The 115343-nt window shown below is 65.0% G+C and carries 99 protein-coding genes, 3 tRNA genes and 3 pseudogenes (2 of these 105 only partly in view); 21 read left to right on the forward strand and 84 right to left on the reverse strand.

Annotation, left to right across the window (positions count from 1 at the left end):
- Nucleotides 1–659 carry the 5' portion of a DNA topoisomerase IV subunit A gene (gene parC / locus ACFFJ6_RS21765; RefSeq protein ID WP_378391752.1) on the reverse strand. It extends 1603 nt beyond the left edge of the window, so the window shows 659 of its 2262 coding nt (coding positions 1–659); its start codon is at nt 657–659; its stop codon lies beyond the left edge, outside the window.
- Between the two features lie 9 nt (nt 660–668).
- Nucleotides 669–1166 carry a winged helix-turn-helix transcriptional regulator gene (locus ACFFJ6_RS21770; protein WP_378391754.1) on the reverse strand — a complete coding sequence of 166 codons (498 nt, stop codon included), beginning with the start codon at nt 1164–1166 and terminating at the stop codon, nt 669–671.
- 81 nt (nt 1167–1247) lie between these two features.
- On the opposite strand from ACFFJ6_RS21770, the gene ACFFJ6_RS21775 reads away from it, so the two are divergent.
- A complete protein-coding gene (locus ACFFJ6_RS21775) occupies nt 1248–2117 on the forward strand; it encodes an SDR family oxidoreductase (protein WP_378391756.1) in 870 nt (289 codons plus the stop codon).
- A gap of 63 nt (nt 2118–2180) precedes the next feature.
- Here the strand turns inward: ACFFJ6_RS21775 and ACFFJ6_RS21780 are convergent, their stop codons facing one another.
- Nucleotides 2181–2777 carry a TetR/AcrR family transcriptional regulator gene (locus ACFFJ6_RS21780; protein ID WP_378391758.1) on the reverse strand — a complete coding sequence of 199 codons (597 nt, stop codon included), beginning with the start codon at nt 2775–2777 and terminating at the stop codon, nt 2181–2183.
- A 125-nt stretch (nt 2778–2902) separates the two neighbouring features.
- Between ACFFJ6_RS21780 and ACFFJ6_RS21785 the strand changes: the two genes are divergently transcribed.
- Nucleotides 2903–3547 carry a glutathione S-transferase family protein gene (locus ACFFJ6_RS21785; RefSeq protein ID WP_378391760.1) on the forward strand — a complete coding sequence of 215 codons (645 nt, stop codon included), beginning with the start codon at nt 2903–2905 and terminating at the stop codon, nt 3545–3547.
- A gap of 14 nt (nt 3548–3561) precedes the next feature.
- Here ACFFJ6_RS21785 and recO read toward each other — a convergent pair whose 3' ends face one another.
- The 10 genes from recO to rpoZ form a co-directional block, all read right to left on the reverse strand.
- On the reverse strand, nt 3562–4308 hold the full coding sequence (recO, locus tag ACFFJ6_RS21790; protein ID WP_378391762.1) for a DNA repair protein RecO: 747 nt from the start codon (nt 4306–4308) through the stop codon (nt 3562–3564).
- Nucleotides 4309–4358: 50 nt separating this feature from the next.
- The gene (locus tag ACFFJ6_RS21795; protein ID WP_378391764.1) at nt 4359–4634 is read right to left on the reverse strand and encodes a hypothetical protein; all 276 of its coding nucleotides are present in this window, start codon (nt 4632–4634) and stop codon (nt 4359–4361) included.
- Nucleotides 4635–4821: 187 nt separating this feature from the next.
- Nucleotides 4822–5217 carry a hypothetical protein gene (locus ACFFJ6_RS21800; protein ID WP_378391766.1) on the reverse strand — a complete coding sequence of 132 codons (396 nt, stop codon included), beginning with the start codon at nt 5215–5217 and terminating at the stop codon, nt 4822–4824.
- Complete coding sequence (gene era, locus ACFFJ6_RS21805) at nt 5214–6137, reverse strand: GTPase Era (protein ID WP_378391768.1); 924 nt, start codon at nt 6135–6137, stop codon at nt 5214–5216. Before era ends, ACFFJ6_RS21800 begins: the two co-directional genes overlap by 4 nt.
- Entirely contained in the window at nt 6130–6948 is an 819-nt protein-coding gene (gene rnc / locus ACFFJ6_RS21810) for a ribonuclease III (protein ID WP_378391770.1), read from the reverse strand. The genes era and rnc overlap by 8 nt, the downstream gene beginning before the upstream one ends.
- Nucleotides 6945–7703, reverse strand: a complete 759-nt coding sequence (gene lepB / locus ACFFJ6_RS21815; RefSeq protein WP_054162820.1) for a signal peptidase I — start codon at nt 7701–7703, stop codon at nt 6945–6947. The genes rnc and lepB overlap by 4 nt, the downstream gene beginning before the upstream one ends.
- Nucleotides 7704–7955: 252 nt before the next feature.
- Complete coding sequence (gene acpS, locus ACFFJ6_RS21820) at nt 7956–8375, reverse strand: holo-ACP synthase (protein ID WP_378391773.1); 420 nt, start codon at nt 8373–8375, stop codon at nt 7956–7958.
- Nucleotides 8372–9136, reverse strand: coding sequence for a pyridoxine 5'-phosphate synthase (locus tag ACFFJ6_RS21825; protein ID WP_378391775.1), 765 nt, complete (start codon nt 9134–9136; stop codon nt 8372–8374). Before ACFFJ6_RS21825 ends, acpS begins: the two co-directional genes overlap by 4 nt.
- A 44-nt stretch (nt 9137–9180) precedes the next feature.
- Complete coding sequence (locus ACFFJ6_RS21830; RefSeq protein ID WP_378392263.1) at nt 9181–11439, reverse strand: RelA/SpoT family protein; 2259 nt, start codon at nt 11437–11439, stop codon at nt 9181–9183.
- A gap of 270 nt (nt 11440–11709) precedes the next feature.
- On the reverse strand, nt 11710–12102 hold the full coding sequence (gene rpoZ / locus ACFFJ6_RS21835) for a DNA-directed RNA polymerase subunit omega (RefSeq protein WP_054162816.1): 393 nt from the start codon (nt 12100–12102) through the stop codon (nt 11710–11712).
- A gap of 340 nt (nt 12103–12442) precedes the next feature.
- On the opposite strand from rpoZ, the gene ACFFJ6_RS21840 reads away from it, so the two are divergent.
- Both ACFFJ6_RS21840 and ACFFJ6_RS21845 read left to right on the forward strand, forming a co-directional pair.
- Entirely contained in the window at nt 12443–13075 is a 633-nt protein-coding gene (locus ACFFJ6_RS21840) for a LabA-like NYN domain-containing protein (RefSeq protein WP_054162815.1), read from the forward strand.
- 4 nt (nt 13076–13079) lie between these two features.
- Entirely contained in the window at nt 13080–13754 is a 675-nt protein-coding gene (locus ACFFJ6_RS21845; RefSeq protein WP_378391778.1) for a uracil-DNA glycosylase, read from the forward strand.
- On the opposite strand, the gene ACFFJ6_RS21850 is transcribed toward ACFFJ6_RS21845, so the two are convergent.
- A complete protein-coding gene (locus tag ACFFJ6_RS21850; protein ID WP_378391780.1) occupies nt 13751–16018 on the reverse strand; it encodes a ComEC/Rec2 family competence protein in 2268 nt (755 codons plus the stop codon). The two genes, ACFFJ6_RS21845 and ACFFJ6_RS21850, sit on opposite strands and share 4 nt — an antisense overlap.
- Nucleotides 16019–16095: 77 nt before the next feature.
- On the reverse strand, nt 16096–17778 hold the full coding sequence (locus ACFFJ6_RS21855) for a glutamine--tRNA ligase/YqeY domain fusion protein (protein ID WP_378391782.1): 1683 nt from the start codon (nt 17776–17778) through the stop codon (nt 16096–16098).
- Between the two features lie 156 nt (nt 17779–17934).
- Here ACFFJ6_RS21855 and gltX point away from each other — a divergent pair, with 156 nt between their 5' ends.
- Together gltX and gltA are read left to right on the forward strand one after the other, a co-directional pair.
- Complete coding sequence (gene gltX / locus ACFFJ6_RS21860) at nt 17935–19356, forward strand: glutamate--tRNA ligase (RefSeq protein ID WP_378391784.1); 1422 nt, start codon at nt 17935–17937, stop codon at nt 19354–19356.
- Nucleotides 19357–19504: 148 nt separating this feature from the next.
- The gene (gene gltA / locus ACFFJ6_RS21865) at nt 19505–20809 is read left to right on the forward strand and encodes a citrate synthase (protein ID WP_378391786.1); all 1305 of its coding nucleotides are present in this window, start codon (nt 19505–19507) and stop codon (nt 20807–20809) included.
- 96 nt (nt 20810–20905) lie between these two features.
- Here gltA and ACFFJ6_RS21870 read toward each other — a convergent pair whose 3' ends face one another.
- The 17 genes from ACFFJ6_RS21870 to dnaE all read right to left on the reverse strand — a co-directional run bounded on the left by ACFFJ6_RS21870 (nt 20906) and on the right by dnaE (nt 43190).
- Nucleotides 20906–21586 (reverse strand): nucleoside deaminase, encoded by a 681-nt coding sequence (locus ACFFJ6_RS21870; RefSeq protein WP_378391788.1) that lies wholly within the window; start codon nt 21584–21586, stop codon nt 20906–20908.
- Nucleotides 21587–21696: 110 nt separating this feature from the next.
- Nucleotides 21697–22875, reverse strand: coding sequence for a lipid-A-disaccharide synthase (gene lpxB / locus ACFFJ6_RS21875; RefSeq protein ID WP_378391790.1), 1179 nt, complete (start codon nt 22873–22875; stop codon nt 21697–21699).
- A complete protein-coding gene (locus ACFFJ6_RS21880; protein ID WP_378391792.1) occupies nt 22872–23729 on the reverse strand; it encodes an LpxI family protein in 858 nt (285 codons plus the stop codon). The genes lpxB and ACFFJ6_RS21880 overlap by 4 nt, the downstream gene beginning before the upstream one ends.
- An 18-nt stretch (nt 23730–23747) precedes the next feature.
- Nucleotides 23748–24590 carry an acyl-ACP--UDP-N-acetylglucosamine O-acyltransferase gene (lpxA, locus tag ACFFJ6_RS21885; RefSeq protein WP_378391794.1) on the reverse strand — a complete coding sequence of 281 codons (843 nt, stop codon included), beginning with the start codon at nt 24588–24590 and terminating at the stop codon, nt 23748–23750.
- Nucleotides 24591–24599: 9 nt separating this feature from the next.
- Nucleotides 24600–25055 (reverse strand): 3-hydroxyacyl-ACP dehydratase FabZ, encoded by a 456-nt coding sequence (gene fabZ / locus ACFFJ6_RS21890; protein ID WP_378391796.1) that lies wholly within the window; start codon nt 25053–25055, stop codon nt 24600–24602.
- Nucleotides 25055–26140, reverse strand: a complete 1086-nt coding sequence (lpxD, locus tag ACFFJ6_RS21895; RefSeq protein ID WP_378391798.1) for a UDP-3-O-(3-hydroxymyristoyl)glucosamine N-acyltransferase — start codon at nt 26138–26140, stop codon at nt 25055–25057. Before lpxD ends, fabZ begins: the two co-directional genes overlap by 1 nt.
- Nucleotides 26141–26168: 28 nt before the next feature.
- Nucleotides 26169–28703, reverse strand: a complete 2535-nt coding sequence (gene bamA, locus ACFFJ6_RS21900) for an outer membrane protein assembly factor BamA (protein WP_378391800.1) — start codon at nt 28701–28703, stop codon at nt 26169–26171.
- Between the two features lie 168 nt (nt 28704–28871).
- Complete coding sequence (rseP, locus tag ACFFJ6_RS21905; RefSeq protein WP_378391802.1) at nt 28872–30023, reverse strand: RIP metalloprotease RseP; 1152 nt, start codon at nt 30021–30023, stop codon at nt 28872–28874.
- Between the two features lie 44 nt (nt 30024–30067).
- Nucleotides 30068–31291, reverse strand: coding sequence for a 1-deoxy-D-xylulose-5-phosphate reductoisomerase (gene dxr, locus ACFFJ6_RS21910; RefSeq protein ID WP_378391804.1), 1224 nt, complete (start codon nt 31289–31291; stop codon nt 30068–30070).
- 4 nt (nt 31292–31295) lie between these two features.
- A complete protein-coding gene (locus tag ACFFJ6_RS21915; RefSeq protein WP_378391806.1) occupies nt 31296–32144 on the reverse strand; it encodes a phosphatidate cytidylyltransferase in 849 nt (282 codons plus the stop codon).
- A 5-nt stretch (nt 32145–32149) separates the two neighbouring features.
- Nucleotides 32150–32908: an isoprenyl transferase gene (locus tag ACFFJ6_RS21920; RefSeq protein WP_378391808.1), complete on the reverse strand. Its 759-nt coding sequence runs from the start codon at nt 32906–32908 to the stop codon at nt 32150–32152.
- Between the two features lie 264 nt (nt 32909–33172).
- Nucleotides 33173–33736 carry a ribosome recycling factor gene (frr, locus tag ACFFJ6_RS21925; RefSeq protein WP_378391810.1) on the reverse strand — a complete coding sequence of 188 codons (564 nt, stop codon included), beginning with the start codon at nt 33734–33736 and terminating at the stop codon, nt 33173–33175.
- 59 nt (nt 33737–33795) lie between these two features.
- Nucleotides 33796–34512 (reverse strand): UMP kinase, encoded by a 717-nt coding sequence (gene pyrH, locus ACFFJ6_RS21930; protein ID WP_378391812.1) that lies wholly within the window; start codon nt 34510–34512, stop codon nt 33796–33798.
- Nucleotides 34513–34580: 68 nt separating this feature from the next.
- Nucleotides 34581–35507 (reverse strand): translation elongation factor Ts, encoded by a 927-nt coding sequence (gene tsf, locus ACFFJ6_RS21935; RefSeq protein ID WP_378391814.1) that lies wholly within the window; start codon nt 35505–35507, stop codon nt 34581–34583.
- 185 nt (nt 35508–35692) lie between these two features.
- Complete coding sequence (locus tag ACFFJ6_RS21940; RefSeq protein WP_378391816.1) at nt 35693–36685, reverse strand: 30S ribosomal protein S2; 993 nt, start codon at nt 36683–36685, stop codon at nt 35693–35695.
- 255 nt (nt 36686–36940) lie between these two features.
- A complete protein-coding gene (locus tag ACFFJ6_RS21945) occupies nt 36941–39550 on the reverse strand; it encodes a caspase family protein (RefSeq protein ID WP_378392265.1) in 2610 nt (869 codons plus the stop codon).
- A 163-nt stretch (nt 39551–39713) separates the two neighbouring features.
- Nucleotides 39714–43190, reverse strand: a complete 3477-nt coding sequence (gene dnaE, locus ACFFJ6_RS21950) for a DNA polymerase III subunit alpha (RefSeq protein ID WP_378391818.1) — start codon at nt 43188–43190, stop codon at nt 39714–39716.
- Nucleotides 43191–43712: 522 nt separating this feature from the next.
- Here dnaE and ACFFJ6_RS21955 point away from each other — a divergent pair.
- Entirely contained in the window at nt 43713–43964 is a 252-nt protein-coding gene (locus tag ACFFJ6_RS21955; protein ID WP_378391820.1) for a DUF3551 domain-containing protein, read from the forward strand.
- Between the two features lie 29 nt (nt 43965–43993).
- Here the strand turns inward: ACFFJ6_RS21955 and ACFFJ6_RS21960 are convergent, their stop codons facing one another.
- The 4 genes from ACFFJ6_RS21960 to ACFFJ6_RS21975 form a co-directional block, all read right to left on the reverse strand.
- Nucleotides 43994–44938, reverse strand: coding sequence for an ABC transporter substrate-binding protein (locus ACFFJ6_RS21960; RefSeq protein WP_378391822.1), 945 nt, complete (start codon nt 44936–44938; stop codon nt 43994–43996).
- Nucleotides 44935–46023: an LLM class flavin-dependent oxidoreductase gene (locus ACFFJ6_RS21965; RefSeq protein WP_378391824.1), complete on the reverse strand. Its 1089-nt coding sequence runs from the start codon at nt 46021–46023 to the stop codon at nt 44935–44937. Before ACFFJ6_RS21965 ends, ACFFJ6_RS21960 begins: the two co-directional genes overlap by 4 nt.
- 20 nt (nt 46024–46043) lie before the next feature.
- Nucleotides 46044–47183: an acyl-CoA dehydrogenase family protein gene (locus tag ACFFJ6_RS21970; RefSeq protein ID WP_378391826.1), complete on the reverse strand. Its 1140-nt coding sequence runs from the start codon at nt 47181–47183 to the stop codon at nt 46044–46046.
- Between the two features lie 118 nt (nt 47184–47301).
- Nucleotides 47302–47532, reverse strand: coding sequence for a hypothetical protein (locus tag ACFFJ6_RS21975; protein WP_378391828.1), 231 nt, complete (start codon nt 47530–47532; stop codon nt 47302–47304).
- 79 nt (nt 47533–47611) lie between these two features.
- Between ACFFJ6_RS21975 and ACFFJ6_RS21980 the strand changes: the two genes are divergently transcribed.
- Nucleotides 47612–47863, forward strand: coding sequence for a DUF3551 domain-containing protein (locus ACFFJ6_RS21980; protein WP_378391830.1), 252 nt, complete (start codon nt 47612–47614; stop codon nt 47861–47863).
- 265 nt (nt 47864–48128) lie between these two features.
- Here ACFFJ6_RS21980 and ACFFJ6_RS21985 read toward each other — a convergent pair whose 3' ends face one another.
- The 28 genes from ACFFJ6_RS21985 to ACFFJ6_RS22120 all read right to left on the reverse strand — a co-directional run bounded on the left by ACFFJ6_RS21985 (nt 48129) and on the right by ACFFJ6_RS22120 (nt 75993).
- Entirely contained in the window at nt 48129–48824 is a 696-nt protein-coding gene (locus ACFFJ6_RS21985; RefSeq protein ID WP_378392267.1) for an ABC transporter ATP-binding protein, read from the reverse strand.
- 10 nt (nt 48825–48834) lie between these two features.
- On the reverse strand, nt 48835–50115 hold the full coding sequence (locus ACFFJ6_RS21990) for a lipoprotein-releasing ABC transporter permease subunit (protein WP_254986543.1): 1281 nt from the start codon (nt 50113–50115) through the stop codon (nt 48835–48837).
- A gap of 54 nt (nt 50116–50169) precedes the next feature.
- A complete protein-coding gene (gene proS, locus ACFFJ6_RS21995) occupies nt 50170–51489 on the reverse strand; it encodes a proline--tRNA ligase (protein WP_378391832.1) in 1320 nt (439 codons plus the stop codon).
- 157 nt (nt 51490–51646) lie between these two features.
- Entirely contained in the window at nt 51647–53287 is a 1641-nt protein-coding gene (locus ACFFJ6_RS22000) for a copper resistance CopC/CopD family protein (protein ID WP_378391834.1), read from the reverse strand.
- The gene (locus tag ACFFJ6_RS22005; RefSeq protein WP_378391836.1) at nt 53284–53775 is read right to left on the reverse strand and encodes a YcnI family protein; all 492 of its coding nucleotides are present in this window, start codon (nt 53773–53775) and stop codon (nt 53284–53286) included. Before ACFFJ6_RS22005 ends, ACFFJ6_RS22000 begins: the two co-directional genes overlap by 4 nt.
- Nucleotides 53776–53810: 35 nt before the next feature.
- The gene (locus ACFFJ6_RS22010; protein ID WP_378391838.1) at nt 53811–54350 is read right to left on the reverse strand and encodes a copper chaperone PCu(A)C; all 540 of its coding nucleotides are present in this window, start codon (nt 54348–54350) and stop codon (nt 53811–53813) included.
- A 129-nt stretch (nt 54351–54479) separates the two neighbouring features.
- Nucleotides 54480–54851, reverse strand: coding sequence for a DUF2946 family protein (locus ACFFJ6_RS22015; protein WP_378391840.1), 372 nt, complete (start codon nt 54849–54851; stop codon nt 54480–54482).
- A 487-nt stretch (nt 54852–55338) separates the two neighbouring features.
- Nucleotides 55339–56655 (reverse strand): nicotinate phosphoribosyltransferase, encoded by a 1317-nt coding sequence (locus ACFFJ6_RS22020; protein ID WP_378391842.1) that lies wholly within the window; start codon nt 56653–56655, stop codon nt 55339–55341.
- A gap of 193 nt (nt 56656–56848) precedes the next feature.
- A complete protein-coding gene (locus tag ACFFJ6_RS22025; RefSeq protein WP_378391844.1) occupies nt 56849–57133 on the reverse strand; it encodes a DUF1467 family protein in 285 nt (94 codons plus the stop codon).
- A gap of 3 nt (nt 57134–57136) precedes the next feature.
- Complete coding sequence (mce, locus tag ACFFJ6_RS22030) at nt 57137–57541, reverse strand: methylmalonyl-CoA epimerase (RefSeq protein ID WP_378391846.1); 405 nt, start codon at nt 57539–57541, stop codon at nt 57137–57139.
- 149 nt (nt 57542–57690) lie between these two features.
- Nucleotides 57691–59361 carry a ribonuclease J gene (locus ACFFJ6_RS22035; protein ID WP_378391848.1) on the reverse strand — a complete coding sequence of 557 codons (1671 nt, stop codon included), beginning with the start codon at nt 59359–59361 and terminating at the stop codon, nt 57691–57693.
- A complete protein-coding gene (locus ACFFJ6_RS22040) occupies nt 59361–60167 on the reverse strand; it encodes a biotin--[acetyl-CoA-carboxylase] ligase (protein WP_378391850.1) in 807 nt (268 codons plus the stop codon). The genes ACFFJ6_RS22035 and ACFFJ6_RS22040 overlap by 1 nt, the downstream gene beginning before the upstream one ends.
- A gap of 1 nt (nt 60168) precedes the next feature.
- Nucleotides 60169–61605: an NADH-quinone oxidoreductase subunit NuoN gene (nuoN, locus tag ACFFJ6_RS22045; protein WP_378391852.1), complete on the reverse strand. Its 1437-nt coding sequence runs from the start codon at nt 61603–61605 to the stop codon at nt 60169–60171.
- Nucleotides 61606–61624: 19 nt separating this feature from the next.
- A complete protein-coding gene (locus tag ACFFJ6_RS22050; protein WP_378391854.1) occupies nt 61625–63142 on the reverse strand; it encodes an NADH-quinone oxidoreductase subunit M in 1518 nt (505 codons plus the stop codon).
- Nucleotides 63142–65238: an NADH-quinone oxidoreductase subunit L gene (gene nuoL, locus ACFFJ6_RS22055; RefSeq protein ID WP_378391856.1), complete on the reverse strand. Its 2097-nt coding sequence runs from the start codon at nt 65236–65238 to the stop codon at nt 63142–63144. Before nuoL ends, ACFFJ6_RS22050 begins: the two co-directional genes overlap by 1 nt.
- A 65-nt stretch (nt 65239–65303) precedes the next feature.
- On the reverse strand, nt 65304–65615 hold the full coding sequence (nuoK, locus tag ACFFJ6_RS22060; protein ID WP_054160652.1) for an NADH-quinone oxidoreductase subunit NuoK: 312 nt from the start codon (nt 65613–65615) through the stop codon (nt 65304–65306).
- On the reverse strand, nt 65612–66250 hold the full coding sequence (locus ACFFJ6_RS22065; RefSeq protein ID WP_054160653.1) for an NADH-quinone oxidoreductase subunit J: 639 nt from the start codon (nt 66248–66250) through the stop codon (nt 65612–65614). Before ACFFJ6_RS22065 ends, nuoK begins: the two co-directional genes overlap by 4 nt.
- Before the next feature lie 9 nt (nt 66251–66259).
- On the reverse strand, nt 66260–66748 hold the full coding sequence (gene nuoI / locus ACFFJ6_RS22070) for an NADH-quinone oxidoreductase subunit NuoI (protein WP_238737371.1): 489 nt from the start codon (nt 66746–66748) through the stop codon (nt 66260–66262).
- A 7-nt stretch (nt 66749–66755) separates the two neighbouring features.
- The gene (gene nuoH, locus ACFFJ6_RS22075; protein ID WP_378391860.1) at nt 66756–67781 is read right to left on the reverse strand and encodes an NADH-quinone oxidoreductase subunit NuoH; all 1026 of its coding nucleotides are present in this window, start codon (nt 67779–67781) and stop codon (nt 66756–66758) included.
- A gap of 9 nt (nt 67782–67790) precedes the next feature.
- Nucleotides 67791–69866, reverse strand: coding sequence for an NADH-quinone oxidoreductase subunit NuoG (gene nuoG / locus ACFFJ6_RS22080; protein WP_378391862.1), 2076 nt, complete (start codon nt 69864–69866; stop codon nt 67791–67793).
- 5 nt (nt 69867–69871) lie between these two features.
- On the reverse strand, nt 69872–71197 hold the full coding sequence (nuoF, locus tag ACFFJ6_RS22085) for an NADH-quinone oxidoreductase subunit NuoF (RefSeq protein WP_378391864.1): 1326 nt from the start codon (nt 71195–71197) through the stop codon (nt 69872–69874).
- An 18-nt stretch (nt 71198–71215) separates the two neighbouring features.
- Entirely contained in the window at nt 71216–71431 is a 216-nt protein-coding gene (locus tag ACFFJ6_RS22090) for a hypothetical protein (protein ID WP_378392286.1), read from the reverse strand.
- Nucleotides 71428–72177: an NADH-quinone oxidoreductase subunit NuoE gene (nuoE, locus tag ACFFJ6_RS22095; RefSeq protein WP_378391867.1), complete on the reverse strand. Its 750-nt coding sequence runs from the start codon at nt 72175–72177 to the stop codon at nt 71428–71430. The genes ACFFJ6_RS22090 and nuoE overlap by 4 nt, the downstream gene beginning before the upstream one ends.
- Nucleotides 72178–72179: 2 nt before the next feature.
- Nucleotides 72180–73148: an FkbM family methyltransferase gene (locus tag ACFFJ6_RS22100; protein ID WP_378391869.1), complete on the reverse strand. Its 969-nt coding sequence runs from the start codon at nt 73146–73148 to the stop codon at nt 72180–72182.
- Nucleotides 73145–74350, reverse strand: a complete 1206-nt coding sequence (locus ACFFJ6_RS22105) for an NADH-quinone oxidoreductase subunit D (RefSeq protein ID WP_378391871.1) — start codon at nt 74348–74350, stop codon at nt 73145–73147. Before ACFFJ6_RS22105 ends, ACFFJ6_RS22100 begins: the two co-directional genes overlap by 4 nt.
- 42 nt (nt 74351–74392) lie before the next feature.
- On the reverse strand, nt 74393–75007 hold the full coding sequence (locus ACFFJ6_RS22110; protein WP_378391873.1) for an NADH-quinone oxidoreductase subunit C: 615 nt from the start codon (nt 75005–75007) through the stop codon (nt 74393–74395).
- Nucleotides 75008–75019: 12 nt separating this feature from the next.
- Complete coding sequence (locus tag ACFFJ6_RS22115; RefSeq protein ID WP_054160662.1) at nt 75020–75616, reverse strand: NuoB/complex I 20 kDa subunit family protein; 597 nt, start codon at nt 75614–75616, stop codon at nt 75020–75022.
- Nucleotides 75617–75627: 11 nt separating this feature from the next.
- Nucleotides 75628–75993 carry an NADH-quinone oxidoreductase subunit A gene (locus tag ACFFJ6_RS22120; RefSeq protein ID WP_378391875.1) on the reverse strand — a complete coding sequence of 122 codons (366 nt, stop codon included), beginning with the start codon at nt 75991–75993 and terminating at the stop codon, nt 75628–75630.
- A 359-nt stretch (nt 75994–76352) separates the two neighbouring features.
- On the opposite strand from ACFFJ6_RS22120, the gene ACFFJ6_RS22125 reads away from it, so the two are divergent.
- On the forward strand, nt 76353–76547 hold the full coding sequence (locus tag ACFFJ6_RS22125; protein ID WP_378391877.1) for a hypothetical protein: 195 nt from the start codon (nt 76353–76355) through the stop codon (nt 76545–76547).
- 332 nt (nt 76548–76879) lie between these two features.
- On the opposite strand, the gene ACFFJ6_RS22130 is transcribed toward ACFFJ6_RS22125, so the two are convergent.
- Nucleotides 76880–76956: transfer RNA gene (locus ACFFJ6_RS22130), tRNA-Asp, on the reverse strand.
- A gap of 244 nt (nt 76957–77200) precedes the next feature.
- Between ACFFJ6_RS22130 and ACFFJ6_RS22135 the strand changes: the two are divergent.
- From ACFFJ6_RS22135 to ACFFJ6_RS22145, 3 genes and pseudogenes are all read left to right on the forward strand, one after another.
- Nucleotides 77201–77515 (forward strand): annotated as a pseudogene (locus tag ACFFJ6_RS22135) (HU family DNA-binding protein); the annotation flags it as partial.
- A gap of 134 nt (nt 77516–77649) precedes the next feature.
- Nucleotides 77650–78915: a peptidase T gene (gene pepT / locus ACFFJ6_RS22140; protein ID WP_378391880.1), complete on the forward strand. Its 1266-nt coding sequence runs from the start codon at nt 77650–77652 to the stop codon at nt 78913–78915.
- Between the two features lie 123 nt (nt 78916–79038).
- Nucleotides 79039–79278 (forward strand): annotated as a pseudogene (locus ACFFJ6_RS22145) (efflux RND transporter permease subunit); the annotation flags it as partial.
- 10 nt (nt 79279–79288) lie between these two features.
- Here ACFFJ6_RS22145 and ACFFJ6_RS22150 read toward each other — a convergent pair.
- From ACFFJ6_RS22150 to ACFFJ6_RS22185, 8 genes are all read right to left on the reverse strand, one after another.
- Nucleotides 79289–79576, reverse strand: coding sequence for a hypothetical protein (locus ACFFJ6_RS22150; protein WP_378391882.1), 288 nt, complete (start codon nt 79574–79576; stop codon nt 79289–79291).
- Nucleotides 79577–79690: 114 nt separating this feature from the next.
- A tRNA-Val gene (locus ACFFJ6_RS22155) sits at nt 79691–79767 on the reverse strand.
- A 102-nt stretch (nt 79768–79869) separates the two neighbouring features.
- Complete coding sequence (locus tag ACFFJ6_RS22160; RefSeq protein ID WP_378391884.1) at nt 79870–80271, reverse strand: GFA family protein; 402 nt, start codon at nt 80269–80271, stop codon at nt 79870–79872.
- A gap of 110 nt (nt 80272–80381) precedes the next feature.
- Nucleotides 80382–82817, reverse strand: a complete 2436-nt coding sequence (gene lon / locus ACFFJ6_RS22165; protein WP_378391886.1) for an endopeptidase La — start codon at nt 82815–82817, stop codon at nt 80382–80384.
- 328 nt (nt 82818–83145) lie between these two features.
- Nucleotides 83146–84420 carry an ATP-dependent Clp protease ATP-binding subunit ClpX gene (gene clpX / locus ACFFJ6_RS22170; protein WP_378391888.1) on the reverse strand — a complete coding sequence of 425 codons (1275 nt, stop codon included), beginning with the start codon at nt 84418–84420 and terminating at the stop codon, nt 83146–83148.
- 381 nt (nt 84421–84801) lie between these two features.
- On the reverse strand, nt 84802–85440 hold the full coding sequence (locus ACFFJ6_RS22175; RefSeq protein ID WP_378391890.1) for an ATP-dependent Clp protease proteolytic subunit: 639 nt from the start codon (nt 85438–85440) through the stop codon (nt 84802–84804).
- A 318-nt stretch (nt 85441–85758) separates the two neighbouring features.
- Nucleotides 85759–87117, reverse strand: coding sequence for a trigger factor (gene tig / locus ACFFJ6_RS22180; protein WP_378391892.1), 1359 nt, complete (start codon nt 87115–87117; stop codon nt 85759–85761).
- Nucleotides 87118–87270: 153 nt separating this feature from the next.
- Nucleotides 87271–87355, reverse strand: a tRNA-Leu gene (locus ACFFJ6_RS22185).
- 149 nt (nt 87356–87504) lie between these two features.
- Between ACFFJ6_RS22185 and ACFFJ6_RS22190 the strand changes: the two genes are divergently transcribed.
- Complete coding sequence (locus tag ACFFJ6_RS22190) at nt 87505–88818, forward strand: multicopper oxidase family protein (protein WP_378391895.1); 1314 nt, start codon at nt 87505–87507, stop codon at nt 88816–88818.
- A 45-nt stretch (nt 88819–88863) separates the two neighbouring features.
- Here ACFFJ6_RS22190 and ACFFJ6_RS22195 read toward each other — a convergent pair whose 3' ends face one another.
- The gene (locus ACFFJ6_RS22195; protein ID WP_378391897.1) at nt 88864–90363 is read right to left on the reverse strand and encodes an NAD(P)H-hydrate dehydratase; all 1500 of its coding nucleotides are present in this window, start codon (nt 90361–90363) and stop codon (nt 88864–88866) included.
- Between the two features lie 432 nt (nt 90364–90795).
- Here ACFFJ6_RS22195 and ACFFJ6_RS22200 point away from each other — a divergent pair, with 432 nt between their 5' ends.
- The gene (locus tag ACFFJ6_RS22200; RefSeq protein ID WP_022723564.1) at nt 90796–91134 is read left to right on the forward strand and encodes a P-II family nitrogen regulator; all 339 of its coding nucleotides are present in this window, start codon (nt 90796–90798) and stop codon (nt 91132–91134) included.
- 90 nt (nt 91135–91224) lie between these two features.
- Nucleotides 91225–92634: a type I glutamate--ammonia ligase gene (gene glnA / locus ACFFJ6_RS22205; protein ID WP_378391900.1), complete on the forward strand. Its 1410-nt coding sequence runs from the start codon at nt 91225–91227 to the stop codon at nt 92632–92634.
- Nucleotides 92635–92943: 309 nt separating this feature from the next.
- Here the strand turns inward: glnA and ACFFJ6_RS22210 are convergent, their stop codons facing one another.
- The 4 genes from ACFFJ6_RS22210 to ACFFJ6_RS22225 all read right to left on the reverse strand — a co-directional run bounded on the left by ACFFJ6_RS22210 (nt 92944) and on the right by ACFFJ6_RS22225 (nt 97514).
- Nucleotides 92944–93630, reverse strand: a complete 687-nt coding sequence (locus tag ACFFJ6_RS22210) for a hypothetical protein (protein WP_378391902.1) — start codon at nt 93628–93630, stop codon at nt 92944–92946.
- A gap of 196 nt (nt 93631–93826) precedes the next feature.
- Nucleotides 93827–95251, reverse strand: coding sequence for an amidase (locus ACFFJ6_RS22215; protein ID WP_378391904.1), 1425 nt, complete (start codon nt 95249–95251; stop codon nt 93827–93829).
- A 141-nt stretch (nt 95252–95392) separates the two neighbouring features.
- Nucleotides 95393–96382: a hydroxyacid dehydrogenase gene (locus ACFFJ6_RS22220; protein WP_378391906.1), complete on the reverse strand. Its 990-nt coding sequence runs from the start codon at nt 96380–96382 to the stop codon at nt 95393–95395.
- Nucleotides 96383–96614: 232 nt separating this feature from the next.
- Nucleotides 96615–97514 (reverse strand): DMT family transporter, encoded by a 900-nt coding sequence (locus ACFFJ6_RS22225; protein ID WP_378391908.1) that lies wholly within the window; start codon nt 97512–97514, stop codon nt 96615–96617.
- Between the two features lie 652 nt (nt 97515–98166).
- Between ACFFJ6_RS22225 and ACFFJ6_RS22230 the strand changes: the two genes are divergently transcribed.
- The 5 genes from ACFFJ6_RS22230 to ACFFJ6_RS22250 all read left to right on the forward strand — a co-directional run bounded on the left by ACFFJ6_RS22230 (nt 98167) and on the right by ACFFJ6_RS22250 (nt 107127).
- A complete protein-coding gene (locus ACFFJ6_RS22230) occupies nt 98167–101937 on the forward strand; it encodes a vitamin B12-dependent ribonucleotide reductase (protein ID WP_378391910.1) in 3771 nt (1256 codons plus the stop codon).
- Nucleotides 101938–102757: 820 nt separating this feature from the next.
- Nucleotides 102758–103060 (forward strand): helix-turn-helix domain-containing protein, encoded by a 303-nt coding sequence (locus ACFFJ6_RS22235; protein ID WP_378392270.1) that lies wholly within the window; start codon nt 102758–102760, stop codon nt 103058–103060.
- Entirely contained in the window at nt 103057–104340 is a 1284-nt protein-coding gene (locus ACFFJ6_RS22240; protein WP_378391913.1) for a type II toxin-antitoxin system HipA family toxin, read from the forward strand. Before ACFFJ6_RS22235 ends, ACFFJ6_RS22240 begins: the two co-directional genes overlap by 4 nt.
- 53 nt (nt 104341–104393) lie before the next feature.
- Complete coding sequence (locus ACFFJ6_RS22245) at nt 104394–105485, forward strand: ComEC/Rec2 family competence protein (protein ID WP_378391915.1); 1092 nt, start codon at nt 104394–104396, stop codon at nt 105483–105485.
- Nucleotides 105486–105747: 262 nt separating this feature from the next.
- Nucleotides 105748–107127: a transposase gene (locus ACFFJ6_RS22250; RefSeq protein ID WP_378391917.1), complete on the forward strand. Its 1380-nt coding sequence runs from the start codon at nt 105748–105750 to the stop codon at nt 107125–107127.
- Nucleotides 107128–107189: 62 nt separating this feature from the next.
- On the opposite strand, the gene ACFFJ6_RS22255 is transcribed toward ACFFJ6_RS22250, so the two are convergent.
- From ACFFJ6_RS22255 to mblB, 4 genes are all read right to left on the reverse strand, one after another.
- Nucleotides 107190–108827 (reverse strand): hypothetical protein, encoded by a 1638-nt coding sequence (locus tag ACFFJ6_RS22255; protein WP_378391919.1) that lies wholly within the window; start codon nt 108825–108827, stop codon nt 107190–107192.
- Between the two features lie 75 nt (nt 108828–108902).
- Nucleotides 108903–109796, reverse strand: a complete 894-nt coding sequence (locus ACFFJ6_RS22260; RefSeq protein WP_378391921.1) for a hypothetical protein — start codon at nt 109794–109796, stop codon at nt 108903–108905.
- Nucleotides 109797–109857: 61 nt separating this feature from the next.
- The gene (gene cap2-3, locus ACFFJ6_RS22265; RefSeq protein ID WP_378391923.1) at nt 109858–112170 is read right to left on the reverse strand and encodes an anti-phage 6A-MBL system cap2_3 protein; all 2313 of its coding nucleotides are present in this window, start codon (nt 112168–112170) and stop codon (nt 109858–109860) included.
- 4 nt (nt 112171–112174) lie between these two features.
- Nucleotides 112175–113326 (reverse strand): anti-phage 6A-MBL system MBL-fold protein, encoded by a 1152-nt coding sequence (gene mblB, locus ACFFJ6_RS22270; protein ID WP_378391925.1) that lies wholly within the window; start codon nt 113324–113326, stop codon nt 112175–112177.
- 258 nt (nt 113327–113584) lie between these two features.
- Here mblB and ACFFJ6_RS22275 point away from each other — a divergent pair.
- Nucleotides 113585–113824 (forward strand): annotated as a pseudogene (locus ACFFJ6_RS22275) (IS481 family transposase); the annotation flags it as partial.
- Nucleotides 113825–114222: 398 nt separating this feature from the next.
- Here the strand turns inward: ACFFJ6_RS22275 and ACFFJ6_RS22280 are convergent.
- Both ACFFJ6_RS22280 and ACFFJ6_RS22285 read right to left on the reverse strand, forming a co-directional pair.
- Complete coding sequence (locus ACFFJ6_RS22280; RefSeq protein ID WP_378391927.1) at nt 114223–114855, reverse strand: DEAD/DEAH box helicase; 633 nt, start codon at nt 114853–114855, stop codon at nt 114223–114225.
- Between the two features lie 23 nt (nt 114856–114878).
- Nucleotides 114879–115343 carry the final stretch of a hypothetical protein gene (locus ACFFJ6_RS22285; RefSeq protein WP_378391929.1) on the reverse strand. It continues 504 nt past the right edge of the window, so the window shows 465 of its 969 coding nt (coding positions 505–969); its start codon lies off the right edge, out of view; its stop codon occupies nt 114879–114881.

Here is a 115343-nt window from a genome sequence, read left to right on the forward strand (position 1 = left end):
GGTCCCTTGACGAAGCGCAGCAGCGCCTTCGACTTGGCGTCGGGCTTCTCGATCAGATGCAGCGCGGCGTCGCACAGCTCGGCGGCATTGTGCGGCGGGATCGCGGTGGCCATGCCGACCGCGATGCCCTGCGCGCCGTTGGCGAGCAGATTCGGGAAGCCGCCGGGCAACACCACCGGCTCCTTGGCCTGGCCGTCGTAGTTCGGTCGGAAAGCGACGCCGTCCTCGTCGATGCCTTCGAGCAAGAGGCGCGCGACATCGGTCATGCGCGCTTCGGTGTAGCGATAGGCGGCCGGGTTATCGCCGTCGATATTGCCGAAATTGCCCTGGCCATCGACCAGCGGATAGCGCGACGAGAAGTCCTGCGCGAGGCGCACCAGCGCGTCGTAGATCGACTGGTCGCCATGCGGATGGAACGAGCCCATCACGTCGCCGACGATCTTGGCGGATTTCTTGAACGGTGTGCCGGGGTCGAGCCGCAGCAGCCGCATGCCGTAGAGAATGCGGCGATGCACCGGCTTCAGCCCGTCGCGGGCGTCCGGCAAGGCGCGATGCATGATGGTCGAGAGCGCATAAGCGAGGTAGCGCTCTTCGAGCGCATCGCGAAGCTGCACCTCGTGGATCTCGGCCGGCTCCGGCGGAATCAATCTTTTTCCCATGGCGAGGGGTTATCCCCGGACCGGGACGGGAGCAAGCGCAACCCTGTCGTTTGGGCCTTCCAGGGCCGCGGAACCGGCCGCGCCGCCGTCGAACCGCGCCCGCGCCTGCTCGATGTCCGGGAAATGCTGCTCGGCCCAGCCGACCAGCGCCGTCAGCGGTCCGAGCACGGACTCGCCCATGGCCGACAGCCGGTATTCGACACTCGGCGGCTTGGTCGGAAACACCTGTCGCGACACCAGCCCGTCGCGCTCCAGGTCGCGCAGCGTCTGCGTCAGCATCCGCCTCGAAATGTCTGGAACATCCCGCAACAATGCGTTGAATCGCATCGGCTTTTCAGCCAACGCGATAAGCAGCAGCGTGCTCCATTTGCTGCCCAGATGGTCGAGCACGTTACGCACCGGGCACCGCGCGGCGTCGAAGCCGAGCGCGCGCCACGCCGCATAGCGGTCGGCCAACGTGGCGCGGTGGGCGGCGGTCGCCAGGTTCTGTGCAGGTAACCTTGTCACCGAAAACTGCCTCCTTACGGACGGTCTAGAAGGTCTCCATTATAGACCTACTCTCAAATCAAAACCATCCAGGAGCTCCCGATGTCCGCCTCCCGCTTTCTCGTCACCGGTGCCAGCGGCCAGCTTGGCCGGCTGGTCATCGACGGCCTGCTCAAGACCGTGGCCGCCTCCCAGATCGGCGTGCTGGTTCGCAGCGACAAGGCCGCGGCGGAGTTCGCCGCCCGGGGCCTGCACGTCCACACCGGCGACTACGGTCGCCCCGAGACGCTGACGGCCGCATTCGCCGGCGTCGACCGCGCGCTGCTGATCTCGTCCAGCGAGATCGGACAGCGCACCGCCCAGCACCGCAACGCCATCGAGGCCGCCAAACAGGCCGGCGTCTCGCTGCTGGCCTACACCAGCCTGCTGCACGCCGACACCTCGCCGCTCGGTCTGGCCGAAGAGCATCGCCAGACCGAAGCGGCGCTGAAGGCGTCCGGCGTGCCGCACGCCCTGCTCCGCAACGGCTGGTACACCGAGAACTATGCGGCCTCGATCCCGGCGGCGCTGGGGCACGGCGCGCTGCTCGGCAGCGCCGGCGACGGCCGGATCGCCTCGGCGGCCCGCGCCGACTACGCCGAAGCCGCCGTGAAGGTGTTGACCGCTGACGTGCCGCAGGCCGGCCACGTCTACGAGCTGGCTGGCGACGCCGCCTACACGCTGACGGAGTTCGTCGCCGAGCTGAGCCGGCAGAGCGGCAAGACCGTGGTGTATCAGAACCTGCCGCAAGCGGACTATGAGGCCGCGCTCATCGGCGCCGGCCTGCCCAAGCCGTTCGCCGCGCTGCTGGCTGACTCCGACGCCGGCGCCGCCAAGGGCGCGCTGAACGACGCCAGCGGTGAACTCGGTCGCCTGATCGGCCGCCCGACCACACCGCTCGCCGAGACGATCGCGGCGGCGCTGAAGGCTTAAGAGCCTTCTTCATTGCGAGGAGCCACCCGGATCGGCGCTTGGCGCCGTCCGGGCACAGGCTCATCAGCGCTTTCCGATCAGCCCGCGCACCAGTTCGGACAAGGCAGCCCGCGTCTCCTTCTTGAAGCTTCGGCGCGGAGCCGCGAGCTGCTGCAGCACGATGCCGACCAGCGCCGCCACGAAGATCTCCGCATGCAGCCGCGGCGCGCGCGAGCCCGCCGCGGTCAGCGCCAGTTCGGCGCTGCGCCGCCAGGTTTCGTACCATTCGGCGACGATCGGCCGATAGCGATCGTCGCGGGCTGCCGCCAGAAACGCCTCGTAGCAGGCGATGTGAAGATCGGCCTCGGAATCGAGCTCCTTGGCGTACCAGCCGACCAGCGCATCGATCCAGGCGTCCACATCCAGCGCATCGGTCTGCAAGCTCAGCGCCAGCGCGCGCAGCCGCTTGACCTCGCGCCTCAGCGCGAAGCTCAACGCGGCATCGACCAGCAGATCGCGTGTGCCGAAATGATGCGTGATCGCGCCGAGCGACATGCCGGTTTCGGTCGCCACCGCCCTGTGCGTCACCGCCTTGAGACCGCTGCGCCCGATCAGCCGCAACGTGGCCTCCATCAGAGGACGCTCGCGATCGTTGGTGTCGTCCGCTTCGATCATGCTCATGCCGCCAATATCGGCAAACCGTGCGATCGTCATTGACCGAACATTTGTTCTGTTCTACCGAAATATTGTTCTCGATGTGTAAACGCAGCCTGTCCGACCCGCGCCGCGAAGCGCAAGGAGGCCGAATGCCGACCTACCGCCTGCACTACTTTCCCGAATCCGGAAACAGCTACAAGCTCGCATTGATGCTAACACTGTGTGGACAGAGTTTCGAGCCGGTCTGGACCGACTTCGGCAGCGGCGTCACCCGGACGCCGGAATGGCGCGCGCAAGTCAATGCAATGGGCGAGATCCCGGTGCTTGAGGAAGACGGCGTACGATTGACGCAGACCGCGCCGATCCTGCTGCAACTCGCCGAGCGCTACGGCCGGTTCGGCGGCGCCACCGCGGACGAAAAATTCGAGGTGATGCGCTGGCTGTTCTGGGACAACCACAAGCTCAGCAGCTACGTCGCGACCTACCGCTTCGCCCGCACCTTCATGCCATCGGCCAACACCGAGGTGCTCGCGTATTTCCGCAGGCGGATCGACGACTACCTGACGATCCTGGACTCGCATCTGCGCGAGCGCGCCTTCGCGGCCGGCGACAGCCCGACGATCGCCGACATCTCGATAATGGCCTATCTGTCGTTCCCGGAAGACGAAACCGGCTTCGATCTCGCCGCCAGCCACCCAGCGGTGCGTGCCTGGCTCGACCGGTTGGCGGCCCTGCCGGGCTGGCGCGCGCCCTACGATCTGCTGCCGGGCCGGCGGCTGCCACGCTACGTTTGATCGACGGACCTCGTTCAAGGGATCGCGACCCGCGCCAGCGCTCTCGCCACCGCGTTGATGAACCCGTCGCGGGCATCCGAATGCCCCTGCCCGCGCGGCTCCAGCACGTTGCGCAGCAGGAAGCGGCCGGTCAGGTCGAAGCCGTCGCGCAGGTCCTGACCGGACCAGCCGTCCGCGCCCTCCGCGTCGCGCAGGAAGGCCGGGAGCCGCAGCAGCTTGTCGCGCCACGGCTCGCCGGCGGTGCGCGACACCGCCCCGCCGGATTTCGGCGAGACATAGATCAGGTCGGTCGTCGTCCCGGTCGCGGCGCAGGTCGACAGGTCGAGCCCGAAACCGAGCTCGGCCAGCATCGCCAGCTCGAAGCGGATCAGGTGCGCGGCGGCCTCGCCGACGTCATCGAAATCGTCGAGCGTGCGCTCCAGCATCTCGTAGATCTCTTCATGCGGATCGCGTTCCGGCAGCAGCCGGGCGAGCGACGCCAGATGCGTCACGCCATAGACCGCATGCGACGACGCCAGCATCGTCGCGGCACGCAGCCGCGTGCCTTCGAGCTGGTAGTAGCCGAGATGCTCGTCGAGCCGCGCCCGCCACACCGCCAGCACGCTGTTGCCGGGCTGCAGCAGCGGCCGCATTCGCGACGAGGCACCGCCGCGCACCATGCCGAGATGCCGGCCGTGCTCGCGCGTCAGCAACTCGACGATCGCGGCGGCCTCGCCGTGCCGCCGAACCCCGAGAATGATGCCCTCGTCGCTCCATTCCATAGCGGCGACGCTACAGGATTTCGTCGGTCGGCGCAGCGGCCGAGCCAACCTTAGTTTCGGGGATGACGATATGACCGACGTCGCGCCGGCGATACCGGTTGGGGAGCCGCGAGCGGCGCGACGGCGCCGGAAGAGGCTCGGGGTGAGGACACGGCGCCCCCGGCCTCTTCCAGTCCCATCCGGCCCGCCGGCGTCAGCGCGCCGCCGTTCAGAACGTCCCGGTTCGGATACATGGACTGGAAGGCTGCGGGCTCCTGCGCCGACGCAGATGTGGCCGTGATGATCGCCAGCACTGCCGTCGCGACCAGCGTCTTCCCTGCCGTCATGGTTGTCTCCGTTGGATCGGACGCGCCGTGCCGGAGATTACCGGGCTTTGCACGCCGAAAATTCAGCAGGAAACATGTAGGAGCGATCTGAACCTGCAGTCGGGCACCACTGCTCACATATTCGCGACCAAGCGCCGGCGTTGCAGGTCTGATCGCGGCCGAAGGCTGCGGCCGGAACTCGACAATGCTACCCGGTGAACCAGCCGCGGGCGTCGCCGGTGTAGGACAGATAGATGCCTACGCCGGTCAGCGCGCAGGACGCGATGTCGATCCACAGGCCGGGCTCGATGCCGCTGGCGCTGATGATCTGCAGCAGGGACACCACCGAAAACGCCAGCGACGCGGTCAGCACCGCGCGCGCCCACTTCTTGCGGCCGTGGGCGGCGAGCCAGACCAGATAGGTCAGCAGGATGATCAGCCCGGCCGCGATGGTGTTGGCGGCGGCGACGACGCTCGCCGACATGTCGGCGTCCATGGTGCGGTCCTGGAACGCCACGGAGATGCAATCGAGCGTCAGCGAAGCCAGCAGCAACACTTCGAACCAGTACACGTTGCGCGGGACGCTCGGTGTGGCGTCGGTCATTCCTTGGGAAACTCCAGGCCCATCTCGCGGTAGCGGTCCGGGTCGTTCTCCCAGTCCTCCCGCACCTTCACGAACAGGAACAGATGGACCTTCTGTTCGAGGATTTCGCCGATTTCCCGGCGGGCATCGGCGCCGATCGCCTTGATGGTGGCGCCGCCCTTGCCGAGCACGATCTTGCGCTGGCTTTCGCGCTCCACGAAGATCGTCTGCTCGATCCGCACCGAGCCGTCCTTGCGTTCGGTCCAGACGTCGGTCTCGACCGTCGACTGATACGGCAGTTCCTGGTGCAGCTTGCGGAAGATCTTCTCGCGGGTGATCTCCGCCGCGAGATGCCGCAGCGGCGCATCGGACATCTGATCTTCGGGATAGTGGAACGGACCCGGCGGCACCTTCTCGGCCAGCACGCGGCGCAGATCATCGACGCCGTCGCCGGACAGCGCCGAGATCATGAAGGTGCGCTCGAACGCCAGCTTTTCGTTGGCCTGCTGCGCCAGCCCGAGCAGTTTCTCGCGCGGCACCAGATCGATCTTGTTCAGCACCAGCAGCTTGGGGCGCGCGACGTTCTTCAGATTGTCGAAGATCGCCTCGGCCTGCTCGTCGATCCCGGCGCGGGCGTCGAGCAGCACGCAGACGAGATCGGCGTCGTGCGCGCCGCTCCAGGCGGTCCTGACCATCGCGCGATCCAGCCGGCGCTTCGGCGCGAAGATGCCGGGGGTGTCGACCAGGATGATCTGCGAGCTGCCCTCGACCACGATGCCGCGGATCAGCGCGCGCGTGGTCTGCACCTTGCGCGACACGATAGTGACCTTGGAGCCGACCAGCGCATTGACCAGCGTCGATTTGCCGACATTGGGCGCGCCGATCAGCGCGACGAAGCCGCAGCGGCTGGTCGCTTCAGGCGTCTCGATCGGTTCAGACATCGTTGTTGCCGCCACTGACGCCTTCGCGCGCGAGCATCACCGAGGCCGCGACCTTCTCGGCCGCGCGCTTGCTGCCGCCGACGCCTTCGGCGTCCTCGAGACCCGGCAGGCTGACGGCGACGCGGAATTGCGGATCGTGATGCGGGCCGGTGCGCTCGACCTCGCGATACACCGGCGTCGGCAGGCCCTTGCCCTGCGCCCACTCCTGCAACACGGTCTTCGGATCGCGCAGCGAGCGCGCCGGCTTCTTCATCCGCTCGGTCCAGTTGCGCTGCACGAAGTCGGCCGCGGCCGGATAGCCGCCGTCGAGATACACGGCGCCGATCACCGCCTCGCAGATGTCGCCCAGCACGGATTTGCGCAGCCGCGCGCCGGCGCCCGCGCCGACCGTACCGAGCCGGATGCCTTCGTCGAGATCGAGGCTGCGCGCGACGTCGGCGCAGGTTTCCTTGCGAACCAGATCGGCGAGCCGCTTCGACAATTCGCCCTCGTCCGCATTCGGAAACGCGCGATACAGCATGTCGGACACCACGAGGCCGAGCACGTGGTCGCCGAGAAATTCGAGCCGCTGATAGCTGTCGGCGCGGTTGCGCGCGGATTTCAGCGCGGACACATGCGTGAGCGCGGTGTTGAGCAGCGACGGGTCGGCGAAGCTGTGGCCGATCCGCTGCTCGATCGCGACCGCCGTCGCCTTCGACTTCGCCTTGCTGCGGCGCTTGCGGCCGGCCGGCGCCTCGGCTGCTGCCGGCGGCGTCGGCGCAGTCGGATCGCTGGCAGTCGGCGGGCTGTCGATGGTTACGTCCTCTGTCATCGCACGATCGTAAAGATGCGGCCCCAGCGCACGGCGGTCGGCCAGCGCCAGATCTGCCAGGCGTGCTCGCCTTCGGCGATCGAGAAGAAGATCATCTGCGCGCGGCCGATGATGTTTTCGTAAGGCACGTAACCGACGGCCGACAGCACGCGGCTGTCGGTGGAGTTGTCGCGGTTGTCGCCCATCATGAAGAAATGCCCGGGCGGAACGGTGTAAACGTTGGTGTTGTCGTAGAAGCCGTTATCGACGCAATCCAGCGTGTCGTAGCTGACGCCGTTCGGCAGCGTTTCCTTCCAGCGCTTGACGCGCGCGGTCGCCTCGGAGCCGCAGGGGTCTTCGCCGACATAGTCGTCGAGCCGCTCGCGCTGCACCGGGTTGTCGTTGATGTAGAGCCGGCCCTCGCGCATCTGGATGCGGTCGCCCGGCAGTCCGATCACCCGCTTGATGTAGTCGGTGGAGTCGTCCTTCGGCAGCCGGAACACCACGACGTCGCCGCGGTTCGGATCGGAGCCGAAGATCCGCCCGGAGAAGATCGGCGGCGACAACGGGATCGAGTAGTGGCTGTAGCCGTAGGAGTATTTCGAGACGAACAGATAGTCGCCGACCAGCAGCGTCGCCTTCATCGAGCCGGACGGGATGTTGAACGGCTGAAACAGGAAGGTGCGGATCACCAGGGCGATGATGAGGGCATGGATGACGACGCGGATCGTCTCGCCGATGCCGCCTTCAGATTTCGTACCGGATGTCACGCTCATCGCTTTCCCGATTGCCGTCGCGGTCGCTGCGCGGTGGACGATAGTTCTCAGGTGAAGCGACCCGCTCCGCGATGAGAAACTGCTTGGCGGCGGGGGCCGGAACCGGACTCCCTCACCGTAGACTCGACCCGCCGAGGGTTCCGCGCGGTTGTAAACCGTTGTCGCGGAGCGTGCAATCAACTGTCCGGTCAAAACTCACTAATCCTATGACGAATCAGGGGGTTCTGCGCCGGACGCCGGCCTGCGGCAGGATCAGGCCGGAATTCTGGGGACGGCCGAGATGACCACGAAGGCCTGCGCCAGCGGCCATTCGTCGGTGATCGACAGGTCGATCTGCGCGGTCATGCCGGCCGGAGTCAGGGCGTCGAGCCGGGCCTTGGCGCCGCCCGTCAGCACCATGGTGGGGCGCCCGCCCCGCTGATTGACCACGCCCATGTCGCGCCACCACACGCCCTGGCGGATCCCGGTTCCCAGCGCCTTGGAACAGGCCTCCTTGGCGGCGAACCGCTTGGCATAGGTGGCGGCCACCAGTTTCGGCTGCTGGTCGCGCCGGGCCGCCCGCGCCCGCTCGGTCTCGGTGAAGATCCGGTCGGTGAAGCGCTCGCCGTGGCGCTCGATCACCTTGGCGATGCGGGTGATGTCGATCAGGTCGGAGCCGATGCCGATGATCATGCGGCCGCGACCTTGGCCCGGCCGCGATCCATCGCGGCGCGCATCGCCTTCACGGTTTCGGAAAGGCCGACGAACAGCGCCTCCCCGATCATGTAGAAGCCGATGTTGAGTTCCACGATCTGCGGCAGCGCCGAGATGGTTTCGGCCGTGGCGTAGTCGAGACCGTGGCCCGCGTGGACTTCGAGTCCGGCCGACCGCGCCAGCGCGGCCCCGGCCACGATCCGCCGCCACTCCTCCGCCGCCTTGGCGGGCTCGTCGTCGGTAATCGCGTCGCACCAGGCGCCGGTATGCAGTTCGATCGCCGGCGCCTTCAGCTTGGCGGCCATTTCGATCTGCGCCGGATCGGCCGCGATGAACAGCGACACCCGGACGCCCGCGTCGTTGAAGCGGGCGATCGACGGCGCCAGCGACTCGCGCTGGCCGACGACGTCGAGGCCGCCTTCGGTGGTCAGCTCCTCGCGGCGCTCCGGCACCAGGCACACCGCGTGCGGCTTCACGCCGAGCGCGATCCGCACCATGTCGGGCGTCGCCGCCATCTCGAAATTGAGCGGCCTGGAGATCTCCGCCTTCAGCCGCTCCATGTCGTTGTCGCGGATATGGCGGCGGTCTTCGCGCAGATGCGCCGTGATGCCGTCGGCGCCGGCCTCGATCGCCATCAGCGCCGCGCGCACCGGATCGGGATGGCGACCGCCGCGCGCGTTACGAACCGTGGCGACGTGATCGATGTTGACTCCGAGACGCAGCGGAGAGGCGTTTGGCATGGGGGACCTGCGGGACTAGCGACGAAAGAGCGGGCCGAACGCCGTCATCCGTTGACGCGCTCGACATGGGCCACCACTGCCTTGGCGCGAAGCTGGGCGATGATGGCGCTGAGATGCTTGAGGTCATAGACCTCGAGATCGATGGTGAGTTCGGTGAAGTCCGGCGAGCGCCGGCTCATGTTGATGTTGTCGATGTTGCCGTCGTGCTCGGCGATCACGCTGGCGATCTGCGCGAGGCTGCCGGGCTCGTTGACGTTCTGCACGAACAGCCGCGCCGGGAAACGCTGCGGCGTGGTCTCGTCGATATCCCATTTGACGTCGAGCCAGCGCTCCGGCTCTTCCTCGAATTCCTTCAAGGCCGGCGAATGGATCGGGTAGATGGTGATGCCCTCGCCCGGCGAGACGATGCCGACGATGCGATCGCCCGGCACCGCGCCGCCGTTCGGCGCGAACTTCACCGGAAGACCCGAATGGATGCCGCCGATCGGAACGGCCGGGCCGACCTTGCCGGCCTCGGGCGTCGGCTTCACGCCCGGCTTTTCCGGCTTCTTGCCGCCGAACCGCGCGGTCCGTTCTTCCTTGTAGTCCGGATACATCGCACGGGCGACGTCCGACGCTTTCATCTCGCCGCGTCCGACCGAGGCCATCACGTCCTCGATCGAGGCCCGCGCCAGTCGCGGCAGCGCGCCCTTCAGCTTGTCGTCCGCGTATTCGATCTTGGCGCGCGCGAACAGGCGCTCGACGATGCGGCGGCCGAGGCCCGCATACTGATCGCGCATCGCGGCGCGCGTCGCCCGGCGGATCGCCGCTCGCGCCTTGCCGGTCCGCGCCAGCGACTCCCACGCCGCCGGCGGCGCTGACTGCACGCTCGACGTCAGCACCTCGACTTCGTCGCCGTTCTGCAGCTCCGACGACAGCGGCGCGAACTTGCCGTTGATCTTGCAGCCGACCGCGCTGTTACCAACGTCGGTATGCACCGCATAGGCGAAGTCGATGACATTGGCGGCACGCGGCAGCGCGATCAGCTTGCCCTTCGGCGTGAAGCAGAACACCTGGTCGTGGAACAGCTCGAGCTTGGTGTGCTCGAGGAATTCTTCCGGGTTCTGCGCCTCCGACAGCATCTCGATGGTGTGGCGCAGCCAGGCGAAGGCGTTGGACTCGCGGTTCAGCAGTTCGGTCGGCGAACCGACGCCGTCCTTGTAGAAGGCGTGGGCGGCGATGCCGTATTCGGCGATCTGGTTCATGTCGTGGGTGCGGAATTGCAGCTCGACGCGCTGCTGGCCGGGGCCGATCACCGTGGTGTGCAGCGAGCGATAGTCGTTCTGCTTCGGCGTCGAGATGTAGTCCTTGAACCGCCCCGGCACCATCGGCCAGGTGGTGTGCACCACGCCGAGCGCCCGGTAGCAGGACGGAATGTCGTCGAGCACGACGCGAAAGCCGTAGATATCCGAGAGTTGCTCGAAGCCGACCGACTTGCGCTCCATCTTGGTCCAGATCGAGAACGGCCGCTTGCGCCGGCCGGTCACCTCGGCGGTGAGGCCGTTCTTGGCGAGGTTGGCGGAAAGCTGGGTTTCGATCTCGCCGATCAGATTGCGGTTGCGCTCGGCCAGCGCGTCGAGGCGCTGCATCACCACCGCGAAGGCCTCGGGATCCAGCGTGCGGAACGACAGGTCCTCGAGCTCCTCGCGCATCTCCTGCATGCCCATGCGGCCTGCGAGCGGCGCGTAGATGTCGAGCGTCTCCTCGGCGATGCGCTGGCGCGACGCCGGCGGCACGAAGTCCAGCGTGCGCATGTTGTGCAGCCGGTCGGCCAGCTTGATCAGCAGCACGCGGACGTCGTTGGAGATCGCCAGCAGCAGCTTGCGCAGGTTCTCGGCCTGCTTGGCCTCGCGCGACACCAGTTCGAGCCGCTTCAGCTTGGTCAGGCCCTCGACCAGCGCGCCGATCTCGTGACCGAACAGCTTGTCGATCTCGGTCCGGGTCGCCTCGGTGTCCTCGATCGTGTCGTGCAGCAGCGCCGCCACGATGGTGGCGTCGTCGAGCTTGAGGTTGGTGAGAATCGCCGCGACTTCGAGCGGATGCGAGAAATACGGATCGCCCGACGCACGGGTCTGCTCGCCATGCGCCTTCATGGCGTACACATACGCCCGGTTGAGCATGTCCTCGTCGGTGTCGGGATTATACGAGCGGACCCGCTCCACCAGGTCGTATTGCCGCATCATCCGGGCCCGGGGCGCGCGCGGCTTCGCAGCGGGGGTTGGCGCCGTCACCGCCGGTGCTGCCGAATCGGCCATCGCTTCCATCTGCCTCGACATGCGGCGCCCTGACGCCTTAGCTGCAAACCTCGATCGCGGCGCGCCAAGCACCGCTCGTGCCCTTCAGATCTTCTGGAAATCCGCTTGCACAACAGTAAAGCGTTTTAACCCGATGGGAAGATAGACGATCAGGAAAAGCTGCCATGCCGACCGAGGTTTGATCGAGGGCAAGGCATTGTGAACACCGCGAAAAAACAAACGGCCCGGAGCGATCCGAGCCGTGTGCAGAATTGGGACATCGAGGACGGGGGAACGCCCCTATTCGTCTTCTTCGGGCTGCTCTTCCGGCGGGGCGAGGCCCTCGAGACCCTTGAGCAGCTCTTCCTCGGTCATCCGCTCCAGGGCGACCTCGGTATCGTCGGCATCGACGCTGGCGCCGGCAGAACCGATCAGCGGAACCGTATCCTGCTCCGGCTCGTCGACCTCGACGAACTTCTGCAGCGAGTGCACCAGCTCTTCCTTGAGGTCTTCGGGCGAGATCGTCTGCTCAGCGATTTCTCGAAGCGAAACAACGGGATTCTTGTCGTTGTCACGGTCGATTGTGAGCTGCGAGCCGGACGAGATCATCCGCGCACGGTGAGCCGCCAGCAGCACCAGGTCGAACCGGTTGTCGACCTTATCAATACAATCTTCCACGGTGACGCGCGCCATCGCCAGTCGCTCCGTTCAAAAGGACCAAATTGCGGGTTATAGCGGGTAGGTATAGGTCAGTGGAGGGATGCGCAAGAACCAATTTGTCATTTGGCCGTATCCTGTCACTCTGATAATGACCTTTTTGTCCGGCGATGGGGCGCACCATCTACTGGGACGAACACGGGTCCGACAACAAAAGGCTTCTTTTCAGAAAGAAAAGTATAGAATACCGGCCAACGCTTCGTGCGGTTGAAGATTGTGCCGGCAGCCAATGCCGACGGCTATTCGTGAAATTTTGCCTTTCACGCGCGGTTTTCTGCCGCGCCAAAAGCTCTAACGACGAACACGAGAGATCTGGATGTCCACCTCTGCGAGCAATAAAATCGCGCTCTTCATCGATGGCGCCAACCTTTATGCGACTGCAAAAACGCTTGGCTTCGATATCGATTACAAACGCCTGCTCAAGGAATTCCAGGGGCGCGGGACGCTGGTCCGGGCCTTTTACTACACCGCCATCATCGAAGATCAGGAATATTCGTCGATCCGTCCTTTGATCGACTGGCTCGACTACAATGGCTACACCGTGGTCACCAAGGCGACCAAGGAATTCATCGACGCCTCCGGCCGCCGCAAGGTCAAGGGCAACATGGACATCGAGCTCGCGGTCGATGCCATGGAGCTGGCCGAGCACATCGACCAGATGGTGCTGTTCTCCGGTGACGGCGATTTCCGCTCGCTGGTCGAGGCCGTCCAGCGCCGCGGCGTCCGCGTCACGGTGATTTCGACGATCTCCAGCCAGCCGCCGATGATCGCCGACGAACTGCGCCGGCAGGCCGATATCTTCACCGACCTGGTCGAGCTGCAGTCGAAAATCGGCCGCGACCCGGCCGACCGCCCGCCGCCGCGCGAACCGCGTCACCACGCGCCGCAGTTCCTGCAGCGCTCGGCCGCGATGGCGCCGCGGGGCGGAGACGACGATTTCGAAGACTGAGACGATGCCAGCGCGCGGCCCGCGGGCCGCCGTTCTTCCTTCGATCAATGAACCTGATCGTGACTGCCCGATGTGCCCGAGGCTCGCGGATTTTCGCCGCGAGCATCGGGTGCGCGAGCCCGGCTGGCACAACGCGCCGGTCCCCTCCTTCGGCACGGCCGACGCTGCGCTGCTGATCGTGGGCCTCGCCCCGGGCCTGCAAGGCGCCAACCGCACCGGCCGGCCCTTCACCGGCGACTACGCCGGCGACCTGCTCTACGCCACGCTGATCGAATACGGCTTCGCCAAGGGCAATTATCAGGCGCGCCCCGACGACGGGCTGCGGCTGGTGGGAAGCCGGATCAGCAACGCGGTGCGCTGCGTGCCTCCGCAGAACAAGCCGCTGCCGGTCGAGATCAACACCTGCCGCCGCTTTCTCTCCGGCACCATCGAGACGATGCCCAAGCTGCGCGCCATCGTGCTGCTCGGACGGATCGCGCACGACTCGACGCTGAAGGCGCTGGGGCTGCGCGCGGCGCAGGCGCCGTTTTCCCACGGCGCGGTGCACGAGGCCGGACGCTTCCGCCTCTACGACAGCTATCACTGCTCGCGCTACAACACGAACACCGGCGTGCTGACGCCGAAGATGTTTCGCGACGTATTCGCGCGCGTGCGCGCCGACCTCGACGCCGCCGGCTAGTCATCCTCACGCTGATCCGACGCCGCCGGAGTGGCGTCGACGGGCGCTGGCCGGACGGTATTCCTTTGCACCGAGGCGTCCGCCGCTACCTCCACGGGGGCGGGCCACCATGGCCGGTCCCGGCCGCTCGGCCGGACGACCTCGCTGGTGAAGCCGCCGTCCCTGCCCCAGGTTTGCCACAAGGCCAGCGCGCCGCCACTCGTGAGCAAATCGGCCCCGATCAGCCGCGCTGCGCACTCAGGTGGCGACGGCGCAATTGCCACCACCAGCGCCGCCCGCGTGCAATCATCGGCCACCCCATCGACACGCAGCGACAGCGCCACCAGCCGCCCATCCGCGAGCGCGGCGACGCAGCCATCGGCATCGCACGACACGCCATCGCGCAGCGAAGCCGCATCCGGCATGCGCGAATCCGCATCCGCGGAAAGCCACTCCTTGAGTCTGAACGTATCTGCCGTGCTCTGCATCACGCGCAGCCGCCCATCGGCGCCACGCACCGCGACCTGGCGGCCATCGCCGGCGATCAGGATGTCTGGCTGCTTCGTCATCAGCGCCCAGCTCGTTGCAGCGACGAGGAGCAGCGCGCCGCCGTAGCGGAGCGGCGTCTGCAGCAGGCCGAATAACACGATGCCCAAGGACGCCAGCAACAGTGGCCCGGTGCCGAACGCGGCCATCCGGCCGATGGCGCCGGGCAACGTCGCGACCCACAACGCGACGACGATCATCCAGTCGATGCCGATTTCCATGATCCGCCAGAACACACCGTCGAGACCGAACGGCATTGCGGCAAGCCCGAGCAGACCGGCCGGCATCACCACCGCCGACACCATCGGCATCGCCAGCAGATTGGCGATCACGCCATACGGCGTGATGCGGTGGAAGTGATAGGCGGCGTACGGCATCGTGGCGAGCCCGGCGACCAGCGACGCTAGCGCCAGTGTCACGATCTCGCGCCCGCCCCATAACGCCGCTCGCGCGGCCGCCGAACTATCAGCGCGCGCGAACAACGTCGGCATGCCGATCTGCACCAGCGCGACCAGCCCCAGCGTCGCAGCGAACGACATCTGAAAACTGGGATGGACAAGCGCTTCCGGCGCGACCAGCAGCACGATCAGAGCCGCGATCGCCAACGTCCGGAACGTGATGGCGCGGCGATCGACCATCACCGCCATCAGCACGACTGCCGTCATCAGAAAGCTGCGCTGGGTCGCGACTTCCGCGCCCGACAGCAACAGATAGAACGCCGCCGCAACGAGCGCCGCCGCAGCCGCAACCTTCTTGATCGGAAACGTCACCGTGAGCGCCGGGATCAGGGCCAGCAGCGCGCGGACCACGAAGAACACAACGCCGGCGACGACCGCCATGTGATAGCCGGAGATCGACAGCACATGGCCGAGCCCGGAGATGAACATCGCATCGTTGATCGGCGTGGAGATCGCATCGCGCTTACCGGTGAGCAGCGCGGTGGCGATGGCCCGCTGATCGCCGCCGAGCACGGCGCGGATACGCGCGTCGATTCCGTCGCGCAGGCCCTGCATGATGGCCGCGTAGCGCAGCCGCCAGCCACCCTCGGCCGGCGGATCGAGCGCCGTGATGGCGCCGAGCGCGAAGCCCGAGGCCGCGATGTCCTGGAAGTAGAGATCCCGGCCGAAATCATAAGAGCCCGGCCGCAATGGCGACAGCGGCGGCTGCAGTCGCGCCTTCAGCGAGACGAAGCTGCCGACCGCAGGCGCCGTGCCCTTGCGAACCGAGATGCGGACGCGGTGCAGCGCAGGCGCTCGGCCGGACGCATCCAATTCGGCGATCCGCAGGACGAAGCGGTCGGTGCGTTCGCGCTCTTCGCGGGCTTCGACAAATCCTTTGAGCGCCGCGGACTGCACCGGCTTATCCAGCACCGGATGCGCGATCCGCCACGCCTTCAGCGACACCGTCGCAAAGCCCGCCGTCAACGCGGCTATCAGCAGCACGGCAGGAAACGCGCGGGTCCGTCGCAGGAGAAACGCGGCCGCGGCGAATGCTGTCGCCACGACGCACGCCACCCAGGCGATCGGTTCGCGCTCGGCGGCGAAGTACAGGGCGATCCCGGCGCCGAATGCAACGGGCACATACGGCAACAGCCGCCCCGGCCCGGCCTCAGCCCGTGCCCACTCCCGCAATCGGTCGATGATAACGGGCCAGAATGACGCGCCCCAGGGCGCCAACACGCCTGCCCGCGCGGCGCCGCGGGTCGGCCACGTCCTGACTTTGGCTCGCCCCCGCTCCAACGCACGCACACTCCATCAGGCGCGCATGCAGATTGAGGCAGATCGCGAACGCCGGCAACAACCGCCGGCGTGAACTATCAGCTTTTACCGCCTACTTCCTTGGCGAAGGTATCGCGTAACCCGATAGTACGGTTGAAGACCGGCTTGTCCGACGTGGAGTCCTTGTCGCGAACGAAGTACCCCTGCCGTTCGAACTGCATCGGCTCGGTCCAGTTGCCGGCCGCCACCTCCGGCTCGAGCCGCGCGTCGGTCAGCACTTCGAGCGACTGCGGATTGAGATCGGCCGTGAAGGTCGCGGCGCTCGGCGACGAATTGGCGAACAGCTGATTGTAGACCCGGATCTCGGCCGGCACCGAGTGCGAGGCCGACAGCCAGTGGATCGTGCCCTTGACCTTGCGGCCGTCCGGCGCGTTGCCGCCGCGGGTTTCCGGATCGTAGGTGCAGCGCAGTTCGACGATCTCGCCGGCGTCGTTCTTCACCACCTCGCGGCACTTGATGAAATACGCGTAGCGCAGCCGCACTTCGTTGCCGGGAAACAGCCGGAAGAACTTCTTCGGCGGCGTCTCCATGAAGTCGTCCTGCTCGATATAGATCTCGCGGCCGAAGGTAATCTTCCGAGTGCCGGCAGAGGGATCGTCGGGGTGATTGATCGCCTCGAGTTCCTCGATCTGGCCCTCCGGATAGTTCTCGATCACTACCTTCAGCGGCCGCAGCACCGCCATGCGGCGCTGGGCGGCGCGGTTCAGCTCCTCGCGGATGCAGAACTCCAGCATGCCGACATCGACCACGCTGTTGGCCTTGGCAACGCCGATGCGCTTGACGAATTCGCGGATCGCGGCCGGCGGCACACCGCGGCGCTTCATCCCGGCCATCGTCGGCATCCGCGGATCGTCCCAGCCGGCGACATGGCCGCCGCGCACCAGCTCGGTCAGCACTCGCTTCGACAGCAGCGTGTAGGTGATGTTGAGCCGGGCGAATTCGTACTGCTTGGGCTGCGACGGCACCGGCAGCTTCGACAGCAGCCATTCGTACAGCGGCCGATGATCCTCGAACTCCAGCGTACAGATCGAATGCGTCACGCCCTCGATCGCGTCGGACTGGCCGTGGGCGTAGTCATAGCTCGGATAGATCGACCAGGCCTCGCCGGTGCGCGGATGATGCGCATGGAGGATGCGGTACAGCACAGGGTCGCGCAGATTGATATTGCCCGACGCCATGTCGATCTTGGCGCGCAGGACGCGCGCGCCGTTCGGAAATTCACCGGCTTTCATCCGCCCGAACAGGTCGAGGTTTTCCTCGACCGAACGGTCGCGGAACGGGCTGTTCTTGCCGGGCTCGGTCAGGGTGCCACGGGTCTCGCGGATCTCGTCCTGAGACTGGTCGTCCACATAGGCGTCGCCGTTCCGAATGAGCAGTTCGGCCCAGGCGTAGAGCTGGTCGAAATAGTCCGACGCGTAGAAGACGTTGGAGCCCCAGTCGTAGCCGAGCCAGCGCACATCGGTCTGGATGGAATCGATGTATTCCTGCTCTTCCTTGGTCGGGTTGGTGTCGTCGAAGCGCAGATTGCAGCGTCCCCCGAATTCCTGGGCGATGCCGAAATTCAGAGCGATCGACTTCGCATGGCCGATATGCAGGTAGCCGTTCGGCTCCGGCGGGAACCGCGTCACCACGGTCCGGTGCCTGCCGGCCTCGAGATCGGCCTGGACGATGTCGCGGATGAAGTCGCGCCCTGCCTCGGTCGTTGCGTCTGCCGTGGTCATCAAATCGATCTTTCTTCCTATCGGAACCCGAGGCGGTATCTGCCAAATCCGGGGGCCCGCGCCAACCCCCGAAGGCCGCGCGGACCACTTTAGTTATGCGCCGATCCTGCTATACACCCTGCGCGCCGCTCCGGCGCGTTCCAATCCCAGTATCGAATGACCCGTCCTGTCGTCACCCGCTTCGCGCCCTCGCCCACCGGCTTCCTCCATATCGGCGGTGGCCGCACCGCCCTGTTCAACTGGCTGTACGCGCGCAAGCACGGCGGCAAGATGCTGCTGCGAATCGAAGATACCGATCGTCAGCGCTCGACCCAGCCGGCGATCGACGCGATTCTCGACGGCCTGAAATGGCTGGGCATCGATTGGGATGGCGAGACCGTCTACCAGTTCGCCCGCGCCGCCCGGCACCGCGAGGTCGCCGAGCAATTGCTGGCCGCCGGCAAGGCCTATCGCTGCTACGCGACCGCGGAGGAATTGACGGCGATGCGCGAAAAGGCGCGCGCCGAGGGCCGCACCAAGATGTACGACGGCAGCTGGCGCGATCGCGACCCGGCGGAGGTGCCGGCCGACGTCAAGCCGACGATCCGCCTCAAGGCGCCGCTCACCGGCGAGACCGTGATCGAAGATCAGGTTCAGGGCCGCGTCGCCTGGCAGAACGAGAACCTCGACGACCTGGTGCTGCTGCGCGGGGACGGCACGCCGACCTACATGCTCGCGGTGGTGGTCGACGACCACGACATGGACGTCACCCACGTCATCCGTGGCGACGATCACCTGATCAACGCGGCGCGGCAGAAGCAGATCTACGACGCGATGGGTTGGGAGCTGCCGGTGATGGCGCATATCCCGCTGATCCACGGCCCGGACGGCTCGAAGCTGTCGAAGCGCCATGGCGCGCTCGGCGTCGACGCTTACCGCGCCATGGGCTACCTGCCGGCGGCGCTGCGCAACTATCTGGTGCGGCTCGGCTGGAGCCACGGCGATCAGGAAATATTTACCACGCAGGAAATGATCGACGCGTTCGACCTGCCGGCGATCGGCCGCTCGGCCGCGCGGTTCGATTTCGCCAAGCTGGAAAGCCTCAACGGCCACTACATCCGCCAGAGCGACGATCAATCCCTCGTGACCCTGCTGGAAGACCTGCTGCACTACATCCCGCAGGGCTCGACCATCGCGGCCCGGATCAACGAGACCACCCGCGCCCAGCTGCTGCAGGCGATGCCCGGGCTCAAGGAGCGCGCCAAGACGCTGCTGGAACTGCTGGACAATGCCGGCTTCATCCTCGCGGACCGGCCGCTGGCGGTGGACGCCAAGGGACAGGCGGTGCTGACACCGGAGACCCGCGCCCTGATCGGGCAGTTAAAGGCCGCTCTCGAGGACGTTTCGCCCTGGACGGCAGCGACCACCGAGGCGGCGATGCGGAGCTTTGCCGAACAGGCCGGCCTCAAGCTCGGCGCCGTCGCACAGCCGCTGCGTGTCGCGCTGACCGGGCGGACCACCTCGCCCGGGATTTTCGACGTTCTGGCGGTGCTGGGGCGCGACGAATGCCTGTCGCGACTGGCCGATCAGGCCGCTTAGCGGTTGCAGGAGAGGCCCGCAATCGGGCCGTCTTGCGGTGCACACGGCAATAAGCTACGCATTCCGCGTGTGCTTTTAGGCCAACCAGTCTCGCTCGCATCTTCGGTGCGCCGCCGCTGGTTTCGACAACGACATCGGGGACCACACGATGGACGCAACGACAAACAACAAGACAGCAACGCTTACGGTTGGAAACAAGACCTACGATCTTCCCATTCTGACCGGGACGGTTGGCCCCGATGTCGTCGACATCGCCAAGCTCTACGGCCAGACCGGCATGTTCACCTACGATCCGGGATTCACCTCGACGGCGAGCTGCCAGTCGAAGATCACCTATATCGACGGTGACGCGGGCGTTCTGCAGTATCGCGGTTACCCGATCGAACAACTCGCCGAGAAGGGCGACTTCCTCGAGACCTGCTACCTCCTGCTGTACGGCGAGCTGCCGACCAAGGCGCAGAAGGAAGACTTCGATTATCGCGTCACGCGCCACAACATGGTGCACGAGCAGATGGCCCGGTTCTTCCAGGGCTTCCGCCGCGACGCTCACCCGATGGCGGTGATGGTGGCTTCGGTCGGCGCGCTGGCTGCGTTCTATCACGACTCCACCGACATCAACGATCCGACCCAGCGGATGGTCGCCTCGATCCGGATGATCGCCAAGGTGCCGACGCTGGCCGCGATGGCCTACAAGTACTCGGTCGGCCAGCCCTTCATCTATCCGAAGAACTCGCTCAGCTACGCGGCGAACTTCATGCGGATGTGCTTCGCCACGCCGTGCGAAGAGTACGTCGTCAACCCGGTGCTGGCGAACGCGCTCGACAAGATCTTCACGCTCCACGCCGACCACGAGCAGAACGCCTCGACCTCGACGGTCCGCATCGCCGGCTCGTCGGGCGCCAACCCGTTCGCCTGTATCGCCGCCGGCATCGCCTGCCTGTGGGGCCCGGCACACGGCGGCGCCAACGAAGCGGCGCTGCAGATGCTGAAGGAGATCGGCGATGTTTCGAACATCCCGGACTTCATCGCCAAGGTGAAGGACAAGAACTCGTCGGTGCGGCTGATGGGCTTCGGCCACCGCGTCTACAAGAACTACGATCCGCGCGCCAAGATCATGCAGCAGGTCTGCCACGAAGTGCTGGCCGAGACCGGTCACCACGGCGACCCGCTGCTGAAGGTGGCGATGGAGCTCGAGAAGATCGCGCTCAGCGATCAGTACTTCATCGACCGCAAGCTGTACCCGAACGTCGACTTCTATTCGGGCATCACGCTGAAGGCGATGGGCTTCCCGACCGACATGTTCACCGTGCTGTTCGCGGTCGCCCGCACCGTCGGCTGGATCAGCCAGTGGAGCGAGATGATCGAGGATCCGCAGCAGAAGATCGGCCGTCCGCGCCAGCTCTTCACCGGCGCGACCACCCGCGACTACGTCGAGATCGACAAGCGCGGCTGATCGCTTCAGCCTGGTCGAAAAGAAAACGGCGAACCGCCTGGCGGTTCGCCGTTTTGCTTTGTGAGGCACGCCGCGGTCGGAGCGCGTAACGCAAACTCAGTAGCGCGCGCGATCCGGGAGGTTGCGGAATTCCTGCCAGACCTTCTGCGCGTCGCTCCGCATCATCTGAGCGATCTTAACCTTACGTTTTGCGTACGGCTGCTTCATATCTGCGCCGATGTTTGAGTCGTCGAACAGGTCGGCGTAATCGGTCCACGACGCCGCAAAGAAGATCCGGTCGAGGCGCGCCCAATATGCCGTCGCGTAGCACATCGGGCAGCACTCGCAGCTCGTGTACATGGTCGCGCCGCGCAGGTTCGGCGCACCGACCTTCTTGCAGGCCGCCCGGATCGCGTTGACTTCGGCATGTGCCGACGGATCGTTGTCGCGCAACACGCTGTTGCCGGTCGCTGCGAGAACTTCGCCGTTGCGGACGATCACGGCGCCAAAAGCGCCGCCGGTCTTCTCGACAACGCCCGCCTTACGCATCAGCTCGATCGCCTGGGTCATGTGCTGGCGATCCTGCTCGGTGATCGCAGTAGCGGCCGCCGGCTTGGCCTCCGCGACCCTCGCCCCGACCGGTAACACGGCAGCGCCGAATGCCGCAGCGCCGGTCGCCAGGAAATTCCGGCGATGGACGACGGTGGCCGAAGCGAACAACGCGTCCAGCGACGACGTGGTTTGAATGGGTAGTTTGGTCACTTTGGGTGAGCTCCGGTTGCGACGATACGCGCCCACTCCGATCCGCGCGGGCGCAAATGGGAGCGTCGAGGTTTCCGGACGTTAGGGCCGACTGATTGAGAATTGATTGCAACAACGCCGACGTTACAATCGCAAACCGGCGATCGTCAGTCGTTGCCCATCACGTCCAGCACGATGTCGGCCGCGCGTGCGCTCGGGGTCTGGTCGCCCGTCGACAGGATCCCGTCGATGGTCGCAAACGCGTCGAGCTGGCGCTGCCGTGCGGGCGTGTCGGCGAGTAGTACGCGCAGTGCCGGCGCGAGCTTGGCCGGCACGCAGTCTTCCTGGATAAACTCGGGGACGACGTCCTGTCCGATCACCAGATTGGCCAGGATGACCGTGCCGGGACGTACTACGCGCCGCGCGATCCAGATCTCGACGTTGCCGGCCCGATAGGCCGTCACCATCGGCACGCCGGCGATCGCCAGCTCCAGTGTCACCGTGCCGGACTTCGCAAGTGCCGCACGCGCGGAGCGGAAGGCCGCACGCTTGTCCTGCTCGCCGACCACGATCCGCGGCTGCACGTCCCAGCTTGCGACCGCATCGCGCACCAGCGGCTCCAGATGCGGCGTGGTCGGCAACACCGGGTCGAACGCAACACCTTCACGCCTGAGCTGCGCCAGCGTTGCGCCAAATGCAGCGGCGTGGTGACGGACTTCGCTGCGCCGGCTGCCGGGTAGCACCAGCAACAGCGGCGGCTCGCCGTCGCGGCGCGCCTGCTCCTGGGCATTCGGCCGAAGCGATCCAATTTGCGCCGTCAGCGGATGACCGACGTAGGTACACGGCGGACCGTTGAGCCGGCGATACTCCGTGGGCTCGAACGGCAGCAAAGCCAGCACGTGATCGACGTAGCGGAGCATTGCCCGGGCGCGGCCGGGCCGCCACGCCCACACCGTTGGCGACACGTAGTCGATGATGGGAATCGCCGGATCGCGCGCCCGCACCCGCTTTGCGACACGGTGCGTGAAGTCGGGACTATCGATGATCACCAGCACATCCGGCTTCGCCGCCAGGACGGCATCCGCAGCACGCCGGATCAGCTTCAGAATACTCGGCAGCCGCTGCACGACAGCGGCAAAGCCGATAATCGACAGCTCTTCGATCGGAAACAGCGGGACCAGCCCCTCGCCCGCCATCGTATGGCCGCCGATGCCTTCGATCCGCACGCCATCGCCGAGCCGCGCCCGCAACTCACGCATCAGGGCACCGCCGAGACGATCGCCGGATTCCTCGGTCGCGATCAGATACACGGTCCGCACGCGATCTCGCTGCGACGCGGCCGTCATGAGCGCAGCCCAATCACGAACAGGCCGGCCTTGTCCGCGGCTTCGATCATCGTCTGAGGCTCGGCCACGACGGTGTGGCCGGCCACCACGGCAACGCCGCCGAGTTGCGCCGCGATCAGCCCCTCGATGGTCTTGGGGCCTAGCGCCGGCAGATCGAAGCGCAGGTCCTGCCCGGCCTTCGGCGCCTTCACCAGCACACCTCGGCCGGGCTTGGCGCTGATCCGGCGGTTGGCGCGAAGCTGCGCGACGCGGCGCAGCAGTTCGTCGGTGCCGCCCGTATCCTCGACCGCCACGATATGCCCCTCGATGACCACGCACCCCTGCCCGATGTCGAACGGGCTCAGCGCCGCCAGCACGGCCCTTCCCTTGGCAATATCGGCCTCGACCACGGCATCGGCGGCAGCGCGGGTCAGGCAGCCTTCGGGCATGAGCAGATCGGTGGCGACGTCCTTTAGCCCGAGCAACCGGAAGCCGTAGCGTTCGAACAGATGGCCCACGCCGGTGAGCAGATGATCGTCGCCGCCGCGATAGGCCGCCAGCACCGCCGGCAATACTCTGAGCGCGCCCCAGTCGAGCCGCAGCTCGGTCAGCGACGGCCGTACCAGCGAGCCGATGAAGACCAGATCGCGGCAGTCCTCACGCCGCAGCAGCCGCAGCAGCTTGCCGAACGCGCCGAGCCCGAGCCAATGATGCTGATAAGCCGCGACCCGCGCGGCATCGCAGGCTCCCTTCAGCGCGAACAGCACCGGCGTGACGCCCCGTGCGATCAGCGAATCCGCGACCGCGAATGGCAGCGTTCCGCCGCCGGCGATGATGCCGACCTTGTTGCCGAGTTGCGGGAGAGAGTCCGTCATGACCGGAGCACCGGCCGGTCAGGCGTCGTCGTCTTCGTTGGCGCTCGCGCCACCCTCGCGCGCCATGCACAGCGCGACGCGCTGACCGCGACCGCCACGGCCCTTGATGTCGTCGATGAAACCGACGATCTCGGCGATGGCCGGATCATCGGCCGTGCGAGGGCGTACCCGCTCGAGTCGTTCGGCAAGCGGGCCGGTGCTGTAGAACAGATCGTCGTAGAACGCGCGCACAATTCGCAGCCGCTCCTTGGTGAACTTGCGCCGGCGCATGCCGACGATATTCAACCCGGACAGCTTCGCATAGATGCCGTTGGCAAGCGCGTAGGGAATGACGTGATTGCGCAGACCGGTCATGCCGCCGATCATCACCTGCGGACCGACGCGAGTGAATTGCTGCAGCACCGTCATGCCGCCGATGAAGGTGAAGTCACCGATCTCGCAATGACCGCCGAGCGTCGCCGTATTGGCGAAGATCACGTCGTTGCCGACGATGCAGTCGTGGCCGACATGGCTGCCGGCCATGAAGAAGCCGCGATCCCCGACCCGCGTGACACCGCCGCCGCCGACCGTGCCGGTGTTCATGGTGACGTTTTCGCGGATGGTGCAGCTATTGCCGATCGTCAGCGTGGTCGGCTCGCCCTTGTAGCCGGTCGACTGCGGCGCACCGCCCAGCGAGGCGAACGGATGGATGGTGCAGCCTTCGCCGATCGTGGTGTGACCGGTGACGTTGACGTGGCCGATCAGCCTTGTGCCGGCCCCGATCTTGACATTCGGGCCGATGGTGCAGAACGGGCCGATGACGACATCGTCACCGAGGATGGCGCCGTCTTCAATTCGTGCGGTGGAATCGATGTTGCTCATCCGGTGCGATCAGTCGGCCAGCATCGCGCCGACGTCGGCTTCGGCGACGATCTGACCGTCGACCTTGGCCTCCCCGTGAAACCACCACATCGTCTTGCGGCGACCAGTCCGCGTCATATGGTACTCGACCGTGTCCCCGGGCATCACCGGCTTGCGGAACTTGCACTTGTCGATGGTCAGGAAATACACCGCGCGCGGCTGCTCGGTGCCGGTCACCGACATAATGCCGATCACACCGGCGGTCTGCGCCATGCCTTCGATCATCAGCACACCCGGATATACGGGCCGCTCCGGGAAGTGCCCCAGGAAGGCCGGTTCGTTGTAGCTGACGTTCTTGACCCCGATGCCGCTGTAGTCCTCGCGGATGTTCTTCACACGATCGATCAGCAGGAACGGGAAGCGATGCGGCAGGGTTTTCAGGATGGTGTTGATGTCCACATCCGCGAAACGTATCGGCGATTCCATCAACCCCGTCCTTCATCCCTGTCGTGCTCGGACTGAGACCCGGCCGCCTCCGGGCTGCCGGCCTCGGCCAGCCGCCGTACTGCAAGCATCTCCCGGAACCAGGTCTTGGTCGGCCTTGCAAACATGCCGCCCCAGCGCTCGCCGGGCGGCACACTGTCCTTGACCCCGGACATCGCCGCCACCTGGGCGCCGTCACCGATCACGACGTGGTTGTTGATGCCGACCATGGCGCCCAGCGCGACGTTGTCGCCCAGCGTCAGGCTGCCGGCAAGACCGCATTTCGCGGCAATCACACAATGTCGACCAATTGTTACGTTGTGGCCGATCTGGACCTGATTGTCGATCTTGGTGCCCTCGCCGATCACGGTGTCGCGCAGGCTGCCGCGGTCGATCGTGGTGCCGGCGCCGAGTTCGACATCGTTCTGGATGATCACACGCCCAGTCTGGGGCACCTTGGTGTGACGGCCGGCAAAGATGAAGCCGAAGCCGTCCTGACCGATATGACAGCCGGGATGGATCAGGACGTTGTTGCCGATCAGGCTGTGCTGCAGATGACTTCCGGCCCCAATGTTGCAATCACGGCCGATCTTCACCCCGGCGGCCAGAACGGCACCCGCCCCGACCACCGTGCCGGATCCGACTTCGACGTCGGGGCCGATCACCGCCAGCGGCTCGACGATCACCTCGTCCTCCAGCTTGGCACTCGGGTGGATCACCGCGGTCAGCGCTATACCGGTCGCGCGGAAATCCGGCTCCGGGCGCAGCGCATCGGCGTAGATCTGACGGCTGTAGGCCACGAAGGCGTGGAACGGTCGCCGGCTGCGGAGCACCGCGACATGCGACGGCACCCGGCCCTCGAACCGCGCGCTGACCAGGCAAGCACCGGCCCGCGTCGCCGCGAGTTCGCTTTCGTAACGCAGGTTCTCGAAAAAGGTCAGATGCATCGGTCCCGCCTCGTCGAGCGAGGCGATGCCAGCGATCACGTCGCCGGCACGCGCCGGATCGACGAGCTCCGCCCCCGTCGCCGTGGCAATCTCTGCCAGCGTCGACGAAGGGCGGGTTCTGAAGAATGTTGTCGAGGTCATCCTGCGGTCGCAGTCCGGACCGCGGGACTTAGAACGAAGTCCCGCCGCCGAATTTGAATTCCTGGACGCGGTCGTACTTACCCTTGGTGATCGGGATCGCGTAGTCGAACCGCAGCGGACCGAACGGCGAGGCCCAGATCAGGCCGACACCGACCGACGACCGAACCGTGTTGGTGTCGTCGTAGTTCAGACCAGCGCAGGTACCGATGTTGGTCTGCGTCGCCTTGATACAACCCGGCGCGTTGACTTCGTTGGTGACCGTCCACGACGTCGGGCCCTTGTAGTCGAACAGCGAGCCAGCGTCCGCATAGACGGCGCCCTTGAGCCCGACTTCCTTCGGCAGGAACCAGAACGGCATCTGCAACTCGACCGACGCACCCCAGTAGTTGGTGCCGCCGAGAGCGTCACCGCCGTAGCCGTAGAAGGCGTACTGGCCGATGTCACGCGGACCGATACCGTTCGGAGCGAAGCCGCGGACGAGGTTCGGACCCATCTGGAACTGGTCGAGCATGCGCAGCTGGTTGCCGCCATACGAGCTCAGGTTACCCGCCTGCAGATGGATGATGCCGACCACTTCGGACACCAGCGGCGTGTAGTACTTGGCGTCGAAAGCCGTCTTCAGGAACTTCACGTCGCCGCCGACACCCGCGAAATCCTGGCGGAAATCGACCAGCAGACCGTCGGTCGGGTTCCGGGTGTTATCGAGGGTGTTGTAGGTCAGGGTGTAGCCGACCGAGGACGTCCAGTAGGCGCCGTTCGACAGGCCGATGCGGACCGGCAGCGAGGCCTCGCCGTCGCCGTAGCAGCCCAGCGCGCCGTAGCCCGTCGGATTCGGGTTGCCCGCGTTGATGAACTGCGGCGTCGGGAAGTACCCGGCGGTGCCGAGGTTGTTGTTACAGTTGTTCAGGTACGACGGCAGGGTGATTTCCTGACGGTACAGCGAATAGCGGAGCTGCAGGGTCAGGTCTTCCCGGAGCGCGAAGCCGAGGCGCGGGCTCACGCCGAGCGTCTTGGTGCCGTACGAGATGTAGCTGTTGGCGAGTTGTTCGCGCTGATAGACGTCGAGGCCCAGCGCGACGCGATAGTCGAGCAGATAGGGCTCGACGAAGGACAGCGAATAACCGCGGGCATACTGGCCGTACTGCACGGTCGCCTTGGCGAACAGGCCACGGCCGAGGAAGTTGCGCTCCGAGACGCTGACTTCACCCAGTGCACCGTCGCTGGTCGAGTAGCCGCCCGACACCGAGAAGTCGCCGGTCGACTTCTCTTCGAGATTGACCACCAGGATGACGCGGTCGCTCGACGAGCCCGGCTCGGTGGTGATCTTCACCGACTTGAAGAAGTCGAGGTTCTTCAGGCGACGCTCGGCACGGTCGACCAGCGCACGGTTGTAAGCATCGCCTTCGGAGATGTCGAACTCGCGGCGGATCACATAATCCCGGGTGCGGGTGTTGCCGACCACGTTGATGCGCTCGATGTAGACCCGCGGCCCCTCCTCGATCGAGAACACGATCGAGACGGTGTGCGTTTCGAAGTTGCGGTCGCCACGCGGCCGAACCGTCGCGAAGGCGTAACCACGCCGCGACATTTCGATCTGCATTTCCTCGACGGACTTCTCGAGCGCCTCGGCGTTGTAGAGCGAGCCGACGTTGACGCGGGAATAGCCGCGCATCGAATTGGCATCGAAGTTCGCGATCGTCGACTCGAAGGTCACGGAGCCGACGCGATACTGCTGGCCTTCCTCGATCTTGAAGGTGACCAGGAAGCCCTTCTTCTCCGGATCGTACTCGGTGAGCGCGGCAACGACCTGAACGTCGGCGTAGCCGTTCTTCAGATAGAAGCGGCGGAGCAGATCGCGATCGGCCTCGACGCGGTCCGGATCATAGACGTCGCCCGAACCGAGGAAGCTCAGCAGATTGGTCTCGCGGGTCTTGATCACGTCGCGAAGGCGATAGGACGAATAGGCATTGTTGCCGATGAATTCGATCGACTTTACGCCCGTCTTTGCGCCCTCGTTGATGACGAAGACGAGGTCGACGCGGTTGTTCGGCTGCTCGATGATCTGCGGATCGACGCGGACGTCGTAGCGACCCGAGCGGCGGTAGATTTCGGCGATCCGCAGCGCGTCCGACTGCACCATCGGGCGCGACAGCGTGCCCCGCGGCTTGGACTGGATTTCGCCCTGGAGCTGCTCGTCCTTGATCTTCTTGTTGCCCTCGAAAGCGAGCCGGCCGATCACCGGGTTCTCGATCACGCTGACGACCAGCCGGCCACCGGCCTGGTTGATGCGCACGTCCTGGAACAACCCCGTCTCGATCAGCGCCTTGAGGCCGTCGTCGATGCTGCCCTGATCAAGCCGGCCGCCTGGGCCAGCCTTGAAATAGGAGCGAATGGTATCGGCTTCGACTCGGCGGTTGCCCTCGACCTGGATCGATGAAGCTGACTGCGCGGCCGCAGGCGACGCCGTGAGAACAGCAGTCGCCGTCGTGGCGACCGGTCCGGCGAAAAACACCAGGGCGGCAGCAAGAAGTACCCCCCGCAACACTCGCATTCCAGCATTCATGCGCAACGCGCCCTTGTCATTCCGTTGCCGGCGCGCAGCCCATGCGCCGACAGAATCCCCAACGTGCCTTGCTTGTAGACAATTTTGCCAAACCGGCAAACGTCCTTTCGCAGTGCGATTTCAATTTCATTCCAACACGTTGCCTATCGGCCACGAATTGCATCAGCGTTAAGACGAAGCCAAGTGCAGAATATCGTTATAGGTCGCGAAAACCATCAGCATCAGCACAAGCCCCAACCCAATCCGGAAGCCCATTTCCTGCGCCCGCTCCGACAGCGGACGCCCCCTCACCGCCTCGATCGCGTAGAACATCAGGTGACCGCCATCGAGGAGCGGGACCGGAAACAGGTTCAAAAGCCCGATCGAGATCGACAGCACCGCCGCCAAGTGCAGCAGCGGGGTAAAGCCGATGGTCGCGACCTGTCCAGAGATCTGTGCGATTCGCAACGGACCGCCGAGCTGGTCGGCAGCCTCACGCCCCGCGAACAGGCCGCCGATGTAGGAGAAGGTCCGGTCGATGACAAACCAGGTCTCCTTGATCCCCATCCAGAACGCCGCGGCCGGGTTCACCCGCTCGGTGGTCACCTCGCCGGCCGACGTCGAACGGCTGATGCCGAGGATGCCGAGGCGCTGGACGTTGCCGAAACGGTCCTTGATCTCGCGGAGTTCAGGCGTGGCCTTGAGATCGACCGTCGACTCGCCGCGCTGGACGGTGAAGCTCAACTGGTTGCCCGCCTCGGCGCCGACCGTGCGCTGCATGTCGAGGAAGCTATGAATCTTACTTCCGTTGATCGACAGAATGACGTCGCCCGGCTTGAAGCCTGCGGCCTCTGCGGCACTGCCCGGCTGGATGTTGTCGACCCGCGGCGACGTGCTCGGCACGCCAAACACCGCGAACAGGAAGGTGAACAGAACGATCGCAAGGATGAAATTGGCCACCGGCCCCGCGACCACGATCGCAGCCCGCGGCCCGACCTTCTTGTGATGGAAGCTGACCGAGCGCTCGGCCGCAGTCATCTTGGACAGGGAATCGGTCGACGGCGTCGAGGCTTCGCTGTCGTCACCAAAGAACTTAACGTAGCCGCCGAGCGGGATTGCCGAGAGCTTCCAGCGGGTGCCGTGGCGGTCGTTGAACCCGACGATCTCCGGACCAAAGCCCAAGGAGAAGGTCAGCACCTTCACGCCGTTCCAGCGCGCAACTAGAAAATGCCCAAGTTCGTGGAAGAACACCACGATCGTCAGGACAAACAAAAACGGCACCACGTAACCCACGACGCCGTGGCTCAACGTGTTGAACCCGTTCAGAAAAAGATCGGCCATCCCATTCCTCTCAAGCAGAACCGACGGCCCTGTTCCCCAACTCTCTAGGATGCCTTTGCGGCAATTTGAGGCAAGAGGGTGGCAGCCATTTTTCGCGCGCTATGGTCAACGGCGATGGCATCGTCGGCGCTGCTCAGCGGCGCCAGATTGCCGGCGCGCACCCAGCCATTCATCGTGTCTTCGACCAGCCGGGCGATCGCCCCGAACCGGATCTTCTGGGCGATGAAGGCGGCCACAGCGATCTCGTTGGCGGCGTTGTACACGGTCGTCGCGCCCTGCCCGGTGCGGAGCGCGTCATAGGCTAGGCGCAGCCCCGGAAAGCGCACGAAATCAGGAGCTTCGAAGGTCAATTGACAAATCTTGGCGAGGTCGAGCCGGGCGGCCCGGCCCGGGATGCGATCCGGCCAGCCAAGACAGTGGGCGATCGGAATCCGCATATCGGGGGCGCCGAGCTGCGCCACGACCGAATGATCGGCGAATTCAACCAGGCCATGGACGATCGACTGCGGATGCACCAAAACATCGATCTCGTCCGGTGAAAGTGCGAATAGATACGAGGCCTCGATCACTTCGAGCCCCTTGTTCATCATCGAAGCCGAATCGATGGTGATCTTCTGGCCCATGCTCCAATTCGGATGCTTGAGCGCCTGTGCCAGCGTCGCCTGCTCGATATCCTCGGCTGACCAGGTCCGGAACGGCCCGCCCGACGCAGTGATGATGACGCGGAGAAGCTCGTGACGATTGCCGGAGGCCAACGCCTGATACAGCGCGTTGTGCTCGGAGTCGGCGGGCAGAATCCGCGCGTTCGCCGCAACCGCCCGGCTCATGAAGAAGTCGCCGGCGCAGACCAGACACTCCTTGTTGGCGAGTGCGACCGTGGCGCCGCGATCGACCGCCGCCAGAGCGGGCTTGAGCCCGGCCGCGCCGCTGATCGCTGCCATCACCCAGTCGGCCGGCCGCGCCGCAGCCTCGATCAGGGCGCTCTCGCCTGCCCCGCATTCGGTCGATGTTCCGGCCAGTGCGGCCCGGAGCTCACCCAGCCGGGCCGGATCGGCCACCGCGACGAAGCGGGCATTGAATTCCTTGGCCAGCTTGGCAAGGCCGGAGATGTTGGCGTTGCCGGTCAGCGCCTCGACCCGATACTCCTCGGGCGCGGCACGCAGCAGATCCAGCGTGCTGTCGCCAATGGACCCCGTGGCGCCGAGGACGCTGATGCTGCGGACGCCATCATGGGCGGGGCGGTCGTTTTTCAGAGGGACTGCACTCATCGGATCACCACACCATAAGACCGCGACCAATACCATCCACCGAATCCCGCGCCATCCCGATCAGGGCCGCCAGCGCGACTGCGGCGACATAGCCATCGAGCCGGTCGAGCAGCCCGCCATGGCCGGGAATGATGTGGCTGGAATCCTTGACGCCGAACCGGCGTTTGACGGCGGATTCGAACAGATCGCCGAGTTGAGAAACGGTTGAAAGAATCGCCGCAAGGATCAGCAGCGGAACGATTTTCCCGAAGCCGGCAAGAGCGAAGCCGAACGCCACACCAAGGCTCAGGACGAGGCCGCCAATCGCCCCGGCCCAGGTCTTCTTTGGGCTGACGCGCGGCCACAGCTTGGGCCCACCGATGCCGCGACCGGCGAAATAGCCGCCGATGTCGGTGCCCCACACGATCAGAAAAATCAGCACCAGGGCGACGAAGCCGTGATCGGGATCATGCCGGATCAGCACCGAGGCGATCAGCGCCAGCGCCGCATAGCCAAGTCCGGACGCGGTCCATTGCCGCGGCTGGTCGTTCAGCACCAGGAGGCCGCCAACTCCCAGCACGGCCGCAAGGGCAGCCGGCCCGGGCTTGTCGAACATGAGCCCGATGCCGCAAACCAGCAGCGTCAGGCAGCCGATTACCAGCACGCGGAAATCGCGGGCGGCGCCTACCACCGACAGCCATTCCAGGAACAGACCAATCGCCACGGCCGTTGCGAGCACGGCCCAAATCCAACCGCCCAGATAAGCGATGGCGAGCGCGCCCGGCGCCAATACGACGGCCGCGGCGACACGCAGCCACAGATTCCGGGAGCCCTGCTCGGCCGCCGGCGTGGGCGCCGCATTGTCCTGGCTCACGCGTGTCACGATCCTGTTTTCGCGGCCAAGCCGCCGAACCGGCGTTCGCGCCGGGCATATTCGGCGATCGCCTCTTCCAGCGCCGCCTTGTCGAAGTCCGGCCAGTGAATGGGCACGAACACCAGTTCACTGTACGCCGCCTGCCACATCAGGAAATTCGACAATCGTTGCTCTCCGCTGGTACGGATGATCAGGTCCGGATCTGGAATGTCGGGCGCCTCAAGATAGCGGCCCAGCGTGTCGATATCGATCGTGGCCGGGTCCCGCGTGCCTTCGGCGACTTCCTGCGCCAACCGCTGCGCGGCCTTCGCGATCTCCTGCCGTGAGCCGTAGTTGAAGGCGACCACCAGATTGAGCTTGGTATTGTTGCGCGTGAGTTCCTGCGCCTCGTCGAGCATCGCGCAAAGGTCGCGGTCCAGCCGGTCGCGCTCGCCGATGACCCGGACACAGACCCCGTCGCGGTGCAGCGAGGCGAGATCGTTGCGGATGAATCGGCGCAGCAGGCCGAACAGGTCGACGATCTCGGTCGCCGGCCGGGTCCAGTTCTCGGAACTGAACGAGAAGATGGTCAGATAGCGGATGCCGATTTCGTTGGCGGCCCGCACGACCCGGCGGAGCGCCTCAACCCCGCGGCGGTGGCCTTCTGCCCGCGGCAGCCCCCTCGCCGCGGCCCAGCGGCCATTGCCGTCCATGATGATGGCGACATGCGCCGGAACTACGGGGGGATCCGATCGGTCGGTCGCGGTGGCGGCAGCTTTCGACATACGTCAATTCCCGAAGCGTCATCCCGCGAAGAAATACCCGTTCGACCGCCAGAACTTTCTCGGATCAATAAGTTATGGCAGAGACGATCACAAGGCTCGTTACCAGCATCGTCATCGTCCCGTTGCACTAGGCCCGATTCGCGCACCTTGGCGAATGACAATCCGCCACGTGCGATCCGCAGTTCGAGCCGCACCGGATTGCAGCATGCAATGACCGCGCCGCGACCGTCCCGGCGCCGCGCGACGCGGCGCCGAAAGGCGAGGTTAAACGGTCATGATCTCTTTTTCCTTGTTCGCGAGCAACTGATCGATCTCGGCGATTGCCGCATCAGTCGCCTTCTGAACTTCCTGATCGAGCCGCTTCTGATCGTCCTCGGAGATCTCGTGGGCCTTCTCGAGCTTCTTGATCGTGTCCATTCCGTCGCGGCGGACGTGGCGAACCGCGACCCGCGCCGCCTCGGCGTATTTGTGCGCGACCTTCACGAGTTCCTTGCGGCGATCCGCGTTGAGCTCCGGGATGCGCAGCCGCAACACCGTGCCTTCGGTCGCCGGGCTCAGGCCGAGGTTGGAATCGACGATCGCCTTCTCGACGGCTTTGACCATCGACTTGTCCCAGACCTGCACCGACAACAGCCGCGGCTCCGGCACCGAGACGGTGGCAAGCTGATTGAGCGGCATATGGGTACCATAGGCATCGACCTGCACCGGCTCCAGCATCGAGGCCGAGGCACGGCCGGTGCGCAGACCACCGAGTTCGTGCTGCAGCGACTGCGACGCGCCCTGCATCCGGCGCTTCACTTCATTGATGTCGAACTTCTCGGACTGCATGCCAGTCACTCCTTCCAGAATTCTGATCTCACGTCGCGGCGGCGGTCCGCCGGCGCACTTCAACCGGCCACGACGGTAGCCCTGCCCGCGCCGCCGAGCACGGCGCCGATCGAACCTGCCTCGGCGATGGAGAAAACGATGATAGGCAGCGAGGTTTCGCGGGCAAGCGCGAAGGCCGTCGCGTCCATCACCTTGTAGTTGCCGGCGAGCGCTTCGGAATGCGTCAGTTTGTCGAACCGCTTCGCAGTCGGATCGCGCTTCGGATCGGCGGTGTAGACGCCGTCGACATTGGTCGCCTTCAGCACTGCGCCGGCATCGATCTCGGCCGCGCGCAGCACCGCGGTGGTATCAGTCGTGAAAAACGGATTGCCGGTGCCGCCGGCCAGCAGCGCGATGCCGCCGGCGGCGAGCGTCTCGAGGGCCGCGGCGCGTGTATAGAGATCGCAGACTTCCGGCATCAGCAAGGCCGAGAATGTCCGAGCCGGTTGCCCGTGGCGACGCAACGCCTCGCCGAGCGCCAGGCAGTTCATCACTGTGGCGAGCATGCCCATGGTGTCGCCCGTCGGACGCGACACGCCGCGGGACGAGACTTCGACGCCGCGGAAGATATTGCCGCCACCCACCACCACGGCGATCTCGACGCCGAAGTTGCGCGCGGCGATCAGGTCACCCGCGACGCGGTCGATGGTGGGCTGATCGATGCCGTAGCTCTGGGGGCCGGCGAAATACTCGCCCGATAGCTTGACCACCACACGACGATAGATCGGCTCACCCATGATGCGGTCGCGTCCTCAGCGGGTTCGCTCCCGGCCGGGTGGCCGGGAGTCCGTCACGTGAAAAGCGATTACTTCTGGCCGCTCGCGGCGGCGACTTCGGCGGCGAAGTCACTGGTCTGCTTTTCGATGCCTTCGCCAAGCGCGTAGCGGACGAAGCCGGTGATCTTGATCGGCGCACCGACCTTGCCCTCGGCTTCCTTGACGGCCTGAGCGACCGCCTTGCCCTTCTCGTCGTGGATGTAGGCCTGCTCGAGCAGGCAGACTTCCTTGTAGTAGGTCTTCAGGCCGTTCTCGACGATCTTCTCGATCATGTTTTCCGGCTTGCCCTGCTGACGATACTTGTCGGCCATCACCTCGCGCTCGCGCTGCACCACGGCCGGGTCGAGACCGGCCGGGTCGAGCGCCTGCGGGTTGGCGGCGGCAACGTGCATCGCGAGCTGGCGACCCAGCGCGGCGAGTTCGTCGGTCTTGCCGGTCGACTCCAGCGCGACGATCACGCCCATCTTGCCGGCACCGTCGATCACCGCGCCGTGGATGTAGCTCGCGACAACACCCTGCGTCACTTCGAGCGAAGCGGCGCGGCGCAGCGTCATGTTCTCGCCGATGGTGGCGATCGCGTCCGAAATCGCGCCGGCGACCGTGGACGAGCCGACCGGGGCGGCGTTGATCGCGTCCACGTCGGCGCCGACCTTCAGCGCCACCTGGGCGATCATCTTGACCAGGCCCTGGAACTGCTCGTTGCGCGCAACGAAGTCGGTCTCGGAGTTGACCTCGATGACGACGCCCTTGGTGCCGTCGGTCACCGCGCCGATCAGACCTTCCGCAGCGACGCGGCCGGCCTTCTTGGCGGCCTTCGACAGGCCCTTCTTGCGCAGCCAGTCGATCGCGGCTTCGAGATTGCCGTCGTTCTCGTTGAGCGCCTGCTTGCAGTCCATCATGCCGACGCCGGTGGTCTCACGCAGCTCCTTGACCATCGCTGCAGTAATCGTTGCCATGTCGTAGGTCCTTTGCCTGTCAGTGCGCACCGCACGGCGGGAGCCGACGGCACGCGATCAGGAAGTCATCACAGATTTCGACGACCGGAGCATTTCGCGGTAGCGCGAACGCGGCGCTCCGCCTGAAAATGCACTCGATCGATGGATCAGCGCTGCGGCCGGTGAGCCGGCCGCAGCGTCGCGCCTTATTCCGCCTCGGCGGTCATGCCCTTGGCCTGGGCGACCCAGCCATCGGCGCGACCCGGCAGACCGACTTCTTCGCCGATCTGATGCGCGGTCGCCTGATCGAGCTCGGCCAGCTGCCAGAAGTGGAAGATGCCGAGGTCGTTGAACTTCTTCTCGATCGCGCCGGACACGCCGGTCAGCTTCTTGAGGTCGTCCGGGGTGCCACGCGGACCGGGCAGACCCTGGAAGCCGCTGGTCTGGGCCGGCAGGTCCTCACGGAGCGGCTGCGACGCCGCGCCGATGTCGAAGCCCGACTCGCCCTGGGCGCGCGAGATGCCGTCGATCACCGCGCGGGCGACGAGGTCGCAATACAGCGAGATCGCACGGCCGGCGTCGTCGTTGCCCGGCACCAGATAGGTGATGCCCTTCGGATCGCAGTTGGTATCAACGATCGCCGCGACCGGGATGCCGAGCCGCTGGGCTTCCTGGATCGCGATGTCTTCCTTGTTGGTGTCGATCACGAAGATCAGGTCGGGCAGACCGCCCATGTCCTTGATGCCGCCGAGCGAACGGTCGAGCTTGTCGCGCTCGCGCTGCAGCTCGAGCCGCTCCTTCTTGGTGTAGGCATTGGCGTCGGCCGAGTTCAGCACGTCGTCGAGGTGACGCAGCCGCTTGATCGAGCCCGAGATCGTCTTCCAGTTGGTCAGCGTACCGCCGAGCCAGCGCGAGTTGACGAAGTACTGCGCCGAGCGCTTGGCCGCATCGGCCACGGCGTCCTGCGCCTGGCGCTTGGTGCCGACGAACAGCACGCGGCCGCCCTTGGCGACGGTGTCGCTGATCGCCTGCAGCGCGCGGTGCATCAGCGGCACGGTCTGCGCGAGGTCGATGATGTGGATGTTGTTGCGGGCGCCGAAAATGTACTCGGCCATCTTCGGATTCCAGCGGTGCGACTGGTGACCGAAATGGACGCCGGCTTCGAGCAGCTGGCGCATGGAAAATTCAGGAAGTGCCATAGGTCTATTCTCCGGTTGTTCCTCCGGAAGCGCGTGGGCAACGAGCGATGGGACAGGACAATCCTGCCTTCCGGCCCGGTGCCACCGGACGGCGATTAAGCCATGCTTCCGTGTGAGATGGCGCGCGTTATAGCCGGATTCCCCGATAACGCAAGGTGAACCGGCCTTCCCTGCGGCAAGCTTCGACGACCGCGGCGATCCGGCCGGCCCCACCTGAAAGGTATTCGGGTCGGCCAGATCGCGCTTGCCGGCGCTTCAGCAGTTCTTTTCTTCCGGCCGGCACTTCTTGGGCGGGCCGGCCTGCCTTGGCGGCGGGGCCGCTCGCGGAGGAGCCGGCGGCGGAGCGACGTGAGGCGGCGCCGGCGGCGCAGCCATCCGCGGCGGGGGCGGTGGTGCGACGTGGGGCGGCGGCGGCCGTGGTGCAGGCGGCGGAGCCATCCGGGGTTCCGCGCGAGGTGGCGGTGCGGCGATCCGAGGCTCGGCCCGCGGCGGTGGGGCCGCTATTCGCGGTTCAACGCGCGGCGGCGGAGCAACATGCGGCGCGACGTGCATCGGCGGCGCGACCGGCTTTGCAACCGTCGGCGGCGCAGGACGCGTCACCTGCGGAGGCGCCGGCCTCCGATCCGCGGCATCAGCCGGCGGACCAGGCGGCCTTGCGGGCGTCACCACCGTCGGAGTCCGCCGCATCGCAGCGGCGGCCGCCGGGTTTCCGGTTTCCGGTTTGCCAGCCGTGGCTGCCGCCGGAGGCGGCGATTGCAGCTTTTGTCCCTGGGGTGGCGGCGCTGTCGGCGCGACCGCCTGGAGAGCGGCCCCGCCCGCTGGGCCTGCGGCCGGACCGGTCCGGCCCGCGTTCGGGGCAGCGGGAGCGCCCGGCATTCCCGGCCGAGCCGCACCAGCACCTGGGGTACCAGGTGCCGGCGGCAAGCCCTTGGTACCGGGCACTGGCAGCGCCTGCGCGCCCGGAACGGCCGCCGCTGCGGGCCCCTGCCCCGGCCGTGGCTGATTGCCCGGCGTCCCCACACCCGGCCGCCCTTGGACGGAGCTGGGCAGAGACGTGTTTGGCGTTGCGGACTGCACCGCCGGCGTGCCTTGGATCGCTGGCGACGTCGAGGGCGAAGCCGGCGACGAGGTCGCCGCTGCCGGCTGCGCCAATCGTGGTCCCTGCAATTGCACGCCCGGCCGCGCAGCGAAGCCGCCCTGCGGCACCGTGTTGACGGTGGCGCTCGGCGGCACAGCGGCCTTGCCCTGCTGGATCAGAGCCGCACGCTGCATCACCGCAGCCGGCAGCGCGGCGCCGACAGCGCCACCTGCCAAAGCCGCCGCGGCGATACCAGCCCGACTCGGTGTGACCGACGGTGCCACCCCGGGCGCCGCGACGCCCGGGGCCGACGGCGGAGCAATCAGCGGCGCGGCCGGATTAGCGGCGACAGGCGGCGGCTGGTTGATCACCTGATTGATCACCGTGGTGTTGTGGATGTTGGCGAAGATGATGTTGTTGGGCGGCGGCTGCACATAAACCGGCGGCTGCACGTAAGCGGGGATCGGCACGAACATCGGCCGCGGCAGATAGAACAGGCCGATCGGCGGCGGCGGAGGCGGCAGCACCACGAAATCCGGCGGCGGCGGCGGCAACAAATACACCGGCGGCGGCGGAGGCGGCGCGAAGTCGAAGACCGGATCGCTGAGCATCAGCACCGGCCTGTCGACATAGACGATTTCGTCGGGCGGCGGCGGCGGCACGTCGTAGTCGATCATAGTGAAGCTCGGCGGCGGCTCGAGCGCAGCGGCGAGGATCGCCAGTCGGCGACGCGCGTCCCCCGCATGAGGTCCGCGCGGATAGCGACGCAGATACGACCAATAGGCGTCCGGCGTATCAACCCGATAGGTACGGCGCCAGGTGATCGCCTCGCGTCGCGCCGCAACGATCGCCCTCACCCGCTTGGCCAGCGGATCGTTCGGATAGGCCGCAAGGAAGTCGTCGTAGGCCTGCAGCGTGTCGCGATCGAGGGCGGCCGCATAAGCCTCCTGCGCGCCGAAGTCGCGGATCGGCTTGGAGCGTAGCGTCTGGTCGACAGCAGCGAGCGGCGGCGCGTCCGGCGCACGATCGAAGAACATGAAGTTCGAGTCGACGGTCCGCGTATCCCATGGCAACTGAGCGCCCTTGGTATTTTCGTTGACGCGCAGCCGGACGCGATCGAACAGTTGCGGCAGAGTGAGGCCGCCGGTCCGGATCATCTCGGCCAGCGCCTGGGCATAGACGCCGTAGGCGCCGCGCTCGTCCGGCGCGACGGTCCCGGGCGCCGCATTGAACGCGGTCAGCATCTTCGGGTTCGGCTCGACCATCGCCAGGCCGGAGGCGACCGAGCCCGGCGGGACGAACGGCTGTTCACGCGCCAGATCCAGCACCACGATGCTCGTCTTCAACGGCAGCGAAACGAGCTGGCGCATATAGTCGCCGATCCGCAGCCCTTCGATCGGAATGTCGGTGTCGCGGGTGATCCGGGAGTCGACCGGGATGAAGTAGTTCTCGCCGGCGTACTGCACGCCGTAGCCGGCGAGATACACCGCTGCCACCGTGTCGGGGCCGGCATCCTCGGCCTTCTTCATGAAGTCGCGGAAGGCGCCGCGCAGGGTGTCACCGTCGAGATCGCGGGCGCCACTGACGTCGAAGCCGGCCGCCTGCAGCGTCTGGGCGATCAGGCCGCCGTCATTGGCTGCGGTCGACAGCGGCGCCTTGGCATAGGCGGCATTACCGATCACCAACGCGATGCGCTTTTCCTGCTGTTGGGCGAAGGCGCCGTCCGGGACGGCAATCAGCAGAACGACGAAGGCGGAGACAAGAGAAAGAAGCGGAGAAAGACGCATGATCGCGACCTGATGCATGAGCGCCATCCGCACCTGCGGATCGCCACCGCACGTAGTTCAGCGCGCCGCCATCTGAATGTCACTTGAACAAAACGCGACATCAACAAGGCAGCCGTTGCTGCACTGCGCGCGACGCCCGAACGATACCACTTCGGGTCGTCAACTACAGCGCCTGCACGTCGACGACGCCGGAGACCGCCTTGATGGCGCCGGCGATTTGCGGCGAGACCTTGTAGCGGCCGGGCAGCTTCATCTCGACCTCGGTCTCGAGGTCGAGCATCAGCACCAGCGAAACATCGCCCTCGCCTGCCGATCGGCCCTGCGCCGGACTCGACGGTGCAGCGCCCTCCAGCCGCTTGGCGACCGAGTCGAGGAATTTGGTGTCCCGCAGGAAGATGCGCAGGCCCTTCTGCGCCTTGGCGGCGGCGGCGTCGAGCGGCTCGGCATGCAGAACGCGGGCGCGGACGTCCTCGCCCTGCAGTTCGGCGCCGAGCTGCAGCAGCACAGCGGCGCCCGGCTCCAGCACGTCGCGATACTGCGCCAGCCCTTCGGAGAACAACACCGCCTCGAAATGCCCGGTCGGATCGGACAGGCCCATGATGCCCATCTTGTTGCCGGTCTTGGTGCGCCGCTCCATGCGCGACACCACGGTGGCGGCGACCTTGCCGGCGGTCGCACCGGACTTCACCGCCTTGCAGAAGTCGGCCCAGGACTGTACCCGCAGCCGCTTCAGCGCGGTGGTGTAGTCGTCGAGCGGATGGCCGGACAGGAAGAAGCCGATCGCGTCGTATTCGCGGCGCAGCCGCTCCGACGGCAGCCAGGCTTCGATCTGCGGCAGCACGATCGACGGTGCATCCGGCAGGCTCCCGAACATGTCATTCTGGCCGCTGGTCGCCGCTTCGTTGGCGCGCTGGCACGCCGCGATGATCGCATCGGCCGCAGCGAACACGCGCGCGCGATTTGGATCGATGCAGTCGAACGCGCCGGCGGCGGCAAGGCATTCGATCACCCGCTTGTTGATCGCGCGGGGGCTGACGCGGGCGGCGAAGTCGGCGAGCGAAGCAAACGGCCGGTCGCCGCGTGCCTCGACGATCTGCTGCACTGCCTGCATGCCGACGCCCTTCAGGCCGGCGAGCGCGTAGTAGATGGTGTTTTCGCCGACCTCGAAGGTCGCGCCGGAGCGGTTCACCGACGGCGCCTCGACCTTGATGCCGAGCCGCTGCGCTTCGGCGCGGAATTCCGACAGCTTGTCAGTGTTATTGATTTCCAACGTCATCGACGCGGCGAGGAATTCGACCGGGTAATGCGCCTTCATGTAGGCGGTGTGGTACGACACCAGCGCATAGGCGGCCGCGTGGCTCTTGTTGAAGCCGTAGTCGGCAAACTTCGCCAGCAGGTCGAAGATGGTGTCGGCGGCGTCCTTGGCGACGCCGTTCTTCACAGCGCCGTCGACGAAAATCGCGCGCTGCTTGTCCATCTCGGCGCGGATCTTCTTGCCCATCGCGCGGCGCAGCAGGTCGGCGTCGCCGAGCGAGTAGCCGGCCATGACCTGCGCGATCTGCATCACCTGTTCCTGGTAGATGATGACGCCGAACGTTTCCTTGAGGATCGGCTCCAGCATCGGATGCAGATATTCCGGCTCCTCGTCGCCGTGTTTACGCGCGCAATAGGTCGGGATGTTGGCCATCGGGCCCGGGCGATACAGCGCCACCAGCGCGATGATGTCCTCGAATCGGTCGGGCCGCATATCGACCAGCGCGCGGCGCATGCCCGCGCTTTCCACCTGGAACACGCCGACCACGTCGCCTCGCGCCAGCATCTGGTAACTCGGCGCGTCGTCGATCGGCAGCGTCGGCAGGTCGACATGGATGTCGCGCTGCTTGAGCAGCTTCACCGCGACGTCGAGCACCGTCAGGGTCTTCAGGCCCAGGAAGTCGAACTTCACGAGCCCCGCCGGCTCCACCCACTTCATGTTGAACTGGGTGACCGGCATGTCGGATTTCGGATCTCGGTACATCGGCACGAGATCGCTGAGCGGCCGGTCGCCGATCACGATGCCGGCCGCATGGGTCGACGCGTGTCGGGTCAGGCCCTCGAGCTTCTGCGCGATGTCGAAGGCACGCGCCACCACAGGATCTTCATCGCGGAACGCCTGCAGCTTCGGCTCGCCTTCGATCGCCTGCTTCAGCGAAATCGGCGCGGCCGGGTTCTGCGGCACCAGCTTGGTCAGCTTGTCGACCTGGCCGTACGGCATCTGCAGGACGCGGCCGACGTCGCGCAGCACGCCGCGCGCCTGCAGCGTACCGAACGTAATGATCTGCGCGACCTGATCGCGGCCGTAACGTTGCTGGACGTACTCGATCACTTCGCCGCGGCGGTCCTGGCAGAAGTCGATGTCGAAGTCCGGCATCGAGACGCGTTCCGGATTGAGGAAGCGCTCGAACAGCAGGCCGAAGCGGATCGGATCGAGGTCGGTGATGGTCAGCGAATACGCCACCAGCGAGCCCGCGCCCGAGCCGCGGCCCGGCCCGACCGGAATGCCGTGTGCCTTCGCCCACTTGATGAAGTCCGACACGATCAGGAAGTAGCCCGCGTATTTCATGCGGCTGATGACGTCGAGTTCGAAGGCAAGCCGCTTGCGGTAGTCCTCCTCGGTCGTGTTCGGCGACAGGCCGTGCACGCGCAGCCGCATCTCGAGCCCCTGCTCGGCCTGGTGGCGCAACTCGGCCGCTTCGGCGGCGGCCGCTTCCTCGGCGTTGCTGACGTTGGCGCCGACGGTGAACAGCGGCAGGATCGGCTTGCGGGTCAGCGGCCGGTAGGCGCAGCGCTGCGCGATCTCGACCGTGGACGCCAGCGCCTCCGGCAGATCTGCAAACAGCACCGCCATCTCGGCGCGGGTCTTGAATCGATGATCGGGCGTGAACTGGACACGATCGGTCTCGGCGATCAGCTTGCCGGAGGCGATGCACAGCAGCGCGTCGTGCGCCTCGAAATCGTCGCCGGTGGCGAAGTGCGGCTCGTTGGTCGCGACCAGCGGCAGCCCGATGTCGTAAGCGAGGTCGATCAGACCGGCTTCAGCCCGGCGCTCGGCATCGGTGTTGTGGCGTTGCAGTTCGACATAAAGCCGATCGCCGAACGCCGACGCCAGCCGCTCGCAGCGCTGCCGGGCCAAAGCGGGATCGGACAGCATCGCCAGCGAGATCGGGCCGTCGGGTCCGCCGGTCAGCGCGATGACGTCCTCGGTCTCGCCGTCGAGCCAGTCGAACTTGATGTGCGGCGCCTGATTGACCGGCGTCTCCAGGAACGCGCGCGAATTCAGCCGCATCAGGCTGCGATAGCCACGCTCGCGCGTCGCCAGCAGCACGACGCGGGACGGGAGCGCCAGCGCAGCGTTGCGCGAAGTCGGGTCCTGATCGCCGAAGTCGATCCCGAGCTCCAGACCGACGATCGGCTGGATGCCGCTGCCTGACAGCTTATCGGAGAATTCCAGCGCGCCGAACATGTTGTCGGTGTCGGTCAGCGCCAGCGCCGGCTGATGGTCGGCCTTGGCGAGTTCGGCCAGCCGCGCGATCTTCATCGAGCCCTTCAACAGCGAATAGGCCGAATGAACGTGCAGATGGACGAATCCGGCTTGGCTCATCGCGCGGCGGCTCTCGATAGGACGGGACGGCAGTCGGAACGGCCATCGCGTAGGGTCTGGGGTGAAGGTGCTAGGCCGGCGCGCTCAGCACAGCCGACTCGTCCTTAATGGTGACCCCGGGAGTGCGGCGGTGCAAGCGGCCTCGCCTGCCTTGTCCCCGCTATTGCCGCCGCAGGACCGAGGCTCATCCGCGGTCGCCTCAGAGCTGCGGCAGCACCTGCGCCCAAACCGCCACCATGCCGATGAACAGCGCAATCGACGTCAGCGCCGCAGCTTCCTGAATGAAAATCTTCAACATCGTCCGCCTCCCTCTGACCTTGTGAACATATGTAGAACATAGTTCTTCTTTTGTTCTCACGTCAAGGATGCTCGCGGCGGTGGACATCGAAGGCTTAACGAGTCCTATACGGACATGGCTTGTCCCCGCTTCCCACCGATTGACGGGAACGAGCGCGAAGCGCACGGGTGGGCAGCAGCGGCAGCCCTGTCGACGCCGCACGGGCTCGACGACTGGAGACAATGATGCGCCTTCATTCCGTGATCTTGGCGGCCGGCCTGGGACTGCCTGTTGCATGGTCGTCCGCCGCCGTTGCGCAGCCCTACGACAACTATCCGGTCTGCCTGCGGGTCTATGGTCCGGTACGGTTTGACGAGTGCCGCTACGTCTCCATCGATCAGTGCCGTCCCTCGGCGACGGGCATCGCCGGCCAGTGCATCACCAATCCCTGGTATCAACCTCCGAGCGCACCGGCGCGCCGCCACCGCGGGCATTGAGCCGCTGGCCGCGGCGATACGTCATCGCCCTACTGGCTCGCCAGCGCCCCATCGATTGCCGGGGCGAACGAGCGGTCGACGACATCCTCGGCCTTCAGCGACCGATTGATCAGGCCATTGCGGAAGTAGAGGTCGATCGTCTGCTGTTCGCCCGAAACCACGGCATCATCCACAGCCGTGATCCTGATCTTGGCACGGCTGAGCCAGTTCAACGGGACCGCAGGCGGAATGCCCATCAGCTTGCCCCAGGTGTCTGCGTAGACAGAGACATTGTTCAGCGACCATGCCCGCGCCCGTGACAATCGCTGCAGGAAATCCTGCAGTTCGCCCCGCTTGCTCGCAATCGCGTCCGGGCGCGCAACCTGGAAACTGAGCCCCGGCGTCAGCCCTTCGGCGGTGATCACCCGACGGGAGCCGAACAGCACCTCCTCCTGACTGACATAGGGCTCCCAAGTCGACCACGCGTCCACCGAGCCCTGGCTATAGGCGATCTTGGCATCCGATGGCGCGAGGAACACCAGTTGGACATCCCCAGGCTTCAATCCTTTCGCTTCCAGCGCAGCGAGCACCAGCTGGTGACCGATGGAGCCGCGGCCGGTCGCGATCTTCTTGCCCTTCAGGTCGTCGAAGCTGCGGATCGGCGATTCCTTCGGCGCCAGAATGGCGAGTCCCTCCTGCGTCTGCCGGATCGCCGCGATCGCCTTCACCGGAACGTTGGCGGCGGCCGCGAAGGTGAACGGCGCATCGCCGACCAGCCCGGTATCGAGCGCGCCGGCACCGAGCGCTTCCAACAGCGGTGCCGCTGCGGGAAACTCGCGCCACTCAATCTTGTACGGCACGTCCTTGAGCACGCCGGCGGCTTCCATCACCGCCTGCGAATTGCCCTTCTGATCGCCGACGCGCAGCACGGTCTGCGCCGCGGCGCCGTCGGCCGCGCCAATCAGCAGCGCGGCCGCAACGAGGAACCGGATCATGCCGCCACCGCTTCGCGGCGGGCGACCAGTTCGCGCGTCAGCGGGATCAACTCGCGCCCATAGTCGATGGCATCGACCAGCGGATCGAAGCCGCGGATCAGGAAGATGTCGACGCCAAGCGCGTAATAGTCCAGCAAGGCTTCGGCGACCTGCTGCGGCGTGCCGACCAGCGAGGTCGAATTGCCCCGTGCACCGGTCAGCTTGGCGAGTCCCGTCCAGAGCCGCTTGTCCAACCGCTCGCCCTTCGCCGCCAACGCCAGCAGGCGCCGCGAGCCTTCGTTGGCCGGCTGCCCAGCGCCGCGCTTGAAGCCACTGACCTCCTGCACGGCCTGAGCGCGTGCCAGGATCGAGTCGGCCTTAGCCCAGGCGAGCTCCTCGGTCTCGGCCAGGATGGGACGGAACGACAGGCTGAAGCGCGGCGACGGCCGGTTGTTCTTCGCCGCCGCAGCCTTTACACGGCCGATGATCGACCGGACCTCCTCATAGGTCTCACCCCACAGCGCGAAGATGTCGGCGTGCCGGCCCGCGACCTTGATCGCCGCATCCGATGCCCCGGCGATGAACACCGGAATGCCCTCCGGGCGCAGCGGCTTGATCTGCGAGAAGCCGCCCTTCACCTGATAGTACTTGCCGTCGTAGTCGAACGGCGTGTCGCTGCTCCACTCCGACCGCACGATGTCGAGAAACTCGCTGGTCCGCGCGTAGCGCTCGTCCTTGTCCGGCACGGTGTTGCCGTCGTGAACCAGCTCCGCGTGATCACCGCCGGTGATGACGTTCAGCGAGACGCGACCTTTGGTGAGATGATCGAGCGTGGCGAACTGCCGTGCAAACACCGTCGGGGCCGTGAAGCCGGGACGCTGCGCGATGAACACGTTCAGACGCTGGGTCACACTAGCGATATGCTGACCGACCTGCAGCGGGTCCGGAAGATCGGAATGAAACGCCAGCAGCGCGCGGTCGAAGCCGGCGTTCTCGTGGGCCTTGGCGACGGTCTCGACGTGATCGATGTCGAGCACCGGGCCGGAGCGCACGATGGTCTCCGACGAATTGTTGTTGCCGATGAATCCGATGAATTCGAGAGCCATGCTTCCTCCTTGCGATGATGTCAGATGCCGAGCGCGGCGCGGCCGGCGGCGAGCTTGATGGAATCGTCCTGCGGAGTGTGGACGCGGGCGCACAGCACGTCGCGATAGTGCCGCTCCAGCGGATGGCGGCGCGACAGGCCGTGATTGCTCGACAGCGACAGCGCGGTCTGCACCACCTCAACGGCGTTGTTAGTAACCGTCAGCTTCACGGCGTGCGCGTCGGCGACCGCGACGCCGCCGAGATCCTGTTCGGCCGCGGCAGTCTCGATCAGCCGCGTGTTGACAGCGAGCCGGATCTCGATGTCGCCGAGCGCCTCCTGGGCGCGCGGCAACGTCGCCAGCGCGGCGCCGAGATTGGCGGGTTTACGCTGCTGCAGAAAATCGACCAGCCAGCTTCGCGCCGCTCGCGCGACGCCGTCATAGATCGCGGCGATGAACAGGCTATGGATGGCGTTCTGGGCCGCGTTCGGCGACTGCCACTCCGCCGGCGCACGGACGTCGATCGCATGGTCGAGCGGCACACGAACCTGATCGAAGACGATGTCGTGGCTGCCGCTGGCGCGCTGACCGAGATGGTCCCAGGACTCGAGGATCGTCGTCCCCGGCAGTCCGGCAGGCACCAGGAAGGAGCCCACGCGCGGGTCGGGCTCATCGGTCTTCGCCCATACCAGATAGTGCTTCAGGATCGGCGCACCGGTGGAATAGATCTTCCGGCCGGATACTAACCAGTGGTCGACCTGTCGCGACGCCGTGGTGGCCGGCAATCCGCCCCGTGCCGGCGAGCCCAGCTCCGGCTCGACCCGCAGCGCATTGATCAGCGCCACGCCGCGCACAGACTCGGCCGACAGCTTTCTCGTCAAATGCAGAGGAAAGCGGTCGTCACGTGTCAGCAGATAGTGCTGGATGTAGTGCATCGACAGGACCAGTGCGGTCGCCGCATCCCCCTGTGCGATCAGTCCCAGCACCCGCACCAGTTCGAGGGCGCCTGCACCCTGCCCGCCGAATCCACGCGCGACCGGCAGCGCGAGCAGCCCGGCCTCGGACAGCCGATCAAAGTTCTCGAAGGGAAAGCTGCCATCACGGTCGTATTGTGCGGCGCGCCCCGCAAAATCAGCCGCAAGCAAGCGTGCGCGATCGAGCGGTCCGATTGCCGCATCCATGGCCGTGCCTTTCGCTAACGGGCAGCCGCGATTGATCGGCCACGCAAACAAGCGCAGCCGCGGATCCGTCCGCCCGGTCTTGAGTAAACTGCTCAACCCGCCCGCCCGCTTGCGGGCATCAATAAGGTTGGCTGATGTGACGAATGATGCGGACAGGTTTGATCGAGGTCAATGAAATGGATTTTCGAATGTCGCTCGCAAATAAGAGAACCGTTTTCGATCCCGCCGCCGCCGCAAGGCACTTTGCCTTACCGGCGCGATAACGGACCGTTCGGACTGTCGTCACCGCGCGATGTTGGTCCGCTACGACGGCGTCACTCGCGTGGCCGGAGGCGTCGAGGTCGCCCATGACCGCGGACTGATGTATAGCGATCGCAAGCAGGCTGACGCCGCCGCCGTCGCCGCCTTAACGCGAGAAAGGATCGAAGATGCGAAGCCTGTTCCTGCTCACGCTGCTCGCCGGCCTCGGCCTGACCTCGGCCGCCCAAGCCAGGGACTACCCGGTCTGCCTGCGGGTCTATCTGAACTATCACGACTGGTACGACGAGTGCAGCTACGACACCATGCAGCAGTGCCGGATGTCGGCCTCGGGACGCGCCGCCGACTGCATGACCAATCCGTGGTACAAAGCCCCCGAGCCACGCAAGAAACCGCGCCGCTCGCAGCGGCAGCGCGACTGAGGCGCCGGGACATCTCTTGAATGAGGGGCCGGAGTATAGCGCGTCCGATCGCCATCAAGTCTCCGCGCCCGCACCTACGTCATTGCCCGGCATGACCGGGCGACCCAGTATTCCAGAGCGTTTGCGCTCGAGGCACAGCCGCTCTGGATTACTGGATCATCCGCATTCGCGGTTATGACGAAGGAGTCGTGAAGCCATGCCGGCTTCAGATTCCGGGCTCGCTCGCTGAGGCCAGCGCCCCGGATTGACAGGGCGCAAGTCCCGCCTACTCCAGCTCCACCACCACGCCGTCTTCGATCGACACACGGCGGTCCATGCGGCCGGCCAGTTCCATATTGTGGGTGGCGATCAGCATCGACACCTGGGTGGCGCGGACGAGCTGCATCAGCGCCTGGAAGACATGGTCGGCCGTGTGCGGATCGAGGTTGCCGGTCGGCTCGTCGGCGAACAGCACGCGCGGCGCGTTGGCAACGGCTCGTGCGATGGCGACGCGCTGCTGCTCGCCGCCGGAGAGTTCGGCCGGCCGATGGGTGATGCGGTCGCCGAGGCCGAGATAGGCGAGAATTTCCTTGGAGCGGCTCACCGTCTCGCTGCGCTTCAGGCCGCGGATCATTTGCGGCATCATCACGTTTTCCAGCGCGGTGAATTCCGGCAGCAGCCGGTGCGACTGGTAAACGAAGCCGATGTCGGTGCGGCGGATCTGGGTGCGCTCGGCATCCGACAGCGCCGACGTCGCTGTGCCGCCGACATAAACCTCCCCCTCGTCTGGATGCTCGAGCAGCCCGGCGATGTGCAGCAGCGTCGACTTGCCGGAGCCAGACGGCGCCACCAAGGCAACCGACTGCCCGGCCCACAGCGCCAGCTTGGCACCGTTGAGGATCGTCAGATGCGCCTCGCCCTGGACGTATTGGCGCTTGATGTCGTGCAGATACACGACCGGGATGTCGTCCCCCTGCTCCATCTCCGGCGTCTCACTCATAGCGAAGCGCGTCCACGGGATCGAGCCGCGCCGCCCGCCACGACGGATACAGCGTCGCTAGGAACGAGAGCGTCAGCGCCATGATCACCACCGCGCTGGTCTCGGCGAAGTCCACCTCGGCCGGCAGCTTGGACAGGAAGTACAGCTCTGGCGAGAACAGCTCGGTGTTGGTGACCCAGGACAGGAATTGCCGGATCGACTCGATGTTCATGCAGATCAGCAGCCCCACCGCGAAGCCGGTCAGCGTGCCGACCACGCCGATCGCCGCGCCGGTGATCAGGAACACTCGCATGATCGAGCCCTGGGTCGCACCCATGGTGCGCAAGATGGCGATGTCGCTGCCCTTGTCCTTCACCAGCATGATGAGGCCGGAGACGATGTTGAGCGCCGCCACCAGCACGATCAGCGTCAGGATCAGGAACATCACGTTGCGCTCGACCTGCAGCGCGTTGAAGAAGGTCGAGTTGCGCTGCCGCCAGTCAACCAGGAACACCGGCCGCCCCGCCGCCTCGGTCACCGCCTTGCGGAAGACGTCGATGCGGTCCGGATTGGTAGTGTAGACCTCGATCGCGGTGACGTCGTTGTTGCGGTTGAAGTAGGCCTGCGCCTCCTTCAGCGGCATGAACACGAAGGTCGAGTCGTATTCCGACATGCCGATCTCGAACACCGCCGCGACCTTGTAGGGCTTGATCCGCGGCGTGGTGCCCATCGGTGTCACGGCGCCGCGCGGCGCCACCAGCGTGACGCTGTCGCCGGCGTGCAGCGACAGCTGATCGGCGAGCCGACGGCCGATGGCGACGCCCTGCCCCTCGTCGAAGCCTTCGAGCGAGCCCTGCTTGATGTGGTTGGCGATCGACGACAGGTTGTTGAGGTCGTCGGCGCGGATGCCGCGCACGAACACGCCCGAGGCGTTGAAGGGCGACGACGCCAGCGCCTGGCCGTCGACCACCGGCGCTGCGAGCTTGATGCCCGACACGCCGCTGATGCGGTCGGCAACGTCCTTCCAGTCGGTCAGCGGGCTTTCCAGCGGCTGGACCAGCAGATGGCCGTTGAGGCCGAGGATCTTGTCGAGCAGCTCCTTGCGGAAGCCGTTCATCACCGCCATCACGATGATCAGCGTCGCGACGCCCAGCATGATGCCGAGGAACGAGAAGCCGGCGATCACCGAGATGAATCCCTCACGGCGGCGCGCACGGAGGTAACGCCCGGAGAGGAGCCACTCGAATGGCGCAAAGGGGGGAGTTCGAACTGGCTCAGTCATGCTGTGATCCATGCTCCGAATTTCACACGATTCGGGCTAATTTCAGCCGAGCCGCCCGTGGATATCTTACGGCGCCAACCGGGCAGCCGCCTCCGCCAGCGCGACCGACTCTTTCGATCCGTCGCTGCGCCGCTTCAGTTCGATCTTGCCTTCGGCCAGCCCGCGCGGTCCGACATGGACCTGCCACGGAATGCCGATCAGGTCGGCCGTCGCGAACTTCGCGCCGGCGCGCTGGTCGGTGTCGTCGTACAGCACATCGACGCCCTTCGCGGTCAATTCCTTGTAGAGCTGCTCACAGGCCGCGTCGGTCGCCGCATCGCCCTGCTTCAGGTTCAGGATGGTGACGCGGAACGGCGCCACCTCCTCCGGCCAGATGATGCCGTTGTCGTCGTGGCAGGCCTCGATGATCGCGCCGACCAGCCGCGACACGCCGACGCCGTAGGAGCCGCCATGGATCGGCGTATCGGCGCCATTCGGACCGGCCACATTGGCCTTCATCGAGTCGGAATACTTGGTGCCGAAGTAGAAGATCTGGCCGACCTCGATGCCGCGGGTCTGAAGCCGGTTGGCTTCGGGCACTTCGCTCTCGTAGCGCGCCGCCTCGTGGACGTCCTCAGTGGCCGCATAGACCGAGGTCCACTGCTTGATGATCGGGGTCAGGTCGCCATCGTAGTCCACATTCTCGTCCGGCACCGGCAGGTTCAGGACGTCCTTGTCGCAATACACGCCGGACTCGCCGGTCTCGGCCAGCACGATGAATTCGTGGCTGAGGTCGCCGCCGATCGGGCCGGTCTCGGCCCGCATCGGGATCGCCTTCAGGCCCATCCGGGCGAAGGTCCGCAAGTAAGCAACGAACATCTTGTTGTAGGATTTGCGCGCCGCCGCCTCGTCGACGTCGAACGAGTAAGCGTCCTTCATCAGGAATTCGCGGCCGCGCATCACGCCGAAGCGCGGGCGCTGCTCGTCGCGGAATTTCCATTGAATATGATAGAGATTGAGCGGGAGGCTCTTGTAGGACTTCACATAGGCCCGGAAGATCTCGGTGATCATTTCCTCGTTGGTCGGGCCGTAAAGCAATTCCCGCTTATGCCGATCGGCGATGCGCAGCATCTCCGGACCATAGGCGTCATAGCGACCGCTCTCGCGCCACAGATCGGCGAGCTGCAGCGTCGGCATCAATAGCTCGATCGCGCCGGCACGGTTCTGCTCCTCGCGGACGATCTGCTCGATCTTCTTCAGTACCCGATGGCCGAGCGGCAGCCAGGCGTAGATGCCGGCGGCCTCCTGCCGCAGCATCCCGGCGCGCAGCATCAGCCGGTGCGAGACGATCTCGGCCTCCTTCGGGTTTTCCTTCAGGATCGGCAGGAAGTAACGCGACAAACGCATGGGATTTGCTCAAGAATCAGGGGAAATCTGGTTTGCGCCAGTGAAACCGGATCGGGCAGCAAAACACAAGGGCGCGGCTGCGCAACTTTGCGAAAGACGCCGGTTTCAGCGCGGCTTGTGCGGGGCATAGCATGTGCCGGACCGGGCCGGCACCCGTCTATCGGATCATCACCGGTGCTTCGATGCTGACTTTCTCGAAGTCCGAGATCAGGATGCCGAGGGCCAGCGTCCAGCGCCCCGGCAGCGGTGCCGACATCCGAACCCGCCACGCCCCGTCCGGCTGCCGCTGCGCCTCGGCGCTGGCCGGCTCGATCCCGGCCGCCGGATTGGCCAGCGTGATCGTCACCCCCTGCGCGGCGAGCGGCGCTTCGTCGGGCGTCTGTAGCACGATGGTGAATTCGACGGGCCCAGCGCGGTCCGGCGTCAGCGTTACGCCGGCCATGGCCCGCTCGCCGTGGATGTGCACAAAGGCACTGTCGTGCACGGCGGCAATCGGGCTCGCGGTCCGCGGCGGCGGCGTGAACCGCCATAGCCCCACAACGCCGAGGATGGCGATCACCAGCACCAGCTCGGCCGCGATGCTGGCGCGCAACGTCCGCACCGCCCTCGCCTCGCCGGCCAGCAGCAGCGGCGTCAGCCTGCCCCGGTTCCACAGCGCCAAGCTGAGCAGCACAAACACCAGCGACAGCTTGGCAATCAACACCCGGCCATAATCGCTGTGCCACAGCGCGCCGAGCCGGCCGAGTTCGATCGCGGCGAGCGCGACCCCGCTGATCAGCAGCGCCATGACCGCCGCAGGGATCGCCCGCGAAAACCGTCGCAGCGTCGCCGGGGCTGCGTCACGCCGACCGACAGCGATCGCCAGCGGCAGCAGCGCGCCGATCCACAGCGCCAGACTGACGCCGTGGACCCACGCCGCGGCGCCAGCGAGCACGCGCGGTTCGGCCGTCGCAGCATGGCCGCTGACCGCGAACGCCGTCCCCAAGCTTACGACCGCCCCCAGCGACAGCCATCGCGCATTCCAGCCGCGCCAGCGGAGCGACGCCAGCGCCAGCAAGAAGGCGAGGCCCGTCAGCGTCGCGGCGTCGCCGAACGATCCCGCGCCGCCCGCACGCCACACGGCAGCGTCGCCGATCCGGCGAAGCGACATGTCGAGCACATCCAGTCCCTGCAGGCCGACCGCTCCGACCAGCGCGAGGAGGCCGAGCAGCGCGAAGCTCACGCTCACCGTCCCCGCACCGGCGAGCGGCACCGCGGCCATCCAGGCGAGAAACACTGCACCGCCGACGGCCGTGAACAGCGTCAACTCGACAACGATCCGCGTCCCCCAGATCGCGGCGCGGCGCACTGGATCGTCCGGCACGACGATCGCCGGCAGCGTCGTGCCCGGCGCACCGATCCAGAACGTCAGCGAGCCACCGATCGGGTGGCCGTCAGCCGAGATCACCCGCCAGCTCAGCACGTGGCCGCCCGCGCCCAGTGCAACCGGCGGATTGAAACGCAGGCTCACGCCATCGCGCACAATATCGGTGATCGAATGCGTGCCAGCCTGCGCATCGATCAGCGTGAGCGCGAGCGGCTCGACTGGTTCGTTGAAGATCAGGGAGAGCGTCGCCGGCGCCGTGGCCAGCACCGCCTCGGCGGCCGGATCGCTGGAGACCAGGCTGGCATGGGCATGCGCGAGCGCCGGCAACAGGATGATAACAGCGAGCGCCGTCAGCCAGCTCGGCCAACGGAATTGGAGTGACCGGGCGATCCGCCCGATCACGATCACCTGGTGCGCAGGGCGCGGGCTCACGGCGCCTTCGGTTTCAGCCGCAGCCCCGGCGCCGGTTCTTTGAGGCCTTCAGCGGCCTGCGCGGCCGTCGGCAGCTCGATCCAGCGATGCATGCCCTTCTCGCACTCCTGCACGACCGGGAAGTACAACGTCTTGCCGGCCGCATCGGGCAGCTTCATCACCAGACCGAAAGTGTCGTAGAGATTGTCGGGCAATGGCCCGCCCCGCCACGACACTTCGTCGACCGTCTCGGTGATGGTCTTGCCGTGCAGCTTCGGCTGCTCGCCCTCGATCTTGCGGGTCTTGATCTCGACGGTCCAGCCCGGCTTCATCTGCGGCTTCACCGACAATACACCGTCCGGGATCTTGATCCGGACCGCGACCGTCGCGGTGCCGTCGCAGCCGTGCGGCACGCTGAGCGCCGTCTGGAAGTAATTTCCAGCGACGGATTCATTCGGCTGCAGCGTGACGTGGGCGAGCGCCGCACCTGAACTCAGCGCAGCGGCCATGAAGGCCGCTGTTCCCCATGTAAAATGCGGATGCATCACTTCTTCATCCCATGGCCGCTGTGGTCCATCGTGCCATGGTCCATCTTCATCATGCTGCCGCCCGTGTCGCCCGCCGCCTTGGCGCCGACGCCCTGCACGTCGAACGTCACCTGCACCTTGCCGGCCTTCTCGAACTGCAGCGTCACCGGCACTTTCTCGCCTTCCTTGAGCGGCGCCTTCAACTCCTGGAACATGATGTGATAGCCGCCCGGCGCGAGCCTCACGGTCTTGCCCGGCTCGATCGGCAGGCCCTTCTCCAGCATCCGCATCTTCATCACGCCGCCGTCCATCGACATCTCGTGAATCTCGACTTTGCCGGAGACATCCGCCGTGGCGGACACCAGCTGATCGGCAGCGCTTCCCTTGTTCTCGATGGTCAGATAGCCGCCGGCGACCTTGGCGCCGCCCGGGGTAGCGCGGCTCCAGGCCTGGTCGATCACCAGATCGCCGGCCTTGACCTCGGCGGCTTGAACAGCGGCGGTGGACAGCAGGCTGATGACGGCGGCGGACGCGAAGGCGCGAATAAGTTTGGTCATGGGAGTCCTCGATGAGGTTGTTGAAAGGGTCGCACGGGCCGCGAACGAGACGGCATGATGCGCCCCGTGTCGGCCCAGTCGGAGGATGGTTGTGGAAGAATGCAGCGCGAAGGCTGCGGGCGCGTGACGTCAGGCCGCCGCTGGCGGCGCGCGGGCCTGGGCGTTGGCACTGAGGTGCTGCAGCAGCGGGGCCGCCTCGCGATGCGGCCACGACAACCGGTGCTGGGGCCGATCCAGACTGACGAAAGCCTCGGGCGCGGCAGCCGGAGTCGGAGCGCCGCCGAGGCCGACGGCGCAGATCGCGCAGCAGCCGCCATCATGCGGCAAACCTGTGGCAGGCGCCCCGTCCTGGTCGGCTGCCATCGCGGAGCACAGATGGGCGGTAGCGAGCGGATCAGCGGCCGCGGAGGCGACGAATCGGATGGCGCCGATCGGCGACAGCAGCTGCACCAGCAGCGCGAGCGCGAAGATCGGAATCGTCCGCTTCAGACATCGGCGCATCGCGGCCTGTCCTCCATGGTGGCGCATTAACATGCAGCTTTACCGCTGTCGATTGCGATAGGGCCGATGGTTTCTGCCCCGCACCATATCGAATGCACCCGCCATTCATGCGCAAGTTGCGAGTTTCCGTTCATTTCGCCTACCGCCTTAAATTTGAACATTCGTTGCCGCAAATGGTGACAAGTCAAAAAACTTCGGCTACGAATGATGACAACAGACTTAGCCCTGAGCGAAAGTCTGGGTGGTCCAAGTCTCGGGAGGAACCCTGACGCGCAACAATGCTGCGTCGCCCGTCAAACAAAACAACAAATCCAAAAAATTCGGGAAAATATTAGGGTCGACAAGGTTTTCAGCAGGGCACCCGCCCTGCTTTTTCTTTTCAGCAAGCTGTGCAGCGCTGTTCTACTCGCTCGAGCATGGACCATCGTCGATCGCCGATGGGCTCGCTGAGCGGCTCAGGATCGCGGCAACGATTCTCGCAGATCGCTCACACCGTGACCGAGTGATCCGTCATGCCCTCGGTGCCGAAAATTCGCAGATAGCGCCGCAGGTCCGCTTCGGGGCCCGTGGCCTTGATGGGATTGTCGGACAGCTTGACGGCGGGACGGCCGGCGGCCTCGACGACCTTGCACACCAGCGAGATCGGATCGAGCGCGTTGCCGCCGTTCGGCGCGCAGCCGCGGAAGTCGTTGGTCAGGTTGGTGCCCCAGCCGTAGCTGACGCGGACACGATCCTTGAAGTGCCAGAACGAATGCTCGATCGAATCGATGTCCATGCCGTCGGACAGGATCAGCAGCTTTTCCTTCGGGTCTCGTCCTTCGGCCTGCCACCATGCGATCAGTTCGTCGCCGCCTTCGATCGGCGGCTTGCTGTCGGGGCGCGCGCCGGTCCAGTCGGCGACCCAGTCGGGCGCATTGCGCAGGAACGAGGTGGTGCCATAGGTGTCCGGCAGGATGACGAGCAGGTTGCCGTCGTAGAGATGGCGCCAGTCGTCGAGCACCGTGTAGCGCGACGCCGCAACTTGCTGATCGTCATCGCCGGCCAGTGCCGCATAGACCATCGACAGCTCGTGCGCGTTCGTGCCGATCGCCTCCGAGCCGATTTCCATGGCGACGTGAACGTTGCTGGTGCCGATGAAGGCGTCGCCGATCCCCTCCTGCAGGGCTTCGCAGCACCACCTCTGCCACAGATAGCCATGACGGCGGCGCGTTCCGAAATCACCGATCTTCAACCGCCCCGAGGCCCTCAACGCCTGCAATCGCTCGACCTTGCCCCACAGCTTGGCCTTGGCGCGCGCATAGAGCACGTCGAGCTCGAAACGTCCCATGTTGCGCATCGCCTTGCGGGCGCGCAGTTCGTTGATGATCGACAGCGCCGGAATTTCCCACATCGTGGTGAGCGGCCACGGGCCGGCGAAGCGAAGTTCGTACTGGCCGTCGCGGACTTCGACCTCGTACTCAGGCAGCGCGAAGCTCTCGAGCCACGACAGAAACTCCGGCCGGAAGATCTGCTTCTTGCCGTAGAACGTATTGCCCGCCAGCCAGATCATCTCGCGCTTCGACAGCCGCAGCGTCCGCGCATGATCCAGCTGCGCCCGCAATTCGCCGATGTCGATCTCGTCGGCGATGCGGACCGCCTTGGTCCGATTGATCACCCCGAAGGTCACCGGCGTGTCGCGGTGCTTCATCCAGATCAACTGCAGCATCAGCAACTTGTAGAAGTCGGTGTCGAGCAGCGTGCGGACGACCGGGTCCATCCGATAGTTGTGATTGTGGACCCGGGTGGCGATATCGGTGAAGCTCATCTGGCAAACCCTTGGACGCCGGGGCCAGCGCAGACATGTCGCGCAGATCGAGCCGCCCCCATCGATCCGCTCCCTCGTCCAGAACCACTATCGCGTCCGAACTTAACAGATTTGGAAACTCGCCGCCGAGACGGCAATCCGCGCCATTGGTCTCGGTCCGTGCATGCTCGCGACACCGGCAATACGACGCGCCCTACAGCGGAATGCCCATCAGCTTGACGAGGCGATCGACGCCGAGCCAGCCGGCCCGATAGGCGTAGAGCGCGATCGCGAAGATCACCGCCGAGATCAGCGTGGTCCACAGCGCCTTGCGGACCATCAGCGCCGCGACCGGCGCGCCCGGATCGGTGCCGTCGATCTCGTCGCTGCTGTGTCCAGCCTCCGCGCGGTTGCGGACGCCGAACGGCAGCGCCATGAACAGCACCACCCACCACAGCACGAAGTAGATCGCCAGCAGACTGCCGATCTGGCTGATCATCTCTTACGACTGCTCGATCTCGACCAGCGCACCCGAAAAGTCCTTCGGGTGCAGGAACAGCACCGGCTTGCCGTGCGCGCCGATCTTCGGCTGCCCGTCGCCGAGCACGCGCGCGCCTTCCTTGATCAGCGTATCGCGCGCCGCGATGATGTCCGGCACTTCGTAGCAGACGTGATGGATGCCGCCGTCGGCATTGCGATCGAGAAACTTGGCGATCGGCGAGGCTTCCCCAAGCGGCTGGATGAATTCGATCTTGGTGTTCGGCAACGTCACGAACACGGTGATGACGCCGTGCTCCGGCAGCGGCACCGCGTCGGAGATCTCGGCCTGGAACGCGCCGCCGTAGATCTTGGCGGCCGCGACCGCATCCTTCACCGCAATTGCCACGTGATTGAGCCGCCCGAGCATGACACCGTCTCCGTCGTTTGCTTCTTGTCGTTGAGGTTTCTTGTCGCGTTGTACGGCCTCGGTTCTGATCGAACCAGAACCGAAACTCCAGCCCTTATTTTGTCGCGTAACCGGCGGATCCGGTGTTGCCGCAATGCGGAAAGTCGGCGCTAGACCGTCAGCACATGGACGAAGCAGAGCGGTTTCTTGCCCCAATGCTCCTGGATGTTGGAGCGCACCGTGCGCCGGACGGATTCCGCAATTGCGTCCGGATCGCGCCGCCGCGCCCGCGGCAAGCCTTCAACGGTCGCCACAACGGCGTCGAACACGATGTCGTCGAGCGGCTCGCCGGCGCGGTTGTTCTCCGGGATGCCGATCAGTTCGACTTCCGGATCGTCGACCAGTTCGCCCGCCTCGGTGATCGCCAGCGCCACGAAGGCACAGCCCGCGAACGCCATCTTGCGGCGCTCGACGACCGCCCGCGACTTGTCCTCTTCGAGGATGGTGCCGTCCTTGTAGAGACGGCCGGACGGCAACTGGTCGATGATCGCCGGATCGCCCGGTCCGAGCCGGACCAGATCGCCGTTGCGGCAGGTCATCACCTTCGGCACGCCCATCTGCCGCGCCAGCTTGGCGTGCTCGTTGAGATGCAGCGCTTCGCCGTGCACCGGGATCAGCAGCTGCGGCCGCACCCAGGAGATCATCTCGCGCAGCTCGTCGCGGCGCGGATGGCCGGAGACATGCACGAGGTGATCGCGGTCGGTGATCACCTCGATGCCCTGATTGACCAGGCCGTTGATGATGCCGCCGACCGCCTTCTCGTTGCCCGGGATGGTGCGCGATGAGAAGATCACGCAGTCGCCCTTGTTCAACGTGACCTCGGGGTGATCGTCGCGCGCGATCCGCGCCAGCGCGGCGCGCGGCTCGCCCTGGCTGCCGGTGCACAGCGCCAGCACCTTGTCGGGCGGAAAATGGCCGTAGTACTCCGGACCGCGGAAGGCCGGGACGCCATCGAGGTAACCGCACTCGCGGGCGACGTTCGACACGCGATCCATCGCGCGGCCGACCAGCACCACTTCCCGCCCCGCCGCCCGCGCGGCGTCGGCGACGGCGCGGATGCGGCCGACATTCGATGCGAAGGTCGTCACCGCGACGCGGCCCTTGGCCGACTTGATCAGGCCGGTGAGCGACACGCCGACTTCGGATTCCGACGGCGAACGGCCGTCGCGCACCGCGTTGGTGGAGTCGCCGATCAGCGCCAGCACGCCCTCGTCGCCGATCTCGCGCAGCCGCTTCTCGTCGGTCGGCGGACCCACCACCGGCGTCGGATCGATCTTCCAGTCGCCGGTGTGCAGCACGGTGCCGACCGAGGTGCGGATCGCCAGTGCGTGGCTTTCCGGGATCGAATGCGCGACCGGAATGAATTCGACGCTGAACGGACCGAGATCGATCCGGCCGCCCGACGGCACTTCGGTGATCGGGATCTTCAGCGTGGTGCGTTCGGCCGCGAGCTTGGCGGCGAACAACGAGGCGCTGAACTTGGTCGCGTAGATCGGGCAGCCGAGCTTCGGCCACAGATCGATGATCGCGCCGAAATGATCCTCGTGGGCGTGCGTCAGCACGATGCCGACGAGGTTCTTCTTCTCTTTTTCAAGGAAGCGGACGTCCGGCATGATCAGGTCGATGCCGGGCAGATGCTCCTCGTCACCGAACGACACGCCGAGATCGACCGCGAGCCAGCTGCGCTGGTGGCGGTTGCCGAGGCCGTAGATCGACAGGTTCATGCCGATCTCGCCGACGCCACCGAGAGGCGCAAATGTGAGTTCGTCGGGTCGTGCCATTACGCGGCTCCTGATGACGCAGCCGAGCGGAAATACACGTCCCCGGCGGAGATCGGTACCCTCCTTCCGTCGGCGGTGCGAACGATGAGACAGCCGGTGTCGTCGATAGTTTCAAAAATCCCGTCGATCGTGGCCGATCCGGATTGGATCGACACCGGCTCGCCGAGCCGGGTGGCGCGGGCCAGCCATTGCTTGCGGATCTCGCCGAAGCCCCGCCCCTCGTCCCAGATGCCGCGGATCTCGGTCCAGGCATCCGACAGCGCCGCGAACAGATCCTCGGCGCTGACCTGGATGCCGAGGCCGTGCAGCGATGCGGCGGGATAAGGCGTATCGTCGGGCGCGGCGACCACGTTGGTGCCCATGCCGATCACGACCGCGAGCCGATCGGCGCCGACGTTCTCGGCCTCGAGCAGAATGCCGGTGAGCTTCTTGCCGTCGGCCAGGACGTCGTTCGGCCACTTCAGATAAAAACCGGCCGACGCGCCGCCCCGCGCGCGGGCTTCAAAGCTGACCTGCTGCAGCGCACGCTCGAGCGCGAGGCCGGCGGCAAAGCTGAGCGTCGCGGCGACGCTCGGCGGCACACGCATCACTTCGAGAACGGAGGCGGCGAGATTGCCACGCGGGGCGATCCAGGCGCGCTGCCGGCGGCCGCGGCCGGACGTCTGCTCGGTGGTCACAAACCAGGTCGGACCGCTCTCCCCGGCCCGCGCCCTCGCCAACGCCTCGGTATTGGTCGACCCGATCGAGTCAAAAGCGGCGAGCTTGTAGCCCGCCGCTTCAGCTTTCGTCCCGAGGCGTAGTGCCATCCTAGAACAGCGACTTGGCTGCGGCTGTCGCCGCATTCACCAGCGGCGCCGGATAGATGAAGAACAGCATGTTGAACAGCCCGGCGACCGCGAGGACGCCGCGCAGCTCCAGCCGCACCCGGTCGATGCCCGGGGCCGGCTCGTCGAAATACATCACCTTGATGATCGCCAGATAGTAGTAGGCGCCGATGACGCTGGTGACGACGCCGATCACGGCGAGCGCGAACAGGCCGGCCTTGATGGCGGCCATGAACACGTAGAACTTGGCGAAGAAGCCGGCCAGCGGCGGGATGCCGGCCATCGAGAACAGCAGCATCGCGAAGAAGAACGCCAGCAGCGGGTTGGTGCGCGACAGGCCGGCGAAGTCGCTGATGTTCTCGACATGCAGGCCGTTGCGACGCATCGACAGGATCACCGCGAACGCGCCCAGCGTCATCGCCACATAGATCGAGATGTAGACGATCACGCCCTGCGCGCCTTCGACGGTGCCGGCCGACAGGCCGACCAGCGCGAAGCCGATATGGCCGATCGCCGAATAGGCCATCAGGCGCTTGATGTTCTTCTGGCCGATCGCCGCGAACGAGCCGAGCGCCATCGAGGCGATCGCGACGAACACCACGATCTGCTGCCACTGCGGCACGATGCCGGGGAACGCCGTCAGCGTCACGCGGGTAAAGATTGCAAGGCCGGCGACCTTCGGGGCCGAGGCAAAGAACGCGGTGACCGGGGTCGGCGCGCCTTCGTACACGTCCGGCGTCCACATGTGGAACGGCACGGCCGAAACCTTGAAGCACAGCGCGGCGAGCAGGAACACCAGGCCGAACACCAGCCCGATATTGCCGTCCCTGGCCGCCGCGGCGATGCCCGAGAACTGCACGGTGCCGGTGAAGCCGTAGATCAGCGAGGCGCCGTACAGCAGCATGCCGGACGACAGCGCGCCGAGGATGAAATACTTCATGCCGGCTTCGTTGGACTTGGCGTCCTCGCGGTTGCTGGCGGCGACGACGTAGAGCGCGAGGCTCATCAGCTCGAGGCCGAGATACAGCATGATCAGGTCGCCGGCCGAGATCAGCAGCATCATGCCGGCCGACGACAGCAGCACCAGGATCGCGTATTCGAACATCCGCTTCGACGGATCGGTCAGGTTCTCGGCCGACAGGATCAGCGTCACCGCCGAACCGACCAGCGCCAGCACCTTCAGGAAGCGGGCGAAGTCGTCGACGATGAAGCTGCCGCCGAAGGTGACCAGCTTGCCGGCTGGCAGCATCACCACCAGCGCCCCGGTGACCACCAGCAGGATGACCGCGAGCGTGGCGACCAGCCCGGTGGTGCGCGGGCCGCGATAGGCGCCGAGCATCAGCAGCAGCATCGCGCCGACCACCAGCACGAGCTCCGGCAGGATCGGGACCAGCGAATAACCGGCGATATCGATATTCATAGCGTGCAGTCCTTGCCGGTTACGGAAGCGCGGCTGCCTTCACGGCAGTCACGGCGGCGGCGTATTGGTTGACGAGATGCTGGACCGAGGCGGCCGACATATCGAGCACCGGCTTCGGATAGAAGCCGAACAGGATGGTCAGCACCACGAACGGCGCGAGGATGACGGACTCGCGCAGCGTCAGGTCCTTGATCGAGGCGAGTGCCGGCTTGGTCAGGGCGCCGAACACCACCTTGCGATACAGCCACAGTGCGTAGGCGGCCGACAGGATCACGCCCAGCGCCGCGAAGGTCGCGGTCGGGATGTTGGTCCGGAAGGTGCCGAGCAGCGTGAGGAATTCGCCGACGAAGCCCGAGGTGCCCGGCAGGCCGACATTGGCCATCGTGAATACCAGGAACACGAAGGCGTACAGCGGCATCCGGTTCACGAGGCCGCCATAGGCGGCGATCTCGCGGGTGTGCATGCGGTCGTAGATCACGCCGACGCAGAGGAACAGCGCGCCCGACACGATGCCGTGCGAGATCATCTGGAACACGCTGCCGGCGACGCCCTGGGTGTTGCCGGCGAAGATGCCCATGGTGACGAAGCCCATATGGGCGACCGAGGAGTAGGCGATCAGCTTCTTGATGTCTTCCTGCATCAGCGCGACCAGCGAGGTGTAGACGATCGCGATCACCGAGAGCGTGTAGACCAGCGGCGCGAAGTACACCGACGCATCGGGGAACATCGGCAGCGAGAAGCGCAGGAAGCCGTAGCCGCCCATCTTCAGCATGATCGCCGCCAGCACCACGGAGCCCGCGGTCGGCGCCTCGACGTGGGCGTCGGGAAGCCAGGTGTGTACCGGCCACATCGGCATCTTGACCGCGAACGAGGCGAAGAACGCCAGCCACGCCCAGGTCTGCAGGTTGCGCGGGATGGCGGTGGTCATCAGCGTCGGGATGTCGGTGGTGCCCGCCGTCCAGTACAGCGCCATGATCGCCAGCAGCATCAGCACCGAGCCGAGCAGCGTGTACAGGAAGAACTTGAACGACGCGTACACCCGGCGCGGGCCACCCCAGACGCCGATGATCAGGAACATCGGGATCAGACCGCCTTCGAAGAACAGATAGAACAGCACCAGATCAAGCGCCGAGAAGGTGCCGATCATCAGCGTTTCCAGCACCAGGAACGCCATCATGTATTCGCGCACCCGGAACGTCACCGACTTCCAGCTTGCGAGAATACAGAACGGCATGATCGCGGTGGTCAGGATCACCAGCGGCAGCGAAATGCCGTCGAGACCCATGTGGTAGTTGATCGTGTTGCCGAGCCAGGGCGCCTTTTCGACGAACTGGAAGCCCGGGTTCGACGGATCGAACCGCGCCACCAGGATCAGCGACACCGCGAAGGTGATCAGCGTGGTCCACAGCGAGATCCAGCGCGCGTTGCGGCGCGCGGCCTCGTCGTCGCCGCGCGCCAGATAGACCAGCAGCGCGCCGACCAGCGGCAGGAAGGTGACGACCGAAAGGATGGGCCAGGTCATGATTGAAGCCGACATTACCGGCCTCCCCCGCCGAGCATAAACCAGGTGATCAGACCGGCCACGCCGATCAGCATCGCGAATGCGTAGTGGTAAAGATAGCCGGTCTGCAGCTTGACGACCCCGCGGGTGACGTCGAGCACGCGGGCCGAGATGCCGTCCGGGCCGAGACCGTCGATCAGCATGCCGTCACCCTTCTTCCAGAGCTGGGTGCCGATCCACTTCGCCGGCCGCACGAAGATCACGTCGTACAGTTCGTCGAAGTACCACTTGTTGAGCAGGAAATTGTACAGCAGCGGGTGCTGCGTCGCGAGCTCCACCGGCAGATACGGCCGGCGGATGTAGAACAGGTACGACACCAGGAAGCCCACCACCATCATCACGGTCGGCAGATACGCGATGCCGGCCGGAATGTGGTGCATCTCCTCGATGATGTGCGGGTGCATCTTCAGCGACTCGCGGAAGAACTCCTCGACGCCATGCCCGGCGAACACTTCCTTGAACGGATAGCCGGCCGCCAGCGCGCCGAAGGCGAGCACGAACAGCGGGATCGTCATCGTCAGCGGGCTCTCGTGCGCGGCCTCGTAGTGCTTGCGGTCGGCCGGCTCGCCGTGGAACGTCTTGAAGATCAGACGCCACGAGTAGAACGAGGTCAGCAGCGCCGCGACGACCGTCATCAGGAAGCCGTAGAACGCCATCGGGTTGTGCGACACGTAGGCCGACTCGATGATCGCGTCCTTGGAGAAGTAGCCGGCGGTCAGCGGGAAGCCGGTCAGCGCCAGGGTGCCGATCACCATCACCGCATAGGTGAAGGGGATGCGGTCCTTGAGGCCGCCCATGTGGCGGATGTCCTGCTCGTGGTGCATCGCGTGGATCACCGAGCCGGCGCCCAGGAACAGCAGCGCCTTGAAGAAGGCGTGCGTGAACAGATGGAACATGCCGACCGAATAGGCCCCTGCCCCCAGCGCCACGAACATGTAGCCGAGCTGCGAACAGGTCGAATACGCCACGATCCGCTTGATGTCGTTCTGCACCAGACCGATCGTCGCCGCGAACAGCGCGGTGGTGCCGCCGAAGAACATCACGACCGCCTGCGCGGTCGGCGCCAGTTCGAACAGCGGCGACATCCGGGCGACCATGAAGACGCCCGCGGTGACCATGGTGGCGGCGTGGATCAGCGCCGACACCGGGGTCGGGCCTTCCATCGCGTCCGGCAGCCAGGTGTGCAGCAGGAACTGCGCCGACTTGCCCATCGCGCCCATGAACAGCAGCAGGCAGGCCAGCGTCAACGCGTCGGCGTGCCAGCCGAAGAAGTTGATGGTCTTGCCGGTCAGGCCGGGCGCGGCCGCGAAGATGGTGTCGAAATCGGTCGAGGCGACCAGCACGAAGATCGTGAAGATGCCGAGCAAAAAGCCGAAGTCGCCGACGCGGTTGACGACGAAGGCCTTGATGGCGGCGGCGTTGGCGGACGGCTTTTGATACCAGAAACCAATCAGCAGATAGCTCGCCAGACCGACGCCTTCCCAGCCGAAGAACAGCTGCAGCAGGTTGTCGGCGGTCACCAGCATCAGCATCGCGAAGGTGAACAGCGACAGGTAGCCGAAGAACCGCGGACGATGCGGATCCTCGTGCATGTAGCCGATCGAATACAGATGCACGAGCGACGACACCGTCGTCACCACCACCAGCATCACGGCCGTCAGCGTGTCGACGCGCAGCGTCCACGCCACCTGCAGATCGCCCGAATTGATCCAGGGCAACACAGGGACGCGAAGATCGTGGTGCATGAAGCCGACGTCGACCAGAGTCACCCAGGACAGCGCCGCCGAGATCAGCAGCAGCGTCGTGGTGACGATCTCGGCCAGCCGCGAGCCGGCGGCGGCCGGCTCGACCGGGCCGTGGGCATGATCATCGTGGGCGTGATCGTCGTGACCATGATCATCGTGACCATGGGCCGCGTGGGCATGGGCGTCATGACCATGTGCGCCGTGGCCGTGATCGTCGTGATGCTCGACCGTGTCGCCGCTCGGGTTGCGAGCATGCGCGCCGTAGAGAGCGATGACGGCCGCGATCAGCGCGCCGATCAGCGGCAGGAATACGATAGCCTGGATCATGCGCGCGCCTTCGCTCCGAGCCGGATCGCGTCGCGGGTCAGCGACGGGTGATGGACGATCATGCCCTACCCCTTCATCAGGTTGATATCTTCAACCGCGATCGTGCCGCGGTTGCGGAAGAACACCACGAGCACCGCGAGGCCGATCGCGGCCTCGGCCGCGGCCACGGTCAGCACCAGGAGCGCGAACACCTGCCCGACGATGTCGTTGAGGAAGATCGAGAACGCCACCAGGTTGATGTTCACGGCGAGCAGGATGAGCTCGATCGACATCAGGATGATGATGACGTTCTTGCGGTTGAGGAAGATGCCGAGAATGCCGAGCGTGAACAGCACGGCAGCGACCGACAGGAAGTGACCCAGACCGATCTCGTTCATCGCACCCACTCCGCGGAGTCGCTGTCGGACAGTCCCTGCCCCGGCTTGACCTTGCGCAGCGCCATCGCGGTCTCCTTCGACCGCGCGTTCTGCTCGGCGATGTTCTGCCGCTTTACCGACTTCTTGTGGCGCAGCGTCAGCACGATCGCACCGACCATGGCCACCAGCAGGATCATGCCCGAGATCTGGAAGTAATGGATGTAGCGCGTGTACAGCACGAGGCCGAGCGCCTCGGTGTTGGTGACGCCCGCCGGGATCGGCGCCGTGATCGTCTTGGTGACGGTCGGGGTGATCACCCAGCCGCCGGCCAGCAGCAGCAGTTCGGCGAGGAAGATGAAGCCGATCAACAGGCCGAACGGCAGATATTCGAGGAAGCCCTCGCGCAGCCGGCTGAAGTCGACGTCGAGCATCATGATCACGAACAGGAACAGCACCGCGACGGCGCCGACATAGACCACGATGAGGATCATCGCCAGGAATTCGGCGCCCATCAGCACGAACATGCCGGCGGCGTTGACGAACACCAGGATCAGGAACAGCGCCGAGTGCACCGGGTTGCGCGCGAACACCACCATGACGGCGGCGGCGATCGCGGCGCCCGCGTAGAGATAGAAAAACAGGACTGGCATGGACATGGCGTCAGCTCACCGGTACGGCGCGTCGAGTTCGATGGACTTGGCGATCTCACGCTCCCAGCGATCACCGTTCGCGAGCAGCCTGGCCTTGTCGTAGTACAGCTCTTCGCGGGTCTCCGTGGAGAACTCGAAGTTCGGCCCCTCGACGATGGCGTCGACCGGGCACGCTTCCTGGCAGAGACCGCAATAGATGCACTTCACCATGTCGATGTCGTAGCGCACCGTGCGGCGGGTGCCGTCGTTGCGCCGCGGGCCGGCCTCGATGGTGATCGCCTGCGCCGGGCAGACCGCCTCGCACAGCTTGCAGGCGATGCAGCGCTCTTCGCCGTTGGGATAACGGCGCAGCGCGTGCTCGCCGCGGAAGCGGGGCGAGATCGGGTTCTTCTCGAAAGGATAATTGATCGTCGGCTTCGGCTTGAAGAAATAGCGCATGGCGAGGAAGAACGCCGATACGAATTCCGTCAGCAGCAGCGAGCGCGCGGTTGCGTTGATATTCATCAGGGCCTCATTTCGGCGCGAGCCCGCCAAATTGCAGGACGGCGGCGACGATCACCACCATCGCCAGCGACAGCGGCAGGAACACCTTCCAGCCGAGCCGCATCAGTTGGTCGTAGCGGTAGCGCGGCACGATTGCCTTCGCCATCGCGAACAGGAAGAACATGAACAGGACTTTGAGCGCGAACCAGACGATGCCCGGCACCCAGGTGAACGGCGCGTAAGGCACCGGCGGCAGCCAGCCGCCCAGGAACAGGATCGTGCCCATCGCGCACATCGTGACGATCGCGACGTATTCGCCGAGCATGAACAGCAGATACGGCGTCGACGAGTATTCGACCATGAAGCCGGCGACCAGTTCCGACTCCGCTTCGACGAGGTCGAATGGCGGGCGGTTGGTTTCGGCCAGCGCCGACACGTAGAACACCACGAACATCGGGAACAGCGGCAGCCAGTACCAGCCGAGCATGCCCCACTTCGAGTTCTGCGCCTCGACCACGGCCGTCAGGTTCAGCGACCCGACGCACAGCAGCACGCAGATCACCACGAAGCCGATCGAAACCTCGTACGACACCATCTGCGCGGCGGAGCGCAGCGCCGCCAGGAACGGGTACTTCGAGTTCGACGACCAGCCGGCCATGATGATGCCGTAGACCGACAGCGACGACACCGCGAGGATGAACAGCACACCGACATTGATGTCGGCGATCACCCAGCCGGCGTTGACCGGGATGACGGCCCAGGCCGACAGCGCCAGCACGCAGGTGACCAGCGGCGCCAGCAGGAACACGCCCTTGTTGGCGCTGTCCGGAACCGTCGGCTCCTTCAGCACGAACTTCAACAAGTCGGCGAAGGATTGCAGCAGGCCCCAGGGGCCGACCACGTTCGGGCCGCGCCGGATCTGCACCGCCGCCCAGATCTTGCGGTCGGCGAGCAGGATGTAGGCGATCGAGATCAGCAGGATGACCAGCAGCAACACGCTCTGGCCGATCACGATGAGCAGCGGCCACAGGTTGGTCATGAAGAAGTCAGCCATCGGTCCAGCCTATTCCGCCGCCGTCAGCATCTGGCCGGAGGCGAGACGGGAGCATTCCGCCATCACCGCGGAGGCCCGCGCGATCGGGTTGGTCATGAAGTAATCCGCAATCGCCGGCTTGAGCGGCGCCTTGTCGATGCTGCCGCCCGCGGCGGCCAGCGTGCGCACAGCGCCGGCATCGCCGGCCTCGATCTGGTCGACCCGCATCAGGTGCGGCACGGCGGCGAAGATCGCCTTGCGCAGCGCCGCGAGCGAGTCGTAGGGCAGCTTGGCGCCGAGCGCTTCCGACAGCGCGCGGATGATCGCCCAGTCCTCGCGCGCGTCACCCGGCGGGAACGATGCGCGGTTGGCGATCTGCACCCGACCCTCGGTGTTGACGTAGATGCCCGACTTCTCGGTGTAGGCCGCGCCCGGCAGGATCACGTCGGCGCGGTGTGCGCCGCGATCGCCATGGGTGCCGATATAGACGACGAACGCGCCGTCCGGCAGCTTCGTCTCGTCGGCCCCGAGCGCGAACACGACGTCCATCGCCCCTTGCGTGGTCATCTGCGCCAGGTCTTTGCCGCCCTCGCCCGGCACGAAGCCGATGTCGAGCGCGCCGACGCTGGAGGCAGCCGGATGCAGCACGGCGAAGCCGTTCCAGCCGTCCTTGACCGCGCCGATGTCGGCCGCGAGCTTGGCGGCCGCCGCCAGCAGCGCCGCACCGTCACGCCGTGACGTTGCCGCGGCGCCGATCAGCACGATCGGGTTCTTGGCGTTCTTCAGCGTCTCGGCGAAGGAGTGCTTGCCGGCCGCCAGATCCGCCAGCGTGTCGGCGCCAGCGCCGAGATAGTCGTACGAATAGGTCAGGTCGGCCTGCTCGCCGATCACGCCGATCGCCAGCTGACCCGTCCGCCAGCGCTTGCGGATGCGCGCGTTGAGGATCGACGCTTCCTTGCGCGGATTGGAGCCGATGATCAGCAGCGCGTCGGCCTGTTCGATGCCGGCGATGCTCGGGTTGAAGATGTACGACGCCCTGCCCGCCTTCGGGTTGAACGCCGCGACGCTCTCGGCCGCGACGTTGGACGAGCCGAGCTGGGCCAGCAGCTGCTTGAGCGCGAACATCTCCTCGACCGCGGCGAGATCGCCGGCGATCGCGCCGATCTTCTTGGCATCGGCGCTAGCGACCTTCGCCTTGATCAGGCCGAACGCTTCCGGCCAGCTCGCCGGACGCAGCTTGCCGCCGTCGCGGACGTAAGGCTGGTCGAGCCGCTGGGTACGCAGGCCATCGACGACGTGGCGGGTCTTGTCGGAGATCCACTCCTCGTTGATCGCCTCGTTGACGCGCGGCAGGATGCGCATCACTTCGCGGCCGCGGGTATCGACGCGGATCGCCGAGCCGACGCCGTCCATGACGTCGACCGACTGGGTCTTGCCGAGCTCCCAGGGCCGCGCCGCGAAGGCGTAAGGCTTCGACGTCAGCGCGCCCACCGGGCAGATATCGACCAGGTTGCCCTGCAGCTCCGAGGTCAGCGCGCTTTCGAGATAGGAGGTGATCTCCATGTCCTCGCCGCGACCGATCGCGCCCATCTCCGGCACGCCGCAGACTTCGGCGGCGAAACGCACGCAGCGGGTGCACTGAATGCAGCGGTTCATCGAGGTCTTGACCAGCACGCCGAGATACTTGTCCTCGACGGCGCGCTTGTTCTCGGCGAAGCGGCTGGTATCGACACCGTAGCCCATCGCCTGATCCTGCAGGTCGCACTCGCCGCCCTGATCGCAGATCGGGCAGTCGAGCGGATGGTTGATCAGCAGGAACTCCATCACGCCCTCGCGGGCCTTCTTCACCATCGGAGACTTGGTGTTGATCTCCGGCGGCTCGCCGTTCGGACCCGGGCGGCAGTCGCGCACGCCCCAGGCGCAGCTCGCGACCGGCTTCGGCGTGCCCTTCAGCTCGACCAGGCACATCCGGCAGTTGCCGGCGATCGACAGCCGCTCGTGATAACAGAACCGCGGAATCTCGGCGCCGGCCGACTCGCAGGCCTGCAGCAGCGTGTATTCCGGCGGAACCTCGACTTCCTTGCCGTCGACGATGATCTTGATCATGGCTGTTACTCCGCCGCCACCATATGCGCCGGATCGAGCACGCCCTGGTCGTCGAGCGTGGCCTTGCGCGAGAAATCGTCGATGCGGCGCTCGATCTCCGGACGGAAGGCGCGGATCAGGCCCTGGATCGGCCAGGCCGCGGCGTCGCCGAGCGCACAGATGGTGTGACCTTCGACCTGCTTGGTCACTTCGAGCAGCATGTCGATCTCGCGCTTGTGGGCGCGGCCCTCGACCATGCGGCTGAGCACGCGCCACATCCAGCCGGTGCCCTCGCGGCACGGCGTGCACTGACCGCAGCTCTCATGCTTGAAGAAGTAGCTGATGCGGGCGATCGCGGCGACCACGTCGGTGGACTTGTCCATGACGATGACGCCGGCGGTGCCGAAGCTCGACTTCACCGCGCGGGTGCCGTCGAAGTCCATGATGAGGTCCTGACAGTCCTCGGCCGGGATCAGCGGGCACGACGCGCCGCCGGGGATGATCGCCAAGAGATTGTCCCAGCCGCCGCGGATGCCGCCGCCGTGTTTCTCGATCAGCTCGCGGAACGGGATGCCCATCGCCTCTTCGACGACGCACGGCGTGTTGACGTGGCCGGAGATGCCGTAAAGCTTGGTGCCGACGTTGTTGGGCCGGCCGATCGACGAGAACCACGACGCACCGCGGCGCAGGATGTCCGGCGCCACCGCGATCGACTCGACGTTGTTGACCGTGGTCGGGCAGCCGTAGAGGCCGACGTTGGCCGGGAACGGCGGCTTCAGCCGCGGCTGGCCCTTCTTGCCCTCGAGGCTCTCGAGCAGCGCGGTTTCCTCGCCGCAGATATAGGCTCCGGCGCCGTGTGCGACGTACAGGTCGAACGGATAGCCGTGAACGTTGTCCTTGCCGATCAGCTTGGCCTCGTAGGCCTGATCGATCGCCGCCTGGAGATGCTCGCGCTCGCGGATGAATTCGCCACGCACGTAGATGTAGCCGGTGTGGGCGCCCATCGCGCAGCCGGCGATCAGGCAGCCTTCGACCAGCGTGTGCGGATCGTGCCGCATGATCTCGCGGTCTTTACAGGTGCCCGGCTCGGACTCGTCGGCGTTGACGACGAGGTAGCTCGGCCGGCCGTCGGCATTGTCCTTCGGCATGAAGGACCACTTGAGGCCGGTCGGGAAGCCGGCGCCGCCGCGGCCACGCAGGCCCGACGCCTTCATCTCGTTGATGATCCAGTCGCGACCCTTGTCGATGATCGCCTTGGTGCCTTCCCACTGCCCGCGACGGCGTGCGCCCTTGAGGCCCCAATCATCGAGGCCGTACAGGTTCCGGAAGATGCGGTCCTTGTCGTCGAGCATGGCTTGCGACGTTCCCTGTCAGCGATTCGATTGCATGTAAGCGAGCCCAGCGGCGCATCCCCCGAAGGTGATCGCCCAGATCAGGCTCGACTCGAATGTCGCGCTCAGCGCGTAGCGCTGCAGCACGAAGATGAAGACGGCCGCGACGACGGCGTGCATCGCGATGTAGAGCGGCTTGCTCATCGGTACGATCCCCACGGCCCTGTCCCGGCCGGCTCCCATCGGCGCGATCATGGCGGGTTCTTTTCGGAGGCGTCGGCGGCCGGCGCCTTCGGCGCGGGACGTTCCTGCACGTTGGCGGCCTCGCCGGCCCGCTTCGGCTCGGCGTCGGTCAGCGCCGGGCCGGCGTTTTCATGAGAATCGACGTTGATGCCGCCGCTCTTCAGCGTGGTCGGGCCGGTGCTCGGCGCCGCGTATTGACGGCCGTTCTGCGGACCCGGCTTCGGCGGATTGCCGGCCGCGAAGCCGTCGATCACCTTGTTCAGCAGTTCCGGCGTCAGATCCTCGTAGGTGTCCTTCCAGATCTGCACCATCGGCGCGTTCACGCAGGCGCCGGCGCACTCGACCTCTTCCCACGAGAAGTCACCGTCGGGCGACAAATGGAAGGGATCGTGGTGGATGCGGTTCTTGCAGACTTCGATCAGTTCGCCGGCGCCGCGCAGCATGCAGGGCGTGGTGCCGCAGACCTGGACGTGCGCCTTCTTTCCGACCGGATTGAGCTGAAACATCGTGTAGAAGGTCGCGACTTCGAGCGCGCGGATGTACGGCATCTCGATCATGTCGGCGATCACGCGGATGGCGGCTTCGGGCAGCCAGCCGCCGCTCTGCTCCTGCGCCCGCCACATGATGGCGATCACCGCCGAGAATTGGCGGCCGGGCGGATACTTGCCGATTTCGCGCTGCGCCCACGCGAGGTTGTCCTCGGTAAAGGCGAAGCTGGCGGGTTGCTGCTCTTTCGGAGCCAGACGACGGACGGACATGATCAGTTTCTCATTGCGCGTTTGGCCGCGCTCGCATTCAGGTTTTCAATTCGGGCCTGCCAGAACGCGCTCGCGGTTCCGACGACGTTGTAGCCGACATTCGATGCGACCTTGATCCGGTCGAGGATCGCGAGGTCCACCACGGCCTCGAACTGGTTGCTGCCGGGGTCGTACACCACCAGCTTCAGCGGCGTGTGTTCGAGGATGAAGCGCGACACGGTGTGGGCGCGGTCGCTGCCGTGTTCTTCGCAGAGGATCGCGGTGTCCGCCTGCAGCAGCCGTTCGCCGCCGCGGATCGCGTCGATCTCCACGCCCTCGACGTCGAGCTTCACCAGATACTTGCCGTCGATCGCGAGCTGGCCTTCGTCGATCAGATCGTCGAGGCGGATCACCGGCACTTCTTCACCCACATCGTCGTTGCCGACGATGCTGAGCGCTTCGTGCTTGGTGCCCGACAGCCGCGCGGTGCCGCGCGCCGAGCCGATCGCGCATTGCATCGTTTTGAAACGATCGCCGTTGACCGCGGCGTTGTTCGCCAGCCGGGCGAAATTGGCGCGCGACGGCTCGATCGCGAGCGTCCGATGCGCGCCGAACGGGCGGCTCGACACCAGCACCGACCAGTAGCCGTAATTCGCCCCACAATCGACGAATGTATAATCGACGTCGGCCGAATGGGCGAACAAAAGGTCGAGCTCGATCTCGTAGCGGTATGAACGCTCGAGCAGCTTGCTCCAGTAGCCGTCGCCGTAAGGGAACACGAAGGTGGCGTCGGGGTTGAGCTTGATCGCGATATCGCGCTCCGGCAGCGCCTTGCGCATCAAATTCGCCGCGGCGTTGTAGCCGCGATACGAGAACGACGACGAAACGCGGGCGCCCATCACCAGCGCGCACGCGGCCATGCGCTCGAGGGCGGTCGCCCCCTCGAGAGCGCCGGTCGCGCGGTCAAACTGGATGGGCGCAGGTGCGATCACCGATCGACCTCTCCGAACACGATGTCGAGCGAACCGAGGATGGCCGACACGTCCGCGAGCAGATGACCGCGGTTCATGTAGTCCATCGCCTGAAGATGCGCGAAGCCCGGCGCGCGCACCTTGCACTTGTACGGCTTGTTGGTGCCGTCCGAGACCAGGAAAACGCCGAACTCGCCCTTCGGCGCCTCGACGCCGACATAGACCTGACCGGCCGGAACATGGAAGCCTTCGGTGTAGAGCTTGAAGTGATGGATCAGCGATTCCATCGAGCGCTTCATCTCGGCGCGGCGCGGCGGGAAGATCTTGTTGTCGTCGACGGCCACGCGCCCCTGCCCGTCCGGCGCGCGCAGCTTGGCGATGCACTGCTTCATGATCTTGACCGACTGGCGCATCTCTTCGACGCGGATGCAGTAGCGGTCGTAGCAGTCGCCGTTCTTGCCGATCGGAACGTCGAATTCCATCTCGGCGTAGCACTCGTAGGGCTGCGCCTTGCGCAGGTCCCAGGCGGCGCCCGAGCCGCGCACCATCACGCCGGAGAAGCCCCACTTCCAGGCGTCGTCGAGCGAGATCACGCCGATGTCGACGTTGCGCTGCTTGAAGATGCGGTTGTTGGTCAGCAAAGTTTCGAGATCGTCGACGGTCTGCACGAAGTTGTCGCACCAGACGTCGATGTCGTCGACCAGCTGCTTCGGCATGTCCTGATGCACGCCGCCGACGCGGAAATACGCCGCGTGCATGCGGCTGCCGGAGACGCGCTCGTAGAACATCATCAGCTTTTCGCGCTCTTCGAAGCCCCACAGCGGCGGGGTCAGCGCGCCGACGTCCATCGCCTGCGTGGTGACGTTGAGCATGTGCGACAGGATGCGGCCGATCTCGCAGTACAAGACGCGGATCAGCTGCGCGCGGCGCGGCACTTCGATGCCGAGCAGCTTCTCGGTCGCCAGACAGAAGGCGTGCTCCTGATTCATCGGCGCGACGTAGTCGAGCCGATCGAAATACGGGATCGCCTGCAGATAGGTCTTGGCCTCGATCAGCTTCTCGGTGCCGCGATGCAGCAGGCCGATATGCGGATCGACGCGCTCGACCACCTCGCCGTCGAGCTCCAGCACCAGGCGCAGCACGCCGTGCGCCGCCGGATGCTGCGGACCGAAATTGATCGTGAAGTTGCGGAGACCAGCGGACTCGGTAGCAGCGTCAGCCATGGCACGAGCTCCGCGCGTCTGCGAACGATGAGGAACGAGCGATCAAGGCTTCACTCCCGCCTTCTCGTCTCCCGGGAGGACCGGATAGTCCGCGCCTTCCCAGGGCGAGAGGAAATCGAATTTGCGGAATTCCTGGTTGAGCCGCACCGGCTCGTACACCACCCGCTTCTGGTCGTCGTCGTAGCGAACCTCGACGAAGCCGCTGAGCGGAAAGTCCTTGCGCAGCGGATGGCCGTCGAAGCCGTAGTCGGTGAGAATCCGGCGCATGTCCGGATGACCGGTGATGACGATTCCGTAGAGGTCGTACACCTCGCGCTCGAACCAGTCGGCGCCCGGAAACTCGCTGATGATCGACGGCACCATGGTGGTCTCGCCGACCTGCCCGACCAGACGGACCCGCTCGTTCAGCGTCGGCGACAGGAAGTGGTACACCATGTCGAACCGCAGCTCGCGACCCGGATAGTCCACCGCTGTGACGTCGATGACGCTGATGAACCGGAAGCGAGGATCGTCGCGCAGCACCCGCACGACATCCACCACCTTCAGCGGATCGATCGCAATCTCGAGCTGGCCATGCGCGACCGAGTGACCGATCGCGGCGCCCGGCAAGGCGGCCACGATCGTCTGACCAAGGGTGTCGAGCCCGTTGTCGTCCATGAAGCAGCCTTCTTAGCGTTCGATCGTTCCGGTCCGGCGAATCTTCTTCTGCAGCAGCAGCATGCCGTACAGCAGAGCTTCAGCGGTGGGCGGGCAGCCCGGCACGTAGATGTCGACCGGGACCACGCGATCGCAGCCGCGGACGACCGCGTAGGAATAGTGATAGTAGCCGCCGCCGTTGGCGCACGAGCCCATCGAGATGACGTAACGCGGCTCCGGCATCTGGTCGTAGACCTTGCGGAGCGCGGGGGCCATCTTGTTGGTCAGCGTGCCCGCGACGATCATCACGTCGGACTGGCGCGGCGACGCACGTGGCGCGAAGCCGAAACGCTCGGCGTCGTAGCGCGGCATCGACAGCTGCATCATCTCGACCGCGCAGCAGGCGAGACCGAACGTCATCCACATCAGCGAGCCGGTGCGCGCCCAGGTGATCAGGTCATCGGTCGCGGCAACGAAGAAGCCCTTGTCGGACAGCTCGCGATTGACGTTCTGGAAGAACGGGTCATCGGCACCGATCGGCTTGCCGGTGTTCGGATCGATGATGCCGCGCGGCGCCGGCGCGATCAGCGGCTGAGCACCGACCGGAGTGGCCGACGGCGTCTGCTGCATCGAGGCTGGACTCAATCCCATTCGAGCGCACCCTTCTTCCACTCATACGCGAAGCCGACAGTCAGCACGCCGAGAAACACCATCATGGACCAGAACCCGGTCACGCCAAGCTTCCCGAAAGCGACCGCCCAGGGAAACAGGAACGCGACCTCGAGATCGAAGATGATGAAGAGGATCGCGACCAGATAGAACCTCACATCGAACTTCATGCGAGCATCGCCGAAAGCGTTGAACCCGCATTCATAAGCTGAGAGTTTTTCCGGATCTGGCTGCTGATAGGCGACGGCGAATGGCGCCACCAAGAGCACAAAGCTCAGACCAGCCGCAACCACAATAAACACGACGATTGGCAGATAACTCGGCAGAATGCCGCTCATTACCGTTCCCTATCCCGCGGTTGTGCACCGCCGCAGACTCGTTTGCATTTGAATTGTTCTACCTCCGCTTAGCGCAGTGCAACAGGGGGCGCAAGACAAGCTGTGTTGACAACGAGGTAACGGCCTATCCGGACAAGACATGGGTTCTCCCGGACACATGCTCAAATCGCAGTTCACACCTTCAAAGCGACCTTCCCGCCACGCTGCTGGGCGGAGCGATCCGGCGGGTCGTATACCAGTCGGAAACCATACCCGAAGCCGACGAAACCATTTCCCGGCCCGGCGAAACTATCCTGAAACACACGCCGCCTAAGAGTCCGAACGTCGAAGCAGCAGCAAGCTCTTCGCGGAGGCGGCAGATGAATCATTCAATTCATTCAGCGGATCGCGCGACCCACCTGAAGATCGTCGTGGTGGCTCTGGTTGCCGGCATTGCGGTGGCGGCGCTCGGAATTTCGGCGCGCGTCGGAGCCGACTACAGTCAGACGGCCCACGTGGTGAAAGCCACCAAGCAGATCACGGTCACCAGCTCCGAATCCTCGACGGTGAGATAGGCGCAGCGAAGCCTCTGCGCATCATCCCTCACAGAGCGTTGACGGCGGCCGCCCCACGGGCGGCCTTTTTGTTGCGCGAGCGGCCCGCAGCCTCACCCGCCCCGTGCAGGCGCGCTCAGACTCCTGCGGAATGGCGATCCCCAATTTCTTGGCAACGTGCTGAATCAAGTCCGAACGACGAAACCAGACGATCGCACGCCGCGCGCTGAAGCCGGCTGCGTGCATCGACGTCGTCACCACGCGCATGCGTGAGCTCGGCTCAGAGCGTATCGAACACCGATTTGATGGGAATTCTGCGGGTCTCGCCAAACGCCTGATCTAACGAGGCTAAATGGCGCGAGAGACGGGGCTCGAACCCGCGACCTCCGGCGTGACAGGCCGGCGCTCTAACCAACTGAGCTACTCCCGCGTGGTTTGCGTCCCGCGCAGGCGGTCGATCTACCGGGGCCTCATCGGCAAGTCAAGCCGATTACGCAGAGGTTGTGGGTTAGCGTGTGCGGCATCGTGGTTGTCCTTTGCTTTCGGTGCTTTTTGAACAGCCGATGCGAAAAATGCACTGTTTTCAGGGGAAACAGCGTATGCAGGCGCCACCCGAATCGTTTAAGGCCTGCTACGTCTTAGTTTCCTAAGCCGCAACAAACCCCGGAGGGCTAAATATGGCGAAGAAAGCAGTCGCGAAAGCCGCGACCCCCACGACCGTCACCCTGAAGCATCTCGCCGCGGCGCTGGCCGAGGAGCACGAGCTGTCGAAGAAGCAGACCGAAGCGATCCTCGGCGACATGGTCGCCCGCATCACCAAGCACCTGAAGAAGGGCGAGCGTATCCGCATCGTCGGCCTCGGCATCCTCCAGGTCCGCAAGCGCGCCGCCCGCACCGGCCGTAACCCGGCCACCGGCGAAACCATCCAGATCAAGGCCAGCAAGAAGGTCGCGTTCCGCGCCGCCAAGGAACTCAAGGAAGCCATCTAAGGCTTTCGATTCGACATTCGCGATCCCGGCCAGCTGCTCTGCAGTAGCCCGGGGTCGCGTCCCCCGAACGGTCCGATCCTTCGGACGTTTGAACGTCTGCGATCCCAGGGAAGTGCGTCCAGAGTGACCAGGCCGTGAGCAATTCACGCGACAGCATCGCCTTCAGCCACGGCGTCGCAGAGCGCTTCCTGCGCTACGTCACGATCGATACCCAGTCCGATCCCGCCTCTCCCACCTGCCCCTCGACTGAGAAGCAGAAGAATCTCGGCGCCCTGCTGGCGCAGGAGCTGCGTAACCTCGGCCTCGCCGACGCGCATCTCGACACGCACGGTTACGTCTATGCGACGATCCCGGCGACCACCGACAAGCCGAATGTCCCGGTGATCTGCTTCTGCTCGCATATGGACACCTCGCCCGATTGTTCAGGCGAAGGCGTCAAGCCTCAGATCGTGAAGAACTATCAGGGCGGCGACATCGTCCTGCCGGCGGATCCGAGCCAGGTCATCCGATTCGCCGAGCATCCGGCGCTGGCCCAGCAGATCGGCCACGATATCATCACCACCGACGGCACCACCCTGCTCGGCGCCGACAACAAGGCGGGACTCGCCGAGATCATGGACGCCGCAGCGTTCCTGATCGCGCATCCCGAGATCAAGCACGGCACGCTCAAGATCCTGTTCACGCCGGACGAAGAGATCGGCCGCGGCGTCGATAAAGTCGATCTGACCAAGCTCGGCGCCGACTTCGCCTACACGATGGACGGCGAGACCGCCGGCAACATCGAGGACGAGACCTTCTCGGCCGATGGCGCGGTCGTCACCATCACCGGCGTCAGCGCCCATCCGGGCTTCGCCAAGGGCAAGATCGAGCATGCCATCAAGATCGCCGCCGCGATCGTTGAGCGGCTGCCCAAGGACACCTGCTCGCCGGAGACGACCGAAGGCCGCGAAGGCTTCCTGCACCCGATCGGCATCACCGGCACGCTCGAACAGGCCACGCTGACCCTGATCGTCCGCGACTTCACCGAAGCTGGCCTGCAGGAGAAGGAAGCGCTGCTGCAGCGAATCGTCGATGAGGTGATGCGCGGCTACCCGCACTCCACCGCCGTGGTCGAGATCAAGCAGCAGTACCGCAACATGAAGCAGGTGCTCGACCGCCATCCCGAGCTGGTCACCAACGCCCGCGACGCGATTCGCCGGGCCGGCCTCGAGCCGGTCACCACCGCGATTCGCGGCGGCACCGACGGTTCGCGGCTGTCGTTCATGGGGCTGCCCTGCCCCAACATCTTCGCCGGCGAGCACGCCTTCCACTCCCGACTCGAATGGGTCAGCCGCCAGGACATGGAAGCCGCGGTGCGCACGATCGTGCATCTGGCGATGATTTTCGAAGAGCGGGCGTAACGGCAAGCCGAGCCGTCAGCCTCAATCTGCCTCGGCTCCTTCGGCGTCCGCCACGAATCGAGGCCGCTGCTTTCAGCCCCTCCCGCGGCGAAATGATGAGACGGCCGAGCTCCCTCGGGCGCTGCCGCACGGCTGCGATTCCGGCCGATCCTGATGACGTCGTTCGCCTTCATCTTCGGCATGCTGCCGCTGGCCTTCGCGTCGGGCGCAGGGGCCGGTGCCCGCACCTCGCTCGGCATCGCCGTGGTCACCGGCATGCTGGCTTCCACGGGCCTCGCCGTCCTGTTCGTGCCGGCGTTCTTCACCGTGCTGGAGCGGCTCGGCGCGGCCCGTCCTGCCGCAGCCGAGACCAAAGCGGACTGACGCCGCCGCTTCAGTTCGCCGGCGTCGCCGGTTTGGTGCGCTTCGCCGGGGCCGGCTTGGCTACGGTCTTCTGAGTGCTGTCGCTGCGAACGCCGCCCCACGGATCGACCGGGCCGGTGGCGTTCGGAACGTTGCCGAGCGACCGCTTATAGGCACGCTCCGCCTGCTTCTCGGCCTCGATCTCGGTCTGGGTTTTTTCCTTGTCAGGATCCCCATACTTCTGCACCGGAGCAGCCGATTGAGCGTGCGCGGCCCCGCCCAGCAAGGCGAGGATCACGATGGCGCAGGCTATTCTCATGCGGTCCTCCCACCAGGAATGCGTCTGCATAACACCGTACACGCCCGGCACCAATCGTATCGGGCGATGGACCGCGGCTCGAGCGTCAATGGTATCCAACACAGGGGAAACGCGTGGTGGGCGGCGAGAGATTCGAACTCCCGACCCTCTCGGTGTAAACGAGATGCTCTAACCAGCTGAGCTAGCCGCCCGCCCGGCTTGTTTACTGCCGACAGCGTCGGCGACGCAAGCCATTGACCGCCGCGCCGAGCGACTGCAGAGGGACCCGATCGCCCGTCCTTCAGAGGTCGATCCTAGCTCGCCGGATTGCCCGGCAATTGCTCGAGCCGGCCGAGCCAAGGCAGCGCCGACTGGCACCAGATCTGCCGCGCCGGCGGCAATTCGGCGCGCTGACGAATGCTGCCCCAGCGGATCACGAGATCGCCGGCATCCGACTCGGCGCCGCTGGTGAACAGCGAGGTCCCGCAATCCGGACAGAAGTGCTGCAGCCGGACAGTGCCGCTGTCCGCAGTCTTCGCGTAGATCTTGGGTGTGCCGGCGATGCGCGCATCCGCGCGGTTAGCGCGCACGCTGACCCGAAACGCCGAACTGCTGAAGGTCTGGCAATCCGTGCAGTGACAGATGCCGACCCGCTGCGGGTCGATGGTCGCGACGTAGCTGATGCGCCCGCAATGACATTGGCCATCAATCTGCATCGGGCTTCTCCTTGTCTTGGACGATGATGCGCCCCGGAGCAGCGGGTGTCACCAAACGCAAAACGGCGCCCCGCAGGGCGCCGCTGATTGCGTGATTATGCCGGGACCGCTCAGTGGGCAGTGAGACCGCCGGGGGCTTCGTCGCCGTCCTGGCTCTCCGGCTTGCCGGTGAGCTTGGCGGGCTCTTCTTCCCAGACGATCGGCACCGGCGCGCGGGTCAGCGCGTTGGCGATCACTTCGTCCATCCGGGCGACCGGGATGATGTTCAAACCACCCTTGATCGCGTCCGAGATCTCGGTCAGGTCCTTGGCGTTGTCCTCGGGGATCAGCACCGTCTTGATGCCGCCGCGGGCCGCAGCCAACAACTTCTCCTTCAGACCGCCGATCGGCAGAACCCTGCCGCGCAGCGTGATCTCGCCGGTCATCGCGATATCGCGCCGGATCGGAATGCCGGTCAGCACCGACACGATGGTGGTGGCCATCGCGACGCCGGCCGACGGACCATCCTTCGGGGTCGCCCCCTCGGGCACGTGGACGTGGATGTCGCGCCGCTCGAAGAACGGCGGCTCGATCCCGAAGGTGATCGCCCGGGAGCGGACGTAGGACGCCGCCGCCTGGATCGATTCCTTCATCACGTCGCGCAGATTGCCGGTCACCGTCATGCGACCCTTGCCCGGCATCATCACGCTTTCGATCGTCAGCAGCTCGCCGCCGACGTCGGTCCACGCCAGACCGGTGACGACACCGACCTGATCGTCCTTCTCGATCTCGCCGAAGCGGAACTTCGGCACGCCGAGATATTCCTCGATCGCCTTCTCGTTGACCTTCACCGTCTTCTTCTTCGACAGCATCAGGTCCTTGACCGCCTTGCGGGCGAGCGTCGAAATCTCACGTTCGAGATTACGCACGCCGGCTTCACGCGTGTAGCGGCGGATCATCAGCAGCAACGCTGCGTCGTCGATCGACCACTCCTTCGAATCCAGCCCGTGCTTGGTGAGCGCCAGCGGGATCAGATGCTTGCGGGCGATCTCGACCTTCTCGTTCTCGGTGTAACCCGCGATCCGGATGATCTCCATGCGGTCCATCAGCGGCCCCGGGATATTCAGGGTGTTCGCCGTGGTGATGAACATCACGTTGGACAGATCGTAGTCCACCTCGAGATAGTGGTCGTTGAACGTCGCGTTCTGTTCGGGGTCGAGGACCTCGAGCAGAGCCGATGACGGATCGCCGCGGAAATCGGCGCCCATCTTGTCGATCTCGTCCAGCAGGAACAGCGGGTTCGAGGTCTTGGCCTTTCTCATCGACTGGATGATCTTGCCGGGCATCGAACCGATGTAGGTCCTGCGGTGACCGCGGATCTCGGCTTCGTCACGCACGCCGCCGAGCGACACGCGCACGAACTCGCGTCCGGTCGCCTTCGCGATCGACTTGCCGAGCGAGGTCTTGCCGACGCCGGGCGGGCCGACGAGGCACAGGATCGGGCCCGACAGCTTGTTGGCGCGAGACTGCACGGCGAGATACTCGACGATGCGCTCCTTGACCTTCTCGAGACCGTAGTGATCGGAATCCAGCACGGCCTGCGCCGACTCCAGATCCTTCTTCACCTTGGACTTCTTGTTCCACGGGATCGACAGCAGCCAGTCGAGATAATTGCGCACCACCGTGGCTTCCGCGGACATCGGCGACATCTGGCGCAGCTTCTTCAGCTCGTGCTGCGCCTTCTCGCGTGCTTCCTTGGTCAGCTTGGTCTTGGCGATCTTCTCCTCGAGCTCGGCGAGTTCGTCCCGGCCCTCGTCGTCGCCGAGTTCCTTCTGAATCGCCTTCATCTGCTCGTTGAGATAGTACTCGCGCTGGGTCTTCTCCATCTGGCGCTTGACGCGCGAGCGGATGCGCTTCTCGACCTGCAGCACCGAGATCTCGCTCTCCATCAGGCCGAGCACCTTCTCCAGGCGCGCGGTGACCGACAGCGTCTCCAGGATGCCCTGGCGATCCGCGATCTTGACGGCGAGATGCGAGGCCACGGTGTCGCCCAGCTTGGCGAAGTCGGTGATCGACTGCACCACGCCGACGACTTCGGCCGAGATCTTCTTGTTGAGCTTCACGTAGCTCTCGAAATCCGACACGACCGAGCGCGCCAGCGCTTCCGCCTCGACGCTGGTCGCATCGGTGTCGGCGAGCGACTTGGCAGTGGCTTCGTAGTACTCGGTGCGATCGGTGTAGTTCTCGACTTTGGCGCGCGCGAGGCCTTCCACCAGCACCTTCACGGTGCCGTCGGGCAGCTTCAGCAATTGCAGCACGCTGGCGAGAGTGCCGATCTCGTAGATCGAGCCCGGCGCCGGATCATCGTCGGACGCATTCTTCTGCGTCGCCAGCATGATCAGCGCGTCGTTCTTCATCACCTCTTCGAGGGCGCGGATCGACTTCTCGCGGCCGACGAACAGCGGCACGATCATGTGCGGGAAGACGACGATGTCGCGCAGCGGAAGAACTGGATAGGCGTGGCTTTCGCCGTAAACGATCGTCGGCCTGGGTTTGGTGGCGGTCATGGCCCGTTCCTTTCGTTGTGCCCCCTTGCCCGTGGCCCGCCCCCCGGCGCGGCCACCACAAGGTGCCGAGTGTACCGGCGCGTTACGGCCGGCTCAGGCCCCACTCGTCCGGATTTGAAGGCGAATCCTGATAACGCTTGTCATCGCCGTGACCATTAGGTGGCTATCACCCGGGGGGGTGTCAAGTCGCGGAGAAAGCCCCGGTTTGTCGGGCATAACCGCACAGAGCGCGCGGCATCATGCGAGACGAAAACGGGCTGCCGGGAGGTCCCGGCAGCCCGAATGTCTTGGCCGTATCGCGCGGAGAATTCCGTGCGACGGCAGGTCGTCATGCGCTGGCGCTGCTCTCGGCCGCACGGTCGGTGCGGTCGGCGTAGATGTAGAGCGGCCGCGCCGTGCCATCGACGACCTCGCGGGAGATCACGACCTCCTCGACGCCTTCGAGGCCCGGCAGGTCGAACATCGTCTCGAGCAGGATGCTCTCGAGGATGGACCGCAGGCCGCGGGCGCCGGTCTTGCGCTCGATCGCCTTGCGAGCCACCGCGCCCAGCGCCTCGTCGGCGAAGGTGAGCTCGATGTTCTCCATCTCGAACAGACGCTGATACTGCTTCACCAGCGCGTTCTTCGGGTCGGTCAGGATCTTCTTCAGCGAGGTCTCGTCCAGATCCTCCAGCGTCGCCACGACGGGCAGACGACCGACGAATTCTGGAATCAGGCCGTACTTCAGCAGATCCTCGGGCTCGACGTGACGGAAGATCTCACCGGTCCGGCGATCTTCCGGCGCGAGCACCTGCGCGGCGAAGCCGATCGAGGTGGTCCGGCCGCGCGACGAGATGATCTTCTCGAGACCCGCGAAGGCGCCACCGCAGATGAACAGGATGTTCGTGGTGTCGACCTGCAGGAACTCCTGCTGCGGATGCTTGCGGCCGCCCTGCGGCGGGACCGACGCGACGGTGCCTTCCATGATCTTGAGCAGCGCCTGCTGGACGCCCTCGCCCGACACGTCGCGGGTGATCGAGGGATTGTCCGACTTGCGACTGATCTTGTCGATTTCGTCGATGTACACGATGCCGCGCTGCGCCCGCTCGACATTGTAGTCGGCAGCCTGCAGCAGCTTCAGGATGATGTTCTCGACGTCCTCGCCGACATAGCCGGCCTCGGTCAGCGTCGTCGCATCCGCCATCGTGAACGGCACGTCGAGGATCCGCGCCAGCGTCTGCGCCAGCAGCGTCTTGCCCGAGCCGGTCGGACCGATCAGCAGGATGTTCGACTTCGCCAGCTCGACGTCGTTGTGCTTGGTCTGGTGGTTCAGCCGCTTGTAGTGATTGTGGACCGCAACCGAGAGCACCTTCTTCGCATGGTTCTGGCCGATGACGTAGTCATCGAGGACCTTGCAGATTTCCTTCGGGGTCGGGATGCCGTCGCGCGACTTCACCAGCGAGGATTTGTTCTCTTCGCGGATGATGTCCATGCACAGTTCCACGCACTCATCACAGATGAATACCGTGGGGCCGGCGATCAGCTTGCGGACCTCGTGCTGGCTCTTTCCGCAGAACGAGCAGTACAGGGTGTTCTTGGAGTCGCTCGTACCGACCTTACTCATTTCGTTCTCCGTCCGCGGTTCGGTCTTCTCTGGCATCCGCGTCTACCGGTTGGACCCGACAGACCCGGTATAAATGGAGCAAATTCCGTACCAGAAAAGGCCCCCCGCACTTCTGTGGCCGCACCAATCACGGCCGCTTCGAATCCCCCAAACACTTTCGTCGATCAGGTTCAGCCAACCATGCTGTCAGCCGTCTATCAAGATTTCACTAACCGCGCCCCGAGCCGGAGCGCGTGACAATAGCGTGATTTGCGGCGGTTGCGCGAGCCTGCATCCTGAAAACAGGGCAGAGTTGCGGGATTGCCACGGAGGCCGGCACGAAACCGGAACATCCGGTCCGCGGCTTGGGGCAATCACGAGGTCCCTGCCCTGATTGGCCGATCAGGTCGCCTTGACGGCCGTCGTGGCCTCCTCGGCCCGCTTGTCGATCACCTTGTCGACGATACCGAAATCGCGCGCCATCTCGGCGGTCAGGAACTTGTCACGTTCCAGCGCGTCCTCGATCGCCTTGTAGGTCTGGCCGGTGTGGTGAACGTAGATCTCGTTCAGCCGCTTCTTCAGGTTCAAAATCTCCTGCGCGTGCAGCATGATGTCGGTGGCTTGGCCCTGGAAGCCGCCCGAGGGCTGGTGCACCATGATGCGGGCGTTCGGCAGCGAGAAGCGCATGTCCTTGTGGCCGGCGGCGAGCAGCAGCGAGCCCATCGAGGCTGCCTGGCCGGTGCACAGCGTCGAGACCGGCGGGCGGATGAACTGCATGGTGTCGTAGATCGCCAGGCCCGACGTCACCACGCCGCCCGGCGAGTTGATGTACATCGAGATTTCCTTCTTCGGATTCTCGGCTTCCAGGAACAGCAGCTGCGCCACGATCAGCGTCGACATGCCGTCTTCGACCGGGCCGGTCACGAAGATGATCCGCTCTTTCAGGAGGCGCGAGAAGATGTCGTAGGCCCGTTCGCCGCGGTTGGTCTGCTCGACCACCATCGGCACGAGGTTCATGTAGGTTTCCAACGGATCGCGCATAATTCACCTGAGGGTTGTCGAAGACGACAGCGCGCGAGCCTCAAGGCCGGTTCAGACCGGCTTCGCCGCGGCGATCGTCCCGTGATGCAGGACGTGAAAGCGAGTGCTCAGATATGGGCCGATTGCGCGGCGACAAGGGTGAGCCCCGTTTCTGAGCCGAGTTGATACTGATTCGGAGGCCTACGGCAAAACCGCCGGGCGGTTTTTGCCGCCGAATCGCAGCGGTTTCGCCTCGCATCGTTAACAGGGCCATGACGCGAAACGGCCGCCGCGACGTGTGTCGCGACGGCCGCTGGAGCCGGTGGGAATGCTGACCGATCAGGCCGCGGTCTTGTCGTCGTCGTCCTTGTAGAGCTCCTCGCGGGTGACCGGCTTGTCGGTCACATTGGCGAGCTCGAGGATGTAATCGACCACCTTGTCTTCGTAGATCGGAGCGCGGAGCTGGGCCAGCGCCTCGTTGTTGCTGCGATAGAAGTCCCAGACTTCCTTCTCGCGGCCGGGCATCTGCCGGGCGCGCTCGATCACGGCGCGGCTGACCTCGTCGTCGGTCACCTGGATCTTGTTCTTCTCGCCGATCTCGGAGAGCACTAGGCCGAGGCGAACGCGGCGGTCGGCGATCTTGCGATATTCCTCGCGCGCCGCTTCCTCAGTGGTCTCCTCGTCGGCGAAGGTCTTGCCGTTCTGCTGCATCTCGGCGTTGATCGACTGCCACATCACGGCGAATTCCTGCTCCACCAGCGACGGCGGGGCTTCGAACTTGTGGGTCTCGTCGAGCCGGTCGAGCAGCTGACGCTTCACCCGCATCCGCGACGCGCCGGCGTACTCGGCGGCAAGACGGGCCTTGGCGGCTTCCTTCAGCTTCTCGAGCGATTCCATGCCGAGCGTCTTGGCGAACTCGTCGTCGATCGTGGTCTCCTGCGGAGCCTCGACCTTGGTCGCCGTGGTCTCGAACTCGGCCGGCTTTCCGGCCAGCGTTTCGCTCGCGTAATTGGCCGGGAACGTCACCTTGATGGTGCGGGTCTCGCCCTGGGCGATGCCGACGAGCTGGTCCTCGAAGCCCGGAATGAAGCTGCCCGAGCCGATCACCACCGGGATGTCCGAGCCGGTGCCGCCGTCGAAGGCGACGTCGTCGATCTTGCCGACGAACGACACGGTGACGCGGTCGCCGGTCTCGGCCTTGGCGCCCTCGCCCTTGTCGCTGTACGCACGGTTGGCGTCGGCGATGCGCTTGATCGCGTCATCGACGTCGGAATCGCTGACCTCGACCACCGGCTTCTCGACCGAGAAGCTCTTGAAGTCGGCGAGTTCAAAGGTCGGCACGACCTCGATCGCAACGGTGTAGTTCAGGTCGGACTTGCCGGCGAGGATATCCTCGACCTCTTTCTGGTCCTGCGGCATCGTGATCTTCGGCTCGGTGGCGAGGCGGAAGCCACGCTCGGCGAAGATGCCGTCATTGGTCTCGCGCACCAGCTTGTCGATGGTCTCGGCGGCGACCGAACGGCCATAGACGCGCTTGAGGTGGCTCACCGGCACCTTGCCGGGGCGGAAGCCGTTGAGCTTCACCTTGTCCTTCAGGTCGACCAGCCGAGCATCGACTTGCGCGTCGATATCCGCAGCCGGGACACTGACCTGGAATTCGCGCTTCAACCCGTCGGCGACGGTTTCCTTGACCTGCATGGCGTCGATCTTCTTCTTCCGTGTGATCCAGCCGCACGGCTGGAGGTGTCGAGTGTTGGGATGCGCGGCGGCAGCCTGCACCGGTGGTTTGGCGAGCGCGTGTCCAGACGGACCCGACTCGCCGGAAATTCGTCATGAGCAAGAGCACTTGCGTGGTGCGGGCGGAGGGACTCGAACCCCCACAACTTTCGTCACTGGAACCTAAATCCAGCGCGTCTACCAATTCCGCCACGCCCGCGAAGAGCATCATGTCCGGCCGCGATGCCGCGGGCGGCGGGCTTATAACATGACAAATAGGTCGCGCATCAAGAAAAACCCGCAGTTGCATCATGCCGCGTCCGGCTGCCGCAGTGGACAGCGCGGAGCGGACGTGGTCCGCATTGCCCGATGACGCAAGCTCCCGATTTTGTCTCGCGCCGCACCCTGCTCGCCGGTCTCGGCGGACTGAGCCTGGCCAGTGCGCTGCCGCGGCCCGCCAGCGCCGCCCGCAAGACGCTGACGCTGCGCGCGGCGTCCGAGCCCGTCGTGCTCAAGGCCGGCGCCGAGCCTGTCGCCCGCCCGGCGCTGCTGTGGGCCGACAAGGCGGCGCTACAGCGCGGCGACGAGCTCACGGTTCGCTTCGAGAACGCCCTGCAACAGCCTGCGCTGCTGACGTTTCGCGGCCTCGACGGCGCCGCCGCGGCCGAGCCGTTGGTGACACGCCGGGCGGTCCCTCCCGGCGGCAAGGACGAGTTCACGGTGACGCTGCGCTCCGCCGGCACGCTGCTCGCCGACCTGCGGCTCGGCACTGACGGCGCGCCGATGCCGGTGCTGCCACTGGTGGTGCAGGACGACAAGCCGTTGCAGGTCGACGGCGACGAGGTGGTGCTGATCGAGGACGCCCGGCTCGGGCCGAACGGCGAGCCGCTCGCGCCCGGCACCGACGCCGGCGATGCGCCGTGGCTCTACACCATCAACGGCAAACCCAGCGCCGACGTCCCGCTGCGCGCCAATGGCCGGTTCAGGCTGCGCTTCATCAATGGTTGCCAGCGCAATGTGATCGCTGTCAGAATCGACGACTACGACGTCCGCGTGATTGGCCTCGATGGCCAGCCGGCCGAGCCCTTCCTGGCCCGTGGCGGCGCACTGGTGCTGGCGCCCGGCGGCCGCGTCGATGCGCTGATCGACGCCACGCGCCCGCCCGGCTCCTCTTCCGCCGTCACCCTGCTCGATGGCGGCAAACCCACCCCGCTCGGCCGGCTTGTCACCTCATCCGAGTCCCCGCTGCGCGCTGCGCCACTGCCGACGCCAGCCACCCTGCCCGATAACGGCCTGCCGGCCCAACTCCCGCTCGGCTCGGCCCTGCGAGTCGACCTGCCGCTCGGCGCGCTGACGTCGGGACAACTCGACTGGTTCGCGCCGGACAAATTCGCGCCCGCCTCCGGCCCGGCCTTCCAGGCCAAGCGCGGCCGCACCGTGGTGCTGGCGCTGACCAATCGCGCCACCCAGCCGGTGGTCTTCCATCTCCACGGCCATCATTTCCGGCTGCTGGACCGGCTCGACGACGGCTGGAAGCCGTTCTGGCTCGACACGCTGGCCATCGACGCCGGCCAGACCCAGCGCATCGCCTTCGCAGCCGAGCATCCGGGCCTGTGGCTGATGGGCACGTTCGCCGCGAAATGGTCGGCGCCGCGACTGGTCCGCAGTTATCTCATCACCTGAGATTCAAGTTCCAAGCTCAAGCGATTCTGGAACTTTACGACACCGTCAATACTCGACACCGAGCTCGTCATAGATCCGCCGGGTGACCGCCGGCATCGTCTCGGTCAGGTCCTCGGCGATCAGGCCCGGACCGGCCTCGCACGCCGCCTCGCCGTGCATCCACACGCCGATGCAGGCCGCTTCGAAGGCCGGCACGCGCTGCGCCAGCAGCCCGGTGATGATGCCGGTCAGCACGTCGCCGGCGCCGGCGGTCGCCAGCCAGGGCGGCGCGTTGAAGGCGATCGCGGCGCGACCGTCCGGCGACGCTACCACCGTGTCCGGTCCCTTGAGCAGCACTACGGCCCCCGAACGCTGCGCGGCTACACGCACGCGTTCGAGTTTTGATCGAAGTGGATTTTTGTTGCTCATATCACTGAACAAGCGCGGAAATTCGCCCTCATGCGGGGTCAGGACAACCTGTGGATTGGAACCGGATTTGATCGCCTCGAACAACGTCTCCGGGCCGCCGGCAAACACCGTCAGGGCGTCGGCATCCAGCACGGTCCCGGCACCGGCGGCGAGCGCCGCCAACACGTTGCCTCTCGTGCGGTCATCGACACCGGCCCCCGGCCCGACCCCGACCGCGTTGAAGCGGCGGTCGGTCAACATGCCGGCCAGTTCGTCGGGCGTATCGATCGCCCGCACCATGACCGCCGTCAGCGCTCCCGCATTGACCGCCAGCGCCTCGCGCGGCGAGGCCAGCGTCACCAGCCCGGCGCCGGCCCGAAGCGCGCCGCGCGCGGCCAGCCGCGCTGCGCCGGTCTGATACAACTCACCGGATATGACCACGGCGTGGCCGCGACCGTATTTGTGCCCGTCCGCGCGCGGTACCGGAAAATGCTCGCGCCACAGGTCCGGATCGTTCTCGAAGGCCTGCGGCCGGATCTCGTCCAGCACCGCCGGGTCGATGCCGATATCGACGACGCGCAGCTTGCCGCAATACAGCCGGCCCGGCACCAGCAGATGTCCCGGCTTGCGGCGGAAGAAAGTGACGGTCTCGCGCGCCTTGATGGCGGCGCCGAGCACCGCACCGGTCGCGCCGTTGATGCCGCTCGGCAGATCGACCGCCAGCACCGGCACGCCGCTGGCATTGACCGCCTCGATCATCTCCAGCGCCTGGTCTTTCACCGGCCGGTTCAATCCGGACCCGAACAGCGCATCGATGATCAAGGCCGGCGTCCCGATCGACTGGGTCAGGAACGGCAGCAGCGGCCCCTTCCACTCCCGCGCCGCCAGGGCGGCGTCGCCCTTGAGCGCCTCGCGATCGCCGAGCAGCATCACATGGACGGTGCGGCCGAGTGCCACAAGCTCGGTCGCGGCGATCAGGCCGTCGCCTCCATTATTGCCCGGCCCGGCGATCACCAGGATCGGTCCGCTGTCCGCCAGATCGATCGCGGCCTGCGCCACATGCCGGCCGGCGTGCAGCATCAACGCGAAGCCGGACGACCCGCCGGAGATCGTCAGCAGGTCCGCGCGGTCCATTTCAGCGGGCGTCAGTAATTCCATGCCCAATTCCCGGCACTCTCGCCTTACACGCAGGCAGTAAAAGCTATTTCCTCGGCTTTTCAGGCCCTCTGACTGCCTGCAAAATAGGCTGCGCGCACTCAGATTAATCAGACCTGCTCGTCCGGAGCCACCAAAGTCTACGCCGACGCGGACTTAATAATCTGATAATGCTCTACAATCAGCCATCCCGGCAACTTGGCATGGACCCTGCTTTTACGGAAGCCATGTTTCGATCCCTCGCGCTCGCCGATCCTGGCGGGGTCAGCGCGCGACCGTCTCCGGCTCCGGGCCCTGCCCTGACCACGGACGGAGCTGCTTGCCCGATCGGCCCGCGGTGTTATCGATCCACTGCGCAGCGCCGCGCAATCTGGCATAGAGTTGCCGTCTCAAGGCGTGCAATCTCACGACGTGGGAAGTCCGGGGAGAGTCTAAGTGAAGAAGATCGAAGCCATCATCAAGCCGTTCAAGCTCGACGAGGTCAAGGAAGCGCTTCAGGAAGTCGGATTGCAGGGCATCACCGTGACCGAGGCCAAGGGCTTCGGCCGGCAGAAGGGTCACGCGGAACTGTATCGCGGCGCGGAATACATCGTGGACTTTCTGCCCAAGGTGAAAATCGAGATCGTGATTGCCGATGATCTGGTCGAGAAAGCGATCGATGCGATCCGCCGCGCCGCCCAGACCGGCCGCATTGGCGACGGCAAAATCTTTGTTTCAAACATTGAAGAAGCCGTTCGCATCCGAACGGGCGAATCCGGACTGGACGCGATCTGACCACCCGGCCTATCACCCTCCATTGACCGCATCACCTGGCGGCCCTTTTGGGCCGCCGTTTCACGACGACCCGTAGCACAAGGGGTACTCATGACCACCGCCAAAGAAGTCCTGAAATCCATCAAGGACAACGACGTGAAATACGTCGACCTGCGTTTCACCGATCCGCGCGGCAAGTGGCAGCACGTCACCTTCGACGTCTCGATGATCGACGAAGAGATCTTCAGCGAAGGCACGATGTTCGACGGTTCCTCGATCGCGGGCTGGAAGGCGATCAACGAGTCCGACATGACGCTGATGCCGGATCCGTCCACTGCGACGATCGATCCGTTCTTCGCAGAGACCACCATGGTCATCACTTGCGACATTCTCGAGCCGTCGACCGGCGAACCCTATAACCGCGACCCGCGCGGCATCGCCAAGAAGGCCGAGGCCCAGGTCAAGGCGCTGGGCGTGGGCGACACCGTGTATGTCGGCCCGGAAGCCGAATTCTTCGTGTTCGACGACGTGCGCTATTCGGCGAACCCGTACAACACCGGCTTCAAGCTCGACTCCTCGGAACTGCCGACCAACTCGGACACCGAGTATGAAGGCGGCAACCTCGGTCACCGCATCCGCACCAAGGCCGGCTACTTCCCGGTTCCGCCGCAGGACTCGGTGCAGGACATGCGCTCGGAAATGCTCGGCGCGATGGCCCGCATGGGCGTCAAGGTCGAGAAGCACCATCACGAAGTCGCTTCGGCCCAGCACGAGCTCGGCATGAAGTTCGACACCCTGACCCACATGGCCGACCAGATGCAGATCTATAAGTACTGCATCCATCAGGTCGCCCACATCTACGGCAAGACCGCGACCTTCATGCCGAAGCCGGTGTTCGGCGACAACGGCTCGGGCATGCACGTGCACCAGTCGATCTGGAAGGACGGCAAGCCGACCTTCGCCGGCAACAAGTATGCCGACCTGTCGGAAACCTGCCTGCACTACATCGGCGGCATCATCACCCACGCCAAGGCGATCAACGCCTTCACCAACCCGTCGACCAACTCCTACAAGCGTCTGGTCCCGGGCTATGAGGCGCCGGTGCTGCTGGCCTATTCGGCCCGTAACCGCTCGGCCTCGTGCCGCATCCCGTATACCACCTCGCCGAAGGCCAAGCGCGTCGAAGTCCGCTTCCCGGACCCGATGGCCAACCCCTACCTCGCCTTCGCGGCGATGCTGATGGCCGGCCTCGACGGCATCAAGAACAAGATCGATCCGGGTCCGGCGATGGACAAGGACCTCTACGACCTGCCGAAGGAAGAGCTGAAGCAGATCCCGACCGTCTGCGGCTCGCTCCGCGAGGCGCTCGAGAACCTCGACAAGGACCGCGCCTTCCTCAAGGCCGGCGGCGTGTTCGACGACGACTTCATCGACGCCTATATCGAACTGAAGATGGCCGACGTCGCGCGCTTCGAAATGACGCCGCACCCGGTCGAGTTCGAGATGTACTACTCTTACTAAGCGGCGCGCCGGCTAACCCCGGCTCGTGCCGAACAACGAAGGCGCTCCGCAAGGAGCGCCTTTTTTGTTGTGAGTAGACGCAACTCGCTTTGTCGTGGCGGATGCAGGTGCGCCGTTCGTGGTTGCGAGCACGGCTCAGTTCGTGATTGCGAACGCAGCCCCATTCGTCATTGCGAGCGCAGCGCAGCAATCCAGCTCCGGGCACGACGCTGGATTGCTTCGTCGCTTCGCTCCTCGCAATGACGAGAGTTGGTGTGGAGACAGCAGGGCGCGCAACGTCCCCGTCAGCGGATGACCGGAACGTGCCGCCTACAATGTCTCGTCGTCGTCATCGTCGCCGCGTTCGGACGGACCGGAGATGATCTCGTTGCGCAGGCGCTCGAAGCGGCGGCGGGTGCGGCGTTCGCGGGTGTCGATGAAGGCGATGGCCTCGGCCCGCGAGAACGGACCGGCGACGATCGGCTGCGACGTGGTGCCGATCGTCTCGTCAACATAATACCCCTCGTCGCCCTGCCGCACGCTCCATTTGAAGCGCAGCGCGTCGAGCGGACCGGGGCCATGGCGAGTCAGTGCACTCAGATCCTCAGTGCCGTCCTCGCGCAGCGTCACCGGCAGTTCGGGGGCCTGGGTCATGGTAATTTCGACGATTTCGGTCGTCGCGATCTGCACCGAGGTAACACGACCGACCGCGTCGACGATCTCGCCGTCAATCGCGCCGTCTGCCTCTGCTTCGTCGTTGCCCGCCTCTGTGGCTCCCGTGTCAGCCACCTCCGCCGCCGCGTCCCGCCCCTCGCCCTCTGGCGATGCGGCAGGCTGTGCGGCCTCCGTGGCATCGCCAGCAGGTGCGCCATGGTCCGGCGCATCAGGCCGGCCACGAGCCTCCGAAGACGCTTCCTGTGCGTCGTCGCCGGTCACCTTCGGCTCCGGCCGTGCCGGCTTCTCGAAGATGCTTGCGATCACCGCCAGCGCGTGATCGGTCGGATCGTTGCTCGTCAAGTCTCAAACCCCTTACTCTCACACTACGAAATGACGCCACAGGCACCGCGTCAACGCCGACCTTGGTCGTTTTGTTTCAGCAAAACAGAATAAAAGCCGGAGCCAGGCGAATCGTTCCGGCGAGGCGCCGTTATTCGCGTCGCAAACGGCGCGCGCCGCACCCGCCGCACGGCCCCGATCGCGGACCAATCGGCAGCTACGCGCAGACCGGCGGCCGTCGGTCCTTCCACGGCCGCTCCTGCTCGAGCTGCGAGGCCAGACGCAGCAGCGTCGCCTCGTCACCGAATCGTCCCGCGAACATCATACCAATCGGCAGCCCGCTTGTGGTCCACGCCAACGGCAGCGACATCGCGGGCTGGCCCGACATGTTGAACAGGCTGGTGCCGGGAACGTAGCGGCGCAGCAGCGGACTGATGCCGGACAGGTCGCGCGCCATCGTATCGAGCTCGCCGATCTTCAGCGGCGGCAGGCACAGCGTCGGCGACAGGAAGACGTCGATGCCCGCGAAGAACTCCGCGAGGCTGCGCGAGATCTGATACGCTTGAAGCTGAGCAGCGCAGTAATCGACTCCGCTGGCGCGGCTGGCATTGGCTGCGCTCGCCAGCGTCAGCGCTTCGAAATCCTGGTCCGTCACCTTGCGCCCGAGCGCCTGCTCGGCAAGCCGCACCGATAGTCCGGTGTTACTCGCAACGATCGCGGCAATGACGTCGGCAGGGTCGGCCGGCAGTTTCGGCGCGCGCTGCTCGACATGATGCCCGAGGCCTTCGAGTAGTTTCGCGGTGTCGCGCACCGCCGCCGCGATCTCCGGATCGATCGCATCGCCGTAGGTCGAGACATCGGTAAAGGCGATCCTCAGCCGGCCCGGATCGCGGCCGACCTCCTGCGCGAACGGCCTCTCCGGCGGCGGTGCCACATAGGGGCTGGTCGGCTCCGGCCCGTGCAGCGCGTCGAGCATCACCGCGCTGTCGCGCACGCTGATACTCACCACATGGCCGCAGGCGAAGCCGCCCCAGCCCTCGCCGCGATCCGGACCGATCGGATTGCGCGCTCGCGTCGGCTTGAGGCCGAACACGCCGCAGGCCGACGCAGGAATCCGGATCGAGCCGCCGCCGTCGCTGGCATGCGCCACCGGCAGGATCCGCGCGGCGACCGCCGCCGCCGCGCCGCCGGACGAGCCGCCCGACGAGTGATCGAGATTCCAGGGATTGCGCGTCGGCCCGTGCAGCCGCGACTCCGTGGTCGGCATCAGGCCGAATTCCGGGCTGGCGCTCTTGCCGTAGATCGTCAGTCCCGCCGCGACGAAGCGCGACGCCAGCGTGCCGGTGTGCGGCGCAACGAAGTCCCTGTAGACGCTGGCGCCGAACGTCGTACGCGTGCCGGCGAGCAGGTCCAAGTCCTTGAGCACGAACGGCACGCCGGTGAACGGCCCGTCCGGCAGCCCGGCTTCGATCTGCTTGCGCGCGTGATCATCGTGACGGACCACGACGGCGTTGAGTTTCGGATCGAGCGCGTCGGTCCGCGCGATCGCCTCGTCGAGCAGCTCACCGGCGCTGACCTGCTTGCTCCGCACCAGCTCGGCGAGGCCAACGCCGTCGTAGTTGCCATACTCCTTGAACGCCATCGTCGGCCTCCCTTTGTTGTTATCACCCACCTCGCCCCGTCATTGCGAGGAGCGAAGCGACGAAGCAATCCAGAACCCCGGTGCACATCGCTGGATTGCTTCGCTTCGCTCGCAATGACGGCGAGGCAGACGTCCGCGCAACTAACTCAGCACATCCTGATTGACGACATTCGCGGCGATCGGCGCGCCGTCGAGCGCGCTCAGCATGTTGCGCGCGGTCTGCTCGCCCATGCGGTCGAGCGCCTCGCGGGTAACGCCGGCGACGTGCGGCGCGATGATGACGTTGGGCAGGTCGAACAATTTATGACCCGTCGGCGGCGGTTCGACTTCGAACACGTCGAGTCCGGCGCCGGCGAGCTGGCCTGCGAGCAGCGCGTCATACAACGCCTGCTCGACCACGATGCCGCCACGCGCCGTGTTGATCAGATAAGCGGTGCGCTTCATCTTCGACAGCCGCGCGGCATCGAAGAGGCCGGTGGTCTCCGCCGTCTTCGGGCAATGCAGGCTGACGAAATCGGCGCGCGGCAGCGCGGCGTCGAGATCGCTCACCGCCTCGCAGCCGGCCGCCTCGATCGCCGCCGCGGGCACGTAAGGATCATACACCAGCACGGTCATTTCCATCGCCAGGCAACGCTTGGCGGTGCGGGTGCCGATGCGGCCGAAGCCGACGATCAGCACCGTCTTGCCGAACAGGTCGAACGGCAGCACGCCGAGCCGCGTCGCCCATGCGCCGGTCTTCACCAGCGCGTGCAGCTCGGCGCCGCGCTTGGCCAGCGTCAGCATCATGAACAGCGCCTGCTCGGCGACCGAGGGCGAATTCGCGGTGCCGGCCGTCATCAGCGGCACCTTGCGCTTCGACAGCGCCGGGACATCGACCGCGTCGTAGCCGACGCCGATCCGCGCCACGACGCGCATGTCCTGGGCCGCATCGAGTTCGCGCTCGCCGAACCGCGTCGCCCCGAGCGCAACGCCGTGCACCGGCGCGTGCGCCCGCAGCAGCGCCTCGAAATCCGCCGCCGAGATCAGATTGGAGAATTCGATCACCTCGATATCGCCGCGCTCGGCGAGCAGCGCCCGCCCCCGCTGCGACAGCGATTCCGTCACCAGCAGTTTCGTCGTATTGGTCGGCATGTCGCTCCCCGGCGCTTACCCGCGCCTTTTGGCTCGTCCGACTTGTTGGCGCGGACGCATCTGTTGTCCGGCCAGGACGCCGGTCGGTTCATGTAACAGGCGCATGACAGCCGGGTCCACCGCCAATCTCGTCATGCCGCCGTGCGCCTCTCGCCGATCGTCGCTGCGATGCAGTTAGTTGCGCGCGAGCGCGGGGTGTCGGACTCGCGCAGATGCCGCCCAGCAGCTGCCGCTAGCCCCGCGTCGCCAGCGTCACACCGGCCAGCACCATCACCAGCGCGGCGATCTGGCCGAGACCGAGCGGCTCGCGCAGCGCGATCGCGGCGGCCACGACGCCGATCACCGGCACCGCCATGGTGCCGATCGCCGCCACCGACGCGGGCAGCCGCTGCAGCGCGGCGAACCAGCACAGATAGGCGAGACAGAACTGGATCAGCGTCAGATACGCCAGACACGCCCAGCCATAGGCCGACAGCGCGTCGAGATGCGGCACGCCAAACGCGAAGCCGATCGCCGTCACCGGGATGCAGCCGACCCCGATCTGCCACGCCGCCGAGGTCGCGCCCGGCAGCGCGATCGGAAACCGCTTCAGGAAGATGGTGCCGAGCGCGAAGCCGACCGCACCGGTCAGCGCCAGCGCGACGCCGGGCAGCTTCGCCGTGCTCGCCGCGAAGCCGTCGGCGCCCATCAGCGCTGCGATGCCGCCGAATCCCAGCACCAGCGCCAGCGTGCGCTTGACGGTTAGCCGCTCGCCGAGCAGCGGCCACGCCAGCAGCGCCGTCCACACCGGCATCGAATAGCCGATCACCGCGGTCTCGCCGGCCGGCATCCAGAGCAGCGCCAGCCCCATCACCACCATCCACAGCGTGACGTTGAAGAACGCCGACACCAGCAGGCGCGGCCACAGCGCCGCCGGGACGCGCAGATCGTCGCCGCGCGCCCGCGCATAGGCGAACAGCAGCAGCGAGCCAATCAGACCGGGCACGCCGCGCGCGGGCAGCGGCGGCCATTCTGAGATGATGTATTTGGATACCGGCCAACTCAGGCCCCAGGCCAGCGAGGTGACGGCGAGCAGGACGAGACCGCTGGTCGCGACGCGCGAGCGCGCGGCGGCGGAAGGAGTGTCGGACATGGGATCACCCGGCAGGACGATGGCCCGCAGCATGCCGGTATTGGCCTCCCGTCACCACCCGAAAAACAGCCCCGCGCGCCGTGCCGCCTGAGTCGGCCATGGCAACCCCTCGGAGCGAAAAAATACCTGCCCTGTGAACAGCGGGCGCAGCCGATTTCCACCGGCCCGAGTGTGATTTTTTCGTTTCGGATTCCGTGAGGACTCACCGATACTTGGCGGCATCAGGACGCGGCGCTGCCCCCTGTTTTCCACCCCTTTCCACCATATTTAGTATTTGATTCAGGAACCCGCACTATTGCTTGACGGGTCGGACGGAGTCGCACTAGCTTTGGGCCTGTCGCGAGCGGGTGGTTTCGTGTCCCGCCGGACATTCCCAGAAGGGTACCGAACCGGCCACCTCCGTCCCGCATCAGCGGCATCGGGGTGTGGGCTCATCTGTGCCCGAAACCGGCTGTACGGGCGCAGAAAAGACGAGCCGCAACACGGCTCGCATTGAAGCGTGAGGCGTTATTGGGACGGACCCGGATCGGCTACGATCCAGGCCGCGGCCCTTGAAAACAGAGTGAGCCGGACCACGGCTCGCATGGCGGACGAAACGTCCGCGACCAACAACTTCGGGCCCAGCGGGGTCCGGCATCGAACGGGGCATCAGATGAAGATCGAGCGGCGCTACACCACGGACGGCCAATCTCCCTACGCGGCGATTCAGTTCCGGCTGACGACGAGCGAGATCCGCAATCCGGACGGCTCGGTGGTGTTCCGCCTCGAGAATGTCGAAGTGCCCGACAGCTGGTCGCAGGTCGCCTCCGACGTGCTGGCCCAGAAGTATTTCCGCAAGGCCGGCGTCGCCGCGCGCCTGAAGAAGGTCGAAGAAGAGACCGTGCCGTCCTGGCTATGGCGCTCGGTACCCGACACCGACGCCCTCGCCGCCCTGCCCGAGGCCGAGCGTTTCACCTCCGAGCATTCCTCCAAGCAGGTGTTCGACCGCCTCGCCGGCTGCTGGACCTACTGGGGCTGGAAGGGCGATTACTTCTCGTCCGAGGACGACGCCCGCGCGTTCTACGACGAGCTGCGCTACATGCTGGCGTCGCAGATGGTCGCGCCGAATTCGCCGCAGTGGTTCAACACCGGACTTCATTGGGCCTACGGCGTCGATGGTCCCGGCCAGGGCCACTACTACGTCGATTACAAGACCGGCAAGCTGACCAAGTCGAAGTCGGCCTACGAGCATCCGCAGCCGCACGCCTGCTTCATCCAGGGCATCGAGGACGACCTCGTCAACGAGGGCGGCATCATGGACCTGTGGGTGCGTGAAGCTCGCCTGTTCAAGTACGGCTCGGGCACCGGCTCCAACTTCTCGCGGCTGCGCGGCGAAGGCGAGCGGCTGTCGGGCGGCGGCAAGTCTTCCGGTCTGATGAGCTTCCTGAAGATCGGCGACCGCGCTGCCGGCGCCATCAAGTCGGGCGGCACGACCCGCCGCGCCGCCAAGATGGTGGTGGTCGATGCCGACCATCCGGATATCGAGGCCTATATCGACTGGAAGGTGAAGGAGGAGCAGAAGGTCGCCGCCCTCGTCACCGGCTCCAAGACCAACCAGAAGCACCTCAAGGCGATCCTGAAAGCCTGCGTCAACTGCCAGGGCTCGGGCGACGACTGCTTCGACCCGGAGAAGAACCCGGCGCTGCGCCGCGAAGTGAAGCTGGCGCGCCGCGCGCTGGTGACCGACGCGATGATCAAGCGCGTCATCCAGTTCGCCAAGCAGGGCTACAAGGAGATCGACTTCCCGATCTACGACACCGATTGGGATAGCGAGGCCTACCTCACCGTCTCCGGCCAGAACTCCAACAACTCCGTGTCGCTCAAGGACGACTTCCTGCGCGCGGTCGAGACCGATGGCGACTGGCACCTCACCTCGCGCACCGGCAAGAAGGTGATGAAGACGCTGAAGGCGCGCGAGCTGTGGGAGAAGATCGGCTACGCCGCCTGGGCCAGCGCCGATCCGGGCCTGCACTTCAACACCACGATGAACGACTGGCACACCTGCAAGGCGTCGGGCGACATCCGCGCCAGCAATCCGTGCTCGGAATACATGTTCCTCGACGACACGGCCTGCAACCTCGCCTCGGCCAACCTGCTGACGTTCTACAACACCACCACGGCGACCTTCGATCTCGACGCTTACGAGCATCTGTGCCGGCTGTGGACCATCGTGCTCGAAATCTCGGTGCTGATGGCGCAGTTCCCGTCCAAGCAGATCGCCGAGCTCAGCTACGAATTCCGCACGCTGGGTCTCGGCTTCGCCAATATCGGCGGCCTGCTGATGACCATGGGCCTCAGCTACGACTCCAAGGAAGGCCGCGCGCTGTGCGGCGCGCTGACCGCGATCATGACCGGCGTGTCGTATGCGACCTCGGCCGAGATGGCCAAGAAGCTCGGCCCGTTCCCCGGCTACAAGAAGAACGCCGCGCATATGCTGCGCGTGATCCGCAACCATCGCCGCGCCGCCCACGGCGAAAGCCGCGGCTACGAGGCGCTGTCGGTCAACCCTGTGCCGCTCGACCATGACGGCTGCCCGATCCCCGAGGCGATCGCGCACGCCAAGCGCGCCTGGGATCAGGCGCTCGAGCTCGGCGAGCTGCACGGCTATCGCAACGCCCAGACCACGGTGGTCGCCCCGACCGGCACCATCGGCCTGGTGATGGATTGCGACACCACCGGCATCGAGCCGGACTTCGCGCTGGTGAAGTTCAAGAAGCTCGCCGGCGGCGGCTACTGGAAGATCATCAACCGCGCCGTCCCGGCGGCGCTGCGCGTGCTCGGCTATCCGGAAAGCCAGATCGCCGAGATCGAGGCCTACGCGGTCGGCCACGGCTCGCTCAGCAACTCCCCCGGCATCAACGTCTCGACGCTGAAGGCCAAGGGCTTCACCGATGAAGCGCTGGCGAAGGTCGAGGCCGCGCTGCCGACCGCCTTCGACATCAAGTTCGCCTTCAACAAGTGGACCTTCGGCGAGGACTTCCTCAAGGACACGCTGAAGATCGAGGCCGAGCAGATCGCCCAGCCGAACTTCGACCTCTTGGCCGCGCTCGGCTTCTCCAAGCGCGAGATCGAGGCCGCCAACATCCACATCTGCGGCGCCATGACGGTCGAAGGCGCGCCGCACCTGAAGCCCGAGCACTACGCGGTGTTCGATTGCGCCAATCCCTGCGGCAAGATCGGCAAGCGCTATCTGTCGGTCGAGAGCCACATCCGGATGATGGCCGCGTCGCAGCCGTTCATCTCCGGCGCGATCAGCAAGACCATCAACATGCCGAACGACGCCACGGTGGAGGACTGCAAGTCCGCCTACATGCTGTCGTGGAAGCTGGCGCTGAAGGCCAACGCGCTGTATCGCGACGGCTCGAAACTGTCGCAGCCGCTGAACTCGCAGCTGATCGCGGACGACGACGAGGACGAGGATATCGACACCTTCCTCGACAAGCCGATGGCGGCGCGCGCCGCCCACGTCTCCGAGAAGGTGGTGGAGCGCCTGGTCGAGCGCATCGTGGTGATGCGCGAACGCGAGAAGATGCCGGATCGCCGCAAGGGCTACACCCAGAAGGCGGTGGTCGGCGGCCACAAGGTCTATCTGCGCACCGGCGAATACGACGACGGCCGCATCGGCGAGATCTTCATCGACATGCACAAGGAGGGTGCCGCCCTCCGGTCGTTCATCAACAACTTCGCCATCGCCGTCTCGCTCGGCCTGCAATACGGCGTGCCGCTCGAGGAATATGTCGACGCCTTCACCTTCACCCGGTTCGAACCCGCCGGCCCGGTGCAGGGCAACGACTCGATCAAGTACGCGACGTCGATCCTCGACTACGTGTTCCGCGAGCTGGCGGTGAGCTACATGGGCCGCTTCGACCTCGCCCATGTCGATCCGAGCGAGACCGGCTTCGACGCCATCGGCAAGGGCATCGAGGAAGGCAAGGCCCCGGAAGGCACCGTCGCCCCCGCCTCCGCCACCAAGTATCTGTCGAAGGGCCTCACCCGCTCGCGCACCGACAATCTGGTGGTGATGCGCAGCGCCCCCGCGTCGGCCCCCGCCGCCGCGACGACCGACGCCCCGCGCAGCGGCGGCAGCCACACCGTCACCGCCCTCGCCTCCTCCCGCATCGGCGACGTCCTCGAAGGCGCCACCGCGCTGAAGCAGGAAGCCGACCAGGACCTGTCGCCGACCGAAAAGCTCGAAGCCCTGCAATGGAGCCGCGCCGGCGCCGCCCAGGCCCAACCCGTCGCCACCAAAGCCGAACGCCGCGCGGAGGCGAAGGCGCGGGGTTACGAGGGGGACTCGTGCAGCGAGTGCGGGAATTTCACGCTGGTGCGGAATGGGACTTGTATGAAGTGTGATACTTGCGGAAGCACGACGGGGTGTAGCTAAGTTAGGGTTGCACGTCGTGTAAATGCTCGCATAGGATGGCCGGATTCGGCCAAAGTGCGCCGCAAATCACCCCAAAGATGAGCCGCACCCGGTGCGGTGACGAAAAACCCGCCGGAAACGGCGGGTTTTTCTCTTTGACTTTCATTGTAGGTACGGTGCCGCCAACCTCACTAATGATCCCCACACAAGATCGACCTTCCCCCCAATTGACCGTTACGATCCTCGTATAAGATCGAAACATTTTCAGAAGCAGCGAGATTGGCCAGCACCCGATCGCTCCACCGCCCCTTGACCAACTGAGCGTCGGAACGAGTGGACGTCGTAGTCGGAACGATCCCCTCGAGAGGCGCAGCAACTCGATGAGTTGGACAACCTCTTCTACCTTCAACGGCTTGGCGACCTTGCCGACGACCTAGGCCTTCAAGCATTTCGAGACTCGACCGCGCTGCTGTACGATCTCCGAAGGAATTCCGCCGTCCAAGGACGATCGCAGAGCTGCGAATAGTCTCCAACCTCCTAACGAAAACCGAGCATCGGCGCCCTTTCCTTTCGCGGCCAGGATTACATCCCCATTGGGAAGGGTCGCGAGGACGCGTCTGGGAGACCCGCACAATCGCCTGAGCTCAGTGGGTGTGGGTCTACCTCCTCGACCACAATCCGTCGCTCAAACGGGTCTATTGCAACAGCCTTCACGGTACTGAAAGGCCGACGCGGACGGTTCTGCGATGTCGCCTAGGGCCAAAGGCACGGCGCAATCCTAATCTTGACTTATATCGGCTATTATAGTATCTATTATTTCCAGATATTGGGAACAGAGGCTATGGATATATCCCTTAATTTAAGCTCCCCCCAAGACGTTGCCTCCGAGATAGCGAACCGCGCAAAGCAGCGGCGATTAGAGGCTAACCTAACCCAGTCGGGGCTTGCCGCCCGCGCTCAAGTCAGCTTGGGCACGCTGAAGCAATTCGAGCGCACAGGCAAATCTTCCTTAGAGTTCCTTATAGCCATCGCGTTCGCTCTCGGCGCCGAACAGGAATTCGAGGGCCTGTTTCCTCCGAAGCCGCACAGGTCGATCGAGGATGTGATTTCCAAGCCTGTCAGAATTCGGGGACGCAGAAAGTGAAGAAGCCGAAGGTCCCAGACGGAAAGCCACCCCAAGGCATCCAAAAGTTGGGGGTGTCCCTCGATTTCTACGGCGAAAAGATCGACGTAGGAACATTGGCATGGAGCAAAGAGGAACGCCGGGCGTATTTCGAGTACCACCCCGATTTCGCCGCGAGGCGCCTCAACGTATCTCCATTCAAGCTTCCTGTCGGCGACGGAGCAAAGCCGGCGCCGAATTCACCGTTCGCCGGGCTGCACGGCACGTTCAACGATAGCCTCCCCGACGGTTGGGGCCGCCTGCTCCTTGACCGTCATCTGCAGAACCTCGGATGCGACTTCAGGCTCCTCACGCCTCTTGACCGCCTGGCATACGTCGGCCAGACCGGCATGGGAGCGTTGCGCTACATTCCCGATAATTCCCCTAGCAAAGCCGCCGGCGACGCCGTCGACCTCGATTGGCTTGCTGGGCAAGCTGAAGCAGTCCAAGGCGAGGTCGACGAAGCCGACGTGGATCGTCTGCTCGAAATCCAAGGTGGCTCCGCCGGCGTCCGCCCCAAGATTATGGTCGGCTTGAATAGCAAGACCGGTAAGATCGTAGCTGATACCGGCACCGATCTTCCGGAAGGCTTCGAAGCTTGGCTGGTAAAGTTCAAATCGAACGTCGATCACTCCGAAATAGGAAAAGAAGAGTACGCCTACTCTCTTATGGCGAAGGCAGCCGGCGTCGTTATGCCCGCCACTAAGCTCATAAAAACCAAGAAGGGCAGCTATTTCGCCGTCCAAAGGTTCGACAGAACCGAGGGTGGGAGCGCGCATGTACAGACGGTGAGCGGGCTGTTGGAGGCCGATCATCGGGCTCCGTCCATCGACTACGATACGCTGCTGAAAGTCACGCGACTTCTGACGCGCGACGAGCGACACGTGCGCCAGATGTTCGTCCGGATGATCTTCAATGTCCTCGCACATAACCGAGACGATCACGCGAAAAATCACGCTTTCCTGCTCGCGAAGGATGGAGTTTGGCATCCGACGCCGGCGTACGACCTCACGCTCTCGGAGGGTCCTGGGGGCGAGCACAATCTAGCTGTGAACGGTGAAGGGAAGAACCCGACCAAAAAACACATTCTGAAGGTTGCGCAAAATGCGTCGATTTCGCAGGCGAAAGTTGAACAGTTCTTCGAACAAGTTCAGCATGCCATAGCTCGATGGCCCGAATTTGCAAAAGAAGCCGGATTGACCGAGAAACGTCTGCAGGAGATCGACCGGCTGCTGAACAAGCGTGGATCCGGTGCCGCTTAGGGCGGCGACATTTCTCTCTATGTAGCTAACATTGTTTTCTGGATACCACGGTAATGGCCTATGAGATAGATTTTCATCCTGTCGGGTCGGGGGCCAACAGCGGCGACGCGATAACAATGCGCTACTGGACGGGCGCGGAGTGGCGCGTGATCGTCATTGATGCAGGGTTCCAGGAAACCGGCGAAGCAATCGTCGAGCACGTGCGGTCGGTGTACGGCACGAACACGGTTGAGCACGTCGTCAGCACGCATCCGGACAACGATCACATCAGCGGTCTCCGCGCAGTTATCTCGCAACTGAATGTGCAGAACCTCTGGATGCACATTCCCGAATACCACGCGAAAAACATGATGGACTACTTCCACGATCCTCGATGGACGCTGGAGGGTCTCACCGCGGACTTGCGGCGCGCCTACCCGATAGTCAGCGAAATCCGAGACTTAGCTCTGAGCCGGGGCACTTCGCTTCACCCTCCGTTTCAAGGCGCGAGGATCGGACCCTTCATGGTGCTTTCGCCGACGCAGGCCATGTACGAAGGCCTCCTTCCCCAATTCCGCGATACTCCCAAGCCCGCGCAGCAACTCCTCGTCCTCCTGGGGCATTGGCTCACGGGAATTGGGCGACGCGTGGCGACAGAGATCCGGCGCATCATCGCGGAGGACCTGTTCACCGAGACTCTCCGCGAAGGCGGCATCACGGCGGCGGAAAACGAGTCCAGCGTGGTCTTGTACGGTCAGATCGACGGTCGAAACATCTTCCTGACGGCAGACGCAGGCTTGAGGGCTCTTGGTGCTGCCGTGTCGTACGGAACCGCCATCGGTATTCAGTTCGGTACCGCTCTGAACGTATTCCAGGTCCCGCATCACGGCAGCCGCAACAACATCTCCCCTGCACTGCTCAATCGGATTGTCGGAAATGTTTCGGGGTTCGGATCAAGAAGGTCGATTGGTTGCGTCATCTCAGCCGGGCCCGAGGATGAAACTCATCCGCGACAAGTCGTAGTGAACGCGCTCTTGCGTCGTGGCGTCGAGCCCCAGGACACGAAGAAAGGCATACTTCTTTTCAATCACGGCGTTCCGGATCGGAAGGGTTTCAGTCCTGCACCCACCTTGGAGTTTGCCACGAGGGTGGAAGCCTATGACTGAGACGGTGTCGACGCATTCCCGGCCAAGATCCGAAAGGTGACTTGCGGGGATCGTTTCTTCCCCCGACGGTCACATCGCGACTAAGTGCTGTTCGAGTTGCATGGCGATCGGAACTGGCAGCTTTTTTGAACCTGCGTTGCAACGTTGGCAACTGAGGCATACTTGAGTGTAATCGGCCTGCCGCTCTCTTTCGGCGTGAACAGAGCGCGGCGCGCCCTTGGTTTTAGATCAGAAACCCGAGCAACAGCGCGTTCTTTAACTCATGAAAAGCAAGCGTCAAAACGCCTTCGCCTCAAAGGAATTTCCGGCAACACTCTTTCGACCTCCAGACAAACGGAGCGATGACTGGCCGGATGAGCCGGATGTCCGACGGGCTGTGACCTACTTTCGCGACTTTATTGGCCAGGACGAGTGGAAGAAGCGGCGCAATGCTGCGGCCAATCGCCTGTACGCGGCGTCGCTGGGTCGCCTAGATGAGACCGACCGCGGCAGATATTTCGACGAATCCGACGTATTAGGCTGGTATCTCTTCCTGGCCGAGGCCTTCATCGATCATGTTTGGAATTTCGAGCCGACGTTCGGATCGCGGGTAGTGCCGGTGTTCAAGGCGATCGGGCGCGGTCTCGATCTGCTTCTTTCGGTCGACGGTGTCGAAGAACGGGCACGTCGCCTGGTCATTAGTGAACGGCGTCAACCAAATGGCGGGCTATTCGAGCTGCTCGTCGCATCCGCCTATCGCTCGTCGGGCGCACGGGTAAAATTCGTACCTGAGCAACGCGGGCTGGGCCGGACATACGACATGGACGTCGAAATCGGCTCGCGCTCCTTCGCGGTCGAGTGCAAGCGCTTGGAAACCAGCCAATACGGCGAACGGGAACGAGCCGCGATGCGCGAATTATGGCGCCCCAGCGCGACAGGGTTTTCCCAGAATGAGCAGAGCGCATTTTGCGATGTCCATTTCCGCATCCCTATCGATCGGGTGCCACCCGCCTATCTGACCGAGAAGTCGCTCGAGTGGCTCCGGTCCGACATGCCTTCGCTGCTTTGGAGCGACGATATATCGTATGGCGCGATGGGCGAGCTCGATCTCGATCCGTTGCGCGCGGTTCTCGACGGTCACCATGTGCTCGCGTCGAGCTCGCGTATGCTGGAGCTGCTCTCGGGCCGCTACGTGAGGCACGCCAATTACATTCAGTTGAGCCGCTTGAAGCTCGCGGAAAACCCGAGATATGTGCGCGAGTGCGATCTTGCCGTGCTGCTCCGTTGGGAATCGGCTTCAACCGAAGCCATCGATGCGAAGGCCCGCGACATTACGACGAAGCTATCGGAAGCCAACGACCAACTTCCTGCGGGTCGCCCCGGTATCGTTCACATCGGCTTCGAGGCCGTTGAAGGAGACAACGTAGAGCGCACACGACATCGGAAAATCATCGAGCGAGCGCAGGCTTTCGATCCACGGGGAAAACCTCTGGAGTACGTGTATTGCCATTACTTCGTACCCGAAAGCCCGCCTGACCAGGCGTGGGCGTTCGACGAGACGCTCCAGTGGGTGGGCATCGCGCCGACCGGTTCTCATCCCCTCGGAGAAACCATGCTGATCCTTCCGGCCGAGGGCGTTCGCGAAGGACCTCACTGGCGTTGAAAATCAAGGACCAGGGTGGTGCAGGCAGCGCGCCTCCGGCCAGTATCTGAGCATCAGGACAATCATTTGCTGCGCAGCCGGGCCGCGAAGCGCTGAAGCGCAACCTGATCGCGATCGGTCATCAGAAAGCCGCGCAATGGATAGTCTTCCGTGCCTCCATGAAGGACCCGTCGATCGTCGATCTGCGACACCAGGTAGGCGAACGGTGGGTTGAAGCGCCGGAGTGGCCAGCCGGAGGCCGCATGCAATTCTTCCGCATCGACGGTGCCGGCCCCAGACTTGCCGAGGGCAAGATCGACGAGCGCAACCACGTCCGTTTCAGGAGTGCTTTGCCCGGTATGGGGATCGAACGTGATAAAAAGCTCTGCGGTGGTGAACATCCGCGGAAGCCGTGCGGAAATTATCGAGTTCGTTCTCAGATAGCCATCGCTTTCAAGCTCGGCGACGGCAAACGCCAAATCTTCGAGGTTGGATTCCGGAAACGCGTCGATGAGGTCTTGCTCGGGAATGAAGGAGTCGAAGCCCTTTTGGGACTGTTCGGATACCCACAATCCTATCCGGGTCGCCAATGGCCCGAGTTCGCCGATGCTTAACTCGGGCTTTTTCTTTGCTGGAGGCGCGATCAGCGGAGTGCTCAGCCTGTCCTTAGCCGACGGCGGAGCTTCGCATGCAGCGAGCCATCCGTCGAGACCGTCGATCACCAACTGACCGATCGCGGCAAATTGCAGGATGTCGTCGCCGACCAAGGGTATGGTTTCGCCCAATCGGGCCTCAGCGGCATGTTCGGCGAACTTCGCGTCGGCCACGCCGAGATTGTGTCCGATGACATGGCGCTTCTGGATGTTAAGCGTCAGGACGGCAAGAGCGTCCGCCGTCAGAGTCCCGAACGGATCGAAGTCGAACTCGGCGAAGCGCTTGCGGCCGCGCTCGATGTTCTGAAAGTCATTGGCGACCGGCTTCATCGGCGCGCCATCGGGCGGCCTGGTGGTCTTCTTGTACAGGTATACCGTCTTTAAGGTCGCTTCGAAGGCCGTCAGTACGTCTTCATGGGCATTGCCCATCATCCTATATGCGAGCTCACGGCTTTCCGAGCCGAGTTGGCCCGCGAGTTCGACCTGCTCCCGGACCAGCGCGATTTCCCGTGCAAAGTGCAGGTGAATATTGGGCGCTCCGCAATCCGGACAGAACAGGGAGATGGCGTAAACGCCATAGTCCCGGCCGCACTCGTCGCATACCAACTCACGGAGAAGATCGTTTCGCGCGAACCGCGGTGCGGGTTTTGGCGACGGACGTGCGCCAGTCGTCACCTTGAGGAATTTGTTACCAGCGTTTTTCCGGGCGAGTTCATCGAACATGCCGTGGATTGCCGCCGCAGCGTCGGCGTGAAAGGCATGAGCGACGATTTCCTTGGCAGCTGCGAGGTCGTCGGGATGCGTAAAGTTCCCATCATCGTCCAGAACACCACTATACGGACAGACTGTGCCTGGCGTACCGGGAGCGTGCGTCATGCGGGACGTCAGGGCTTCGGGTAGAGTGAAATCCAATACTCGGTCGCCCAGAAGGAAGAGGCGCGGATGTGCGTCTTCGTTGGGTGAATACCGGTACACCCGGCCATCCGGCGTCTTCGGTAGCGGAATGCCAAGCGTCAAGTTGTTACCAGAACCACCCGTCTTGTACTTCTCCAAATTCCGCAAGCGCATGAGTCCACCTCGGATAGCTGATCATTGAGCCGATGGATCGACGCGAGGAGATGCATCTCCTCCTCGCGTTTGAGATCATGATTCCCCGCCTTCCGAGCGAGTCTGCCGGGACCTGGTTTCCCCGGTCGCGGTCGATGCCCGCCGCGGACGTTTTCCGGATGCCGCCGCCGTCGGCTGAGCGGTAGCCGGCACCTCAAGCGTATCGCAGCAGGCCAGCAAGGCCCGTGCGAACTGATCGCCGGCGTCCCGAACCCAATCGTCGCGTACGACGGTCAACCAGGCCGTCAATGCGACCAGATCGACGCAGATCGCTCCGATTGCTGCGGGCTTGATGGCCGCCAACGCCGCGAGAAGTGCCGACAAGGAGAAACTGGACACGGCGGGGATAGTGTTTTCGTGGCGCCAGACGACCGTGAGAACCGAAATCAGAAGAGCCGCCAAGCAAGCGGCGATGCCTATCGGTTTCAATCCGCGCAGGTTCCTGCGAAAGCCGTATTCGGCATTCTCCTTCTCGACGAGCGGATAGGCTTTCCCACGGCAACGCTCCTGAAGCCACTTCACCCCCGATGCGTACATGGCGTCCGCGGCCTTCGGATCCGCCCTCTCCTGTTCCGGGCTTGGCGTGACGAACAACGGCACGTTCTTCGCGAAGAACGCGTGGTATCGGGCCAACGCCGGCGGCGGAAGATGTTCTTCCCGATGGCGCAGCCAGATCGTCGATGGCCAACCTCCCCATTCAGCCAGGAGACGCTTCTCCACCTTCTTGCCGCGCGATCTGCTCAGGACGCTCAAGCCATACAGGAGCCCGCAGGACGTCGCGATGGTCACCAGCGTGGCGCCCCAGCTCGAGGTGACCAGCCGAGGAAACCACGCGATCGCAGTGAGGATGATCGGAAACAGCGTGAGCAAACCTGGAAACAGGCGGGCCTGTCGTGAATAGGAATCGAAGAGCTTCGAAATATCGATCATCGGATCGCCTCTGTGCAATCTTGGGTGCTGGACGGCGACAGGTCCGGAGAACTCGGATTCTTCATCTTCCCACCTTGACTACGGCGCTGTGTGAGCTGGCGGCCCCGGACAAGGCTTCAGCGGTGAAATGCACGTATCCAGCCGGAGTGTGGATCAGCATCAGCAACGGAAAATGCTGGCGGATCGAAAGCAGTGCGGCGGTGTTGACGTCCTTCCCGGACGGGCCGCTGGGGACGAGATGATTGTGCCAGGTCCCGAGCGCGTAGAGTGCACCACCAGATCCTTCGATCAAATCTTCCAACATGGGCCTCAGTCCCTCGGTGCCCAGCACGAACTCGTCGCGCGAGAATTTGCTGTCGGACGGCGCGGGCATGGTGCCTACGACGTGGAAGACGTTGGCGACGTCAGAATATCGGCCAACGATGATGCCGCCCGTCTCCGAGCCACAGCGCGCAGCGACCTCTCGCCGGATCGTGTCGTCGACCTCCGGACTAAGGCGCACGACGCTGTCCGTGCCGTCGCCTACGACGATACGCGGCCGGATATCCTTTCGATGCCATATCTGGTTCAGCCCATCGGCAGCCAAACTGCCGACCAGCACCTCGCCGGTCTCGGGAAGACCGTCACGTTGGAGCCGGCGAATATGCTCGGACATCGGCGCCGCGAACGAGGACAAGCGGCCGTCCGACAGCGGCATCGTGATGGCCGCGCAGCCCTGACCGATCGCGATCGCTTCGGCCTTCGTGTTGAAGACCTCGTTCCTGAGGGTGGGATCCGAATGGATCAGGTGATAGGCCTCGCAGATCAGATCGGTCGCCGACGGGTTGGCCTCTGGCCCCTCTACCGACATCAGGCCGACGCTTCCGATGCCCAGCATGCATGCCTCGACCACCCGGGGCCTGTCGACCGTGACTCCAGGCAAGACCAGCGCCTCGCGCACGCTTGCGGAGCCGGTCGTATCTACTAGTGCAAAGCTGTCTCGGGCGACCAAAGGGGCGATCGATTGGTCATCGAATGCGCGCGCGACGACATCCACGACGTGCGGCACCGTCGGCTGCTTGAGGGTCGCGAGTGCCTCGGCTAGGTAGTGCGCCTTTGGAATGGACCAGAAGCTTTCGACTTTCGTGTCGGAGGGAAGCGTGGCGTAGCGCGCGAAATTGTGAGGTTGCAGGATGCCGTCGTCGATGAGGGCCGCGGGTCCCCGTCCGGACCTGGCGAGATGAACGGCGAGTTTGGATCCGATGCTTCCGCATCCGAGGAGCGTCCAGGGACGCAGTACCTGCCCGTCGTCGCCCGCAGCGCGTCGCAGCAATTCGGGGGATATCTCATCTCGGTGCGTGGCGGTCCTGACCAGCTTGCCGCTGCCTGACGAGAGCGCCTCACCGCCGCGCAATTCCAAGACGTAGGGGCATATCTCGATCGGCGAAGTCGTGCCGATCACCTCGAACGGGCGTCGCGCCAACAGAATGACGGCTATCGGTTGCTTCTCCTTCAATTTCGATTGCGAAACCCGCCCCTGCAGGATTCCGAGCTTCGGCTCCAGGAATTTGCGGCAGCCCAGTTCGGCAGCCCGCTTCAAGAGCTCGTCAATTGTCGTGACCGTTTCCGGAAGATAGCGGTCCGCCACGAACGGCCGACCGGTCGGGAGCTTTCCCGGCCACGCGACCAAGGCATTGGTGATGCCCCTTCTCCCTCGGGCACCGACCGGCTCGAACCACCACTGATCGGCCATTTCGGGCCGCAGCGGCAATTTTTCTCCTGGCGGAACCTCCATTCGATAAGTGACCAGTTCGCCACGATCGGAAGCGTAGTACCAGGCCGCGAAGACAGCGCAGCCGCCGTCTCTGGTGGGCAAACCCGTCAACCAGGTCGGATCCGCGACGATCACGTCGTCGCTCCCGTCACGCCGCACCGGCTCCCAGCCGTGCTGTGGATCGATCAGCTGCGCCATAGCAGCCTTGTCTAGCCAGTCGACCAGTTGTTCGAAAAGGCCGCCTATTCCGCGAACCCGCAGAACCTCACGCGGCGAACCGGCGACGAGACACGGTTCAGGTGGACCGCCGTTCCTCGAGGGCTGAATGTGCGGATGACTGCGATTGAAGTCCGCGCGGAGGCGGATAAGCGGCGCCCACAAGGGATATCCTGCCGTGAAGATGAACGTCACGGGCTCGACCGCGCGGACGCCCGACGGGCTCTCGCCCGCAGCCCTCCATGCGTTCGGGAGTTCGGTCCGGATCTCCACTATGGCTCGGATGGCGTCGTTTCCTTCGATCCGTTCGGCGGTCACCCGTTCGACGGACGGGTGAGCCTCGATCAGGCGCAGCGCCCGTCGGACGGGTATAGGAATGTCGTCTGCCGCGGAGATCGCCGCCATCGGCTCATCCGTGGGCGAGCGGCTGGCTTCCGATACCGGTACCGGCGGCGACGCTGACGGCGACCGCAGCGCGCTTGATGCGCGGTCCGGCCGAAGTGACCTCTATCGCCAGCGGGTCGTCGCCCGGACTATCGGCAACGCACTTGAATTCGCCCTTCACAGGATCGAGGATATCGACGTATTCGCGCTTCGCACGGATGCATGGCGGATCGTTCTTGTCGTCCTTGATGATCTTGCTGCTGGCCACGATCAGCGCGCCATCCAGCGGCTGCCCGAGAGCGCTCCGGGCGGGCTCGGACACCTTGGCTTTCTCGCCCTTTTCGGACCAGCTATCGTAGGAAAGGCTGTGCCACGAACAGTGGTGCGGAGCGATCAGAGCGTCGTACTGCAGACGCTCGGGCCACTTCTTGTTGCGCTCCCAGATGAGGTCCCAGATCGCGACCTCGGCGTCGCCGCCGAGAAGGAAGCGCCCGCGGGTGACCTTGGACACCTTCAGGTCCAGGCGCATGATGACGCTGGAATTGTTCTTCGTCAGCACCTCCTCCTCCGCTTCGTCGTCGGCAGGCATCGGCGCCAGCAGTCGCGCCTCGAAGGAAGTGTCCTGAACGCCGCAGATCTTCGAGAACACCTCGTCGACCTTCACCAGGATTTCCGTCAGGTCATCGGTCTTGCCGTCGACGTCCTCGCCCAGGATCAGGATGCGGTTGCCGTCCTGGGCGGCCCGTTCCTTCTTGAACCTGTTGGCGCGGCGGCGGGCCTCGTCGCGCCAAGCCTCGGCGTCGGCGCAAAGGACATGATCCTCATCCTTCGCCTTCGCCCGGCGGAACACGATCGGCGAGGACCACATTTCACGGATGATGATCTTGTCGTCGGCCTTCACCCAGGTCGACGGGTCGCCGAGATGGAAGTGCTTGACCAGGCCCCGGATGTGGTCGGCGTCCGGATGGGTGTTCAGAAAGCCATCGACGAACAACCTCCCCTTATCGTCCCGATCGAGCTTGTTCCGGAGCTGTTTCCCAACGTTGGGGGTGTCGTCGTCATCGTCGTCGGCCGCTTCCCGGATGTTTATGTCGGTCAGGATCCGACGACAGGACTCGGTCTCGAACAACACCATGTCGCCGTTGTCGACTTTGAAAAGTGATGCTTTGACTGCCATTCCCATCCCCCTGATTCAACGATCGAAAGGTCGGTCGCGACTCCTTGACCGATTGCAGATCGATCGGGCGCAATTAAGTAGATATGACGGCAATTTGGCCACGCAAGATATGCTACCGAACTGAATATAATCCACTATATATATGAAGTTGTTAAAGTTTTAGGCCCATGGAACCAGCTTTGTTCACTTAGTGTTCTTGGGGGATAGCGCCGTCTTTCAGGGGGCAACGGTCCATGGAAGACCGGAGATTACGAATTCCTGGATCACGCCCTGGTACATCCCTGCCATGGCGCGGAGCGGCTCGAGCAGGAGCTGCGGCTGAAGGGTCTGCAGGTCTCCGCCCGCGGCGTCCGCGGGGTGTGGCAGCGCCATGGTCTGCTGACCAAGCACGAACGCCTGCTGCGGCTGAAGAAGACCGCCGCCGAGCGCACCATTGAACTGTATGAGGAGCAAACGAGACTGCTCGAACGGCTCTCTCCCGAGTTTTGCGAGCGCAGATAACGCGTGCGATTATCGACGCGAAATACAGTCCACAGATAGCCGCCCGATGCGAGCACTTCGTTCTTGAAGGGCGCGCCATTCGCACGTTCCCACCAGGATAGGGAAGGAAGTAACCGACGAGCCGATGTCCAAGCACGGTGTGCACGGACGCATCTCCTGTTTCCAAGAGCGGTAATACGCTTTGATGCCGCCTGGCAACGCTTCGGAGCGCGGAGATACATACCACGAGCCGCGCAGAAGCATCATTTGGCCGCGATAACCGGCCTGAACTTCCGGACCGCACAGTGGATCGAGATTGTTTCTTGCTGCCTCATTACTCCAAGACTAGCATCGACAAGGTTGCCGCCTACTTCTGAAATAGATACACCTGATTGGAAGATGCGGAAGTATTCCGACTAAGTCGAGGTCGCGTTCGTCAAAACGGCTTTGGCCATTGTTGGCGCCCCCTTGATCAGTGCGGCATTTTGATCAGCCCACTGCTTCCGTGCGAGCGACCTCGGGACGGCCTCTCGTAACTTGCCGCCGGCGATGTTCTTGACGAAGTCGGCGACATCCATCGGATCAATCTCCTCCATGGCGGCTACCTTCTCGAGGATCGGAGCCACTTCCTCGCCTTTCGTTTTCGGCAGGATCAAGCCGAGATCGTGGACTTCGCATTCGAGACCAGCCATCGACAGCACTGCACCAAAGACGGCCGTCGCCTGAGTACAGCGCCAGAGGAGCAGATGCAGGTCGGCTTCCTCCTGCGCCAGGGTGGTCGTTTCGAGATCCCAGTCGAGGAAGGTCTTCCGGCCCGCCGACAGCAGGTCCCTTCCGCTCTGGTCGAGATAAGCCGGGACATCGTCGTCTTCGTAGACCGCCCTCATCTCCGCGATCAGCCGGTCATGCGCCGGTTCGAAAGTATTCCGTTCGAACCGAGGAACGACACCTCCGCGATGCGGAGCTAGCAAGAGTGTTTGGGTCTTTTCGTCGATCTCGCGTACGATCCACCGCTGCCCGGCGAATACAACGAGGCTGGCGATGCTCACGGGGTATGAAATCGGTAGCACGGTCAGCCGAATGACGGTACTCGTGGTCCCTCCTCCCACTCGATACCCGCGATTTCGATCAACTCATCGAATGTCGTCGCGGATGCCGACGCCATCTCCAATGCTTCAATCTCAGAGGGCCTTGAAGATGTCATCGCCCAATTCATAAAACTGATCGGGAATGGACCTCGGACTTTCGTTTTCAGAGTCTCTACTCGTTGATAAATCAATCCAGCGTCCTGGCGACCATCTTTGACACCTTGCGAATGTCCCTTTGCGAACATCGCACGAAAGATTGGATCATCCGTAACCATTTTTGCCATTTTGGCATCGAGCCTCCGTAGGATCTTCTCTTCTCGGCATCGAAGAGAAGCTACGCCGATGCAATCGACAAGAGCGCCGATCTGATCGCCATCCGGTGGATTGTCGATAGCCCACCGAACAATTTCAGTCAGATAGGCCTCCTCATTGAGGATGCCTCGCGACAA

It is taken from the genome of Rhodopseudomonas telluris (assembly GCF_042432815.1).
GTDB lineage: Bacteria > Pseudomonadota > Alphaproteobacteria > Rhizobiales > Xanthobacteraceae > Rhodopseudomonas > Rhodopseudomonas telluris.

Excerpts from the sequence above, each read along its gene's own strand:
- ACFFJ6_RS22235 (WP_378392270.1), top strand. The coding sequence starts at position 102,758 with ATGGATATATCCCTTAATTTAAGCTCCCCCCAAGACGTTGCCTCCGAG.
- acpS (WP_378391773.1), bottom strand. The coding sequence starts at position 8,375 with ATGATCATCGGCATCGGCTCCGACCTGATCGACATCACCCGCATCGCC.
- nuoK (WP_054160652.1), bottom strand. The coding sequence starts at position 65,615 with ATGAACGAGATCGGTCTGGGTCACTTCCTGTCGGTCGCTGCCGTGCTG.
- ACFFJ6_RS21800 (WP_378391766.1), bottom strand. The coding sequence starts at position 5,217 with ATGACCGACGCCACACCGAGCGTCCCGCGCAACGTGTACTGGTTCGAA.
- ACFFJ6_RS22215 (WP_378391904.1), bottom strand. The coding sequence starts at position 95,251 with ATGGCGTTCAAGGAGTATGGCAACTACGACGGCGTTGGCCTCGCCGAG.
- proS (WP_378391832.1), bottom strand. The coding sequence starts at position 51,489 with ATGCGTTTGTCGCGTTACTTCCTGCCGATCCTGAAGGAAAACCCGAAG.
- nuoL (WP_378391856.1), bottom strand. The coding sequence starts at position 65,238 with ATGATCCAGGCTATCGTATTCCTGCCGCTGATCGGCGCGCTGATCGCG.
- gltX (WP_378391784.1), top strand. The coding sequence starts at position 17,935 with ATGACCCGTCCTGTCGTCACCCGCTTCGCGCCCTCGCCCACCGGCTTC.
- ACFFJ6_RS21990 (WP_254986543.1), bottom strand. The coding sequence starts at position 50,115 with ATGGATCACAGCATGACTGAGCCAGTTCGAACTCCCCCCTTTGCGCCA.
- lpxD (WP_378391798.1), bottom strand. The coding sequence starts at position 26,140 with ATGACCTCGACAACATTCTTCAGAACCCGCCCTTCGTCGACGCTGGCA.
- ACFFJ6_RS22025 (WP_378391844.1), bottom strand. The coding sequence starts at position 57,133 with ATGATCAGCCAGATCGGCAGTCTGCTGGCGATCTACTTCGTGCTGTGG.
- ACFFJ6_RS22175 (WP_378391890.1), bottom strand. The coding sequence starts at position 85,440 with ATGCGCGATCCGTTGGAAACCTACATGAACCTCGTGCCGATGGTGGTC.
- ACFFJ6_RS21780 (WP_378391758.1), bottom strand. The coding sequence starts at position 2,777 with ATGAGCATGATCGAAGCGGACGACACCAACGATCGCGAGCGTCCTCTG.
- tig (WP_378391892.1), bottom strand. The coding sequence starts at position 87,117 with ATGCAGGTCAAGGAAACCGTCGCCGACGGGTTGAAGCGCGAATTCCAG.
- ACFFJ6_RS22010 (WP_378391838.1), bottom strand. The coding sequence starts at position 54,350 with ATGACCAAACTTATTCGCGCCTTCGCGTCCGCCGCCGTCATCAGCCTG.
- ACFFJ6_RS22125 (WP_378391877.1), top strand. The coding sequence starts at position 76,353 with ATGAATCATTCAATTCATTCAGCGGATCGCGCGACCCACCTGAAGATC.
- ACFFJ6_RS22220 (WP_378391906.1), bottom strand. The coding sequence starts at position 96,382 with ATGCCGACCAATACGACGAAACTGCTGGTGACGGAATCGCTGTCGCAG.
- ACFFJ6_RS21845 (WP_378391778.1), top strand. The coding sequence starts at position 13,080 with ATGCCAGCGCGCGGCCCGCGGGCCGCCGTTCTTCCTTCGATCAATGAA.
- rnc (WP_378391770.1), bottom strand. The coding sequence starts at position 6,948 with ATGACAGAGGACGTAACCATCGACAGCCCGCCGACTGCCAGCGATCCG.
- ACFFJ6_RS21985 (WP_378392267.1), bottom strand. The coding sequence starts at position 48,824 with ATGGAGCAGGGGGACGACATCCCGGTCGTGTATCTGCACGACATCAAG.
- ACFFJ6_RS21775 (WP_378391756.1), top strand. The coding sequence starts at position 1,248 with ATGTCCGCCTCCCGCTTTCTCGTCACCGGTGCCAGCGGCCAGCTTGGC.
- ACFFJ6_RS21970 (WP_378391826.1), bottom strand. The coding sequence starts at position 47,183 with ATGGATGCGGCAATCGGACCGCTCGATCGCGCACGCTTGCTTGCGGCT.
- ACFFJ6_RS21955 (WP_378391820.1), top strand. The coding sequence starts at position 43,713 with ATGCGCCTTCATTCCGTGATCTTGGCGGCCGGCCTGGGACTGCCTGTT.
- cap2-3 (WP_378391923.1), bottom strand. The coding sequence starts at position 112,170 with ATGGCGGCGATCTCCGCGGCAGACGACATTCCTATACCCGTCCGACGG.
- ACFFJ6_RS22190 (WP_378391895.1), top strand. The coding sequence starts at position 87,505 with ATGACGCAAGCTCCCGATTTTGTCTCGCGCCGCACCCTGCTCGCCGGT.
- rpoZ (WP_054162816.1), bottom strand. The coding sequence starts at position 12,102 with ATGGCGCGCGTCACCGTGGAAGATTGTATTGATAAGGTCGACAACCGG.
- ACFFJ6_RS22040 (WP_378391850.1), bottom strand. The coding sequence starts at position 60,167 with ATGGCACTACGCCTCGGGACGAAAGCTGAAGCGGCGGGCTACAAGCTC.
- ACFFJ6_RS22005 (WP_378391836.1), bottom strand. The coding sequence starts at position 53,775 with ATGGCCGCTGCGCTGAGTTCAGGTGCGGCGCTCGCCCACGTCACGCTG.
- ACFFJ6_RS22230 (WP_378391910.1), top strand. The coding sequence starts at position 98,167 with ATGAAGATCGAGCGGCGCTACACCACGGACGGCCAATCTCCCTACGCG.
- glnA (WP_378391900.1), top strand. The coding sequence starts at position 91,225 with ATGACCACCGCCAAAGAAGTCCTGAAATCCATCAAGGACAACGACGTG.
- ACFFJ6_RS22195 (WP_378391897.1), bottom strand. The coding sequence starts at position 90,363 with ATGGAATTACTGACGCCCGCTGAAATGGACCGCGCGGACCTGCTGACG.
- ACFFJ6_RS22090 (WP_378392286.1), bottom strand. The coding sequence starts at position 71,431 with ATGATCGCGCCGATGGGAGCCGGCCGGGACAGGGCCGTGGGGATCGTA.
- nuoF (WP_378391864.1), bottom strand. The coding sequence starts at position 71,197 with ATGCTCGACGACAAGGACCGCATCTTCCGGAACCTGTACGGCCTCGAT.
- mblB (WP_378391925.1), bottom strand. The coding sequence starts at position 113,326 with ATGGCAGTCAAAGCATCACTTTTCAAAGTCGACAACGGCGACATGGTG.
- tsf (WP_378391814.1), bottom strand. The coding sequence starts at position 35,507 with ATGGCAACGATTACTGCAGCGATGGTCAAGGAGCTGCGTGAGACCACC.
- ACFFJ6_RS22065 (WP_054160653.1), bottom strand. The coding sequence starts at position 66,250 with ATGTCCATGCCAGTCCTGTTTTTCTATCTCTACGCGGGCGCCGCGATC.
- bamA (WP_378391800.1), bottom strand. The coding sequence starts at position 28,703 with ATGAATGCTGGAATGCGAGTGTTGCGGGGGGTACTTCTTGCTGCCGCC.
- ACFFJ6_RS21825 (WP_378391775.1), bottom strand. The coding sequence starts at position 9,136 with ATGCCAAACGCCTCTCCGCTGCGTCTCGGAGTCAACATCGATCACGTC.
- nuoH (WP_378391860.1), bottom strand. The coding sequence starts at position 67,781 with ATGGCTGACTTCTTCATGACCAACCTGTGGCCGCTGCTCATCGTGATC.
- ACFFJ6_RS21960 (WP_378391822.1), bottom strand. The coding sequence starts at position 44,938 with ATGATCCGGTTCCTCGTTGCGGCCGCGCTGCTGATTGGCGCGGCCGAC.
- lepB (WP_054162820.1), bottom strand. The coding sequence starts at position 7,703 with ATGAGCGTGACATCCGGTACGAAATCTGAAGGCGGCATCGGCGAGACG.
- ACFFJ6_RS21880 (WP_378391792.1), bottom strand. The coding sequence starts at position 23,729 with ATGACGGACTCTCTCCCGCAACTCGGCAACAAGGTCGGCATCATCGCC.
- pyrH (WP_378391812.1), bottom strand. The coding sequence starts at position 34,512 with ATGGGTGAGCCGATCTATCGTCGTGTGGTGGTCAAGCTATCGGGCGAG.
- nuoG (WP_378391862.1), bottom strand. The coding sequence starts at position 69,866 with ATGATCAAGATCATCGTCGACGGCAAGGAAGTCGAGGTTCCGCCGGAA.
- dnaE (WP_378391818.1), bottom strand. The coding sequence starts at position 43,190 with ATGAGCCAAGCCGGATTCGTCCATCTGCACGTTCATTCGGCCTATTCG.
- ACFFJ6_RS22035 (WP_378391848.1), bottom strand. The coding sequence starts at position 59,361 with ATGGCACGACCCGACGAACTCACATTTGCGCCTCTCGGTGGCGTCGGC.
- lpxA (WP_378391794.1), bottom strand. The coding sequence starts at position 24,590 with ATGAGCAACATCGATTCCACCGCACGAATTGAAGACGGCGCCATCCTC.
- lpxB (WP_378391790.1), bottom strand. The coding sequence starts at position 22,875 with ATGACGGCCGCGTCGCAGCGAGATCGCGTGCGGACCGTGTATCTGATC.
- nuoE (WP_378391867.1), bottom strand. The coding sequence starts at position 72,177 with ATGTCCGTCCGTCGTCTGGCTCCGAAAGAGCAGCAACCCGCCAGCTTC.
- clpX (WP_378391888.1), bottom strand. The coding sequence starts at position 84,420 with ATGAGTAAGGTCGGTACGAGCGACTCCAAGAACACCCTGTACTGCTCG.
- lon (WP_378391886.1), bottom strand. The coding sequence starts at position 82,817 with ATGACCGCCACCAAACCCAGGCCGACGATCGTTTACGGCGAAAGCCAC.
- ACFFJ6_RS22255 (WP_378391919.1), bottom strand. The coding sequence starts at position 108,827 with ATGCGCTTGCGGAATTTGGAGAAGTACAAGACGGGTGGTTCTGGTAAC.
- ACFFJ6_RS21965 (WP_378391824.1), bottom strand. The coding sequence starts at position 46,023 with ATGGCTCTCGAATTCATCGGATTCATCGGCAACAACAATTCGTCGGAG.
- mce (WP_378391846.1), bottom strand. The coding sequence starts at position 57,541 with ATGCTCGGGCGGCTCAATCACGTGGCAATTGCGGTGAAGGATGCGGTC.
- ACFFJ6_RS22020 (WP_378391842.1), bottom strand. The coding sequence starts at position 56,655 with ATGAGCTTCACCGATATCGCCACCCGGGTCCACAATCACAACTATCGG.
- ACFFJ6_RS22120 (WP_378391875.1), bottom strand. The coding sequence starts at position 75,993 with ATGAGCGGCATTCTGCCGAGTTATCTGCCAATCGTCGTGTTTATTGTG.
- ACFFJ6_RS21840 (WP_054162815.1), top strand. The coding sequence starts at position 12,443 with ATGTCCACCTCTGCGAGCAATAAAATCGCGCTCTTCATCGATGGCGCC.
- ACFFJ6_RS22150 (WP_378391882.1), bottom strand. The coding sequence starts at position 79,576 with ATGAGAATAGCCTGCGCCATCGTGATCCTCGCCTTGCTGGGCGGGGCC.
- era (WP_378391768.1), bottom strand. The coding sequence starts at position 6,137 with ATGTCTGAACCGATCGAGACGCCTGAAGCGACCAGCCGCTGCGGCTTC.
- ACFFJ6_RS22050 (WP_378391854.1), bottom strand. The coding sequence starts at position 63,142 with ATGTCGGCTTCAATCATGACCTGGCCCATCCTTTCGGTCGTCACCTTC.
- recO (WP_378391762.1), bottom strand. The coding sequence starts at position 4,308 with ATGGAATGGAGCGACGAGGGCATCATTCTCGGGGTTCGGCGGCACGGC.
- ACFFJ6_RS22225 (WP_378391908.1), bottom strand. The coding sequence starts at position 97,514 with ATGTCCGACACTCCTTCCGCCGCCGCGCGCTCGCGCGTCGCGACCAGC.
- ACFFJ6_RS22110 (WP_378391873.1), bottom strand. The coding sequence starts at position 75,007 with ATGGACGACAACGGGCTCGACACCCTTGGTCAGACGATCGTGGCCGCC.
- dxr (WP_378391804.1), bottom strand. The coding sequence starts at position 31,291 with ATGAGTGCAGTCCCTCTGAAAAACGACCGCCCCGCCCATGATGGCGTC.
- frr (WP_378391810.1), bottom strand. The coding sequence starts at position 33,736 with ATGCAGTCCGAGAAGTTCGACATCAATGAAGTGAAGCGCCGGATGCAG.
- ACFFJ6_RS22245 (WP_378391915.1), top strand. The coding sequence starts at position 104,394 with ATGGCCTATGAGATAGATTTTCATCCTGTCGGGTCGGGGGCCAACAGC.
- ACFFJ6_RS22015 (WP_378391840.1), bottom strand. The coding sequence starts at position 54,851 with ATGCGCCGATGTCTGAAGCGGACGATTCCGATCTTCGCGCTCGCGCTG.
- ACFFJ6_RS21980 (WP_378391830.1), top strand. The coding sequence starts at position 47,612 with ATGCGAAGCCTGTTCCTGCTCACGCTGCTCGCCGGCCTCGGCCTGACC.
- ACFFJ6_RS22250 (WP_378391917.1), top strand. The coding sequence starts at position 105,748 with ATGAAAAGCAAGCGTCAAAACGCCTTCGCCTCAAAGGAATTTCCGGCA.
- ACFFJ6_RS22115 (WP_054160662.1), bottom strand. The coding sequence starts at position 75,616 with ATGCAGCAGACGCCGTCGGCCACTCCGGTCGGTGCTCAGCCGCTGATC.
- ACFFJ6_RS21940 (WP_378391816.1), bottom strand. The coding sequence starts at position 36,685 with ATGGCACTTCCTGAATTTTCCATGCGCCAGCTGCTCGAAGCCGGCGTC.
- ACFFJ6_RS21945 (WP_378392265.1), bottom strand. The coding sequence starts at position 39,550 with ATGCGTCTTTCTCCGCTTCTTTCTCTTGTCTCCGCCTTCGTCGTTCTG.
- ACFFJ6_RS22105 (WP_378391871.1), bottom strand. The coding sequence starts at position 74,350 with ATGGCTGACGCTGCTACCGAGTCCGCTGGTCTCCGCAACTTCACGATC.
- fabZ (WP_378391796.1), bottom strand. The coding sequence starts at position 25,055 with ATGGAATCGCCGATACGTTTCGCGGATGTGGACATCAACACCATCCTG.
- ACFFJ6_RS22160 (WP_378391884.1), bottom strand. The coding sequence starts at position 80,271 with ATGCAGATTGATGGCCAATGTCATTGCGGGCGCATCAGCTACGTCGCG.
- ACFFJ6_RS21920 (WP_378391808.1), bottom strand. The coding sequence starts at position 32,908 with ATGTCGAAAGCTGCCGCCACCGCGACCGACCGATCGGATCCCCCCGTA.
- rseP (WP_378391802.1), bottom strand. The coding sequence starts at position 30,023 with ATGGCCGATCTTTTTCTGAACGGGTTCAACACGTTGAGCCACGGCGTC.
- ACFFJ6_RS21855 (WP_378391782.1), bottom strand. The coding sequence starts at position 17,778 with ATGACCACGGCAGACGCAACGACCGAGGCAGGGCGCGACTTCATCCGC.
- gltA (WP_378391786.1), top strand. The coding sequence starts at position 19,505 with ATGGACGCAACGACAAACAACAAGACAGCAACGCTTACGGTTGGAAAC.
- ACFFJ6_RS21795 (WP_378391764.1), bottom strand. The coding sequence starts at position 4,634 with ATGACGGCAGGGAAGACGCTGGTCGCGACGGCAGTGCTGGCGATCATC.
- nuoN (WP_378391852.1), bottom strand. The coding sequence starts at position 61,605 with ATGAATATCGATATCGCCGGTTATTCGCTGGTCCCGATCCTGCCGGAG.
- ACFFJ6_RS21830 (WP_378392263.1), bottom strand. The coding sequence starts at position 11,439 with ATGGAAGCGATGGCCGATTCGGCAGCACCGGCGGTGACGGCGCCAACC.
- ACFFJ6_RS21975 (WP_378391828.1), bottom strand. The coding sequence starts at position 47,532 with ATGGGCGACCTCGACGCCTCCGGCCACGCGAGTGACGCCGTCGTAGCG.
- nuoI (WP_238737371.1), bottom strand. The coding sequence starts at position 66,748 with ATGAATATCAACGCAACCGCGCGCTCGCTGCTGCTGACGGAATTCGTA.
- ACFFJ6_RS21785 (WP_378391760.1), top strand. The coding sequence starts at position 2,903 with ATGCCGACCTACCGCCTGCACTACTTTCCCGAATCCGGAAACAGCTAC.
- ACFFJ6_RS22260 (WP_378391921.1), bottom strand. The coding sequence starts at position 109,796 with ATGATCGATATTTCGAAGCTCTTCGATTCCTATTCACGACAGGCCCGC.